This is a genomic window from Thalassotalea piscium, assembly GCF_030295935.1.
GTDB lineage: Bacteria > Pseudomonadota > Gammaproteobacteria > Enterobacterales > Alteromonadaceae > Thalassotalea_B > Thalassotalea_B piscium.
Genome location: NZ_AP027362.1, coordinates 461,372 through 576,714, shown reverse-complemented (window position 1 = coordinate 576,714; position 115,343 = coordinate 461,372). Strand labels below are relative to the sequence as shown.

Here is a 115,343-nt window from a genome sequence, read left to right as displayed (position 1 = left end):
ATCACTTTGATAATAAAACGTTGAAATCTAGTCAACTAAAGCGTTTTTTTAATGAAGGTCAAGAAAACGTTGGTATCATCTATCGAAATTTACAGCGTGCCGCAGAGTTAATTTCAAGCTTTAAAAAAGTCGCAGTAGACCAAAATAGCGAAGATATTCGACACTTCAATATGAATGAGCTGATCAATGAAGTACTGCATACTCTGGCACCACAAATCAAAAACACGCCGTATAATATTGAAATTAATTGCCCTGAAGAATTATTAATTTGGAATAAACCAGGGCCTATTAATCAAATCCTGATTAATTTAATTTTAAATTCAATACTTCATGCCTTTGACAATAAAGATACTGGTACCATATCAATTACTGTCACTTTTTTAGAAAATGATCTCAATATTTGTTTCAGTGATAACGGCTGTGGAATAGACGAAACAATTAAAAATAAAGTATTTGAGCCCTTTATAACAACTAAGCGTGGCGCAGGGGGTAGTGGCTTAGGCTTGCACTTAGTTTATAATTTAGTAACGCAAGCATTAGGTGGTAATATAATTATTGAGAGTGCTCAAGATGAAGGCACTACATTAAATATAACCTTCCCTCTAAATTTAAACAGTAATTATGCATAATCGAATAAAACAGTCGATAAAACAGTTAAATATAATGAAATATACTTAATTTCTTGATATAAACAATAAAACATATTTAAACTTTAATCATATTTTTTATAATGTAAATTATTATAAATGTACAATTTGGCAAAACTGGAAATAAAAACATGCACAAACCTCATATACTCATAGTAGAAGACGAAGATGTAACACGCTTTAATCTACGTAATTTATTTGAAGCAGAAGGCTATAATGTTTCAGAGGCAATTGATGGGGCTAGCATGGATCAACAGTTGCAAAGTAATGCGATAAATTTGGTTATAATGGATATAAATTTACCCGGAAAAAATGGGCTTTTACTTGCCAGAGAGCTAACAAAAAATAAAGATTTAGGGCTAATATTTCTAACCGGTCGCGACAGCGATATCGATAAAGTGCTCGGTTTAGAGATAGGTGCTGACGACTACCTAACTAAACCTTTTAACCCTAGAGAATTAACAATTCGCGCTAGAAACATTCTTAACAGAATCAATCAACCTGCCCAAGAGAATGATGATGCTGTTGTTCGATTTAATGACTGGGTTTTAGATGGTAACTCTCGTAAAATGACATCGCCTGAGGGCAAAGAAGTGTCTATCCCTCGCGGAGAATATCGTGCTTTAAGACTCTTAATTGCAAATACAGGGCAAATAGTGACTCGTCAGCAATTAATTAAAGAAATGACAGGAAGAGACTTACGCTCTAATGATAGAACTGTTGATGTAACAATACGCCGACTACGTAAGCATTTTGAATCTATTGAAGGTGCGCCAGAACTTATCAATACAATACATGGCGAAGGTTATCGTTTCGTTGGTAAAGTAGAATAGTAAACACAAAAGGTTAACCCCAAGGCAATACAAAATGGTTTAATGTGTATCAAGCCATTTCTGAAAAGCTTTTATCGCTTGTTCATTTAGCGTTATTAATTGAGCAATTAACCCGTTTTTTACCGACCACTGCTCTTCAGACTTTTCAAGTGTCACAAGTTGCTTGTGTACTAACAAAAAACCTATACTCGCTGATGCCCCTTTCATTTTATGACAGGAATTTTGCCAATCTGATTGTGATTGATTGGTAATCGAGCTAGCTATTTCTTCAAGGTATATAGAAGACTGCTGAATGTACATTTCTAACATTTTTTGTACAATATCAACAGTTAAGCTATCAAGGTAACTTTCTAATAAAGTTATATCTAAATGTTCGTTTGAGTCCAAGAAAAAGCCTTATTAACATATATGCTACTCTATGCAATATCGTTCTATATATCGCGAGTTAGCAAACGTTATCTAGTTAAGTGAGTATAATTATGCGTTTATTCTAGCAAACTGGCTCTCAATGTCATTAATCAATAAGACTTCATCGTTAGAATAAAAGTGAGAGCACTTCCAGATATTGATTTTCGGGTGCTTTTCATTCAAAATACACGCCCCTTAAAATAGACAATTGTAATTGAACGATTAAAGGTCATTTAACTTTAACATTCATATACTAATTAATTAATTATCAGTTAGATAGCATATATTATGATATTAGCCTTAAACATTAAGGTCAATATTCACTTATCTAACTTGCGGAGTAATAATGTCAACAACAATGCCAGATATAGCCAATCATACTACAGCACAAACTGAGGGTACTTTAGATTGGGTAGGCATGAGCAACATAGAAATGCCGATTATGCTTGCTTCTAAAGATGAATCAGAGCGTATGGTTTCGGCACATGTTGATGCATTTGTTAATTTGAAAGATCCTCAAGCGAAAGGCATTCATATGTCACGCCTCTATTTGTTAATCGATGAGCTATCAAATAACGGTGTATTAAATTATCAAACCTTAGTAACCTTGCTTGATGGCTTTATCAGCTCACATCATGACTTAAGCGATAATGCAAAGGTACAATTTAAGTTTGATTATCACCTACGTAGAAAGTCATTAATTAGTGGTAAACAAGGCTGGAAAGCTTACCCTGTTACCCTTACTGGCAGACTAAATAAGGGTGAACTAACAATTGAGCTCTCGGTTGACGTGCGTTACTCTTCGACGTGTCCCTGCTCAGCAGCACTTGCCCGTCAATTAATTCAACGGGCATTTAAAGACACATTCCTTAATGAACAATCAGTTGATCTTAATGATGTCCATGAATGGCTAGGAACAACTGATGGTATTATAGCAACACCACATAGCCAACGTTCAGTTGCTGAAGTTAAAGTTAAGCTTGGTGCGAACATAAAAGACCTGCCAATTACTGATATTGTTAACGCAATTGAAGATGCTTTACAAACGCCAGTTCAAGCGGCAGTAAAAAGAGAAGATGAACAAGAATTTGCTCGTTTAAATGGGCAAAACCTAATGTTCTGTGAAGATGCAGCACGGCGATTACAACATATTATGCTAGCTAATAGCGATTATGATGACTTTTGGCTCAAAATTAATCACCTTGAATCTCTACATGCCCATGATGCCGTAAGTATTACTACAAAAGGTGTTGTCGGTGGTTATCAGCCATAACCATTAACCCTATTAAGCCAGTGTGTGAAACACTGGCTTTTTTTTACTACCTTTAGTTAGACCCCTTTCCTACATCACCTCAATTTGTAATATATCAACCTAAATAAAGCAAACGCAAAACGAATAATTATACACCCATCATATAAGTTCAAAATGTAATTAAATTACATTAAAATTTTTTTTTGTCTATTTAATAGCTTTGTTAGAGCCCAAATTTGTATAAAAAACCATTTAAAAACATACAAATATAAAATACCTCATATAAATCATACTAATACATCAATGTAGCTTCCTTACGAGTAAATGCTCTATTTTAATTGACGGTAGTTAGTTTAGTGTTTAGAGTAAAGACCCTCTTGGAATTAATCGGATTATTTATGCACTTATAGCATGATTTTATTCTTTCCACCTCTATTACCAAGTAGGCATTTTCATTTAGGAGAACAACAATGCAGCTTTATGATCATAACTATCAAAAAGACAACTGTGGCTTTGGCTTAATTGCTCATCAACACGGTGAAAGAAGTCATAAGCTGGTAAAAACTGCTATTTTAGCCCTCGACCGTATGCAACATCGAGGTGGTATAGCCGCTGATGGTAAAACAGGTGATGGCTGTGGGTTGTTAATGCAAAAGCCGGATACTTTTTTTCGAGCTGTCGCCGAAGAAAACAACTGGCAGCTTGGCAAAAAATATGCCGTTGGTATGATTTTTCTTAACCCAGACAGCGAGATAGCAGCGAACTCAAAAAGAATTTTAGAAGAGGAATTATGCCGAGAAACACTTACATTAGTAGGTTGGCGCGAAGTTCCCACCGACAAATCAATACTAGGTGAAATTGCAGCTGGCAATCTACCCAAAATAGAACAAGTGTTTGTTGATGCGCCTCCAGGTTGGCGTAACAGAGAACTAGAACGTCGTTTATATATGGCTCGTCGTCGTGCTGAAAAGCGTATTAGCGACGATCGTTTCTATATCGCAAGTCTTTCGTGCTTAGTCACTATATATAAAGGCTTAGTTATGCCAATTGACTTACCCAATTTTTATTTAGACTTGGCAGATATTAGAATGCAAACCGCTATATGTGTTTTCCATCAGCGGTTTTCTACAAACACCTCACCGCAATGGCATTTAGCGCAACCTTTTCGCTACCTTGCTCATAACGGTGAAATAAATACAATCAAAGGTAATCGCCAATGGAGTAGAGCACGCACCCATCGCTTTCAAACACCATTATTACCCGATCTGCAGGATGCAGCACCTTTTGTCAACGAAACAGGTTCAGACTCGTCATCTCTGGATAATATGCTTGAGCTATTTTTAGCTGGTGGCATGGATCTCTATCGAGCAATGCGCTTGCTTATGCCGCCTGCATGGGAAAACAGCCCATTAATGGATGACGATTTAAAAGCATTCTATGAATTTAACTCTATGCACATGGAGCCTTGGGATGGACCAGCAGGCGTGGTAATGACCAACGGACGTCATGTTGCTTGTAATCTTGACCGAAACGGCCTTCGTCCTGCTCGGTATGTCATAACGCGTGATGGCTTTATTACTTTAGCCTCAGAAGTAGGCATTTGGGACTATGGTGAAGATGAAGTAGTAGAGAAAGGCCGAGTAGGTCCCGGTGAGATGCTAGCCATTGACACTTATACAGGTAAAGTCTTTAACTCTAACGATATAGATAACGATCTAAAAACTCGCCACCCTTATCGCCAATGGTTAAATAGTAATATTCGTCGTTTAGTGCCTTTTGAGCAGCTTGATGCAAAACTTATTGGTCAGCGGGTATTTGATGATCGAAATATTGCCCAATACCATAAAATGTTTAATTACAGTTATGAAGAAATTCAGCAAGTCATTAAAACCCTCGCACAAAATGGTCTAGAAGCAACGGGTTCTATGGGCGACGACACCCCAATGGCGGTTTTATCGAGTCAGCCCCGCACATTGTACGATTATTTTCGTCAGCAATTCGCCCAAGTAACTAACCCGCCCATTGATCCCTTACGTGAGCGCTATGTCATGTCTTTGGGCACTTGTATCGGGCGTGAACATAATGTTTTTAATGAAACAACTGGTCATGCAAATCGAATTTTATTTGAAACGCCCATTCTTATGTATACCGGCTTAAAACAACTAAGAGATTTAGATCAAGCACATTACCGTAGTGAAACGCTCGCTCTTAATTATAACCAAGAAGAAGGACTAGAGAGTGCTCTAAAGCAACTTTGCAATGAAGCCGAAAGCCTTGTTCGTGATAAAAGTACTGTTATATTAATTTTATCTGACCGCAATATAGAAAAGGGATTACTACCAATTCCAGCAGCTATGGCTGTTGGCGCAGTACAAAATCACCTAGTTAACAACCAATTACGATGTGACTCTAATATTATTGTAGAAACAGCATCGGTACGTGACTCACATCAATTTGCAGTACTTTTAGGATTAGGCGCTACAGCTATTTATCCTTATCTTGCATACGAAACAGTAGAGCAACTAGTAGAACAAGGTCAAATTGAATTGCCAGTGCGTGAAGCCGTTCTAAACTACCGTAACGGTATTAACAAAGGCTTACTAAAAATATTGTCTAAAATGGGAATAGCCACTATTGCAAGTTACCGCTGCGCAGGTTTATTTGAAGTTATCGGTTTAAATCAAAATATTATGACGCTGTGTTTTCCTGACTTACCAAGTCGTATTCAAGGCGCAGACTTTGAAGACATTGAACAAGACAATATTAACTTAGCACGCAAAGCATTTTTACCACACCAACAAATGAGCCATGGTGGCCTATTAAAGTATGTTCATGGTGGCGAATATCACTCATATAATCCTAATGTGGTTACCTATTTACAAGAAGCGGTCCGCTCTGGCGATTACGTCAAATACAGAAAATTTGCAGATGAAGTCAATAATCGCCCGGTAGCGACACTACGCGATTTACTAACACTTAAAGAAGATACTACGCAGATTTCAATAAGTCAGGTAGAACCTGATACTGAGCTGTTTAAGCGGTTTGATAGTGCCGCCATGTCAATTGGGGCATTAAGCCCTGAAGCCCATGAAGCCCTTGCCATAGCGATGAATCGTTTAGGTGGCTTTTCTAATTCAGGTGAAGGCGGAGAAGATGAACGCCGTTTTGGTACAGTAAAAAACTCACGTATTAAGCAAATTGCATCAGGAAGGTTTGGGGTAACACCACACTACTTAGTTAATGCAGATGTACTTCAAATTAAAGTAGCACAAGGCGCCAAGCCCGGTGAAGGTGGGCAATTACCAGGCGATAAAGTTACCCCTTTAATTGCCAAATTACGTTTTTCAGTGCCCGGTGTGACCTTAATTTCACCACCGCCACATCATGATATTTATTCGATTGAAGATTTAGCACAGCTAATTTTCGACTTAAAACAAGTTAACCCCAAAGCAATAATCTCAGTAAAATTAGTATCAGGCCCAGGTGTTGGCACAATAGCCTCTGGTGTAGCAAAAGCTTACGCAGATTTTATTACTATTTCAGGTTACGACGGTGGCACAGGTGCAAGCCCACTTACCTCGGTAAAATATGCAGGTTGTCCGTGGGAACTAGGTTTAGCTGAAGCGCATCAGTCGCTAGTTACTAATGGCTTGCGTCATAAAGTACGCTTACAGGTTGATGGTGGATTAAAAACAGGCTTAGATATTGTTAAGGCGGCAATATTAGGTGCTGAAAGTTTCGGTTTTGGTACAGCACCAATGATCACGCTTGGTTGTAAGTTTTTACGAATTTGCCACTTAAATAATTGTGCTACAGGGGTAGCAACACAAGATGAAGTGTTACGTGAACAGTTCTTTAAAGGTTTACCTGAGCAAGTAATGAATTATTTTAAATTTATCGCTCATGATGTTCGAGAAATATTAGCTAAACTTGGTGTTGAAAGCTTAACCGCAATAATAGGACGAACAGATTTATTAGTGCCGCTAGCTGGTATCAGCGCTAAACAACAAAAACTTGATTTATCGCCAATTATTGCCCCTGTTGTCGCAAGTGAAAATACAGCGTTATATCAACAGGAGGAAAATATTCCTTTTGATAAAGGCCAGCTTAATCAAGATATGTTAACTGCCGCATCTGATGCCGTAGCACATAGCACTGGCGGCATTCATCGTTTCAATATTAGAAATACCGATCGTTCAATTGGCGCAACCCTATCAGGTGAAATTGCTCGCCATCATGGCGACCAAGGCATGGCGGCAAACCCAATTAAGTTTGAATTTACAGGTACCGCAGGCCAAAGCTTTGGTGTGTGGAATGTCGGCGGCTTGGAGTTAACGCTAACCGGTGATGCTAATGATTACGTTGGTAAAGGTATGACAGGTGGTAAGTTAACCATTAAGCCACCAAAAGGTGTTGCTTATGTTAGTCACAAAACCATGATCATGGGTAACACCTGCTTGTATGGCTCAACTGGCGGCATTTTATATGGCTGTGGTCGTGCTGGTGAAAGATTTGCTGTTCGTAATTCTGGTTGTCATGCGGTTATTGAAGGTACCGGAGATCATGCGTGTGAATATATGACTGGCGGTATTGTTACTATTTTAGGACAAACAGGCGTTAATTTTGGTGCAGGTATGACCGGCGGTTTTGCTTATGTGCTTGATGAACTAGGAGATCTCGATATTCGTTTAAATAAAGAATCTATTGAGAGCCTAGATATTGCTGATTTAGCCATTCACCAAGAGCATTTACGCGGCATTATCAACCAGCATTTCGAAGAAACTGGTAGCTTACGCGCGCAAGAGATCTTAGCTAACTTTGAAGGTTTTGCCGCTAAATTTAAATTGATTAAACCAACAGCAACCGATGTAAAAACCTTATTGGGTCATCGTATCCGTTCATCTGCAGAACTTCGCGTTCAAGCACAGTAACCCCTATGAATGCGAATTGAGGAAGAAACAGTATGAGTAAAAATATATATCAATTTATCGATGTGCAACGAATCGATCCGCCTAAGAAAGCGTTAGCATCGAGAAAAATTGACTTTGTTGAAATTTACCAACCAATGGGCGATGTACAAAGCGCAGGTCAAGCGGATCGATGTTTAGATTGTGGTAATCCCTATTGTGAGTGGAAGTGTCCCGTTCATAACTATATTCCACAATGGCTAGAATTAGTAACTGAAGGTAAAATAATTGAAGCAGCTGAGCTATGCCATGAAACTAATAGCTTACCAGAAATGTGTGGTCGTGTTTGCCCACAAGACAGACTATGTGAATCTGCCTGTACACTCAATGACGAGTTCGGTGCTGTTACTATCGGTAATATTGAAAAGTTCATTACCGATACGGCTTTTGAACAAGGCTGGACACCAGACTTATCCCAAGTAGTTAACACTGGGAAACGTGTAGCAATTGTAGGAGCTGGTCCTGCAGGTTTAGCTTGTGCAGACGTATTAACGCGCAACGGCATTGACAGTGTTGTTTTTGATCGTCATGCAGAAATTGGCGGCTTACTTACTTTTGGTATTCCATCGTTTAAGCTAGAAAAAGAAGTTATTGTTCGCCGCCGCAAGATTTTCGAAGGCATGGGGATTGAATTTCGTTTAAATACCAATGTTGGCGTTGATATAACACTTGATGAATTAAGCAATGAATACGACGCCGTATTTCTTGGCTTAGGCACCTATACTGATATGACCGGCGGATTTGAAAACGAATCTGCGCCCGGTGTATATAGTGCATTAGATTTTTTAATTGGTAATACACAAAAGTTAATGGGCATTAGTGAGAACGCTAAGCCTTATGTTAATTTTGAAGGCAAAAAAGTTATTGTGTTAGGCGGTGGTGATACCGCGATGGATTGTGTACGTACGTCAATTCGACAAGGTGCCAGCGAAGTCGCTTGTGCCTATCGTCGTGACCAAGAAAACATGCCTGGCTCACCACGAGAAGTGCAAAATGCCAAAGAAGAAGGCGTTAACTTTGAATTTAATATCCAACCGTTAGATATTTCAATTAATGATAAAGGCCAAGCAGTTGGTGTTAAATTTGTAAAAACGCAATTAGGCGCTCCTGATAATAATGGCCGACGCAACCCAGAGGCAATTAAAGGCTCTGAGTTTGTAATGGCAGCCGATGCAGTAGTTATCGCTTTTGGTTTTTTACCTAGTCCGCCACAATGGCTGAAAGATGCTGGCGTAGAACTTGACTCACGTGGTCGCGTAATTGCGGTTGAAAATAGTGAATTTGCTCTGCAAACCACTACCAAAAACATCTTTGCCGGTGGCGATATGGTGTTAGGTTCAGATTTGGTTGTCACTGCGGTTGACCAAGGCCGTAAAGCTGCCTTAGGTATTCTTGATTATGTAATACCAGTTTCATTAATTAAGTGATCTATTTTATACGCAGTGAAAACAGTCAAATACAAGGCATTTATTTTAATAACTAGTTGTTCTAATAATAAAATAAATAACGCAGTAGTTGATTATTTTAACCAGTAGAAATGTTCACCTAGTTAGTGAGATTGGTATAACAGCATAATAATTTACAAAAGGCTCTAGCACATTCTAGAGCCTTTTTCTTATCGGCTAAAAAATCATCCAAAGATTTATACACTATGAGCTAATCAAAATTACTCATACCGTAATGCATCAATCGGATCTAAATTAGCAGCTTTTGCCGCTGGTATTATGCCAAAAATAACACCAACACCCGCACTAAAGCCTAGTGACAAGGCAATTGCCCAACCAGGAACAGTAGCTGCAGGAAGTTCAATTAAACTACTCACCAAGGCCCCTGCGCCGTAACCTAACGCTAAACCGATAACTCCCCCAAGCAAACAAAGAAAAATGGCTTCAATAAGAAACTGCATTAAAATATCAAAACGGGTCGCGCCCAACGCTTTTTGAATGCCTATTTCACGAGTGCGTTCAGTCACTGACACCAGCATAATATTCATAATACCTATGCCGCCAACAAGTAAAGAAATACCAACAACACCACTCAACACCATAGTAGTTGTAGAGGTTAAGTTATTAACAGTTTCTAGCATTTGCTCTGCTGTACTTATTTTAAAGTCGTTATTCTGCCCTTCTGCTAAGTTATGATTACGTCGTAAAATATTGGTAATAACCTGTTTTACCCCATCGATTTGATTGGCATCGTCAACCTGCATAGAAATCATAATATCAGGCTCTTCAGCACCACCAAGTAATGCTTGTGTTGTTGAGTAAGGTAATAAAATATAATTATCTTGGTCAAAGCCAAATATTTTGCCGCGCTTTTCTAAAACGCCAATCACTTTAAACCATTCGCCACCAATCATTAGGTATTGTCCTAATGGGTCACCTTTTATTTCTAGTTTGTCGAGAATAGAAGGGCCTAGCACAGCAACTCGTCGGCGACTTTTATCATCACTTACATTAAAAAAGCGCCCTTGTTCTGGATAAACACCATACAACATTTGATAGGAAGAGCCTGTACCGGTGACCTGAGTTGTTGTCGATTCACCTTTGTACTGAACAACAGAGTTTTGTCCCATTGCCATTACTGTTGGAGTGATATTACTGATCCCAGAAACCTTGTACTTTATCTCTAAGAAATCGTTATAGTTTAACTTAGCATTTTTCCCTTGTAGACGTTCTTTTTTCGGCGTAAATGAATTGACATTTAAGACATTAGTGCCCATGCCATCAAACTGTTTAGTAATGCTACCACTTAAACCTTGCATAACTGATACCACTGCTATAACAGAGGTAACACCAATAATTATGCCTAAGGTAGTTAGAAAGCTTCGAAAACCGTGCGCCTTAACTGACAGCGCTGCAGCTCGTGTGCTTTCATATACTTTAAAGAAAAAACTAGACATAAACAGCCTCTCTTGTACCATCTGCCGACGTTGTATTTAACGTATCTGAAACAAGCTCACCATCTCGTAGTCGAATAACTCGATGACACCGATCGGCTATTTCTTGTTCATGAGTGACCACAATAAGCGTTTGACCGTCTTGGTGAAGCTTGTCAAATAACGCCATTATCTCCGTTGTTGTCGACGAGTCTAAGTTACCAGTTGGTTCATCTGCCAATAAAATTGCAGGGTTGGTAACTAAAGCACGCGCAATAGCAACACGTTGGCGTTGTCCACCTGATAACTGATTAGGTACATGATGCATACGATCTTTTAAGCCGACCCGAGTTAATGCTTCGCCGGCTTGTATTTTTCGCTCTTTTAATGCAATCCCTCGATAAATAAGCGGCTGCATTACATTTTGTAATGCCGTTGCTCTTGGCAATAAATTAAAGCTTTGAAAGATAAAACCTATTTCTAAATTACGTATACCTGCCAGTTCAGATTCATTCATTTGAGCAACATCTTTATCTTTTAGTAAGTACTCTCCTGATGTTGGGTAATCTAAACAACCTAACAAGTTCATTAAGGTTGACTTACCTGAGCCAGAAGGCCCAATAATCGCTAGATAATCATTTTGAAATATATCCAAGTCGAGGTTATTTAACGCGTAAAACTCCTCTCCTCCCATTTCATATCGCTTGGCTATCTTTTTTAACGCAATAATCACATTTTTATCAGCCGATGTTACCTTAGTGTCGGTATTGTTACTTGCATTAGTCGCACTTTGAGCCTCGTCCATTATTAAGCCTCTTTCTTAGCAATTTTAATTAAGCTTGAATCTTTTAGTTTACTTAACGCTCTTGCAGGACCTGTAATCACTTTATCGCCCGTTTTAATACCCGAAAGTACTTCTTGATATCGATCATTTGAAATACCAAGCTTAACTTCTACTTTTTTAGCTTTATCGTCGTTAACTATATACACATAGCTTTTTTCGTCGAAGTCTTTACTCTCGCTATCATTGTCACCTTTGTTCTTTTCAGGCTTTAAAAAAACAATCGATTCACTTGGGACAGCTAAGGTTTTATCTTTAGTTTGGGTAAATATTTCAGCGCGGCAACTCATCCCCGGACGCACAGCTACTGCACCAGAGTCGTCCAAAAGAATTTTAACCGTGAAACTTAACCCTTGTCGACCAGCGGCCCTTTTAGCTGAGGTTGCTATGTTTTGTACCTTACCTTTAAGCGCTTCATCGGGAAATGCAACTGCAAAAATATCAGCCTCTTGGCCCACTTCAATGTTAGCAATATCGGCTTCATCAACTTGTACTTCAATAAGTATTGATGAGGGGTCGGCTAAAGTGATTAAATTTGATCCTGAAATATTAGTAGTACCACTAATGGCAGTTTCACCTTTTTTTATGTCAACAGACGTTGCAATACCGTCAATAGGCGATTTAAAAACAGTTTTATCTAATCTTTCTTGTGCTTTATCTAAGGTGGCTTGTGCTTGCAATAACGACTCTTGACGCGAGCGTAAATCAATTTTTGCAAGTGCATATTGGTTATCTATAAGTTCATAAGCATCTTGCCCTATAATTTCAAGCTTATATAAATCGTGTTTTCTTTGCCATTGCGCAGCTAGGTTTTCAAGATGTTTTTGCTGACGTTCAATTGCAATAGTTTGTAGCCGAACATAGGCTTCTTGCTGCTCAACATCTGCCATAAATGTACGAGGTTCAAGGCGCATTAGTACCTGCCCTTTGCTCACCTCGTCACCCTCTTCAATTAGCATTTCTTTTACTTGGCCGATAACTTCTGAACGAAGTTGTACCTGCTCTTTATATACTAAGGTGCCTGAAGCTAAAATTGAACGCTTAATATTTTCAACTTGAACTTCTTCTACTTTTACTTCAATTGCCTGTTCTTGTCCTGACTTTTTAAAGTATGCCAAGGCAACTAAAGTTGCGATTGCCGCAGTAACAATTAGTGCTTTTTTCATGCTAAAACCTAATGTAGTGTGTTAAACCAAGCGAGCAACTTTACCCACTTGGTATTCATTGGTGATTGGAACAGAGAACGAAATTAAGCAACAAACAGAATGTATATTGCCCATAAGCCATAAATAGCGATCGATGGAATGGCAGCTATAATACTCGCCTTTTTAATATCAATATTTAGCCATGTTTTTAATCCAACACTGGCAATGGCAATCATCCAAAGACTAAATAAATTAATTGCCTCAAGAAAGTTATACCAAGCATGAGACTGATCAAGTGAGAAAATTAAACTATTTAAACTGGTCGGTTGGAGATCATTCATCGAAATATTACTATCAACTGCGAATAATAAAACTAATATCGATGCCAAGCTACTTACAACTAAAGGCAAGCTTGCCCACCAGCTGAAAGCGAACCAGTTTTTAAAGCCGTAATCATTTTTTGCCATAATTTTTGTTGCAAGTAGATAGTATATGGCTACCAACAAATTAACGGCAATTAAGCTAATAACAACCGATATAGTTGTTTGAAGCATTGCACTTGTCGCGTCAGCCTCAGATGATGCCGCTTTTAGTTCATCGTAAGTCATTCCGGTCATTGCTGCCGCTTGCTCTAAAGATTGCTCTTGAAACCAGTTAATATCAACCACACTAAAATAATGAACAAATACGGCTGAAGTAGACGCTATAACAAGAAAAAATGGTAACCATGCCCAACCTTTTTTATCTTTAACACTAGAAAAAGCTTTAGCAGGTGAAAGTAGCACGTCGAAACACGCTTGTAGTGGATTTGCAGACATTGTAAACCTCTTTATTATTAGTTAATTTCCATATAAAGCAGTAGCGTTTTTATAACGACTACTACCAATTAATTAGTGAAACTTTTTTCGTGCAGCTGATCTATTTGCATATCGCTCTGCCGTACTTAAAAAAGTATGGTAATTATTAAATGCTGCAATTAATTTAAATCACCGCTATTTAACAATAAACAACCTACAGCAGAAACTAGAAAGAACGCCAACTCCCCGAGTTAAAATACAAATTAATCGCTATGACATATTATGTCAAGCGGCATTTACATATTATTAACGCTATTTTAATTCAGGTAGTCTTCAAAGATAAGAATTTATTACATTTATTTTTACGTTAGACCCTAAGGACTCGGGTCTAACGTATAATGGTTAGCGCCTAAACCATATCGTCAAATGGATTAGTACTTGGTAAGTCAATAGCTTGTGCAAATGTTGGTAGTGTAATTTTAGTATCACTAATTTCGATTTTTTCATCATCTACTAAGCCATCGCCAAAGCGATAGATTAACTCAAAATTACCTAAATCAGCTTGCTCTTGGTAAGCTTGCTGCGCAATTTTTACTTTTTCATTTTTGTCTAAATACGCATTCATTGCTGCTTTACCATAGCGCTTTTCAATCATTTTAAGGGTAACTTTAGCTGAAAAGACAGTAGCAGTAGCATTGTTGCCACCAAAACCTTTAGAATTAATAAAAGCAACATCCATATTTTGGCAATGCCAATGATCGGTGGCAATATTTAAACGCTCAGCGTAAACGTCTTCTGCGACCTTATCTATGGTAGTTATTCCCGGCATAATATTATGTGCAAAAACACCTAATGCCCACGCTACCTGGTCTCCGCTTGCAGGTCCAATAGTATGTCCAACGTATGCTTTAGGTGCAGCAACTGGCCAATTATTAATGTTAAAACTGCGCGCTATTCGGTCATATATTAACGACTCTGTTACTCGGTTTTGTGGTGTACTTGAACCATGAGCTAAAATAAAACTACGTTGTTGAACTGCCTCTTCACCCAGTACACTTTTAGCTAAAGCAACTGACTTAGCCATAGTAATATAATTACCTGGGCCTGGAGCTGTAATTGATTTTTTGATACCGTCGGCATTAGTGAAAACATCAGCAACTGAACCAAGCACATCAGCGCCAAGCTCTAACGCTAAACTATCGTCCATAATCACTAAAAACTGTGCAGCCTCACCAATAGTAAAGCCACAGTTTTGGCCAAACGGACGACTAGTACGTCGATGGTCAACATTGTCAGTGTTATCTAATTTTTTAAGCCCTTCTTCATTAGCTAACGCGCTCATATTACCAAAACCTTCAACAACTTCTGGTGTTATCGCGCAGTCATTACTGCCAACAATAGCTAATCTAATTCGACCTGATTGTATATCATTAACAGCGGCTTTTAAATTATATAAGAAAGTTGCACAAGCGCCGGTAGAAGTAAAGGTAGTACCAACACTGCCAGTAACATAAGCATTGATAAAGTCAGTTGACATGGTGTTTAAACCTAATGCCAAGTTTTTCGTTGATACGCGCTCACCTTTTTGGCGGTTTTGCATCATACCACCCAAACCTTCAGCTTGTGTTTGACCAAAAACAGATGCCGAATAGGTACCAATTTGATCTGGTGTCACTTTATCTGCAATATCAGCCCAACTAAAACCAGTTGAATATATTGCATCTGCAGCACCAAAAATTGTCGCTTGTAACCCTCGTGGTTGATAACGTGAATTGTAAAGTTTTGCTGGCTCAAAGCCTGTAGGAAATTGTCCAGCTGCCTTAATTGGGTTGTCACGAACTGAATCTTGTTTCAGTGACAGTTCACCTTGAATTTCAACACGCACTCTTTTCTCACCAATATCTGTTACTTTCCACGCTCTTGGTAATGGCTTAGGCAAGTCTTTCAATGCTGTCTCAAAACAAATTGCTTGTTCGGTTGATTGCATAGTTAATTTTTGCTGCCAAGGCGTTGCGTCTGGATCAAAATGGTTTTTTTCAATTTTACGAATTAATGTGCCCGCTAAAATTTGTTTACCAAACTTAGCTTCAACATCGCTACGCGCATAAACATTATCTTGCTGATCGAGTAACTGGCCATTTTCACAGCGCAATATATTCATTAACGTTGCAAGACCAACAAAGGTTTCTTCTCTCGCTTCAGCATTTAGTTTTTCTATTACAATACGGCGGAAGCCTTGATGAAATGATGTACGACCAGCAGCATTAATGCCGCCCATGCCAACAATAACAGGTAAAGCAGTCATTATTTTTATATCTCTTATACACTTAGTTTAATAACCGTTAGTTTAAGGCTAAAAAGATCAAAAAAACCGTTAATTAAAGCCAATAAATATGCCATTATGGCCAAATAAGTTAAATTAAATTAAGAATAGTTATTTATGAGTTTGAAACGACAACAAATTACTATCTCACTAATACTATATGATCACATGCTCGCCACTAGCGTAAGCTTGCCCGTAGAAATGTTAAGAGCAGGAGAAGCTTTGGCCTATCAAGAAAACAAATCGGCAGCAAAACTCAATATTCAAATGGTCGCTGAAAGTAATAAGCCAGTGTCAACACGTTCACTCATTAAGCTAATGCCAGATACTGATGTCGATAATGCTTTATTACCTGATTACGCTTTTATTCCTAGCCTATGGCGTAACCCAAGACCAGCCTTATTAAAAAACCCTAAACTGGTGAGCTGGCTAAATACTATTTGGCATAAAGGCACTACATTAATTGGCGGCGGAACAGGCGTGTGTTTTATGGCCGAATCAGGCGTACTAGATTACCATTCTGCAACAACGCACTGGCATTATGTTGACCAATTTCGTCGTAACTACCCTAAAGTAGAGTTAAAACCAGACTTTTTTATTACTCAATCTGATCGTATTTATTGCGCGGCAAGTTTAAATGCACTGGCCGATATTGTTGTTCATATTATATTTGAAATTTATGGTAGAAACGCAGCACAACACGTTGAGCGTAACTTTTCACACGAAATAAGAAAGCCCTACGAGCAGCAGCGCTATTTAGAAGGTGCCGTTGACCGTCACCCTGATGAGCTGATCAGCCAAATTCAGTTTTGGATGCGCACTAATTTAAATGCAAACCTTTCAATGGCTGAATTAGCCAAACAATTTGGCATAAGCCAACGCACTTTAACGCGCAGATTTAAAGCCGCTAACGGCATTAATGCGATAAAATTTTGGCAACGCCAGAAAGTAGAAATGGCGAAGGAATTACTCGCTTCAAGTAATTTATCTATACAAGAAATATCTTACCAAGTCGGTTATCAAGACCCAGGACAACTTACTCGGCTATTTAAACAAGAGTTAGATATAACCCCAAGAGAATATCGAGCAACAGTAAGAAAAAAACTATTTTCGTCACATTAGAGCATATTGATTTTTGCGCCAATGAATAGAGGTAGTGGCACTAGTCCCGTCTTAGGAAAATAATTGAGATCTTGTATTCGATGCTAATGGAGGGTGCAATTTAGCAAGCGCCAAAATCTGTAATTAACTATTGGCGCTATAGTCTTTTGTTAGCAGTATATTACTCAGATTTTGAGAATTTAGCATATTCTGTTGTGATTTTAGTCCCACTCTCAGTTGTTGTGATTGAAGCTTGATCAATGGAAATGACAGAGTGCTCAAAATAAATTTTAATACCACCAATAGAAGAGGATGATGAGTTAGCTTCCCAATTAGAATCAATTAACACTTTATGCGGCATACCTTTAGGTAAAAAGATCACAACATTATCAGTATATATACTGTAACCTTCATTGGTATTGGTTTTTATACTCCCCGCATTAATTGTTATATTGGATGCCATACTTGTTGGCACGATAAATATAACACTGCTAAGCAATACTAAAGTAAACGAAAAGAGAGCGAGAAGTTTAGGCTTTACTCTAGCCTTTAATTTCTGATTTTTATTAATAGCTTCAATTTTAGGCTCGAATAACATATCTACATCGAGCTCAAAACAAGATGCTAATGCTTTAATTGTTTCTAAGGAGCCAGAACTATTATTCTCTACCCTTTGAATAGTTCTTAAACTCACAGCGCTAGCATCAGCTAAGTGTTGCTGACTCCAAGCTCTTATTTTACGTTCTGCTATAACTTTTTCAGCGTTTATTATCATTTCCATTTGTATTTCTCACATAGATAAATCGAAACTGTATCCTGTAAAAAAAATCCTTATTTGTATACGACATGTTTACGTCAATTTAACGACAGGCGCCTAAAATAGGCCTTACTAAGCATCAAAATATAAATTGGTTAAACCGTTTAAAGAAGTAAAAACAGTCACATTAATGTGTAGCTATCTGTTGTAGATAATTTTTTGTTCTGTGCTTTACACTCATCAAGGTAATATTGCCAATCTTCAGACTTATGAATTAATGACAATTTAGCAGTAATTTTGCCATTTGTCGTTTCAAATCCATAAAGGTGTAAATCCATTTTAGTACCGATATTATCCGTAACAGTCCACTCAACAATTTCAGTGATTTCCCCACCATATTTTTTAGTCGTAACACCTGTAGCATAGATTTCATAGCCGTATTCATCACAGTGTTTAAGTAACTCATCTAATTTTAGACTTTGCTTTACATAAGATGTAGCCTCAAGACTAATTGGTTGATGCTTAAATTTTGCCGCAACACCTGAGGTACTTATGGCTAATAGTCCTAAAAAAATATATACATTCTTCATTTAATACTCCTTTATATAATGTAGGCATAATGTCGACTTGCCGCTTAAGCGGAAAAAACATTGGCTAAAATTAGCGAAGGCGCTAACATCAAGCGACACTTAACCTTTACTAGCTTTATCTACTCACAAACTTATAGTTTTGTCGGCTGAGTTGATGACTTAAATCTAACATAATCTTCGCTTGTGGCACTGTCATGGCACTCCGCCCTGATGGTGATTTCATCTTCTGCATTTAACCTATCTAAGACAAAGTAACTTTTACGACAAAAAAGCGCGATAATGGGTAATTTTTTTAGCTGATTGTCGAAATACTGCGTTAACGCTTCACTACTGCCTTTTTCGCCTCTTTTAGAACTTCGTACTGATTGCTGTGCTCTGCCACCATCGCCCTTACTCTTTGAGCTGTTATTCGTAATTGTTTTATACACCGAAAACTGAAAAACCTTCGAACCGTTTGCGGTTATTTCAGTGGTAAGTGACTCACGTAAATTAAGCGGTTTATTTGAAACACAAGCACTAGTTACAACAAGTAAAATTAAGATTAAATAAATTTTCATAAATTAAGCTGCTATTTAATAATAAATTTAGCTTACCTGATCTTACGAAAATATGTGCAAATAACAGCGCTTTTATTTTATTACTTTAGTTCGTGCTGATCTTTGGAAGAATTAATTTAAAAGCAAATAGATAATTTGCTTGTAAGCACCTTTAGGCAAAGGCAAACTATAGTCAGAAATAATCACATAATACTGATTTAGGGATCACATGAGTCAATTATCAACAGCAACTAGCCAAATACAACAAATGTTAAGCCTACAAGACGCTATGAATTCACGTGTAAGTGAAACATGGCGCGACAATAATTATGAATGGTATAGAGCCATTTGGGTAGAATGTGCAGAAATGCTTGACCATCACGGTTGGAAATGGTGGAAACACCAAGAAATTGACGTACCGCAAGTACAGCTAGAGCTTGTTGATATTTTTCATTTTGGGCTAAGTTTACGCTTAATGACTGGCGCATCTGTTAATGACATTTCAGCAGATTTAGCGCAAGAATTAACCCATCAAGGTAATGAAAGTGATTTTAAATTAGCATTAGAAGTGCTTGCAGGCTCTGCGGTATCTAGTAAAGTTTTTAACGCCGCCGCATTTGCTGATTGTATGCGTTTAATCAACATGGATTTAAATGAGCTATTTCGTCAATATGTTGGCAAAAACACGCTAAACTTCTTCCGTCAAGATCATGGCTATAAAGATGGCAGTTATATTAAAGTCTGGCACGGTAAAGAAGATAATGAAGTGCTTGCAGAGCTTGTACATCAGCTAGACCCAACCGCAGATGATTTTCAGCAACAACTTTATCAAGCTTTATCAGCTAAATACCCAAGTTAATAGGCTATTTTCAAGTAAATTAATATTAGTTCACATAGTTATCGCGCTCTGGCATAAATAGTGCTTATTCAAAGATAATCATTAATATTGTCAATAATTTGAATTACCGGAGTTGACTATGGAACTAATCTTATTTGCTATGATCAGCCTTATAGTGGTTGTTGCATTGCTAGCAAGTCGTTTAAATGACAATAGCTTCCCTTTTCCTTTTGATCGTAAAAGTGCCATTTTTACCCCCGCAGAAAAGAATTTTCAAAACTTGGTGGAACAGGCACTAGGACCAAAATATCGTATTTTAAACCGCGTTAGGCTTTCTGATATCGTTACCATTCGTAATGGTGTTTCAAGCAAGGCTGGACAAAGCGCCAAAGCAAATGCCGATAATAAATATTTAGATTTTGTTATTTGTGATCGCGAAACCATGAAGCTCCTAGGAACGTTAGACCTAGTCGACACTCAAGGTAAAGGCTATAAAATGAAAAAGGACTGGTTTGTTAGCGGTGCACTAGAGGCGGCAAGCATTCCTCACATCCGCATTAAAATTAAACCAAACTATAGTGTTGATGAAATCAAAAGTTGTATACATAACCGTTTATTTGGTCAAGCCCCTGCGCCAACGCCAAAAATTAAAGGTCGAGTTATTCCTGCAACTATGATGAAGCCCCGTACACCCAAAGTAACAAATGGTGAAGTGGGCGTATTAACTTCTGTTGCCGCTAAAAGTGAGCATTCTTCAAACAACATAACTGCCAAGATACCAGCACCTCGCGTGGCTGCACTCCCTCACTAAACCTATAACTGCGCAAATATAGAGTATCTTTAAGCTAGCTATACCCAAACCACCTCAAAATGTGAATTCTGTATCTTGAGGTGGCTTGGGTATATAATGTTGCAATCAAAGACTTAAGAGATAAATAAATGAAAGCAGGTATTATTGGCGCAATGGAACCAGAAGTTGCCATTTTAAAAGACAAACTAACTAATGCTACTATTGAACAACATGCAGGTTTTACCTTTTATCAAGGCCAGTTAGATGGTGTTGAAGTTGTTATTGTTCAGTCAGGCATAGGAAAAGTTGCAGCTGCGCTTGCTACTGCTATTTTATTAGATCGTTACACCCCAGATTACATTGTAAATACTGGATCAGCCGGTGGTTTCGAGCAATCTTTAAAAGTGGGGGATATTGTAATTAGCACTGAAGTTCGTTACCACGACGTAGACGTAACAGCCTTTGGTTATGAAATAGGTCAATTACCTGGAAATCCTCCTGCTTATATTCCTCATCAAACCTTGGTAGATGCAGCAGTTGCAAACGCAAAGACGTTAAATAACATTCAAACGTTAACCGGTTTAATCACAACAGGTGACACCTTTATGACCAAAGATGACGATATTGCCAAAGCCCGTGAAAACTTTCCAGCCATGGCTGCTGTAGAAATGGAAGGTGCAGCTATCGCTCATACTTGTCATCAATTTGGCGTCCCTTTTGTTGTTATTCGTTCTATGTCTGATATTGCAGGCAAAGAATCTCCTGTATCATTTGAAGCATACCTTGAAACAGCATCAGTTAATTCATCAGCGCTTGTTTGTAAGATGGTGAACACACTTAAAGGAAAGCACTTAAGTTAGCTTATTGCGCTTAAGCGATGACAATGTATAGCTTTGAAGCACTACCCAACCTTGTCCAACATACGGCGATTTTAGCTATTGTGATAATTGTTAAGCTAATTATTGCTAAATTTAGCGGTAATCTTAGTGCAACTCACGGTATGCAGTACTTTCAGTTTTATTGTCAGCGCTTATCAGACAAAGTCAACAAAAGCACCAACAGTGATCACCAACAAAAAATAGCAGGGCTAATTGCCCTGCTGATTACTCTTGCACCATTAATTGTTATTTTATGGCTCTTTGAAGAATTTGTTGCAATTGAACAGTTATGGCAGGTACTACTACTGTATATGGCTTTAGGTCACTTCAATTTATCTTCACTCAGCAACAAAATTAGCCGTGCATTAACCAACAACGATAAACAAACGGCTAAGTCATTACTTCAAGAAAATTGTCTGCGAGATACTCGTCAACTTTCAGCTATGGGATTAAGCAAAGCCACTATTGAAATGCAGTTAATCAAGCACATACAACTGCATATTGTTGTTAGCTTTTGTTATTTATTAATTGGTCCAATAGCGGCTTTGGCGTACCGCTTAGTACTTGAAATGCATTACAGTTGGAATACCAAAGTCGCTAAGTTCTTCTATTTTGGTCAAGCAAGTAACTTTCTGATGCAACTGATAACTTGGCTGCCAACTCGGGTATATTACACCACCTACTTACTAACAACTATTGGACATAATTTTTTCCATTTTTGGCGGGTGACTCGCCAGTCTTTTTTTCAGTTAACCCCTAACCTGCTAGTTGAATTACATGCACTAAATTTAAATATTCAACTGGGAGGTGTGGCTATGTATAACCAACAAAAGTTAAGAAGGTTAGGTTTTAATACAAGCGGCAATCAACCGTTAGTAACCGATATCAACAACAGTAGTAAACAACTGTTAATAGTTGATATTGCTTTAGTCATCTTGCTTATTATCTTTACCTATATATCGGTATTATTTACTCGCTAATTTGGAGTATACCCAAGCCACCTCAAGGTGCAGGGTTCAGCGTATCACAGGCACTTAATATCAAGGCGTTAGTTTGCAAGAATGAAGCCCCTTCTAAGAAGTAACAACGATGAGAGTATGTGCCTGTAACACGCCCTAGCAATAGCACCACTATTACTTGTAATCAATGCCATGCCATCCCCCTTTTAATTCTAACTGAAACTCGCATCTTGAGGTGGTTTGGGTATACAATTAGAAGCTAATACCTAAGTAACCTGAATTCGGAATAAGCTAAGTACACCAAAGCTACTATTTTTGCGCAAATTCATTATCCCGAGCTCAGGTTAGGTATTACTTAAAACTACTTACTATCGGAGTACTACAATGAAAGGTTTATTTTTACTTGTCTTAATTACTTTTGTTTTTATTAGCGCTTCTGTTATTGCAGCCGATGTGCCTGAAGTTACCCAGCAACAAGTACTCAGTCTTAAGGCCGCTGAAAAAGCACCAAAATTTATAATTTTAGATGTTCGCACCCCACAAGAATATGCTGAACAACATATTGATGGTGCTATTAATGTTAGCCATACCGACATTGAAAATAACCTTTCAATGCTTAGTCAGTATAAAGATACTATGGTCATTGTTCATTGTCGTTCGGGGAAACGAGCTGATATTGCTGAGAATATTTTATTAAAAAATGGCTTTAATCAAATAAAGCACTTGGCTGGAGATATGAACGGTTGGGTTGCCGCAGGCTTACCAACAATTAAGCAATAATTTAATTTTACACAAATGACTGAACTACTCTATTGGTTAGATATCTTTGGTGTAATTGTTTTTGCATTTTCGGGTGCATTAATGGCCGGTAGATACCAATTAGATCCCTTTGGAGTAGTTGTTTTATCTGCCGTTACCGCTATTGGCGGTGGTACTATACGTGATGTGATATTAGGCACAAAAGTATTTTGGGTTAAAGACCCTCTCTACCTTTATGTTATTTTAGCAACTGCTGCGCTCACTATTCTTTTAGTTCGCTGTCCTAAACGCATTCCAAAACGTTTTTTATTAATTGCCGATGCCTTTGGTTTAGCCTTATTTGCTGTACTTGGTACTCAAAAAGCTATGTATCTTGGTGCCCCAATACCTGTTGCTATTGTTATGGGAATGATAACGGGCGTAGCTGGCGGCATGATACGCGATGTTCTATGTAATGTAATTCCGATGATATTACAACAAGAAATCTATGCGACAGCAGCAATTTTAGGTGGCAGTATGTACGTATTGTTTAATTACTTAGGCTGGTCAGAAAATGTGGCAACAGTTTGTGCAATTTTAGGCGCATTGAAGCTTCGATTAGCTGCAATATACTGGCAAGTATCGTTACCCGCATTTGAGATAGTTGATAAAGACGGGAAGTAGAATTTATACTTCTACGCCCCAGCCGTCATTATAACCTTTAAATTTTGCCGCAAGTTGTTCAAACTCAGCTTCTTGAGCAATTATCGCATCGTAATCTAATAACATAGTAACTGTACAATCAACATCCCAAACATTAGGGCTTTGATCAGGTTGTATCGTTACCGCCATATCAGGCGTTTTTTCAGCTAAGTGTGCAACCATTGCTTGAGCATCTTCTTTACGCTCAAAAAGCTGAAAAAAAACGACCTTATGCACAATAGTAAAATCAATGCCTTCGGCCTGCATTTCAGCCAATACTTGGCCAGTTTCATCATTTGGAAAGTTCATTACTGTATAGTATCTAGTAAATAAAAATTAATTATACTGAGCTAATACGCAAACACCTAGCATTAAACTACTTAACCTCAACTCGGGGTAATAAATAGCTCTCTAGCATCTATTTTTCCTGACTTCTGTGTTAAATTCATACACAATAGAATAATTCTTAATGAATTTGCCTTGAATTAAGAAAAACTATCAAGCTAGTGAGTGGCTACAACCACAAGTCTAGCAATTTCAGGGCATTAACTTATCTTTTAACCCCAGCTAAGGTTACTTAATTTCACACAAATTATTGATGCATACCGCTTCAATCACATTATTTGAGTCGCTACAATTTGCACTGCTAAAAGATTCATTTACCCTATTATACTTTTTAATTAGCTGCGCACCTATTAAATTTATTGCAATAGGACAAGGGTTTAATGATAAGCGGATTAACTGACACTGTTTATTATCTACACAAGTTAAATTTTTACTAATTATCTCTTGTTGTCTTTGGGCAGTTCCATTAATTTGTGGCGGTGTGTCTGCTGGCAATGTCACAGAAGATTGTTCTTGAGGCAATACAAGCTGCTGTGCATTATCTATTGCTAGCTGCTCAATTAACGCTCGAGTATCTTGCTCATTTTTAGTCAGTAAAAGCCCTAACGCTAACAATATTAATAAAAAAACGCCTAGCACCAATAATGTGATCATTAGCCATCTTAGCATATCGTTATCCTTATTTTTCTGCTCGCACATAAATAAAAAAGCCAATAATTGGTATTATTGGCTTAATTTCCGCGTGAGATAATGCGATATTTATTTTACGGTAACACGTGCAAATTTTCGCTTTCCTACCTGAAAAATAGCAGTTGTACCCGCAGAAATTTTTAATTTGTTATCTGCAATTTTTTCACCATCTATTTTTGCTGCACCTTGTTTGATCATACGCATAGCTTCAGAGGTACTGCTTGCTAAACCTGCATCTTTTAGTAGGTTAGCGATGGCTAACTCTCCTTCTTCGGTTTGAAGCTCAACTTCTGGGATATCTTCTGGCATAGCGCCTTTTTGAAAACGATTGATAAATTCTTGATGGGCAGCCTCCGCCGAATCTTTATCATGAAAACGTTCAATCAACTCTTTTGCCAATGCAATTTTGATATCTCTGGGGTTAGCGCCATTTTCGACGTCTTGCTTATAACCTTCAATAACCTCAAGCGTTTTGAAACTCAGTAATTGATAATAACGCCACATTAAATCGTCTGAAATAGACATTATTTTACCAAACATTTCTGAAGGTGCATCGGTAATGCCAATATAGTTACCTAAAGACTTTGACATTTTTTGTACGCCATCTAAACCTTCAAGTAAAGGGGTCATTAATACAGTTTGAGGTCGTTGCCCTTCACTTTTCTGTAATTCTCGCCCCATTAATAAGTTAAACTTTTGATCCGTACCACCTAGTTCCACATCAGACTCTAACGCAACAGAGTCCCAGCCTTGTACTAATGGATACATAAATTCGTGAATAGCAATTGATTGCCCCGCTGCATAGCGCTTTTTAAAATCGTCACGCTCCATCATTCTGGCAACTGTTTGGCGAGAAGCAAGTTTAAGCATTCCTGCTGCACCTAAGTTATTCATCCAGGTAGAGTTAAATTCAACGCGTGTTTTAGCAGGATCTAATATTTTAAACACTTGCTCTTTATACGTTTCAGCATTAGCTAAAACATCTTCTTTTGACAATGGCTTGCGCGTAACATTCTTACCTGAAGGATCACCTATCATGCCGGTAAAGTCACCAATTAGAAAAATAACCTCATGCCCTAATTGTTGAAACTGTCTTAATTTATTAATCAAGACCGTATGACCTAAGTGTAAATCGGGAGCGGTAGGATCAAAACCAGCTTTAATTTTAAGTGGTTTGCCTTGCTTCAGCTTTTCTAACAATTCATCTTCTAGCAAGATTTCTTCTGCACCGCGCTTTAATTCAGCAAGCGCTTGGCTGACATCGGTCATTAAATTGACTCCGGTAATAGGATTTATAGAAATTAACATGAATTCTACTGTAAAATTGCGTGAGGTTAAAACCCTAACGTTGTTTGTTTGTGTAATAATTTGTTATAGTAAACGATAGACGTCGTAGTAAACCCTGTATAAAAGGTAGTAACTTTTTGAAAAACATAAAAAACTTATACATACAACTACCAAAAAAGCATCAATTGGTGATCAGCATTATTAGCATAATGCTGCTTTTACTGATTTTATTGCCTTCAGAAAAAGCAACGGCTAGCCGCCAAACTGCAGATAATTCATTAAAAGTAGGGCAACGCTACCAACTAGCGTTACCTGAAGACTCAGAAATATCTACTCATCAAGCCGACAATAACCAAGACAATTCAGGTCAAGATGATAACTTTTTAGATATTAGTGAACAATTTAACTGGCAAAGCGCTAAAGTGCGTAATGGCGACTCTTTAGCTAAAATATTTAAACGTTTAGGCTTTAATGCACAAACCACTTATAAAGTAAGTACTGTAGAAGGTGAAGCTAGCAACCAATTAAAAAGGTTACAGGTTGGTGATGTATTGCGTATTGGTACTAATGACAAAAAAGAACTTGCTGCTCTTGAATACCCCATTTCCCAAACAAAAACACTATTTGTTAATTTAATTGATGGAAAATACCAAGCACACTTTGAAGAAAAAACTGTTGAAATTCAAGAAAGTATTGCCCATGGCATTATTAAAAGTAGCTTTTGGAATGCAGGCATTGAATCAGGCTTAAATGATGCTCAAATTATTAACCTCGCTAATATCTTTGGTTGGGATATTGATTTTGGTATTGATATTCGCCAAGGCGACACCTTTCACGTGGTCTATGAAAATAAATATATCGACGGAGAGTTTATTGGTACAGGCAAAATATTAGCAGCAGAGTTTGTTAATCAAGATGACCCTTTCCAAGCTATTCGCTTTACAGATGGTGAGTATTACACCCCTGACGGCAAAAGTATGCGCAAGGCTTTTTTAAGAGCACCTGTTAGCTTTAAATACATTAGCTCTAACTTCAAACCTAAACGTTTTCATCCTGTACAAAAACGCTGGAAGGCACACAGAGGAACTGACTACGCCGCTAAAACTGGCACTCCGGTTCTTGCCGCTGGTAACGGCAAGGTAGTAAGAGCTTCTTATGATAAATACAATGGTCACCATGTATTTATCCAGCATGGTAATGGGATAGAAACTAAATATATCCACTTTTCAAAGCGTGCTGTAAAAAAAGGCCAACGTGTTAAACAAGGCCAAGTAATTGGTTACGTTGGTTCAACTGGGTTAGCATCTGGACCACACCTACATTATGAATTTTTGTTAAATGGCGTGCATCGTAATCCAAGAACAGTCAAGTTACCTGATGCACAGCCAATTGATAACAAATATAAAGCAGATTTCACCCTTGTGGCAGAGCAACGTTTAAAAGAGCTTTCTGGTTCTAGACAAGCACTTCTTGCCGCTAATGGTATTTTACCTGTTGAAGGTAAAAACCGCCTACAAGCCCCATAAACACTTATTTATAGCCAACATACTACGTAAATAAGACGTAAAACACGAATTTATTAGTGTCGATATAATTTGTTATATCGACACTAATCAATGACTTAAAAAAATCCTTTCCATTAAAAACTTACTTATAGCGATAAAAATCACTATCTAGCTTTTCCCTTATATAAAAAGGTTCTAACTAGCTAGATTAGAGTAATAAAGGGCTTAGTTTGTTTTACTTAATTCATACATGATTTTCTCCCTTTTCTTTCTGGCTATCCTACAATTTCTCCCTATAATAGTTTCACTGCTGTTGAAAATATAAGCATAATTTCTTATGTCAATCAGTATAAGAAAGTGACCGCTTAATTAGAATATAAAGTATTAGAGGTGGTATTGATTACAGTTAGTTATTTTCAATACAACAACATTAAAACTTTTTGAATGAACTAATCTAAAAATAATAACTCTAAACTAATTAAGCTAGAGGTATTCGTAATTTTATGAGGGGGTACTATGGAGTTTAACGATATACACATTGGTATGAAGTGTGGAAGTAAAAAAGGTAGTGGTACAGTGACGTGGATTGACGGATCAACTCGCACCATTTATATGGCTAACACCGACGATAACAATAGTTTTGAAGTACCTTACGACGAAATTATTTATGATCCCCAAGCCCATAACCGGGAAGATACCTACTACTAAAAAGTGAATTTTAAAAAAGCTTCGTCAGAAGCTTTTTTAATTACTGACACTTACCCGCCATTTAAAATAATAAAACCAAGTAAAAGCATAGAGAATTTACTTGGTTAATATTGATAAAGCTCACCTCAATCGCTATTAGCGATAAAACAGATAAACTTCACTAGGCTAAAGACTATTATACCAATCTCACTAATTATGTGATCATTTCTACTGGTTAAAACAGTCAACTACTGCGTTATTTATTTTATAATTAGAACAACTAGTTATGAAAATAAATGCCTTGTATTTGACTGTTTTCATTGCGTATAAAATAGCACACTTAATTAATGAAACTGGTATTACTTTGTAACTGCTTCTTTTACTGTCGTTTCAATTTTAGCAACTACTCTGCGGTTCATGCGATGATCTGCACTAGTGTTACCTTCAGCAACTAATTGAGTTTCACCAAAGCCTTTCGTCGTTAAACGATCAGCATCAATATTAAAAGTACTCATTAGTACTGCTTTAACAGCATCTGCACGCTTTTGAGAAAGCGTTAAGTTGTATGCTGCATCACCAACTGCTGAACTGTGACCTTCGATTAGTACATTAGTATTAGTGTACTCTTTCATAAAGTCAGCTAAACGTTGAATATCGTTAACAACACTTGAGTTGATTTCTGCGCTGTTATTTGCAAAAGTCACATTTAAGTTTACTTCAACAGTTTTTTCAGAATATAGCGTACAGCCAGTTGAATCTACTTTAACGTTTGCAGGCGTATTTTCGCAGCGATCTTCTGAGTTGATTACACCATCATTATCACTATCTAATGGATCTGGCTTTGAAACTGGCGCAACAGGTTGTGGTTGAGGCTTAGCCGAAACTGGCGCTTTTCTTTCTTCACCAAATGCATACTTAACACCTAACTTAAAGCCTTGATCAGTAAAACCGTAATCTATATCACGATATGCAACTGCTTCCCCATATAAAGAAAAGCGATCTGATACTTGGTGAGAGTAGCCAGCACCAACATCTACAGCTGTATAGTTTCTAATATTATTAAAGCGTTTTACACCTGAGAAAAGATAAAAATCTGACTCTTCAATTTTATAAATTGCATCTACACCAAAGCGCGTACCGTAATCTCTATCGGCACCGTTGTTAACTTCATAACGCGACTTAGCTAACTCAAAGCGAACGTTCCATGAATCGTTGATAATTTTTTGTAGATCAAGACCAATACTCTTTCCTGCTTCAATTTCCTGCCAGTAGGTATCCATTTCTTTATTAGTGCTAGATTTAATATAATCACCAAATACGCCTAATTCCCATGTTTTATCAATATTTTCTGCTGCTAATGGAGAGCTGATCAATGCCGCTAACAGAGTCATTTTAAAAATTTTCATAATAAATCCTTATTAAGTTACATCTTATTTATAGCGTTAGAGTCAATGATAAAATCAATGGTCACACTACATGTTAATTAAAAATAAATGTACTAATTTGCCGATAATTGTTTTTTAACAATAAAGCAATCAATACACCAGTTAAACGTTTAGCCTGTAATTGAAACCTTTGTTTTACAGGCTTTTACTAATGCCTACGTATATTTTGCTGCGTTATACAGCAACTTTTACTAAGTAGCAATCAAATAGTTAATCCGGTTAATAATTTATTTTTGTGGATAAAAATGATTAAATTTTCATTCACAAAAACACGCCTGAAATAACCGTAGAGTATTTAGAGTTAAAACTTTATTTTTGCGTTAACACTACTCTATATGCTGCTATATTTTAGTATTGCAAGGTGTAGACCAATAAACATTAAACTTTAAATATCAACAAGTTAAAATCAAAAAAGTTTTTATATACATTTATTTTATTGCTTGTTTAAGCAATATATTCATTCGCTTTTGTAAAGCTTACAAAATAACTGTAAAAGTAAGTAATATACCTTTACAGTTTTTGGTGACTATTTTGATCATATATACAAATGGGCTTGCAAAACTCTCTGTCGCTAAGGCTATAATGACCTTAGCAGGCGGCATGATGACACTTTATTTAACTTGAACTTCGCCATAAGCGCTGTTTTAATAATTTTTGATTAACTCTCAAAAGTAAAATACTAGGGTCTGTTGATCTTTCAGTTTATAGCTCTGTTGCATTTGAAAAAGATGACAGTCGAGGCACTTAATGTAATGTTTGGTTGTTCCAAATGCACATTAAGTACAACTGCCGCGTCCTGCTCTCGTTAAGTACCTAAATCCTGTAGGCAACAAAGAGTGACGCTTTTTCAAGGCAACCCAAAGGGCTATGACTATTTTTCAACCTAACATCGTTAAAAATGGTTAAAGTACGACTGCACGGATGCAGAAGGTAGAGCGACGCAGGATGCCAAAGCCGAGAATGCTACATTGCACCATTTTCGCCTTGTTTTCTTAAAAAATAGTCTATAGCAGAGGCTAAAATGAAAGATCAACAGACCCTAATAATGCCATTTAAATAAGAGTGATACACTGCGTTCGTCAACGCCTGAAATACCATATTTATTGTTCCAAAATGCATACTCAACGCCAAGATAAACCGGTGATTTACTTCCGAGAGCTCCACCTACATTGTACTTAAGTTGTGTAGTAAAATTCATTTCAGAGGCTTGGGTATCAGAGCTTGTGCTCCAATCTAAAAAGCCATCATAAAGAAAATCAGCATTTCCCAATTTAAACGGATAAGCAAAAGTCATAGTTAACATTTGATCGTTATCTGACGCACTATTATTAGCTTGGTAAATGTTTGCCTTTAAGTAATTAAAACCCGGTATATTCAAGCTAACTCCAAGCCCTAACAGATAATTATCAAAGAAAGCACCTTGCTCCCAGGTACTTGCAATGAAAACATCGTTAATAATGCCTGTTGATAAATCACTTCCCGTAAAGTAGCTAAGGCTTAATCTAGGTGAAAACTCAGCGTAACTTTCCAACGTACCATTTTTAGATTTTGAACGATCATAAAAATAAAACGTGTCACCCCAGTTATGTCCACTTGCGTGCTCTACCGTGAGAAATTGGCGACTATCATCTCCAACCTCATATTGGCTACCAGACAAATAACTTAAGCTAAAGTCACTCCATTGCATTTCGGCTGATGCATTACCACTGATAGTCGCTGCACCTAAAAATAACATGCTAAGCGGTAATACTGTGGCGTTAATTCTGTTAATTAATTTCATACTTCACCCTTAATTTTTTTCAATGTTTTATAGTCATTTTATTGTAATAATAAACAACCTGAATTCGGAATAAGCAAAATTACTCAGTAAGCTATTTTTGTGTCTGTCTATGTTGAATCTGTTGTCAGCTATGGATTAATACCAATCTCACTAATTATGTGATCATTTCTACTGGTTAAAACAATCAACTACTGCGTTATTTATTTTATAATTAGAACAACTAGTTATGAAAATAAATGTCTTGTATTTGACTATTTTCACTGCGTATAAAATAGATCACTTATTTAATGAAACTGGTATAACAAATCAAAATCAGCCTTGATATCCAAAAAACTATCAATACTGAGAAATAAAAAATGAGCTATTTAAAATGCAACCAAAAATGAACAGATGTATGGGCTCCCACAGCCCTCGGAAGTAATGTAATAAGGGGCTAAATTTTTACCAAGGAGCCTATACATATTTAATTGTAATATGATCTCGATTGATTTAGTAAAATCAAATCGCTAAATTCTCCTTTTAACTTTCCGCCAATAAAAATATACTGTGCTTTAAAGGCAGCTCTTTTTATACGTACTGCCAATTCAATTGATTAATTAAATATAAAGTGAAGCATATGTTTGAGCAGCCACAAGAAGATAGGCCAACAGAAAAACCTCGTCGTAGATCAAATACCCGAGATGCACTTATCAACAAAATTCTTGAAGCCGCAGAAAATATTTTTGCCTTAAAAGGTTATAGTGGAGCAACAATTGAGGCAATTGCTGAACAGTCCGATTTGTCTAAGCAAAATATGCTCTATTACTTTTCTTCTAAAGAAGTACTTTATCAAGCTGTTTTAAGAAAAATTTTACACCTGTGGATGGAAAGCCTTAATTTACTTGACCAACAAGGGGAAAACCCTGCCACTATGCTATCAAACTATATTCGAGGGAAGTTAGAAATTTCACGTACCATGCCAAATGGTTCGAAGGTGTTTGCAAACGAAATTATTAATGGCGCTCCACATATAAAGGAGTACCTAAAAGATAATTTAATTCCGGTATTGGAAGAAGACGTAAAGCTTGTAAGGAATTGGATAGCACAAGGGAAAATGGATGATGTTGATCCCTATCATCTCTTTTTTGTGATTTGGGCCTCAACACAAACCTATGCAGATTTTTCTGCACAAATTCAATTAGCACTTGATAAGCCGAGCTTAGACAGCGGAGACTTTAAAGCAGCTGGTGACTTTTTAACTCACACTTTACTAAAAGGTGTAGGTCTAACGCTTGATAACGAGCATAATTAAACTCAGCCCGGGTTAATTAAGCTAATACCAATTGCAGATAAACTTGTACTCTCTATATAGCAGAAGAACTTAAAGCAGCTTTATTAATTAGATGATCAGTTTTATGCGCAGCAAAGTTGATTTTTACCACTTTCTTTAGCTTTATAGAGATGTATATCCGCCTGGTTAATAAAGTCATCAACCGACATTGTTGAAGAAAAATTAAATGTACTTATACCTGCACTTATCGTGATCACACCAAATGCACTCGCTAAGTGTTCAATGTTAGCCTGTTCAACTTTTTCTATAATTCGTTTAGATGCATTCATTGCAATTTCAGCATTACAGTTTGAAAAAATAATAGCAAACTCTTCCCCACCATAGCGATATACCTCATCTTGATCTCTAATGTTATTCTTTAAAATTTCGGCAACTTTACTAAGTGCTTTATCGCCAGCGATATGACCATAGGTGTCGTTATATTCTTTAAATGAGTCAATATCTGCGACTAAAATGTGAAACTTTTTACTTTCTTTTTTATGCCATAGTTTACTGATATCTTCATCAAAACATCGTCGATTTTTCAGACTCGTTAATCCATCAACATAAGAAAAATTTAATAGTTTTTTATTAGCTGCTTCAAGCTCTAATGTACTTTTCTTCACTTGTTCTTTTAAATATTCTTTAGTTTGCCTATCAATTACTTTCCTATAGAGTAAGAAAATAATCGCACCAACAAATGCAGTAATAATAAAAAATAAACCTAGAAATCGTCTTTCACTTTCTCTCTTTATTAAAGTCAGCTCATTTTCATGCTTCATACTAGCTAACTGTTGCTTTAATTGACTTGCTTCATACTTAGCCAATTGATTATTAAAAACATCACTTTGATTTTTCCTGATTCTCATAATATATTTTTGGTACATGTTGATGGCTTCTTCTGGCTGGTTTTTGGCCATTAATAATAATGAGTGAATACCATCATTTTCCGTTTTAAGTTTCGTATTATTAAGCGATTGAATAAACTTATTACTTTTTGTCACTGTCGCAATAGCATCATCTATTTTACCTAGCGCAGTTTGTGCCCTAGCTAACGCATGATAAAAGCTCACTTTTGCTTTATTGTGTTGAGACTTTGCAGCAAACTTAATTCCCGTTATTGCATATTCTTGTGCTTTTAGAGGTTGTCCTAAATTCATGTATAAATCAGCCAAGTTACTCTGCACTGTGCTTAGATTATAATAGTCATTTTGCTCTTGGTAATAAGTGACTACTTTATGTGTAAGCGCTAACGATTTATCAAGTTGTTCATTTAACATATAGGCAACAGCAAGATCTGCATACGCTAAATAAAGTCCGCTAATATCGTTAATATCTTTGCGCTCTTCAATAACTTCATTTAATGCATTAATTGCGTTAGCGGCGTGATTTAATCGAACATATAAAACAGCAATATTATATTTAATATCAATTTTATCCATGCGTGAACCATATTCTTGATAAAGCGGTTTAGCCTCTTTAAAATAGTCTAACGCATCAAATATTTCGCTACTTTTTATATAAGCAAGGGCAATATTATTAAGCACATTAGCTCTTAATATGGGGTGTGTTTTACCATCGTAATATAACAATGACTGTTTGTAGTAATCTATTGCCAAATCTATATCTGCCTTAAAGTAATGCATAATACCCATGAATTTTAAGGCTTGCCCGGTTTCAAGCGACAATTGAGACGCTTGGGCAATTGCTAAGGATTTTTCAGCAAATGAAAGTGCGCTTGTAAAGTCGCTTTCCCCATAATAAAAAAGGGTTAATTCATTTAGCACTAAATACTTTTCACGAGGCGATAACGTTTGAACATCAAGTAGGGTTAATAACTGAATTTCTTTTTCGGTGCCGGTAAATTGTTGAATCGCTTCAATCTGATTTTCAATTGTATTTGAGTGAGAATTAAGACTACAAAAAAGAGTAATAACAACAAGAAGTCTTAACATTAATTGTACCTTTGTACCTAAAGTTAGTTTTTGCTAAAACGAATAATATGATTGAAAACATCAGGTCTGTCCAGTTTTATTAGCCAAAATTGAATAACAATCTAACTTTTAAATTACCTCATTAAGGTAATTTAAAAATTAAAACTAAAAAAGCCGCTTATTAGCGGCTTTCTAGAGAATTTTTCAACATTCTTATGTTTGTCTTTGGTTAGAACGGTATATCGTCATCAAAATCGATTGTTGGTTCTTGTGGGTTTACTTTTGGTGCAGCAGGTTGTTGATTAAAACCACCTTGCTGTTGCCCTTGATTGGTATATCCACCTTGCTGTTGCTGCGCGGGTTGATGCCCTTGGTTAGCATATCCGCCTTGTTGAGCTGGCGCTTTCGCAGGTTGCTGGTTAAAACCACCGGTTTGTGGTGTTGCTGATTGTGGCTGATAAGCTGCTTGCTGCTGTGGCTGGCTATAACCACCTTGCGCAGGTTGGCTAGTTTGATTCTGGTTTTGTGGTGCAAAATTACTAGATTGAGCGCCTTGGCCACGTGAATCTAACATTTGTAAATCATTAACAATAATCTCTGTGGTATATTGGTCGCTACCTTGCTGATTCTGCCATTTACGCGTTTGCAAACGACCTTCTAAATATACTTTTGAACCTTTTTTCAAATACTCGCCCGCAATTTCAGCTAAACGCTGATACATTACTATGCGGTGCCATTCTGTTTTTTCTTTTTGCTCACCCGTTTGCTTGTCTTTCCAGCTTTCAGATGTTGCCACTGTAAAGTTTGCAACAGCACCACCGTTTGGCATAAAACGTACCTCGGGATCTTGCCCTAAGTTTCCTACAATGATGACTTTATTTATACCACGACTGGCCATGTATTACTCTCACTAAAGATTTGCAGTAACAATAAATCACTGACTTGTAAGCATTATATTTCGCTACAATCGCATTAACGCTTATTAATTTAACAATTAAGAACAACATTCTACCACTGTCATTATTGTTGTGACAGCGTTAGCTACAAATAATTTAAATTTAAAAAACTTAAAAAAAATACGCTTATTTATTATTCAGCCCTCAGTCAGATTTCAAGTTATGTAAATACTGATTCATTTGAATTAATACTTCTTCAGGTATTTTTACTGACTTTTGTTGTTGGTAATTATAGTGAACCATTACCGCAGTACCTGAGGCGCAACATTTATTATTTTGCCAAAGCTCCTGATAAACATCGAAAGATGAGCCACCAATTCTGCCTATATAAGTACGAACTTCCATCGGTTTGCCATAATACATTTGGTCGATAAAGCTCACATCAATTTTTGCAAGGATCAAGCGCCAGTCTGTAGTATCTAATTCTGGACTAAACCAACGAAATACAGGGTCTCTTGCACCTTCAAACCAAACCGGCACCATAGTATTGTTGATATGCCCTAATGCATCGGTATCATTAAATCTTGGATTAAACTGCTCACTAAAGTATTTTGCTGACATTATTACCTTCTATTTTATTATCTTATTCACCGCAATTATTTAGCGGATACTTCTATATAAATACTACCATTAAAGTTAGCAAGAAAGGGAGTACGAATACGAGCAAATAACTTATTCATTCTCTATTGTTAATACCCATGCTAATCTTATTGATTAACAATTCGCGTTTCAACTTTTTCGCTCCGTCAACACCAAGCAATAAAGAGATTAACATGATGCATATTTTAGTATTAATTCTGTCACTATCCCTTCTATCTTTTCACGTAGTTGCTGATGAAAAAGCACCTGATAGGCAACAAGGAGAGGGGCCATTTAAACGCTTAATTTTACGCGGTGGAATAATAGTTAATGGTGAAGGAGCCCCAGCTCGCGGTCCTATGGACATTGTTATTGAAAATGACCGTATCGTCGCAATAAAAAATGTAGGTAACCCAGGTATGCCTATCAACCCCGACTACCGACCAAAAGCAAACAAAGGTGATAAAGAAATAGATATTTCAGGGCAGTATGTACTGCCTGGATTTATTGATATGCATGGTCATATTGGTGGTAGCGCCAAAAACATTCCTGCTGAATATGTTTTCAAACTATGGCTGGCACATGGCATAACAACTGTACGTGAGCCTGGCAGTTTCAATGGAGTAGACTGGGTAGTAGAGCATGTAAAACGCAGTGAAAGTAATAGTATAGCCGCACCAAGAATAGTGCCTTATGTGGGTTTTGGCATGGGACAAAAAGATCCAATTACCACTCCTGAACAAGCAAAAAAATGGGTTAAAAATATTGCTAAAAAAGGGGCTAAAGGAATAAAATTTTTTGGTGCCACACCTGACATTATGAAAGCGGCTTTAGACGAAGCTAAAAAACAGGGATTACGCAGTATGATGCATCATGCTCAGCTTGATGTTGTTAACATGAACGTAATCGACTCAGCACGCTTAGGACTTACCTCAATGGAGCATTGGTATGGATTACCTGAAGCCTTGTTTGAACAACAAACCATACAAAATTATTCGCCCAATTATAATTATAATAATGAACAAGATCGTTTTGGCGAGGCTGGCCGCTTATGGCAACAAGCAGCAAAACCTCACAGTAAAAAATGGAATAGCGTTCGTGATGAATTAATTTCATTAGACTTTACTCTAAACCCCACCATGACTATTTATGAAGCTAGCCGAGATTTAATGCGTGATATGAATGCAGATTGGCACAATGAATATACCTTACCTACCTTATGGGACTTTTTTCAACCAAATAAAAATGCGCACGGTTCATATTGGTTCGATTGGACTACTGATGACGAAATTGCTTGGAAGAAAAATTACCAGCAATGGATGGCCTTTATAAATGACTATAAAAATAATGGTGGTCGTGTAACAACGGGATCAGACTCAGGTTATATCTTCAAAATTTATGGTTTTAGCCTCATAAGAGAATTCGAGTTACTACGTGAAGCTGGTTTTAATGCATTAGAAGTATTGCAATCTGCTACTATCAATGGCGCTGAAGCACTTGGCATGGCTGAAGATATTGGTTCTATTCGAGTAGGTAAAAAAGCTGATTTAGTCATTATTGGTGAGAATCCACTTAGAAATTTTAAGGTACTGTACGGTACTGGTCATTTCCGTTTAGATGAAAAAAACACTCCTGCCCGTGTTGGCGGAGTTAATCTTACGGTTAAAGATGGCATTGTCTATGATGCAAAATCATTATTGAAAGACGTTCGTGAGATTGTTAAAAAAGCGAAAAGTGACAAAGCAATAAATGAAAAATAGCAGCTTCCATTTATACCAGTTTCATTGATTAACCGAGTTCAGGTTAGTAAACAAAACGCACAAGTAAATACTTGTGCGTTTTAAATTAGAACCAGTATATTATACCAATCTCACTGACTATGTGATCATTTCTACTGGCTAAAACAATCAACTACTGCGTTATTTATTTTATAAATATCGCTACAAGGATGTAGCTTATGTGGGCAATGTAGGAGCATAATTGCCCTGAACAACTAGTTATGAAAATAAACGCCTTGTATTTGGCTGTTTTCACTACATATAAAACAAATCACTTAATTAATAAAACTGGTATTAGCTTTGCTGAATGAGTAAATTTATCCATAAAACTAACACACAGATAAAGCCAGCCCAAAAAGATAACATTCTATGAATAACATAATTGTAACTTAAGTGAATGTAAGCATGAATATAACGAGAAACAACAAAGGCCCACGCAAAGGCAACACCAATGTCACTATTAATACCTAAGCTGATATAAAGCGTGCATACCACGTAAAACAATACAGGCAGTTCGAACTGATTATTAAAGCTGCGGGTAGATTTAGTAATAACATCTGGCACACTTTTTCCTTCCATTAACCGGAAGTACTTTGCACTAACCTCACCTCTCTTTACACTACCAAAACGTGCTTTCACCGCAACTAAACCAACAAGTACAAGCAGCAGCACCATAGCTGCCATTGGATATAACATAAATAAACCTTAGTAATTAACAATGAGCGAAGACTAACATAAACAGTTTCTAGGGCCTAGCGCATAATACCTGTTACATTAATTAAGTGATCTACTTTATACGCAAGCAAAGCAGTCAAATACAAGACATTTATTTTCATGTCAGGACAATTATTAAATAAATAACGCTGTAGTTGATTGTTTTAGCCAGTAGAAATGGTCACATAGTTGGTAATATCTATATTATCATTGCTAACTCAGCAGCTTCTCTAATAGCACGTTTAGCATCAAGCTCAGCAGCAATATTAGCACCACCAATTAAATGTACTGCTTTACCTGCATCAATCAAGGCTTGTTGAAGCTGGCGATTGGGCTCTTGCCCTGCACATACTATTATATTGTCAACAGCTAGCACTTCAGATTTACCATCAACTTCTATATGTAAACCTTGATCATCTATTGATTTGTATGTGACCCCAGGCACCATTTTTACGTTATGCTTTTGCAATGTTGCCCGATGGATCCAACCCGTAGTCTTGCCTAAACCGCCGCCTACTTTTGACGTTTTACGTTGTAATAAGTAAATTTCTTTTCGAGACGGTACATGAACTGGCGTTGTTAATGCGCCTTTGTGCTGATAACTTTTATCAACCCCCCAACTCGCTAGCCATTCATCTGGCTTATTTGCCTGTGACTCTTCCACCAAATAGCAGCCAACGTCAAAACCAATACCGCCAGCACCTATTATCGCCACTTTGTCGCCTACGGGCTCTTTATCACGTAATACCTGTAAATAGCTTTTAACTTTAGGGTGATCAGATCCAGGAATAGTTAATTTACGTGGAATAATACCTGTAGCTAAAACCACTTCGTCAAAGCCCATTTCTACTAATTTATCGGCATCTACTTCCGTATTTAGCTCAATAGTTACATGATGTTTTTTCAATTGCACAGCAAAATAACGTAATGTTTCGTAAAACTCCTCTTTACCTGGTACTTGCTTAGCAATATTGAATTGCCCACCAATTTCATGGCTACGATCAAAAACTGTTACTTTATGGCCTTTTTGTGCAGCATATAAGCTAAATGCTAACCCCGCTGGTCCAGCACCAATAACCGCCAAGTTCTTAACTTTATCAGCACTACCAATAACTAATTCTGTTTCATAGCAAGCTTGTGGATTTACCAAGCATGAGGCGCGTTTTTGTTTAAACACATGGTCTAAACAAGCTTGGTTACAAGCTATACAAGTATTGATTTCATTGCTCTTATCATCTGCAGCTTTATTCACAAAATCGGCATCCGCTAAAAACGGACGCGCCATAGACACCATATCGGCATGCCCATTCGCTAATACTTCTTCAGCAACTTCGGGGGTGTTAATTCGGTTAGTGGTCACAAGTGGAATAGAAACTTCTTGTTTCATTTTTTCAGTGATCCAAGTAAATGCTGCTCTTGGCACAGCTGTAGAGATAGTGGGTACTCTTGCTTCGTGCCATCCGATCCCGGTATTAATTATGGTAGCACCCGCTGCTTCTATGGCTTTTGCCATGGTCACCACATCTTCCCAACTATTTCCGCCTTCAACCAAATCTAACATTGATAAGCGGAAGATAATAATAAACTTATCGCCTACTTTTTGACGAACAGCCTTAACAATTTCAGTACCTAGACGCATTCTATTTTCAATGCTTCCACCCCATTCGTCGTCTCTATTATTAACGCGAACACAGCTAAATTGATTAATTAAGTACCCTTCAGAACCCATAATTTCAACCCCATCATAGCCTGCTTTAGCCGCTAAATGAGAAGAATAGGCAAAGTCTTTAATCGTCGATTTTATTTGACGAACCGACATAGCTTTAGGTGTAAACGGATTTATCGGTGACTTTTTCTTACTAGAAGAAACACTAAATGGGTGATAAGAATAACGGCCTGCATGCAAAAGCTGTAAACATATTTTAGTAGGATACTTGTGGACAGCCTCGGTCACTTGCTTATGTTTATTAACTTGCCAGAAATGGCTTAATTCACTACCCAAAGGAGCAAGCCTTCCGCGCATATTCGGGCTAATACCACCGGTAACTATTAAACCAACCCCACCCTTTGCTCTTGCTTCATAAAAAGCAGCAAGTTTAGCAAAGCCGTTTTTCTCTTCTTCAAGCCCAGTATGCATTGAGCCCATTAAGGTACGGTTTTGTAATGTAGTAAAACCTAAATCAAGTGGTGCTAATAAATGCGGAAATGGTGTTGTCATAATTGTGTCTTATTATTTAAAAGGTCTAACCAGATAACTATAAAATAGTAGTTCATTGAGCATTTGACAAGCTTTAATTTAGACACCTGTCAGATAGGGTGAGAAATTAATTTTATTTATTACAGTAACGCTATGATAAAATTTAAAAATTAATGACATTACTGAAACTTAAAGATTTTGAATAAGAAACTTTTGCTAGAAGACCTAATCACCTATTTAAAAAATGAGCTTTCAGCATTAGTAAACGCCGCTAATAGCGCCAGAGCAGCATCAATTGACGAGCAGTCAGTTGCAGAAACGCAATATGATACGCTAGCAATAGAAGCAGGGTATTTAGCTGAAGGCCAAGCCAAGCGTGCTCAACTTATAGCACTAGAGATAAGGCAGTTATACCAGTTTCATTAAGTAAGTGATCTATTTTATACGCAGTGAAAACAGTCAAATACAAGGCATTTATTTTCATAACTAGTTGTTCTAATTATAAAATAAATAACGCAGTAGTTGATTGTTTTAACCAGTAGAAATGATCACATAATTAGTGAGATTGGTATTAACAGAGCTGACATTGCCACCTTGCACTTACGATCCCCCTATTAGTCTTGGCGCATTGGTCCAACTTGATCATGAGGTTAATAAATGGTTCTTCATTACCCCTGTAGGTGCGGGATTTCGTAAGACAATTAAGCAGGAAACAATTACTTTTATAACGCCTCAATCACCTTTAGGTAAATCATTAATTAACAAACAAGTAGGCGATGAAGTTCACCTACTTATCGCAAAAGATCAGCTCATTAAAGAAATAACCGCGATTCAATAACCAAGGCCAAAGGGTTGATAAATCAATAGCTCAACTAACAATATCAATTAAACAAGTGATAAACGATCAAGTATCCCCATTAACTTTTCACTGTCATGCTCCATTTTTTCTAAATGGTGAATGGCCTGCTCAGTTTCACCTGACAAATAAAGGGCCAAAGCTTCAACACCATTGCGATGTACTGAGGCATGAGGTTCATCTATTTGTTTAAATGCACTATTGTTACCATAAAGTTCGGCACCGGTCGTTTGATACCATTGCCCTAACCTACATGAACGATGATCAGCAAAGTCTTCAACTTCTTTGTTGGAATCACCCAGTATCACTGAGTAAATATCACCTTTCCATACCACATGATCTAACTTTACTGTTTGAATAAAGGTTTGTTTAGCCGCATCAGAAATAGTGTTTTTCATTGAATTACAACACACTACAATTGACTGGTAATCGCCTTGAAGATTATCAACCCCACCTGAAAGCTCATCATTGGTTTGTTGAATATGAGTAACAGAGTCAACCGTATGACCAGTGGTGTTAATTATCTCTTTCACTAGATCAGAGACTTCGTTAGCTGAGTCGTTGGTATTATTGGCTAATGAACGAACCTCATCAGCAACCACACTAAAACCTCGTCCAGCTTCACCAGCCCTTGCAGCTTCAATAGCAGCATTCAATGCGAGTAAGTTAGTTTGATTTGAAATACTAGAAATAGTTGCTACGAAGGTATTGATGCTATCAGCCATTTTTGACAAGCCTGATATATTTTCAGTCATACCGCCCATATTTTTTGAAAGCACTTGCATACCTTCAACAATAGCGGTTAGCGAAGCTGAAGAATGATCAAATAGTTCATTGATATTATCAATAGACTGACTTTCTTCTTCTATTTTATTAAATGAATGATAAACGGTTTCACGTATACCATTTATTTGAGATAAGCCAAGAACCGCACATTTTAATAACTTTTGTTGATGATCATCAACGTTAGTTAGCGCTATATTTTCAAGCTCAAGTGATAATGTTTGATTATTTTGCTCGAGCGCAGCGTTAATTTCTTCCTGGTTAGTCAATCGCTGTTCTAAATCGGTAATTTTATTTTCAAGATTTTTAATGGTAGAAAATGGATACATTAAACACTACTAATAAATTGAGCCATAAGTTTAGTTTAGGCATAAAAAATATTAAGTAAACTACTTTTATTGATGTATCTGCTTTTTCATTAAAAAGTTATACTAACTTGAACTTTTATGGTCTGAGTAGATTTTTAACTTTAATTAAATCTACTAATGTGTCATCTACCTTTAAATAAGCAACTGATTCATTATGAACTAAAATAGCCTCTATAACGCCCGGCATATTAATCAATTGTTCAGCAACCTGTTCTGCTTGTTCTTCGCTACGAATTGAAGTAGTGAAGCTATAATTTTTCGATTTTTTTAGCGGCTTTAAACCAAAGGCAATAAAAAACCACACTAAACAAATAGCCGACATCACTAAGAAAATAGCTTGTTCGTTAAAAGCACTTGCAATTACACCACCAAAAAGTCCACCGCAAAAAGCTCCAAAAAATTGGCTGCTTGAATAAATCCCCATCACACTACCTTTAACGCCAGCAGGCGCTAACCGTGAAAGTATCGAAGGCATAGTGGCTTCTAAATAATTAAATGCAGTAAAAAACATGACAACCACCACCACTAAATTAATAATAGTAGAAGGAAGATACCACATTAATGCTAACGAAAAGGCTAATAATAAAATTGATGCCGAAAACATTTGTATTTCTTTTTGCTTTTTAATGGCCATTATCATAAATGGCACCATAAGAAAAAAAGAACCTAACAATGTAGGCAGGTAAAGTTGCCAATGTTGATCTAACGCTAAGCCTGCATTTACAAATTGCTTAGGTAGGGTAACGAAACACGCCGTTAACGCCATATGTAAAGTAAATACGCCAATGTTCAAACGAAGCAGTTGTGGGTCTTTTGCTAATGAAGTAATTTGTTTAGGCAAAGCAACACTATCACCACGTGGCGCTTTATTAACCGAATAAGGCACCATGTATTGGATCATAAACATCGCACCAAGGGTAAGTGCTGCGGTAAACCAAAATAAGCCACTTAAACCAAAAGATTCAGCAACAATCGGACCAAGCACCATAGCAAAAGTAAACGACAACCCAATGAACATACCAATGGTAGCCATAACTTTTGGTCGTTGCTCTTCCCTACTTAGATCTGCCGCCAGTGCTAATACCGCACTTGCTATTGCTCCCATGCCTTGTAAAGCTCGGCCAAACACAACACCATAAATAGTGTCAGACAACGCAGCAACAACACTACCTAATAAAAATACAAGAAGCCCAATTAAAATAATGGGCTTACGACCAAATTTGTCTGACAAAATCCCCATTGGTATTTGGAGTAATGCTTGGGTTAAACCATAAGCACCTATTGCTAAGCCAATCCAAATTGGGCTGTAACCAATTAACTCTTGTCCGTAAATAGCAAATACAGGCAAAATCATAAAAAGCCCTAGCATACGCAGACCAAAGACTGCTGCTAGAGAGAAAGCCGCTTTTTTTTCAATACTATTTAAACCAGATGCGCTCATGCTACTTACTTTCAAATTTAACAAGGGAAATTTTCGCGTAAGTTTACCACGGCAATTCAATGAACAAAATCATATATTCGAAGAACAGTTTTTATGCGATAATATGCGGCTGCAATTTACTGTGGATAAAATATGAGAAAGATAGAAGTTAGAGGCGCACGCACACATAACCTAAAAAATATCAATTTAGATATTCCTCGCGACAAATTAATTGTGATCACAGGCCTTTCCGGTTCAGGTAAATCTTCGCTTGCCTTTGATACACTATATGCTGAAGGTCAGCGTCGCTACGTAGAGTCACTCTCTGCCTATGCCCGTCAATTTTTATCCTTAATGGAAAAACCTGATGTTGATCATATAGAAGGATTATCGCCAGCGATTTCAATTGAGCAAAAGTCAACTTCTCATAACCCAAGATCTACCGTTGGCACTATTACCGAAATATACGACTACCTTCGCTTGCTGTATGCGCGTGTTGGTGAGCCTCGCTGCCCAACGCATCAATCTCCACTAGCAGCACAAACTATATCGCAAATGGTTGATAAAGTATTAGCGCTCGAAGAAGGCACTAAAGTGATGGTGTTAGCGCCGGTATTACAAAATCGTAAAGGGGAGCATGTCAAGTTACTCGACAATTTAGCCGCTCAAGGTTATATCAGAGCACGTATTGACGGTGAAGTTTGCGACTTGTCTGATCCACCAACTTTAGAGCTTCAGAAAAAACACACCATTGAAGTGGTCGTTGATCGCCTAAAAGTACGTGATGACATACAACTTCGCTTATCTGAGTCTTTTGAAACAGCATTAGGACTAACTGCCGGCACTGCTAAAGTTGCTTTTATGGACGATCCCAAGCGCGAAGAGCTTTTATTCTCTGCTAATTTTGCATGTCCACAATGTGGCTATAGCATGCAAGAATTAGAGCCTCGATTATTTTCATTTAACAACCCTGCGGGTGCATGCCAAACCTGTGACGGTTTGGGCATTCAGCAGTTTTTTGATCCTAATCGTGTAATCGCTAATCCTGAATTAAGTTTATCTGGTGGCGCTATTCGTGGCTGGGATAAACGCAACTTTTATTATTTTCAAATGCTGCAAGCATTAGCCGAGCATTATAAATTCGCGCTTGATAAACCATTTAACAAACTTGATGAAAAATACCAAACGCTTATTTTACGCGGAAGCGGCACTGAAGAAATTGAATTTAAATACATGAATGATCGCGGTGACATTGTTATTCGCAAACACCCATTTGAAGGTATTTTAAATAATATGGATCGCCGTTATCGCGAAACAGAGTCAAATGCCGTACGTGATGAATTATCTAAATACCTTAATAGCCAGCATTGTCCCGCATGCGATGGTTCTCGATTACGTGTTGAAGCTCGAAATGTATTTATTGCTGAAACACCGTTGCATAAAATTGCAGAGCTTGCCATAGCAGACGCGCTATCCTTTTTTCAAGGGTTAGACCTTAAAGGACAAAAAGGTCAAATTGCCGAAAAAATATTAAAAGAAATTAACGACCGTTTAGGTTTTTTAGTTAATGTAGGATTAAATTATTTAAACCTATCTCGAGGTGCGGACACATTATCAGGCGGTGAAGCGCAACGCATTCGTTTAGCTAGTCAAATAGGCGCAGGTTTGGTAGGTGTTATGTACGTACTTGATGAACCTTCAATTGGTCTTCATCAGCGCGACAATGAGCGTTTACTTAAAACACTTATACATTTAAGGGATTTAGGCAATACAGTTATTGTGGTTGAACATGACGAAGATGCTATTCGCGCCGCTGACTACGTTATTGATATTGGCCCTGGCGCAGGAGTTCACGGCGGTGAAATTATCGCACAAGGAAATGTCGACGACATTTTAACATGTGAACACTCACTTACTGGAAAATACCTTTCAGGTAGAGAGCGTATTGAAATACCAGCTACCCGTACCCCTTATGACAAAAAGAATGTTGTTAAATTATTTGGCGCAACGGGCAATAACTTAAAGAATGTAGATCTTACTATTCCAAATGGCTTAATGACCTGTGTAACCGGTGTTTCAGGCTCGGGTAAGTCAACTTTAATTAATGACACATTATATAAACTAGCTCATATTCAATTAAATGGTGCAACCACGCAAGAACCAGCGCCTCACAAGTCTATTGAAGGTTTAGAGTTACTAGATAAAGTCATCGATATTGATCAAAGCCCTATCGGTCGTACGCCTCGATCTAACCCTGCCACTTATACTGGTATATTTACCAATATACGTGATATTTTTGCTGGCACTCAAGAAGCTCGCTCTCGAGGATATAAACCGGGTCGCTTTAGTTTTAATGTGAAAGGCGGTCGTTGTGAAGCTTGCCAAGGTGATGGGCTAATAAAAGTAGAAATGCACTTTTTACCCGACGTTTATGTACCTTGTGATGTCTGTCATAGCAAACGTTATAACCGAGAAACACTCGAAGTACGCTACAAAGGTAAAAATATTCACGAAGTGTTGGATATGACAATTGAAGATGCTTTAACGTTTTTTAGTGCTATTCCCGCAGTTAAACGCAAACTGCAAACCTTAATGGATGTTGGCTTAAGCTATATTAAACTTGGCCAATCTGCCACTACACTTTCAGGTGGTGAAGCACAGCGCGTTAAACTTTCAAAAGAATTGTCGAAACGTGATACGGGTAAAACCTTATATATTCTTGATGAACCAACCACAGGTCTACACTTTCATGATATTAAGCAATTACTTAACGTAATTCATCGTTTGCGCGACCATGGCAATACCATTGTCGTTATTGAGCACAATCTTGATGTGATAAAAACGGCTGACTGGATAATAGATTTAGGCCCAGAAGGTGGCTCAGGTGGTGGTGAAATACTTGCTGAGGGTACTCCAGAACAAGTAGCTGAGCATAAAGCTTCCCATACCGCGAGGTTTTTAAAGCCACTACTCAATCCATAAGCTTAAAACAGCGATCGTTTATTTGCCTAAACGATCGCTATACGCACTTACAGACTAATACCATTAATGCAAATAAGAAAATCCCCTTCTTTATCTACAGTAGCATAACTACCATTTCATCTTTCCCTAGCAAAATGACAAAACATAAGGTTAATATATGGCTCTGAGTTTTTAACTAATGAGTAATAATATTGCAACACGCTAATACATCATTTAATTGGCATAACCTTTTCATTTATCTGCTCGCTTTCTGTAGTGGCTTTTGTATCATGGGTATAGAGCTTTTAGGGGGTAGAATATTAGCGCCATTTTTTGGCAGCAGCGTTCATATTTGGGGCAGTATTATTACCGTATTTATGCTCAGTTTATCGCTAGGCTACCTAATTGGCGGAAAGCTCTCAACTAAAGCAGCATCGCTATCTCGTTACGGGTTAATCTTTTTAATTGCTGGTATTGCAGTGTTGCCAATTGCCTTATGGTCTACACCGATAATGGAGGCTATATTCATACAGGTAGAAGACAGCCGCTATGGCTCGTTTGCTGCTTCAATGGCACTCTTTTTTATACCAACAATAATTTTAGGGATGATCTCCCCTTATTCCGTTAGATTATTAGTTACAGACAAAGAAAAAAGTGGTCAAGTTGCTGGGGTACTTTATTTTGTCTCAACGCTCGGTAGTGCTATTGGCACAATTATTACGTCGTTTTACTTTGTTTTATTATTTGAAGTGAATAATATTATTTATACATTCAGCACCATTCTAATGTTACTAGGCATAGCTGCTGTTATTTATCATCGTTTGTTTATTATACCTAGCCACACATTACCGGAAGCACTCCATGAATAAGTTCGCTGTTTTAATATTTGCGTTAATCTACCCATTATCATTGTTGTCCGCTGCAGAAGTTATTCATCAAGAACGATCTATGTATCGTAATATTTTAGTAGAAGACTCAGACAATGTGCGTTGCCTTAAGTTTAATGAGCAAACAAATGAAACACACCAGAGTTGTTTATACAAAAACGATCCGCAACGCCTAGTATTTAACTACACTAAGCTGTTATTTTCTGGGCTACTTGTACTCGACAAAGCGCCAGAGCGCGTCTTAATTATAGGTTTAGGTGGTGGCACTATGTCAAACAGCATTCACCAACTTTATCCAAACGCCATTATAGAAAATATTGAAATTGACCCTGCGGTGCTAAAAGTTGCTCGTCAGTATTTTGGATTTATTGAAAATGAACGTATCAGTAGCAAGGTAGCTGACGGGCGAATATATATAAAGCGCGCTGCAATAAAAAACCAACAATATGACTGGATTATTCTTGATGCCTTTAACGGCGACTATATTCCAGAGCACTTATTATCCCAAGAGTTTCTAAAGGAATGTAAGGACTTGCTTACTAGCGGAGGTATTTTAACATCAAATACTTTTTCCGTAAGCAAGCTATATGATCATGAGTCGGCAACGTATAAATCAGTATTTGGCGACTTCTTTAATGTAAGAAATGGTAAAAATAGCAATCGCGTTATTTTAACTTCAAATCAACCCTTGCCTAATGGCAAAGTAATCGCTAACAGAGCCAAAGCGTTAGCAAGCCGACTTGAACCTTTTGGTGTTGACCTTATTAAGATGACCTCTGCCATTACCTCAACAAAAGATGAGCAAGACTGGCCTGAAAGCACCAAGGTATTAACAGATCAGTTTTCACCTGCTAACCTACTTAACCAATAGCGATAATTACTTACCTTTATTTCTCAATGATAACGTAGCTGGGGATGCTTTTTTATTAATTATCCTCTTTAAAGCTGGCTTCTTAACCTGCTCTTGAGGTTGAGGGTTTGCATTCTCAGGTGTTTGGCTAGAAACTCCCACTGCAGCATTAATTTCTGCCATTTCAGCCTCACTAAGATTACGCCACTGACCTATTTTTAAATTAGTAAGTTCAACATTCATAATACGCGTGCGTTTTAACTTAGTTACCTCATAACCTAAATATTCACACATTCTGCGAATTTGACGATTCAGCCCTTGAGTAAGAATAATACGGAATACAAACTTACTCTGAAATTTAGTTACACAAGGCTTAGTGATCGTTCCTAGAATAGGTACACCTCTCGACATTCTCTCTAAAAACCGCTCACTAATAGGTTTATCAACGGTAACAACATATTCTTTATCGTGAGCGTTTTCTGCGCGGAGTATTTTATTAACGATATCACCATCGCTAGTAAGAAATATCAACCCTTCTGAAGGCTTATCTAAGCGGCCGATAGGAAAGATTCGCTCTTTGTGTTTAATTGCATCAATAATATTACCTTTTACATGACGTTCTGTAGTACAAGTAATACCAATTGGTTTGTTATAGGCTATATAAACGCGATCTGATTTATTACTTGGCATTGCACCTATAATGTTACCATCAACACGTACAACATCACCTGCTTGCACCTTTGTGCCTAACTCTGGCGTTTTGCCATTAATAGTTACACGATTATCCTCAATTAATTTATCAGCTGCTCGACGAGAACAAAACCCAGATTCACTAATATATTTATTTAATCGCTTTTCAGTTTGACTCACAGCACATTTCCACGAATGTTAATTTAATCATCTAAGGTTATTGTAACCGAGAAATAGTGAGATAAACAAAAAATGAAAGTAATTTTACAAATACCAATATTATTTAACACGTACTATAGAAGATCAGTAAAAAAATAAAAAAACCAGCTATTTAATAAATTAAATAACTGGCTTAAACATTGTTAAATATAACTAAAAGTTAGCTCAAGTATGTAAAGTTATTTATTTTTCAAAATAAAACTTATCACGCTTATTGTTATAGTTACCTGTTTCATTCATGGTTTCTGCATCATAGAGTCGGCCATTTATCATGGTATAAATCACTTTATCACTCACTCGAATGTCTTCGGTAATATCACCATCAACAACAACTAAATCAGCTAATTTACCCACTTCTATAGAGCCAATATTATCATCAAGCCCTAGCGATTGAGCAGGGTTTATCGTTGCCGTAGCCAAAGCTTCTAAAGGCGACATACCGCCTTGGGCCATCATCCAAATCTCCCAATGCATAGCTAAACCTTCACGTTGTCCATGTCCGCCTGCATTCACCTTAACGCCTACATCACTTAATGCTTTAGCGGTAGTTGCTACATTAACATGATTATAATGATGCTCTGGAGCTGTTGTTCTTCGCATAGAGCGTGGGTCTAAGATCTCACTTGGTACGTATTGACTCAAGCGCGGGTGACGCCAAACTTCAGTTTTATCATACCAGTAATTTTCTCCCCAAATACCACCATAAGCTACAACTAATGTCGGCGTGTAAGCCATAGTCGACTGTGACCACAACTGCTTAATGTCATCATACACTTTCACACTTGGTATTGAATGCTCTAACGTTGTATGACCGTCAACTATCATTGATAAGTTATGCTGTAGTAATGAGCCCCCTTCTGGAACCACCATCATTTTAGCTTCACGCGCTGCTTGAACAAATTGCTGACGCTGATTTCTGCGTGGTTGGTTATAGCTTTTCACACTAAAAGCACCGGCTTTTTGTAAGCGCTCAATATGAAATTTAGCATCGTCAAGTTTGTCTACGTGCGAAGTTAAGCCTGCCGCAGTTGCACCGTATAAAATAGCACCTGTTGAAAATAAGCGTGGTGCCACAATTTTACCAGCCTTTTGCATTTCACTCGCGGCAAAAAATTCTGTGGTGTCGTTTGATGGGTCATGAACTGTGGTTACACCAAAGGTCAACCCTGCATAGTTTTTCCAATTTTGTTGTGGAATTATCTCATTACTACCTTGCGAGCCATGGGCATGCGCATCAACTAAGCCAGGTATTATACTTTTACCTGAAATATCTATCACTTTCGCCGCTTTTGGTAATTGAATGTCATCACGTGCTCCAACACTGACAATTTTATTGTTTTCAACAATAACAACACCATTATCAAAAACACTTTCCCCATTCATAGTAACAACTTTACCACCAACAAAAGCAACAGTACCTGACGGAATATCTGCTTTTTGAGTAAAACCTAATTGAGTCGTCTTCACAGATGTTGCTTCTTCAGTAGTGTCAGCTTTATCGTTTAAGCTAAACAATTGATCGATTTTAGCTTGATACAACTCATTGCCTAAACTCCAATAAATTTCATTGGAAGCTCCATTCCAATTGATACTTTCACCCGCCCTAACTGATAATTTTTCAACCGGAAGGTTTTTAGCACTAGGACCAATATCGATAACTTCGCCTCTTTCAACTAGAGGTGTAACAAAAACATTAAAACGTTCAGCAAAAGCTAGAAACTTACCATCTGGTGATACTTTATATTCAGTAGCAAACTTTCCTTGATAGAGCTTTTTCTCATGCTGTCCGTCAAGGTCAACTCGCATGAAATGAGGTATTGCACCATTGCGTGTAAAGTAGATACGATCTGAACGATTACCAAAATGAGGCTGCAAACCGTAGTCTGTTACTAAGTTAGCTTTACCGCCTTTACTATCAACTACGTAAACACCGCTATTTAGTCCCCATTCTGGGTTTAAAATTGAACCTCCACGTACTTTTCGATAAACAACTTGCTTACCATCAGGTGAAAAGCTTGGCTCAATATACTTTCCTTTTTCATCGGTAATGGTTCTACTTTTACCGCCTCGTGCCGAAATTACTCGCACTGTACCTAAGGCTTTATCGTTCCAGCTTACATAAACGATTTTTTTACCGTCACGAGAAAAGCTAGGATTAAACTCAAAATGATCACTTTGCTTAGTTAAACGTTTAGGTTTACTGCTCTTCAGATCTTGAATATAGATATGTCCTAACGCTTCAAAAATCACTTGCTTACCATTTGGTGATACTTCGATATCACGCAACATTTTCAAGTCAAAGCTTGTTTGATCTAAGTTTTGCTTAAAGCGTAAAGCTTGTTGAATTTTCTTTTCAGTTTTAACGTGAAATGGGATCACACTCGCCTTTTTAGACTTAATATCTAAACGGTGAATTTTTCCGCCAGCCCAGAATACCAGTGCTTTGTTATCAGGTGTCCAGGCAATAGTTGGATAAACGCCATGAATTGCCCAAGTTTCTTGCATGTCTCGCTCTAAACCCTGATGTACTAAGGTCTGTTTACCACTTTCTAAATCATATAAATATAAGTTTGATTCAAAGTCATCGCGGCTAATAAATGCCAATGTCTTACCATCTGGTGACGGTGTAGGGCGAATGGCACCACCTTTGCCAGAAATAATAGTGTTTATTTCACCTGTCTCTAACTCCATGCGCTTAATTTTATAAATGCCTTGCACCGAATCTTTACTGTAATGAAATGTTTTACCTGGCGTTGCATCTTGGGAGAAATAAACATATTTGCCATCAGCTGAAAAGGCCGGTTCGCCTAAGTCTTTTTGATCGTTTGGACGTTTAGTTAATTTTACCCCAGAACCACCAGTTTTATGGTACATCCATACTTCGCCAGCCCCTAAAGATCGGCTACTTGAAAAATGTTTGCGTCCTACCAAGTAATTGCCATCAGGTGACCACGCTGGGCTATTAAGTAAGCGGAAGCTTTCATTAGTTACCGCCCTACCTTCACTGCCATCAGCCTTCATTATCCATAAATTATCGCCTCCATCTTCATCAGAAGTAAATGCAATATGCTTTCCATCAGGACTAAAACGAGGCTGCATTTGCCATGCAATATCTGTCATTAACGGTGTAGCTTCACCACCAGAAATAGGTAATGTATATATGTCGCCTAATAAGTCAAAAACTAATGTTTTACCATCTGGGCTTACATCAATATTCATCCAAGTACCTTGGGTTACATCTATGCTTGCTTTGGTAAATACCCCTTGAGGATCATTAACAGACCATTCTGTTGCTTTTTCTTTGTCTGGCTTTGAATTATCAGATCGAGCTAATGCTGAGCTAGAGCAGGCTAATGTCAGCACTAAAGAAAGTGCAATACTTGCTTTAGTGCGGGTAGTAGAAAACATAATTTATCCTTATGATTTGAATTATATGACTTTTCCAGAGTTATAAAATAGATGTAATACCAATCCACATAAGAAAGTGATATTACCAGCTCTTATCAAAGCATAGATAGGAATGTATTGAAATATGAATGCGACAAACTACCGTTAAAGTACTTTAAACAGCAGATTTAAGCTAAGTAAGTTGGCAGTGTTAAATTACGAATGATAGCCCCAACGTGGCATTATCGTTTGATCAATATCAAGATGGTCTAAAATACGGCCAACCATAAAGTCAATCAAATCATCTATCGACCTTGGGTTATGATAAAAGCCAGGCGCTGCGGGCATAATGGTTACGCCTGTTTGCGAAAGTGTTAGCATATTTTGTAAATGAATAGTTGAAAAAGGTGTTTCCCTAGGGACGACAATTAATTGTCCACGCTCTTTAATTACAACATCTGCTGCCCGTTCAATAAGGTTATCACTCATTCCCTGGCTAACAGCAGCTAAAGTACCTGTAGAGCACGGGCAAATTACCATTGTTTTAGGCGCTGCTGAACCAGAAGCAACAGGCGAAAACCATTGTTCTTTACCAAATACAGTAAGTTGCCCTACCTTTGCATTAAATTTTTCAGTTAAAAAGGCTGTTGCCGCATCGGGCGATGCGGGTAGTTTAACACCTAATTCGGTATCTAAAACGATACGTGCTGCCGAAGAGCACAGCACATATACTTGGCAATTTGCTGCTAATAAACATTCCAGTAATCGCATCGCATAAGCAGAACCAGAGGCGCCTGTAAGCGCTAGTGTTATTTTCCGATCAAATGTCATGTTCATTAGCCATCTTGCCTTTCTTATATTAGAGCTATTAGTTGTTGGTATGGGTTAAAAGTTCGACTTTACGAAAAAGCATCATTTTGTGTAGGTTGGGCTTTAGCCCATCAGTTACTCCCACTGTCTAAGGGTAGCCATTTGACGGCATAAATGCCGACCTACAATTAAAAAAGATGACAGCAATCAGGCATAACGCACTGACAATTTCTTAATGTCTCGCTTATCATTTTTGTAGGTTGGGCTTTAGCCCATCAGTTACTCTCACTGTCTAAAGGTAGCCATTTGACGGCATAAATGCCGACCTACAGTTAAAAAAGATGACAGTAATCAGGCATAACGCACTGATAATTTCTTAATGTCTCGCTTATCATATTTGTAGGCTGGGCTTTAGCCCATCAGTTACACTCACTGTCTAAAGGTAGCCATTTGACGGCATAAATGCCGACCTACAATTAAAAAAGATGACAGTAATCAGGCATAACGCACTAACAATTTCTTAATGTCTCGCTTATCATATTTGTAGGTTGGGCTTTAGCCCATCAGTTACTCCCACTGTCTAAGGGTAGCCATTTGACGGCATAAATGCCGACCTACAATTAAAAAAGATGACAGCAATCAGGCATAACGCACTGACAATTTCTTAATGTCTCGCTTATCATTTTTGTAGGTTGGGCTTTAGCCCATCAGTTACTCTCACTGTCTAAAGGTAGCCATTTGACGGCATAAATGCCGACCTACAGTTAAAAAAGATGACAGCAATCAGGCATAACGCACTGATAATTTCTTAATGTCTCGCTTATCATTATATGTTAATTAGCCTCTGACAACGACGTTAACAATTTTTGATGAATACCGCCAAAACTACCATTACTCATAATCACAATGGTATCGCCCTCTTGTGCTTGCTCACTTATTTGGCTAATAAATTCTGATAAGTCACTATTAACAACACAAGGTTGCTTGCAGTCTGCAATGAGCTGTTTTACCGACCATTTTACCTGTTCACCTTGATAAACAAAAACACGATCTGCATGCACCAAAGATTTAGCTAAACTATCTTTGTGAACACCAGATTTCATCGTATTAGAGCGCGGCTCAAGCACGGCAATAATTCGGCCTGAGCCCACATGTTCTCTTACACCAGATAATGTACGGTTAATAGCGGTTGGATGATGAGCAAAATCATCATACACTTTGATACCGTTGACTTCACCTTTCAACTCTAAGCGGCGTTTAGTATTAATAAACTCAGCTAATGCTTCAATCGCGACTTTCGTTGGTACCCCTGCATGTCTTGCTGCGGCAATCGCCATCAAACCATTATCAATATTAAAATCACCAATTAATTGCCATTTAACTGTGCCTTGCAGTGCATTTTTAAAATAAACGTTAAATTGGCTACCATCGGCAACTAGTTTTTGTGCATACCAACCTTGAGATTTATTTTGCTCTGTTACACTCACCTCGGTAGGAGTCCAACACCCCATTGCAAGGGTGTCGTTAATAGCAAGATCGTTTTGAGGAAAAAGCACTAAGCCATTACTAGGTACCATGCGAAGTAAATGATGAAACTGGCGCTGTATATCAGATAGATTGCTAAATATATCCGCATGATCAAACTCTAAATTATTGATCACGAGTGTGTTTGGTCGATAATGAACAAACTTAGAGCGCTTATCAAAGAAAGCAGTATCGTATTCATCAGCTTCAATAACAAAAAATGGTGCATTGCCAAGTCGCGCTGACGAATCAAAATTTTGTGGAGCACCACCAATTAAATAGCCAGGTGTTAGCCTTGCGTATTCCAAAATCCATGTCAGCATTGAACTCGTTGTAGTTTTACCATGAGTACCTGAAACAGCGAGTACCCAACGATCTTTTAATACGTTATCTAATAGCCACTGAGGGCCTGAGGTATAGGCTAGTTTCCGCTCTAAAACATACTCTACAAGTGGATTACCGCGAGACATAGCATTACCCACTATGATCAAGTCCGGCTCATCGTCCAAATGTTCCACCAAATAACCCTGTTTCAGCTCTATCCCTAATGAGGTAAGTTGAGTACTCATCGGCGGATAAACATTAGCATCACAACCAGAAACTCTATGTCCTAACTCTTTTGCGATGGCGGCAATACCGCCCATAAAAGTACCACAGATACCAAGAATATGAATATGCATATTACACCTAATACTACTCACGCCACTAGACGCAATTACTAAAAAATGAACGCCAATATAACCGAATTAGTGCCTAAGTTGACAGTAAAACATATAAAAAATACGACTTTTAATAGGGCCTGTTAAGATTGAACAAAATTCAAGCTCGAAAGATCAACAAACCCTAAGTTCAGCACACTGATTGAACATCCCTTGAAGTATTTTGTTAAAGGTATAGCGCGTACGATGAATAATTATTTTAATTAGCAGCCATAATTTTTAACTTAGATAAGTGATTAAACTGACCTAAAGACGTATGATGTGCATAAATAAGAGGAAGATAACCACGCTTTCTTAACACTATAAACTCATCATCAGTTAAGTTTTCTAATTTTTTAGGATCGACAACATACATCCCATATAAAGATAATGTCTTGCCCGACACCTCGACATCAAGCGATCGTTGCACAAGCAGTTCTGTATCAACTAAATATTCTAAAAATTTTTCGGTAACTCGCTGAAAGTGAATATATTCATGCATTCTCTTTCTTAAATCAGAAGTATAAGTACTTTCACTACCATCATCCAAATAAAGCGCTTCACCTTCATTGGCATTTACCGCTTCTGACTCTTCATCTATGCACAACTCAAGAGAGACAGCGTTATCACTACTTTCAAAACGTTGCAAACTGAACGGATTAAAAGCGACGGCTCCAGGAATAAAGTGTGCTTGCCAGAAATTATCTTTAAAAAATACGTTTTCATTTAACTCAAGACCAGTAACGGCCACACTGCGAAAGCGACCAGTATCTTCATCTTTAATAAAGATAATTGGCATTTCACAAGCGGCGGTTGAAAACTCATGGACAATAATATTAACGTTATTAGCAGCTTTTATTGTTTGTAAGTGAGGACCAGGTTTAATTTTTATTTCTTTATGATCGTTGAAATTTAGTTTTTTTATTTTAGTTGTCATAATAATTCTTAATAAATTGTGATTACTGAAGTAACAGTCGCTCTCTATCATTAATTTAATCAAAGGAAAAATCAAGAAAACCATCAATAATACTCACATGGTATGTTTTACATGCTAAATCAGCGTAGTCTTGAAAAAATATCAAATGATCTGCTGCAAAATACGCAGCAAAGAACAACACGTCCTATAGATAAATATAATAATCAAGAATAAACTGATAAGCTTTACAAAACCGATATACAGAGCGCCATGATGAACAATACCGCTACACCGGCCATCACCTATCAAATTAATGACCAGATCAAGTGTAAGGCTATGATTGTCGGACAAGAAAAAAACATTGTACTGGTAATAGATGACTTTAGCCAAAATCCTAGTGAGTTAGTCAATGCATTCATTAACAGAAATACTCATATAAAGGTAGAAGGTGATAAAAACCATTACCCCGGCATTCACGCTGAGGTTAATACCCTATATACTCAACAGCTCTATCTAGCACTAAAACCACTCATTAAAGAGTATTATAAACTCCCTGTCGCATATTTAGAGCATATTCGCTCTGACTTTAGTATCGTTCTGACGAGGCCTGAAGAATTAAATCAAGAGCAATGTATTCCTCATTATGACTCGTTAGGAAAAGGCCATATCGCAGTGCTTCATTACTTATGTCATCCCCCTTACCTTGGCACAGGCTTTTATCGTCATAAAGCAACGGGCTATGAGTCAATTAACAGAACAAGGTTAGCGCAGTACTCACAAATTATTGAAAAAAACATCGAAAATAAAATATTTAAAAATGATTATATTAATCGCGGGAATGAACATTATGAGTTGATTGACAACGTTGAGTTGAAGTTTAACCGATTAGTTGTTTACCCTAGCCAAATGTTACATTCAAGTCTTATTGACAGTAAGTTAATTACAGATGATTTTGACAAAGGCCGATTAACGCTAAGAACTTTTCTGCACTTTTAGCGCCTTCCGCATTATTGACAATAAGTTAGAGAATTTAATGAGCTTAATAACATTATCCGCTATCAATATTTACCCAATAAAGTCCACCGCAGGCATTTCCCTGTCAAACACCTGGATTGATGATTATGGTTTAAGCTTCGATCGTCGCTTTGTAATTACCGACCCTCAAGGCCAATTTATTAGTGCACGCACTGAACCTAGTTTATGTTTAATACAAGCAAGTATTACTCAACAAGGCCTAGTAATTACAGCACCAAACATGCCAATGCTTGAAGTTAATTACACTGATTTTTCTAGCGATTACCAGTCGATTACGGTTTGGAATGACACGATTAGCTCACCACAGGCAACACAAGCCATAGATCACTGGTTTAGTGTATATTTAGCACGCCCTTGTAAATTACATTACTTTGGAGAGCACTCAACTCGCCATGTTAAAGACAGCAAAAAGCAAGTCAGCTTTGCTGATGGTTACCCATTATTATTAATTTCTCAAGCATCACTACACTACCTAAATCAACGTTTAATTAGCCAAGATGAACAGAGTGTTTCTATGACTCATTTTCGACCTAATTTAGTGGTAGATAACACCGAGGCGTTTGCAGAAGATACTTGGCAGCGAATTCGTATTGGTGAAGTAGAGTTTGAGCTAGTAAAACCATGTTCTCGTTGCATTATGACAACAGTAAATCCGACTACAGGAGAGAAAAGTAACCGCCAGCAACCACTAAAAACGCTAAAAGAATTTCGCCAAGCGGATAACGGTGATGTTATGTTCGGACAAAACTTAATAGCATTAAGCAACGGGCAACTTTGCTTAGGCGATGAAGTGACCATTATAAAGCAGCAGTCACCACTTGTTTTTGCCAGTAAAAATAATAACTCATCAAATACAGCTGATGTCGACACTCCCCCTTCAGCTAATAGCAATATACCAACGTCACCATCGCTAATAACTAAGGTTCAAAGAAAAAAACGTTCGGTAAATATTCTATTTGATTCTTGGAATAAAGAAATTAAAGCTAACACCAAAGCCACTATCTTAGAGCAAGGCGAAAACGCGGGGCTAATTCTGCCATATTCATGCCGAGGCGGAATGTGTGGTCGGTGTAAAATTAAAGTAAAAAGTGGTCAAGTAAAACAACTAGCCGATGATGGGTTAACTAATGATGAGAAAAATGAAGGTTATGTGCTTGCATGTAGCTCTATTCCTCAATCAGACCTGGTGCTAAGTAAACCGTCGTCAACCAAACAAAATTAAAATAATGAGTGAATTGTATTAGTACACAATTTAGAATAGCGACGTTTATGCTAATTAGGTTTTTTTTGTGCTGTTAATGATCGACAACTATGACTCTTTCACCTTTAACCTTGTTCATTACTTTACGGAGCTTGGTCAAGAAGTAAAAGTGTTCCGCAACGATGAAGTGACCATTGAAGAAATAAAGACAATGCCTGTTGAGTATATTGTCATATCACCTGGCCCCTGTGATCCTGACAGTGCCGGTATATCTCTCGATGTAATTAAGCACTTTGCAGGTAAAATCCCTCTTTTGGGCGTTTGCTTAGGTCATCAATGTATAGCACAACACTTTGGTGCTAAGGTGATTAAAGCAAATAAAGTAATGCATGGCAAAACCAGCAAAATTCTACACAATAAAAGCAGCATTTTTACCTCTTTAAATATGCCACTTAATGTTACCCGGTATCACTCGCTAATAGTAGATAAAAACACTTTACCAGATTGCTTATCAATAACAGCCTGGACTGCTACACTTAATGGCGAACAAGATGAAATAATGGCACTGCAACATAACACCCTTGCCATTTCGAGCGTTCAATTTCATCCAGAGTCCGTTTTAACTGAGCAAGGGTTAACTTTATTACAAAACTTTATTACTCTATATGCAAAAGATAATACAAAAGATAAAATAGAATATTATTAAAATAATTAATCAACACATTCAAGTTGCCGATAACACAGATAACGATACGGCTTTTACACTACCTAACTCACAAGTTGCCAATGCTAATATTTGAAAATAACAAACTCGTTTTTCCTTTATACCAACGAGCACTCAGTTTAATGATCAGTAAAGACTTTGCTGACCAAAAAGGTGGCAAAATTTCTTTGGTACAAAAGCAGCATAGCGAGCAGGAAAATAGCCGTAGAGAATTATTAGCCGTTGAACAAGAAGCCAAAAAAGATAAAATAATAGAACAATATGGCAAAGCTCATTTTAAAACACAAATGATGAGCAAGTTTTTTTCACAACTTTTAGCAAAGGTTAATAACGAATTTGACGATAAAGACAGCCTTTATGTTAATGAACTACGCATTGATAACACTGCCTCTACTATTTTAGAAGTTCTTGCTGTTAAATCAGCCTCAATTAATAAAATTACACCACTCATTCAATCGTTACCTTGGTTATCTAATGAACTCATCAACTTAGTTAACAAACCTCAATATCGTAAGCGCTCTGACATACAGGTAACTGAAAGCCATTTAGCACTAAGTTATATTGGGCTCAATAACTTAAAGTTAGTCATGCCTACTTTTATGCTTAAGCACTGGTTACCCATTAATAGCGCTCCGTACCCATTACTTAAGCGTAAGTTATGGAACTATGCACTTTCTGTTGGTTTAAGCGCACAACTACTTGCTAATAAATATGAACTAGATGAATTCAGTGCATTCACGGCGGGGTTATTTGCAAATATTGGACTAATTATCGTCGCACGACGTGTATTAGAAAATTACAATGAAATGCATAAAGACGAAGTAAGAGAAGCATACGACAATAGAGATAAGCGTTTACACGACATCTTAGCCGAGTTTGAAATGTCACCCGAGTTACTTCTTGAGCAATTAATTGAACGAAACACACAAATGTCTGCCGATATAGTCGAGTTAATGCGATTTGACCGGTTGGCAGTAACAGAGCCTTTATTTGATCTTGCCATTATAGATGATATTGAGAAAATGCACCCTATTGCTCAAATGGTCGCTAAAGCAAAAGCCTATGTTATGTTTCGTTCACTAGCTAAAGAAGAACTTATTTCGAGTGACGAAGCCAAAGCTATTTTAAGCGCGGTTAAGCTTAGTCCCGACGATATTACACTGCTTAAAAGTAGTGATATTGATCACATAAAACTGAACTTTGAATAGAGCTAACTGATCTGAGCTCAACCTTTTCCAGCTGAGCATTTAATAGTGATACAAGGCTAAGCTGATGTTACCCCCGATAAACATGCGACAACTTATTAAAAATCAATCGGACACAGACCATTAAATACGTTTAATTTGTATCTCAAAAATCAAAAGAACCAACTTTTTTTTGATTAATTATGAGCTAATATTAATCGAACAACAAATTACCAATACAAAGGAAACAGGGCTAACCGTCCATAATTGCTCCTTTTTCACCCAAAATATAGTTATGCACTATTACTGAATAAAACCCGCAAACCCTTGTTATAAAAGGGCTGTACGACTTATTAATAGAGACAACTCATTTATAATCTGCCATAATGCCCAACTAAATTTCAGCTCTATTGAGTTCTTTCATTTACATTATGTTAGTGATTAGTGCTGAATTTACTAAACACAGAGGGTTACTTAATCCGCTGTCACTAAATCTATAAGATCTCATAGTAGAGGAGTTAACAATGACCAATCATTTTCCTGTTAATCGTGCATTATTCGATGAAGTAATGGTACCTAACTATTCACCATCAACGGTTATTCCTGTTCGCGGTCAAGGGTCAAGAGTATGGGATCAACAAGATCGTGAATTTATTGATTTTGCTGGTGGTATTGCCGTTAACTGTTTGGGTCATTGTCACCCAGCATTAGTTGGTGCACTGAAAGATCAAGCTGATAAAATTTGGCATTTATCTAATGTAATGACCAATGAACCGGCTTTACGCTTAGCCAAAAAAATAGTAGATAACACCTTTGCTGATAAAGTATATTTTGCTAACTCTGGCGCTGAATCAAACGAAGCAGCACTTAAATTAGCACGCCGCTGGGCCCTTGAAGAGCATGGCGCAGATAAAACACAAATCATTGCATTTAAACAAGGTTTTCATGGCCGTACGTTCTTCACTGTAACTGTTGGTGGCCAACCAGCATATTCTGACGGTTTTGGTCCTAAACCAGCCGATATTGTGCATGCTGAATATAACAATTTAGACAGCGTTAAAGCACTTATATCAGATAAAACTTGTGCCATAGTAATGGAACCATTACAAGGTGAAGGTGGTATTGTTTCACCAACTGATGAGTTTGTTAAAGGTGTTCGCGAACTATGTGACCAGCACAATGCATTACTAGTATTCGATGAAGTTCAAACAGGTGTTGGCCGTACGGGTGACTTATATGCATACATGGGCTTAGGTGTTACACCAGATATATTAACAACAGCTAAAGCATTAGGTGGTGGTTTCCCAATAGGGGCAATGATCACAACAACAGCTATCGCTAAACATCTTAAAATAGGCACTCATGGTAGTACTTATGGTGGTAACCCACTGGCTTGTGCAGTAAGTGAAGCAGCTTTTGACACAGTTAACACGCCAGAAGTTTTGAAAGGGGTTAGCGATAAAGCCCAACTTTATGTTGCCGGCTTAAATGCGATTAATAAAAAGTACAATGTTTTTACTGAAATTAGAGGTAAAGGCTTATTAATAGGGGCGGTACTAACCGATGCATATCAAGGCCGTGCCAAAGACTTTTTAAATGCAGCAATGGACGAAGGCGTAATGACCTTAGTTGCTGGTGCTAACATTATTCGCTTTGCTCCTTCTCTAGTGATTCCTAATGAAGACATTGCTGAAGGCTTAGCGCGCTTTGAAAAAGCAGTAGCAAAAATTGTTAATGCTTAAGTAAACCTATTGGATATTAACTTTGGTTAATATCCAACCCTTTCCATCATTGAGAACTTTATATGATTATAATACGCCCTATTCAGCATAGCGATTACGATGCTTTACATCGAATTGCAATAGAATCAGGACACGGTTTTACATCACTTCCAGTCAATGAAGAGTTGTTAAAAAAACGTATTAACCATGCTCAAGTCTCCTTCCAGAAGGCTGTTACCCATCCTGGCGATGAAGGCTACCTGTTTGTTATGGAAGACACCACTACAGGCCAGGTTGTTGGTACTAGTGGTATAGAAGCCGCCGTTGGTTTAGATGATGCTTTTTATCACTACCATTTAGGGAAAGTTGTACATAACTCGCGCGAGCTTAACATTTATAACACTGTTGAAACGCTTTCTTTATGTAACGACTACACTGGTGCTAGCGAAATTTGCACTTTATTTTTAAGTGAATCTCACCGTAAAAATAATAATGGCCGTTTATTATCGCGTATGCGTTTTTTGTTTATTGCGGAGCATAGAGAACGTTTTGCAAAAACCGTTATTGCTGAAATGCGAGGTGTTTCAGACGATGAAGGTCGCTCACCATTTTGGAGTTGGCTTGAGGAGCATTTCTTCTCTATGGACTTTCCTACGGTTGATTACCTATCAGGCATTGGCAAAAAAGGCTTTATTGCCGAATTAATGCCAAAATACCCAATTTATGTAAACTTATTGAGTAAAGAAGCACAACAAGCAATTAATAAAGTACACCCTAAAACTGTACCTGCTTTAAGGCTTTTAGAGGCAGAAGGCTTTTCTCGTAGAGGATATATTGATATTTTTGATGCAGGTCCAACGGTAGAAGCAGAAACACATACAATAAAAACACTGCGTGAAAGCAAGAAATGCCAAGTAATTATTGGTGAAGTCTCAACAAATGAAAAATACATTGTTTGTAATACAAACGTTGCCAATTTTAGAGCTATCCAAACACAATTGCAGCTGCGTGAAACAGCTAAGCAAGCTGTTATCACTAAGCAAGCAGCAGAAGCATTACAAGTAAGTGATGGCGACTGGATCCGTTTAATTCGTAATTAACGGCTAATTTATTTGTTCCAATATAAACATATTGAGGAAAAACTATGACGCACCCTATTCAACTAATTAACGGTACATGGCAAGTAGGTTTAGGCCATGATGTTAGTTCGCTCAACCCTGCAAAAAACGAAATTATTTGGCAAGGTAAAAGCGCCTCTGCAGAGCAAGTTAATCAAGCAATATTAAGTGCGAGAAAGGCATTTATTACTTGGTCTACAACCTCATTAGATGATCGAATTGCTTTAGCCACAAAGTTTGCAAAAGTATTAGAAGAAAACAAAGAGTTACTCGCTACAACTATCGCGTTAGAAACTGGAAAACCGCTTTGGGAAACTCGTACCGAAGTGGGTGCTATGATGGGCAAAATAGCAATATCAGTGAAAGCTTATAACGAGCGTACTGGTACAGTTGAAAACCCTATGCCTGGCGCTAAAGCATTTATTCGCCACAAGCCACATGGTGTTGTTGCTGTATTTGGCCCTTATAACTTCCCAGGTCACTTACCTAATGGTCATATCGTTCCAGCATTAATCGCCGGCAATACTATTGTATTTAAACCAAGCGAATTAACACCAATGGTTGCTGAGTTAACGTTAAAACTATGGCAACAAGCAGGTTTACCTGAGGGTGTTATTAACTTAGTACAAGGTGAAATTGAAACAGGTAAAGCGTTAGCAAGTCATCCACAGATTGATGGTTTGTTCTTTACCGGTAGCTCTAATACCGGAAAGCTATTACACCAACAATTTAGTGGTCAGCCTGGCAAGATTTTGGCATTAGAAATGGGTGGTAACAACCCATTAATCATTAAAGATGTTAGTGATATTGACGCCGTAGTTCACGACATTATTCAATCAGCTTTTATTACCACTGGCCAACGTTGTACATGCGCACGCCGCTTGTTTATAGAGTCTGGTGAAAAGGGTGATGCAATTATTGCCAAATTAGTGGCCTCTACTGCGGCTCTTAAAATTGGTTACTTTGACGATGAAGACCAACCATTCATTGGCTCAATGATTTCTGAAAAAGCAGCCTTAGGTTTAGTAGCAGCACAAGAACAACTTATTGCGCTGGGCGGTAAAACACTACTTGCACTTACGCATAAAGAAGTAAACACAGGCTTTGTTACACCCGGTATTATTGATGTTACCAATATTGCAGAGATGCCAGATGAGGAGCACTTTGGACCTTTATTAAAAGTTTATCGATACACTGACTTTGACGCGGCAATTGCAGAAGCAAATAACACTGCTTTCGGCCTTTCTGCCGGTTTGTTATGTGATAACGAAACTGATTATCAACACTTTTTCACTCATATTCGAGCAGGTATTGTTAACTGGAATAAACCGATAACAGGTGCAAGCAGCGCAGCACCTTTTGGCGGTATTGGTGAAAGCGGTAACCACAGAGCAAGCGCATACTACGCTGCCGACTACTGTGCTTACCCTGTAGCATCAGTTGAAGCAGAGAAAATTTCAATGCCTGCAACATTAAGCCCTGGCTTAACTATTAAGTAAGTCTTTAATCATCAAAAAATGCTCACCGAATATAAGGTGAGCATTTTTTTGCAATTTAATTTGAGTAAATACTTTAAAGTGGTTAAAATGCCATCCATGACGATAAGCTATCAAATTCAAATTGCAGGCTTTAGACCTGCATTTTTTAAGAGTATCAATCAAATATAAACTAATCACCTACTGGTTAGTGATCTCGCACACCTATTTTTTTGTTCGTCGCAAATCTACTTCCCAGTTATGCCAAAAATTTAACTTAAGCAAAATATATTTATCACGTTGCCCTCATTAGGAGTATTACAATGACTGCACAAGTAACAGAACTATTTAACAACATCTGGAATAATTACCTAGAAGTTACCCCTTCAGCTAAAGAAATTCATCAATTGCTCGGCTCCGGTAACGACGTGATTAATGATCACGTTGCCTATAGAACGTTTAATATTGAAAAGGTTGGCCTTGAGAAGCTCGCACAGCATTTATTAGCATTAGGTTATAGTGAGTGTGGAGAATATCATTTTGAAGCTAAAAAACTCTATGCGAAGCATTACGAACATACCGATAGCACTATGCCAAAAGTATTTATTAGTGAATTATTAGTAGAAAAGTTTTCGCCTGCAATACAAGCGATTATTCATAAGGTAGTAGACAGCATAGACGAGTCTATCATTGCACAGCAAAGTTTTCTCTACTCTGGTAAGACTTGGGACATTAGCTACAGTGATTACCAAGCGTTGTTAGTTGAGAGCGAGTATGCTGCGTGGCTTAGTGCATGGGGTTACCGCGCAAACCACTTTACGGTAAGCATTAATCACTTAGCGCAATATCAAACGATTGACGCAGTAAATAGTAAAGTAAAAGCTGGCGGTTTTACACTTAATGCCACAGGTGGTGAAGTAAAAGGTGGTGAAGATGTGAAATTAGAACAGTCATCAACACTTGCAGATAAAGCATTAGTGCAGTTTTCAGATAAAGCGGTTGAAATACCCTCTTGTTTCTATGAATTTGCTAAACGTTATCCATTAGAAAATGGCGAACTGTATACAGGTTTTGTTGCCGCCTCTGCCGATAAAATATTTGAAAGTACAAACGCTGCTTAAATAAAGCAATAAAAGTAAAATAGATAACTCAAAAGCGTCCTTGTAAACACATTTAAGCACGGTAAACGTTATAAAAAAAGCACTTAACGCGAGTTAAGTGCTTTTTACATTAGATGACATTATATTTTTAATTAAAAAGTATAATGTGCAATTAACTGAACATAACGCGGTGGCTGATAACCTGTAGCGTTGCCGTAGTTAGGGTTAATTACAGGGCTATTAACCGCATAATCTTTTTGCTGATTATAAGAGTCTGGACGTTGTGTATTAAATACATTACGCACTGTCGCTTTTAACGTTAAGCCATCAGACCATTCTGGTGAATAAATAAGACCTAAATCAGTATTAAATAACCAGTTAGAACGCCCTTGGTCACCACGCTGAGTTAACTCTTTAACTGCATTATCATCACCATCAAGCTGGCCGTTGGCACAGTAGAAACTTGATGCGCCATAACGCTTAAAGTTACCATAATCATAAGAAGTAGAGCCATCACCTACTAACATGCCATCGGTACTTACATAACCTTGACAGCTAAGCGGTATACCTGAAACAGCGCTAAAGTTAACTGAAACAGTAAACTCGTCGTTAATTTCATATAAGCCGTATGCTTTAAATTGATGCGTGCGATCGGTTGGTAAGTCGCCGTAAGCACCATCCATAAAGTTAGCATGGTCAAAATCTTGCGTTGCGCCTGCGTCTTCTTGCGCTAATGACGAGTTAACATAACCTTCAACATTACCAAACGTTCTTGAAAGTACATATGAGAATGACCCTTTCCAGTTATCAGATAATGCTTTTTCAGCTTTTAACTCTAAACCTAAATAATGACGTTTGTACTCTGGTAGGCCGTGGTACGAAGCTGGGGTTGTAGTTTTAACTAAGTTACCATCATTTTCTAAGTCCATGCTAAGTGTAATGTCGCTACCTGGATTAACAATGACACAACCAGCAAGTGAATGCGGGTCAAAGTTGTCATAACCGTTATCAGCGGCCCAGTTAACAAAACCATCATTAGCACAGAAATCATCCATACCGTTACCAACTGTACGCCCCATAAACTTACCTGTCATGGTCCAATCGTCGCTAACTTGTTCTTGATAGCTAATAATAAACTCGTCTTGATACATTGGCTCTAGGTTATGATCCGCGATAACTTCTGGGTTTGGTGTTTGTACGTCAACAACCCCTGAGCCAAACTTCTCGCCTAAGCCACCAATAGGGCTGCCATCAGCATTCCAACCACCTGAAACGTAATGATAGTCTTCGTAGAAAGCTTCTTCACGAGTTGCACGTATATTTGTGTTAGACGCTACTGGGATATAGTAACGACCTAAAGTAGCAGAAAGTTTACGGCTAGAGTCACCATCAATATCCCATGCAAAACCAATGCGTGGAGCAATTAAGTTATCTGACTCTAAGAAAGTATCACCATTTCCGTCGTTGTTTTTAAAGGTTTCGCCACGAACACCGCCATAAACTAAAAAGTCGTCAGTTAACTGCCATGTATCTTCAACATACCAAGCAGTATTTTCTACGGTGAATGTTGCAGTTTTAATGTTGTTTTTACGCACACGTACCACTTCAGTGCCACAAGGTAAAGTAACGCCATTCATACGACAGCCGTTATTTACATGGGCTGTTTGGTAGCGATAATAGATATCACCTGAGTACTTAGTACCTGGAGCTGTTGAATCATAGGTTTCAGAGTTATAGCCAAAACGAACGGTATGATCACCTAGCACCCAATCAACATCTATTTTATAACTAGTACGCACATCAGTATCATCAATTTGATCGGTTACACTAGTCTGTACAGGTGCATTCCAACAACCGATAGCGGTTCTACCACCCCAACCAACACCATTAGTTGTATCCCATGCATAAGCACAGTCGTCACCTGGTAAATTAGGTACTTTTAAGTATTTATGCTCTAACTCACCGTACATCATGTTTAAAGTTAAATCATCTGTAATATATCCGGTATAAGTTAATACATTAATGTCGCCACCTTCGCCATAGGTGTATTCAGAACCAACTTCGCCATGTTTGCCTACCCATTCATCACCAGCGGCATTATTATAGTTGGTACGGTCATATTCTGTTTCATTATTAATATGAGTAAAGCGTAAAAGGTGATCTTCATTAATATACCAATCTAATTTGGCAAGGTAGTTTGGCGTATCAACTTTGCTGCGATTACTATTGTTTCTTGAATAGTTATTTCTTTCATACTGCTGACCTTCAACATTTACGAAGAAAAATAACTTATCTTCAATAATTGGGCCACTAGCGTACATATTAAATTCAAGATTATCTGTTTCATCTTCGCTGTTATAAGCAGATATTTCAGATGTGCCATCAATTTTGTTACTTATGGTATTTTTTGCACTGGCTCTAAATGAGTCTGGTGTATAGTAAGCTGAACCACCAAATTCCCAGTCATTTGAACCTGAGCGAGTAACTATATTAACAATACCACCTAATGCACGGCCATATTCTACTCCATAACCACCTGATTTAACCTGTGTTTGCGCTATAGCATCTTGTGGTAAGTTAGCAAATTGCAATAATGAACGTAAGTTAGTTACATCCATACCATCGATGTAATAGCCATTTTCGCCGATTGAAGCACCACCAAAAGAGGGTAAGTTACGACCAAAGTTTGCACCACCTTGAATTGCGCCTGGTGTTAATAACGCAACCGCAACTGAGTTACGTGGTAATGGTAATTTTGCCACTTCGTCCATAGAGAATACGGTTGAAGATTCAACAGAAGAAGTATCAATATTGTTAATTCGTGAGCCACTAACTTCAATTACTTCTGTATTATCACCAAAGTTAACCACACTACCTGTACCAAGCAGTACTCTAACTTCACGAGTTTCACCTGCAGCATTCGTCACTAAGTATGTACCTGCAGGTACACTACCAACTTTAAAGCGACCGTCAGAACTTACCTGTATGGTACGTGTACTACCAGTGTTTACATTTTTATAAGTAATTTCACTGTTAGCGGTTGCCTTACCATAAATAGAGCCTGCAGTGTTACTGGCAGCCATGGCAGGCATTGCCGCAGTTAGCGTCATTGCAACTGCGGCGGCAGTCAGTGAACGCTTAAACGTTTTTGAATAAATATTTCGCATTGTTTTTTCTCTTTGTGTTTTGTTTATTGTTTTATTTATTTAAATTGACTGATTGTACAAAATCTAAGTACTATTAAGCGTTAACATGGACACAAATTTTTACAATCGCCTAACATATTGACGGATATAACGAAAATATCAATAGCAGAAAGCATATTTTATCCAAAAAATGTATACAAAATAATATTAAAACGGTTAAAACACTGTAAATTAACATTTAATTTACATAATAAAATCATAGAACTTTTTGCTATAGTGATCTTAATCTTTAATAAGTATTGATCTATGGGCAACTGCTAAGTGCAGAACGTATCGTCCGATACTTGTGTTCATTAATAACATAGTGACTTACTATGTTTTTATTACTCGCCTTGATTATGCTTATTGAAATAGAGTAAAGTTGATACAATTTTTTACAGTAAAAGCTAGTTATGGTTACAGATACTGAAGGTTACATCCATATTGTTGAATACTTAACTGAACATTTAAGTCTATTTGAAAACTCACCTAGCGATCACCATTCTAGTGATACCGTTATGGCGGTGATTGAACAAGAGCTAAGTGAGCAGATAATGATCGTTTGTAATCAAAATGAAGAGTTATCTTTTAATCAACGTAATATTATCATTAGAGAAATTGACGCTATAGTTTATGATCTTCAAGAGATCCTCTCTGGTGTTGTAAATAATAAAGTATCTCCAAGTCAAAAAGAATTTATTAAAGAGTTTTCGCTCTTAATAAAAAACTTATTTGATATTGAGGTTCATGCCCAGTTCCTCTCATAAGTTTTTATAACAGAAACTCTTTTTTAAGGGTTAATCCCAAATATCAATAATCAACTATATATTAGGTAATAAAATGCAAGCACAGGTTAAGTGGATCGCAGATGAAAAGTTTATTGGCACATCAGAAAGTGGTCATAGCGTTATTTTCGACGCTAACGGAGGACAACACGCACCAAGCCCTTTAGAAAATATTCTTTTATCACTTGGATGTTGTTCATCTGTTGATGTCGTAAGTATTCTAAAGAAGTCGAGACAAAAAGTAATTGATTGTGTTGTTGAAATAAATGCAAATCGAGTAGATACCGTTCCACGGTTATTTTCAGATATACATTTACATTTTGTTATTTCAGGATATGACGTTAGCGATAAGCAAGTGGCAAGAGCCGTAGAGCTTTCAGCTGACAAGTATTGCTCAGTGGCATTAATGCTTAATAAAGCAGTTAAAATAACACATGACTATGAAGTTATTGCTGCTGAATAATCTCTAACTTTCTACCGAATATTTATCTTAGAACAGTGACTTATACTAATTGCACAGTTGTATTAACCACTTAAATAGCTGGTATATAAAACTAGTGGTTAATTGGTTAATTGGTTAATTGGTTAATTGGTTAATTACAATATCAATCCAAATTATAAGTCACTCATCCAGTCTATTTGTTTATTCGCTTCATTTTTCTTAGCCAGAAGCTCTTTAATCATCGGCGTTAGTATAAGCTCCATCGCCAAGCCCATTTTACCTCCGGGTACCACAAGCGTGTTCACACGTGACATAAAAGCGCCCTGAATCATATTAAGATAATAAGGAAAGTCAACTTGTATGGCATCTCGACAACGTATCACTACAAAGCTTTCATCTAATGTTGGGATGGCTTTAGCACTAAAAGGATTAGACGTATCTACAGTGGGCACACGCTGAAAATTTATGTGTGTGCGCGAGAACTGTGGAGTAATAAACGAAATATAATCTTCCATACTTCTAACAATACTTGCTGTTACGGCTTCTCTGCTATGCCCTCTATGACTGGTATCTCGTATAATTTTTTGAATCCATTCTAAGTTTACAATGGGCACCATTCCAATAAGAAGATCTACGTGGCTTGCAACATCGTTTTTTTCAGTTACTACTCCACCATGTAACCCTTCATAGAACAGCAGGTCTGTTCCATCACCAATCTCTTCCCATGGTGTAAATGTGCCAGGCATTTGGTTGTAAGGCACAGCTTCATCAAAGGTATGTAAATACCGCCTCATTTTGCCACGGCCAGTTTCAGAATAGTCTTGAAATAGTTTCTCTAAGGCATCAAAATCGTTAGCTTCACTACCGAAATAGCTTATCCGCTTACCACCTTCTTTCGCTTTGCGTTTCTCTAGGTCCATTTCTGGTCTTGAATAACGATGAAAGCTATCACCCTCAACTTTCGCTGAAGTAATACCTAATGAACGAAATATATGCTCAAATGACTCTGTTGTTGTAGAGGTGCCGGCTCCTGATGAACCCGTAACGGCAATAATTGGATTTCTTGATGACATTGAGTTCGCCTAAATTGATAAGGACTAATGTTATACGAATTAACAAGGCGAAGGTCAAGTTTCTTGCTTTTATTCAATTACAAAAACACATAAAAAAACGGAGCAACTTGCTCCGTTTTTAGTGTGTTGTAAAACTTAATTATTAATTAAGCTTCTGCACTTGTTTCTTCAACCACTTCAGCTGTTTCTTCAACTGCTGGGCGGTCGACAAGTTCAACATAAGCCATAGGTGCTTTATCACCAGTACGGTAGCCACACTTTAAAATACGTGTATAACCGCCTGGACGTTCTTGGTAACGTTCACCAAGTTCGTTAAATAAAATACCAACTACTTCTTGATCACGTGTGCGAGCAAATGCTAAACGACGATTTGCAACGCTGTCGGTTTTGGCCAAAGTGATTAGTGGCTCAACAACGCGACGTAGTTCTTTAGCTTTAGCAACAGTAGTTTTAATAACACCGTGCTTTACTAAAGAGCTTGCCATATTGCGGAACATCGCCTGGCGATGACTGCTATTACGGTTTAACTGGCGACCGCTTTTACGATGACGCATAAGTTAATCCTTCTCTCAACTATTAAAAAATGATGACCGACTTAGTCGTTATCAGCAATGCTTTCAGGTGGCCAATTTTCTAGGCGCATACCTAGAGATAAGCCACGAGACGCTAAAACGTCTTTGATTTCCGTTAAAGACTTCTTACCTAAATTAGGCGTTTTAAGAAGCTCAACTTCTGCACGCTGTACTAAATCACCAATATATTGAATTGCTTCTGCTTTTAAACAGTTAGCTGAACGAACAGTTAGTTCTAAATCATCAACAGGACGAAGTAGAATTGGATCAAATAGAGGTTTTTCCTCTTTCTGTTCTACTTCAGTCACATCGCGTAATTCAACAAATGCATCTAGCTGTTCAGCTAAAATGGTTGAAGCACGACGAATTGCCTCTTCTGGATCCAATGTGCCATTGGTTTCCATATCAAGAACTAATTTATCCAAATCTGTGCGTTGTTCAACACGCGCAGAATCAACATCATAAGCAATTCTAACAACTGGACTGAATGAAGCGTCAACTAACAAACGTCCAATTGCACGATCTTCTTCCTCGGCTTCGCGACGAGTTGAAGCAGGAACGTAACCACGGCCCATTTCAACTTTAATACGCATACTGATAGAGCCATCACCAGTTAGGTGACAGATAACATGGCTAGGATTTGCGATAGTCACATCTCCATCATGCTGTATATCAGCTGCCGTTACAGGGCCTTCACCTGACTTAGTTAAGGTAAGAACTGCTTCATTTTTGCCTTCTAAACCAATAGCAAGTCCTTTAAGGTTCAATAGTATTTCTATGATGTCTTCTTGCACACCTTCTTTACTACTGTACTCATGTAATACGCCATCAATTTCAACTTCAGTTACCGCACAACCTGGCATTGAAGATAGTAAAATACGGCGTAAGGCATTACCTAAAGTGTGACCAAAACCACGTTCCAATGGTTCTAAAGTAACTTTAGAACGTGTTGGGCTGACAGTTTCAATGTCAACCAATCGTGGTCTTAGGAATTCGGTTACGGAACCCTGCATTATGTCCTCTCTTTAAAAATGCACTTTACTTAGAGTAAAGCTCAACAATCAACTGCTCATTAATTTCAGCAGACAAGTCAGAACGATCAGGAATACGCTTAAACACGCCTTCCATTTTCTTATTATCGACTTCAACCCAAACTGGCTTCTCACGTTGTTCAGCTAACTCTAAAGCAGCGGTAATACGCGCTTGAGTCTTAGACTTTTCACGTATAGAAACAACATCTTCGGCTTTAACAGTGAAAGATGGAATATTAACAACTTGACCATTAACTACAATGGCTTTGTGACTTACTAACTGACGAGCTTCTGCACGTGTGCTAGCAAATCCCATGCGATAAACAACATTATCTAAGCGCTTTTCAAGAAGCAACAACAAGTTTTCACCTGTGTTACCTTTAATGCGCGCAGCTTGCTTATAGTAGTTACGGAACTGCTTTTCTAATACGCCGTAAATACGACGAACTTTTTGTTTTTCACGAAGTTGAATACCATAATCTGACAAACGACCGCGACGTGCGCCGTGTTGACCTGGTATCATTTCGATTTTACATTTAGTGTCTATTGCTCTAACACCACTTTTAAGGAACAAGTCTGTTCCTTCGCGGCGGCTAAGCTTTAACTTAGGACCTAAATATCTAGCCATTATCTTTCTCCAACTATCCTAAAAGTGCCAATTACACGCGACGCTTTTTCGGCGGACGACAACCATTATGAGGAATAGGTGTAACGTCAGTGATGTTGGTAATTTTAAAACCAGCAGCATTTAGAGCACGGATAGCAGATTCACGACCTGGACCCGGACCTTTAACGAACACTTCAATATTCTTCAAACCAAACTCTTGCGCTGCTTTACCAGCACGATCAGCAGCTACCTGCGCAGCAAACGGAGTAGATTTACGTGAACCACGGAAACCTGAACCACCTGCAGTTGCCCAAGATAAAGCATTACCTTGACGATCTGTAAGAGTCACGATTGTGTTGTTGAAAGAAGCATGGATATGAGCCATGCCATCAGCAACTTGTTTTTTTACGCGTTTACGCGTACGGACTGGTGTTTTTGCCATTGTCTAATCCCTCGTTACTTTTTAATTGGCTTACGAGGACCTTTACGGGTACGCGCATTAGTTTTAGTGCGTTGACCACGTAGAGGTAGACTGCGACGATGGCGTATGCCACGAAAACAGCCAAGGTCCATCAGACGCTTGATGTTCATTGATACTTCACGGCGTAAATCACCTTCTACGGTGTATTTATCCACTTCAGCACGAAGCAAATCGATTTGAGCTTCGTCCAATTCACTGATCTTAGTAGTTTCTGCGATACCAGAAGCTGCACAAATTGCTTTCGCACGTGTTGCTCCAATACCGAAGATCGCAGTAATGGCGATTACTGCATGCTTACGATCAGGGATGTTAATGCCAGCGATACGGGCCACTAACACATCTCCTATTCTAGATTAAAATTACATCAGGTTGAAAAGCCCGTTAGGATACTCAACCCGTCTTCTTTTTGCAATCGAAGCGGCATTATACAGAAAATTCTACATAATGCCACTGCTAAAGATTTAGCCTTGACGTTGCTTGTGTTTTGGTTCGCTACAAATAACACGAACAACACCAGCACGCTTTACCACTTTACAGTTACGGCAAATCTTTTTTACGGATGCACGAACTTTCATTTTATACTCCGTTAAACCTAGCGGCCATAGCCTTTCAGGTTTGCTTTTTTAAGCACATTATCATATTGATGTGACATCAAATGCGTTTGTACTTGAGCCATAAAATCCATAATAACTACTACAATGATCAATAATGATGTTCCACCGAAGTAGAACTGAACATCCCAGGCAATCATCATGAACTCTGGTACCAAACAGACAAAGGTAATATACAAGGCGCCCGCAAGGGTTAACCGAGTCATCACTTTATCTATATACTTAGACGTTTGCTCTCCAGGACGGATCCCAGGAATAAACGCACCAGATTTCTTTAGGTTATCTGCTGTTTCACGCGGATTGAAAACCAATGCCGTATAAAAGAAGCAGAAAAATATTATCGCCGCAGCAAGTAACATAACGTATAACGGCTGACCAGGAGATATCGCAATAGACAATTCCTGTAACACATCAGCAATCATGCCGTCACCTTGTCCGAACCAACTCGCAATTGAGCCAGGGAACAAAAGTATACTTGAAGCAAATATAGGAGGTATTACACCCGCCATATTAACTTTTAAAGGTAAGTGTGTGCTTTGCGCTGCAAAAACTTTACGTCCCTGCTGACGCTTAGCGTAGTTTACAACTATGCGTCGTTGACCACGTTCTACAAATACCACAAAGAAAGTTACTGCAAATACAATCACTGCAATTAACAATAATACTAGAAGGTGTATTTCCCCTTGACGCGCCATTTCTGCGGTTTGACCCACAGCTGATGGCATACCTGCAACAATCCCGGCAAAAATAATGATTGAAATACCATTACCAATACCGCGTTCAGTAATTTGCTCACCTAACCACATTAAAAACATGGTGCCGGTAACTAAACTGACTACTGCCGCAAAATAGAAGCCGAAACCGGCATCCATAACCAAACCAGGCATCATACCCGGCAAGCTTTTCGCGATAGCAATCGACTGTACGGTTGCAAGTACTAAAGTACCATAGCGGGTGTACTGACTAATCTTACGTCGTCCAGCTTCACCTTCTTTCTTAAGCTCTGCCATAGCAGGATGAACCACCGTGAGCAATTGCATAATAATAGAAGCTGAAATGTACGGCATAATACCTAATGCCAATACAGAGGCTCGCTCAAGCGCACCACCAGAGAACATGTTAAACATCTCTACGATAGTGCCCTTTTGTTGATCAAACAACTGAGCTAATACAGCGGCGTCAATACCAGGGATTGGCACAAATGAACCTAAACGAAGCACGATTAATGCGCCGAATACGAACCACAATCTTTGTTTTAGCTCAGACAATCCGCCTGCGCCTTTGTTATCCATTCCTGGTGTAGCCATAATCTGTATTATTCCTCGATTTTGCCACCGGCAGCTTCAATAGCCGCACGAGCACCTTTAGTTACACCTAAACCACGAACAGTGATTGGACGAGTAATCTCGCCAGACAACATAATTTTTGCTGTCACAATGTTACGTGTAATTAAGTTAGCGTCTTTAAGCGCATGAATATCAACAACATCACCAGTGATGCTATTTAGTTCATGTAAGCGTACTTCAGCGTTAACTAAAGATTTACGCGACGTAAAACCAAATTTAGGTAAACGTTGTTTCAATGGCATTTGACCGCCTTCAAAACCAGGACGAACACTACCGCCAGAACGTGACTTCTGACCTTTGTGACCACGACCACCAGTTTTGCCTAAGCCTGAACCAATACCACGACCACAGCGTTTCTTGGCTTTCTTAGCGCCTGGTGCAGGAGATAAAGTATTTAAATGCATTATTAATCCTCCACCTTAATCATATAAGATACTCGGTTAATCATACCACGTACAGATGGAGTGTCTTCTAACTCTACTGTATGGTTGATACGACGTAAACCAAGACCCTTCAATGTAGCTCTATGTTTCGGTAAACGACCAATAGAACTTTTTACTTGAGTTACTTTTACTGTTTTAGCCATGCTCAATTACCCCAAGATATCTGCAACGCTTTTTCCACGCTTAGCAGCAACTGCTTCTGGCGACTTCATATTCGCTAGAGCAGATACCGTAGCGCGAACTACGTTGATTGGGTTAGTAGAACCGTATGCTTTTGACAATACGTTCTGTACGCCTGCAACTTCAAGTACTGCACGCATTGCGCCACCGGCAATGATACCTGTACCTTCAGAAGCTGGTTGCATGTAAACTTTAGAACCTGAATGACGTCCTTTAATAGGATGCTGAAGAGTAGTACCCTTCAAATCAATAGTTACTAAGTTACGACGAGCCTTTTCCATTGCTTTTTGGATTGCAGCAGGTACTTCACGTGCCTTACCATAACCAAAACCAACGCGGCCGTTACCATCACCAACTACAGTTAGTGCGGTGAAACTGAATATACGACCACCTTTAACCACTTTTGAAACGCGGTTAACAGCGATTAGCTTTTCAGCCATATCAGTTTGTTGTTGTGTGTTTTCTACATTAGCCATCATCAACTCCTAGAACTGCAGACCAGCTTCGCGAGCTGCTTCTGCCAACGCTTTTACGCGTCCATGGTAACGGAAACCCGAGCGATCAAATGCTACAGACTCTATGCCTTTTGCTTTTGCGCGTTCAGCGATAGCTTTGCCAACTGCAGTTGCAGCAGCAATGTTACCTGTTTTTTCAACCTGAGCACTAACTTCTTTGTCTAAAGTAGACGCAGATGCGATTACTTCAGAACCCGTTGGTGCGATCAATTGCGCGTAAATATGACGAGGAGTACGGAATACAACTAAACGATTCGCACCCAACTCGCTGATTTTAGCACGTGCACGCTTTGCACGGCGTAAACGAGATGTTTTCTTATCCATCGTATTACCCTACTTCTTCTTAGCTTCTTTACGACGTACATTCTCATCGCTATAACGAATACCTTTACCTTTATAAGGCTCTGGCTTACGGTAAGCGCGAATGTTCGCTGCGACTTGACCAACTAAATGTTTATCAGCACCTTTCAGTACCACTTCAGTTTGGGTCGGAGTTTCAACAGTAATTCCTTCAGGAATTGTGTAGTTAACTGGATGTGAAAAACCTAGAGATAAGTTTAAATTTTTACCTTCAGCTTTCGCACGGTAACCAACACCGTTTAAAACCAATCTTTTTTCAAAGCCAGTATTTACACCAATAACCATATTATTGATTAGTGAGCGTGTAGTACCTGCTTGAGCCCAAGCTTCTTTACTTTCAGAAACTACGCCAGTTGTTATAAGGTTATCTTCTTGAGATACACTTACTAAACTATGTAGAGTACGTGAAAGTTCACCAGCTGAACCTTTAACTTTAATGTCTTGACCTGATAACGTAACAGTTACGCCCGCAGGAACTTCGACAGGTGCTTTTGCAACACGAGACATAATTTGCTCCTTACGCTACGAAACCGATGATTTCGCCACCAAGACTCGCAGAGCGAGCGGCGCGATCCGTCATCATACCTTTAGAAGTAGAAACAATCGCAATACCCATGCCTGCTAATACTTTAGGAAGCTCATTGCTACCTTTGTATACGCGTAAACCTGGACGTGAAACACGTTTGATTGTTTCAATTACTTCTTTACCTTCAAAATACTTCAATTCTACAGTTAGTTCAGGTTTTAAATCACCTGATACTGAGAAATCTGAAATATAGCCTTCTTCTTTAAGCAAGTTAGCAATTGCAACTTTTACCTTAGAAGATGGCATTTTTACTGCAGTTTTTGCTGCAGATTGACCGTTGCGGATGCGTGTAAACATGTCCGCGATAGGATCAGTCATCATAACCATTTACTCCCGTGAATTACCAACTAGCTTTCTTAAGACCTGGAACTTCACCACGCATCATAGTCTCACGCAATTTAATACGGCTTAAACCGAATTTGCGTAAATAACCATGCGGACGACCCGTCACATTACAACGATTACGTTGACGTGAAGAACTCGAATCACGAGGTAAAGCTTGAAGTTTTAATACGGCATCCCAACGCTCTTCTTCAGAAGAATTAACGCTAGAGATGATTGCTTTTAATGCAGCACGCTTTTCAGCATATTGTGCTACTAATTTGGTTCGTTTTGCTTCACGAGCTTTCATTGACGATTTAGCCATAACTCTACACCTTATTTCTTAAACGGGAAGTTAAAGGCAGTCAGCAACGCATGACCTTCCTCATTAGATTTCGCAGTCGTTGTGATAGTAATATCCAAACCACGAATCTTATCGATTTTATCATAATCGATCTCTGGGAAAATAATTTGCTCACGTACACCCATGCTATAATTACCACGGCCATCGAACGATTTAGGGTTCAAGCCACGGAAATCACGAATACGAGGAACTGAAATAGAGATTAAACGCTCTAAAAATTCCCACATACGTTCGCCGCGTAGAGTTACTTTTGCGCCAATAGGATAACCTTCACGAATCTTAAAGCCCGCAACAGATTTGCGTGCTACAGTCGTAATAGGCTTTTGTCCTGAGATTGCAGTAAGATCATTCGTGGCATGCTCAAGCACTTTCTTGTCAGAAATGGCTTCGCCAACACCCATGTTAAGGGTGATCTTTTCAATCCGAGGGACTTGCATGACACTTTTGTATTCGAACTTCTTTTGAAGATCGGCTACAACGGTATCTTTGTAAAAATCATGCAGTTTCGCCATCGTTTACTCCAATAATTAAACTAGTTCGTTATTAGATTTGAAGAAGCGTACTTTTTTACCATCTTCAACTCTAAAACCTATACGATCAGCTTTACCCGTTTTAGGGTTAACGATCGCTACATTTGAAACATGTAGAGGTGCTTCTTTCTCAACAATCCCACCAGGCTGCTGTAACTGAGGTACAGGCTTAGTGTGTTTCTTGATTAGGTTTACGCCTTCTACAAATACTTTGCTGTCTTCAACAAGCACTTTAGTGACTTTACCAGTCTTGCCCTTGTCTTTTCCTGCTAGTACGATTACTTCATCATCACGACGAATTTTAGATGCCATTATCGTGACTCCTTATAGTACTTCTGGAGCAAGTGAAACGATTTTCATAAACTTCTCATTACGAAGTTCACGAGTCACAGGACCGAAAATACGAGTACCAATTGGCTGTAAGTTAGCATTCAACATTACTGCCGCGTTTCCGTCAAATCGAATGGCTGAGCCATCTGAACGACGTACGCCCTTTTTAGTGCGCACCACTACCGCTGTAAGGACATCACCTTTCTTAACTTTACCGCGAGGAATTGCTTCCTTCACTGCAACTTTGATGATATCACCTATGCGTGCATAGCGACGGTGCGAGCCACCAAGGACCTTAATACATTGCACGCGTCGAGCGCCACTGTTATCAGCAACGTCTAGCTGTGTTTGCATTTGGATCATTTATATGTGCTCCGCTCTATATCTAATAAAAGATTAAATTCAAGGCCAAAAATCCGACCCGTCACTGCCTTTCAAACCCGCTCAAAACAAGCGGGCGCGAGATTATAACACCACTAAAATAAAAGTGGTACTTTATTTAAACAATTTTTATTGGTCTAAATAAAAAAACGCATTTGAAATACAGTAATAAAAAAACGACTCCTAAGGAGTCGTTTTTATTAACTATTAAAACTTATTAACTAAGCTTTAGTGATAATGTCTACTAATGTCCAAGACTTGGTCTTAGAGATAGGTGCACATTCACGAATAGTTACAAAATCACCTTCATTACATTGGTTAGTTTCATCATGAGCTTTCAACTTAGTTGAACGCGTAATGAACTTACCGTAAATAGGGTGCTTAACACGTCGCTCAATCAGGACAGTGATAGACTTTTCCATTTTGTCACTGACAACACGACCTTGTACTGTACGAATTTTATCGCTCATTACTTACCAGCCTTTTCAGTTATGATAGTCTTAACACGTGCTATATTGCGACGTACCGTTCTTAGCAAATGAGTTTGTGCTAATTGGCCCGTGCTAGCTTGCATGCGATAGTTAAACTGTTCGCGCAACAAACTAAGCAATTCAGCGTTTAGCTCTTCAATGCTTTTTTCTTTAAGTTCGCTTGCTTTCATTACATCACCGTTCTAGTTACGAAGGTTGTTTTGAATGGCAATTTAGCAGCTGCTAATGCAAATGCTTCACGTGCCAATTCTTCAGATACACCTTCCATTTCATAAAGAACACGACCTGGTAGAATTTGACATACCCAATATTCTACAGAACCTTTACCTTTACCCATACGAACCTCAAGAGGTTTTTTGGTAATTGGCTTATCTGGGAATACTCGGATCCAAATTTTACCTTGACGCTTAACGTGACGAGTCATCGCACGACGAGCTGATTCAATTTGACGCGCAGTCATACGACCACGTTCAGTTGATTTTAACCCGTAAGTACCGAAGCTAACTGAACTACCTACTTGTGCAAGACCGCGGTTGCGCAATTTAAATTGCTTACGGAATTTAGTACGTTTTGGTTGTAACATTACTTATCCCCTACTTGCTCTTGCGGTTATTTCTTTTCTTAGGTTTAGCTGCTGGCTGCTCTGCCACTAATGGCATGTTACCAATTACTTCACCTTTGAAAATCCAAACTTTTACACCAATAGTACCATACGTTGTTTCACCACGCGCAATTGCGTAGTCGATATCAGCACGTAATGTATGTAAAGGCACACGACCTTCACGATACCATTCTGTACGAGCAATATCAGCGCCGCCTAAACGACCACTTACTTCAACTTTGATACCCTTAGCACCTAAACGCATTGCGTTTTGAACTGCGCGCTTCATCGCACGACGGAACATAACACGACGTTCTAATTGACTACCGATACTGTCAGCAACAAGCTGCGCATCCATTTCTGGCTTACGAACTTCAGCGATGTTGATTTGAGCAGGAACACCAGCAATTTTAGATACTTGTAAACGTAATTTTTCTACATCTTCGCCTTTCTTACCGATAACAACACCTGGACGAGCCGTGTGAATTGTTACGCGGATTGACTTAGCTGGACGTTCAATTACGATTTTTGATAATGATGCACGCTTAAGCTTTTCAGATAAATATGCACGAACCAAATGGTCACCGTGTAAGTTATCTGCAAAATCTTTATTACTTGCAAACCAAGTAGACGCGAAAGGTTTAGTGATACCTAAGCGAATACCATTTGGATGGACTTTTTGACCCATTCTAATATCTCCTAGCTATCAGCGACAATCACAGTAATGTGACTTGTACGCTTAAGGATACGATCCGCACGACCTTTCGCACGAGGTTTGATACGTTTCATTGTAGGACCATCGTCAACCATTATAGTTTTAACGAATAATTCATCAATGTCTGCACCTTCGTTGTGCTCTGCGTTTGCGATAGCTGAGTTTAAAACTTTTTTCACAAGATCAGCAGCTGATTTGTTGCTGAACTCAAGAACTTCTAAAGCTTTCTCAACGCTTAAGCCGCGGATTTGATCCACAACTAAACGTGCTTTCTGCGCAGAACCACGGGCAAATTTATGTTTAGCAATAGCTTCCATCTAACTTCCCCTTATCTTTTCGCTTTCTTATCAGCGACGTGGCCGCGATAAGTACGAGTTGGTGCAAATTCACCCAATTTGTGACCGATCATTTCTTCGGTTACAAATACAGGAACGTGTTGACGGCCATTATGGACAGCTATGGTCAATCCGATCATATTTGGTATGATCATTGAACGACGGGACCAAGTTTTAATTGGCTTTTTATTCCCGCTTTCCAGAGCTTTCTCTACCTTCGTCAACAAGTGCAGGTCGATAAATGGACCTTTCTTGAGAGAACGTGGCATGGTGATTCCTCTTAATTAATGAGTACTATTTTTTAGTACGATTACGCACGATAAATTTATCAGTACGCTTGTTGCTACGAGTCTTATAACCCTTAGTTGGTACACCCCAAGGAGATACCGGATGACGTCCGCCTGAAGATCTACCTTCACCACCACCGTGTGGATGGTCAACTGGGTTCATGGCAACACCACGAACAGTTGGGCGAACACCACGCCAACGAGATGCACCTGCTTTACCCAAAGAGCGTAGCATGTGTTCACCGTTACCGATTTCACCAAGAGTTGCACGACATTCTGCTTCTATCTTACGCGTTTCGCCTGAACGAAGACGTAAAGTGACATAAGCACCGTCTTTAGCAACTAACTGAGCATAAGCACCTGCCGCACGAGCGATTTGAGCACCTTTACCTGGTTTAAGTTCGATTGCATGCACAACACTACCTAATGGCGTGTTACGCAAAGTCATTGTATTACCTGCTTTAATTGGCGCATCAACACCAGACTGGATTACATCACCAGCTTTTAAGCCTTTAGGGGCTAAAATGTAGCGACGCTCACCGTCTGCATATAATACTAATGCAATATTAGCAGTACGGTTTGGATCATATTCCAAACGCTCTACTTTTGCAGGGATACCGTCTTTATTACGCTTAAAGTCAATCAAACGATAGTGTTGTTTATGACCACCACCAATATGACGAACGGTAATACGACCGTTGTTATTACGACCACCAGATTTAGATTTAGTATCTAACAATGGTGCGTAAGGCTTACCTTTGTGCAACTCAGGGGTAACCACTTTAACTAAGTGACGACGACCCGGAGAAGTTGGTTTACATTTTACTATAGCCATTTATCCCTCTCCTATGCTTCTGCGCCAACGAAGTCGATATCAGAACCTTCAGCAAGAGTAACGTACGCTTTTTTCCAGTCGCTTCTGCGACCAAAACGAGCACCTGTACGCTTTGTTTTACCCTTAACATTCAAGGTACGAACACCTTCAACTTTAACTTCGAAAAGTTTTTCAACAGCAGCTTTGATTTCAGCTTTTTTAGCATCAGTTGCTACTTTGAAAACAACTGTGTTGTTTGCTTCAGCAGCCATTGTGCTTTTCTCAGAAATGTTCGGTGCCAATAGCACTTTTAACAAACGTTCTTCGCTTATCATGCTAACATCTCCTCAATTTGCTTAACTGCAGAAGCAGTCATCAATACTTTTTCAAAACCTACTAAGCTAACTGGGTCAATACCCGCTACATCGCGAACATCAACTTTATAAAGGTTACGAGCAGATAAGAACAAGTTCTCATCAACTTCTGGAGTTACGATTAATACATCTTTTAACTCTAACCCTTTTAACTTAGCCACTAATTCTTTAGTTTTAGGCGTTTCAACTGCAAAATCATTTACCACTACTAAGCGTTCTTGACGAACTAACTCAGATAAAATGCTAGCTATAGCACCACGGTACATTTTACGGTTTACTTTTTGGCTGTGATCTTGAGGCTTAGCAGCGAATGTTACGCCACCAGATCTCCAAATTGGACCACGAGTTGTACCAGCACGCGCACGGCCAGTACCTTTTTGACGCCACGGTTTTGCACCACCGCCGCTTACTTCAGAACGAGTTTTCTGAGCACGCGTACCTTGACGAGCACCAGCTGCATATGCAACTACTACTTGGTGTACTAATGCTTCATTGAACTCACGTCCGAAAGTTGCTTCAGAAACTTCAAGAGCGCCTGACGCATCTTTTAATGCTAATTCCATCAAAATTCTCCTCAGACGTTAGGCTTTAACAGCTGGTTTAATGATTACGTTACCGTTGATTGCACCCGGAACCGCACCTTTGATAAGGAGCAAGTTACGTTCTGCGTCAACGCGAACCAATTCAAGGTTTTGTGTCGTTACACGAACAGCACCCATGTGACCAGACATTTTTTTGCCTTTAAATACGCGACCTGGTGTTTGACACTGACCGATCGAACCATTAGAACGATGCGATAGTGAGTTACCATGTGTCATATCTTGGGTACGGAAATTCCAACGTTTAATACCACCTTGGAAACCTTTACCTTTAGATGTGCCGGTTACGTCTACTAATTTTGTTTCGTTGAAAACTTCAACAGTAATTTCGCTACCTGTAGCTAATTCAGCACCTTCACCTTCCGTTAAACGGAATTCCCATAAACCGCGACCTGCTTCAACACCTGCTTTCGCAAAGTGGCCAGCTGCCGGCTTGTTTACTCGGTTTGCTTTTTTAGTACCAGTAGTTACTTGAATAGCTGAATAACCATCGTTGTCTACAGTTTTAACCTGAGCAACACGGTTGGCTTCAACTTCTAGGACTGTAACAGGAGTAGAAACACCATCTTCTGTGAAGATGCGAGTCATACCCACTTTACGTCCAACTAGACCTATAGTCATGTTAAAACTCCTATTAACCCAAGCTAATTTGAACGTCAACACCAGCTGCTAAGTCTAAGCGCATTAATGCGTCTACAGTCTTTTCAGTTGGTTCTACGATATCAATTAAACGCTTGTGAGTACGAATTTCGTACTGATCACGCGCATCTTTGTTAACGTGTGGTGAAGTCAAGATAGTGAAACGTTCTTTGCGAGTAGGAAGTGGAATTGGACCACGAACCTGAGCGCCTGTACGCTTAGCTGTATCTACGATTTCAGCTGTTGATTGATCAATCAAACGATGATCGAACGCTTTCAAACGAATGCGAATTCTTTGATTTGACATTAATCAAATCCCCATTTTATAAAGAACAACAAAATACAGCCCATCACCTTTTTATTGAAAAGGGGGGTGTATCGCTATAAACATTCAACCCCCAATCGGGGTTGCTGTATGACTAAATAAAGCAATGCATTATTTAGTATTTCCACAAGGCCTGAGCCAAACGTGGATGCGTATTATACATAACAGATAACAAATAACAAGCAATTAGATGGTAATTAATAGCAAGTTTGTCATAAGCTCTGCTATATATAGCAGAGCTATTTTCGTGTCGTTATTTACATAGTTACCCTCACAATGATTAGATCATGAAGTTTTTTACAACTCTAATAAAACCATAAACCATCACACATTAGTTACTTTAAAACAAACACTTAACGGAAAAATAACGTTCAGCAACCCCCTTTCACTCTGTACTTACCAACCGATAATTATTAATTTTAGGTGTAGGTTTAAAATAACTTCTGGTATACTCGCGCGCAAATTTTCAACAATTCATTTTTTAAAATAGAGTAACCTAATGGCAGATTTATCTAAATATAGAAACATTGGTATATTCGCTCACGTTGATGCTGGTAAGACAACGACAACTGAACGTATCCTAAAATTAACAGGCAAAATCCATAAAGCGGGCGAAACGCATGACGGTGAGTCAACAACTGACTTCATGGAGCAAGAAGCCGAGCGTGGTATTACTATCCAGTCTGCTGCTGTTACATGTGAATGGAAAGGACATCGTTTTAACGTAATTGACACTCCTGGCCACGTTGACTTCACTGTAGAAGTTTATCGTTCATTAAAAGTACTTGATGGTGGTATTGGTGTTTTCTGTGGTAGCGGTGGTGTTGAGCCTCAGTCAGAAACGAACTGGCGCTATGCAAACGATTCAAAAGTAGCGCGTTTAATTTTCGTTAACAAATTAGACCGTTTAGGCGCTAACTTTTACCGAGTTACTGATCAAGTTAAAAACGTATTAGGTGCTCATCCACTTATTATGACTTTACCTATTGGTGAAGAAGATGATTTCGTTGGTGTTGTCGACGTATTAACTCAAAAAGCTTATGTTTGGGACGATACTGGTATTCCTGAAAACTACGAAGTAACAGATATTCCAGCACATATGGTTGATGACGCTGCTTTATACCGTGAACAAATGATCGAAACAGCTTTAGAAGCTGACGAAGATTTATTAATGGAATATTTAGAAGGTGAACTTACACCGACTGAAGAGCAAATTAAAGCATGTATCCGTAAAGGTACCAACGAATTATTATTCTTTCCTACATACTGTGGTTCTGCATTTAAAAACAAAGGTATGCAGTTAGTACTTGATGCGGTTGTAGACTACTTACCATCACCGACAGAAGTTAAACCTCAACCATTAACTGATGAAGAAGGCGAGCCTACTGGTAAATTCGCTATTGTTGATGCAAAAGAAACCTTCAAAGCGTTGGCATTCAAGATTATGGATGACCGTTTTGGTGCATTAACTTTCGTACGTATCTACTCAGGTAAGTTGAAAAAAGGTGATACTATTCTGAACTCATTCACCGGTAAGACTGAACGTATTGGCCGTATGTGTGAAATGCAAGCGGAAGACCGTACTGAACTTACAGAAGCTCAAGCTGGTGATATTATTGCTATTGTTGGTATGAAAAACGTGCAAACAGGTCATACTTTATGTGATCCGAAAGACCCTTGTACATTAGAAGCAATGGTTTTCCCTGCACCAGTAATCTCAATTTCAGTAACACCTAAAGATAAAGGTGGCTCTGAGAAAATGGGTGTTGCAATTGGTAAAATGGTTGCAGAAGATCCAACTTTCCAAGTTGAGACTGATGAAGACTCAGGTGAAACTATCCTTAAAGGTATGGGTGAGCTTCACTTAGATATTAAAGTTGATATTCTTAAGCGTACTTACGGTGTTGACTTAATCGTTGGCAAGCCTCAAGTTGCTTATCGTGAAACTATTACTCAAGAAATTGAAGATTCTTACACGCATAAGAAACAATCTGGTGGTTCTGGTCAATTTGGTAAAATTGATTACCGTATCCGTCCAGGTGAGCCAAACTCAGGCTTTACATTTAAGTCAGTAGTTGTTGGTGGTAATGTTCCTAAAGAATTCTTCCCAGCTGTTGAGAAAGGTTTCAAGAGCATGATGGATACTGGTGTTTTAGCTGGCTTCCCTGTACTTGATGTTGAAGTTGAATTATTCGACGGTGGTTTCCACGCAGTTGACTCATCTGCTGTAGCATTCGAGATAGCTGCTAAAGGCGCTTTCCGTCAGTCAATTCCAAAAGCGGGCGCTCAGTTAATTGAACCAATCATGAAGGTTGATGTTTTCACACCTGAAGATCACGTTGGTGATGTAATTGGTGATTTAAACCGTCGTCGCGGCATGATCAAAGATCAAGAAGCGGGTACTACGGGTGTTCGAATTAAAGCAGACGTTCCTCTTTCAGAAATGTTTGGTTATATCGGATCATTACGTACGATGACATCAGGTCGTGGTCAGTTCTCTATGGAGTTCTCACACTACAACCCATGTCCGAACAACGTAGCTGAAGAAGTTATTGCAGAAGTAAAAGAGCGTAACGCTAAAAAATAAGCCTACCCTTTAATTACACTTATAAAGCCCTGCTATATATAGCAGGGCTTTTTTATTGGTACTTTTATTATCTATACAACTACTAACAAAATTGCTGTTCATCGCAATTAACATCCTGTTAGTCTCTTGCCATTTAACTTTACTCATAATAACAGTAGTATATAGCCAAATATTAAACTGAAGGTTGTGTAACTATGTTAAAACTAACTAAAACAGCATTAGCTATCGCTATGCTAGCATCAGCATCGGTTAGCTATGCTGAGAACTTTTCTTTTAAAACAAGTGTTGACGCAGAGTCAGATACTCTTGTCTTATTTCATGGTAAAGATGTAGCCAACGATACTTTTACTGCTTTCGATAAGAAAACAAATGGTCAATTAACCAAAGCCATGAAAGCAGGAGAATTTGAAGGTAAATATGCTCAATTTGTTACCGTTTTAGCACCGACTAACCTCGATTACCAACGCGTAGTAATAGTGGGTGTTGATGACAACGCACTAACAAAAGATAAAATCACAAAACTTGGTGGTAACCTATCAGCTCAATTAGAGCATGACAATGTTAATACAATTACTGTAGCAGCTGATGGTTTAGGCCAGAACAACGCACAAGCAACAGCACTGCTCGCTCATGGCATTAACCTGAGATCTTACCGTTTTGACAAATATCACAAAGAAAAACGCCAAACGAAAAGCTTTTTATTTGATGTTGATAATGGTCAACAGAGCCAAGAGGCATACACACCATTATCGCATATAGAAAGTGGGGTTTTTCTTGCTAGAGATCTAACGAGTGAAACGGCTACTGAATTGACACCAGTAGACTTTGCAAAAACAGCTAAAACACTAAAAAAACTTGGTGTAAAAATTAAAGTACTTTCACCTAAAGAACTTAAAAAGCTTGGCATGGGCGCACTTGAAGGTGTAGGACGAGGAAGTACCAGCGGATCTAGACTTGTTGTTGCACATTATGAAGGAAGTAAAGACGCACCAATTGCCATAGCTGGCAAAGGCATTACCTTCGATTCAGGTGGTTATAATATAAAAACTCATAGTTCTATTGCTCATATGAAGGTTGATATGGCAGGCGCAGCGGCTGCACTAGGTACCATTAAAGCACTTGCTTTAGGCAAAGCCAAAGTTAACGTTGTTGCCGTTATGGGTATGGCAGCAAATATGGTGTCAGAAAAGTCGGTAGCGCCTGGTGATGTACTTACAACAGCAGAAGGCCTTACTGTTGAAATAACTAACACTGATGCTGAAGGCCGCTTAGTACTTTCTGATGCTATGTGGTATGCAAGAACTAAATATAAGCCGCAAATATTAGTAGATGTAGCAACACTCACTGGCTCGAAAGTGCGTGCGGTTGGTAATGAATATGCCGCAATTTTTTCTGAAGATGATCAATTAGTTCAAGAGCTTACCTTTGCTGGCAAACAAGTGAATGAAAACCTGTGGCGCTTACCATTAGGCTATAAAGATAAACTTAAAAGCAACATAGCCGATCTAAGAAACACTGGCACAGGTGGTCCTGGTGCAACAACCGCAGCTAGCTTCTTACAGCACTTTGCTGGCGATGTACGTTGGGCGCACCTTGACATTGCAGGTAATGCTTTGGCTGACTCATCTAAAGGCGAAGTTCCTAAAGGTGGTACTGGTTACGGTGTTCGTTTATTAACGGAATGGATCCTCACCAACGCAAAATAAATATTAACGTATAATTAAATAAGCCGACTCGGTGTAAACTGAGTCGGTTTTTTATTTTTTAAGTTACCATTTAGCTAAGCAAACTATGAAGAACCAAATAATTCTTATAGGGGTTAGTATGAATGTTACTCCTATTATAATATTCTTGTGTTAGACTTGATAAAAACTTTTTTATGAAAACAATGACTAGCCAAGAACTTTTATCTAAAGCCCAAAAAGTATGTGCTAAACGCGGGGTGCGCTTTACCACAGCAAGAGAACAAGTATTTACCTTATTAGCTGAAAATGAGGGCGCTATCGGTGCATATGATTTACTAGATAAGCTAAAGTCTATCGATGCGGCTGCTAAGCCCGCCACTATTTATCGGGCCTTAGATTTTTTAAGTAAACAAGGTTTTGTTCATAAAATTGAATCAATTAATGCTTTTGTACTTTGCCATCATTTTAGTGATTGTAATCATCCTGTGCAGTTATTAATTTGTGATGCTTGTGGTCATGTAGAAGAAATTCAATCAAACCATTTAGACTTAGCTTTACGAACTATGGCGGATGCTAGTGGTTTTGCTATTACCCACCAGGTAGTAGAAGCGCATGGAAAATGTCAGAACTGCCAATAAAAGTGTACTGACTAACAAAATTACCGCTCAACATTTAATCTTGTTTTTTACTCTTTCTAGCGTAATTTTCTATAGTTTTTCATAACTTTTAGTTATTATTCGACATATAAACTGTGAGCCCGTAATTCCTTCAGCAATTAGGAACAATATGAAAATATCAATTCAAACCGCACTATTAGGCCTCTGTATATTTAGCATGGGTAATGTCGTTGCCAAAAGTAGTATCAGTGACGATAAGTTCCGCCAATTAGAAGAAGTACTTCCAACGCCTAATACATACCGTACCGCTTCGGGCGCACCAGGCCATCAATACTGGCAACAAGAAGTTAATTATAAAATTGATATTACTATTGATGATAAAACACAACGTTTAAGTGGCTCAGAAAACATCGAGTATATTAATAAGTCACCAGATACATTACGCTACTTATGGCTCCAACTCGACCAAAACCGCTTAAAAAATCAATCGTACACTAACCAAACAAAAACAGCACCAGGTAAAAAAATATCATTTAATGGTATGCGCGGTTTAGTAGAAGGCGACAAGTTTGACGGTGGATATAGCATAACTAAAGTTGTTGATAACAATAACAAGCCTATACCGTTCACTATCAACAACACAATGATGCGAATAGACCTACCTAAACCACTTCAATCTGGTGATAAAACAGTTTTCAATATTGAATGGAATTACCAGCTACACGAGCAAAAAGTACTCGGTGGTCGCTCAGGTTATGAATACTTTGAAGAAGACGATAACTACTTGTATGAAATAGCAAGCTGGTTTCCTCGCGCAGCCGCTTATTACGATGCAGTAGGTTGGCAAAACAAACAGTTTTTAGGTAACGGAGAGTTCGCTTTAGAGTTTGGTGACTATGAGGTAAACATTACTGTTCCCGCTGATCATATTGTCGCTTCAACAGGTGTACTACAAAACCCGAAAAAAGTATTAACTCATACGCAGAGAGAACGCTTAGCTAAAGCAAAAACGGCAAAAAAACCAGTGTTAATTGTAACGCCAGAAGAAGCATTAGCGAACGAAAAGTCTCGTTCAACCAAAACCAAAACATGGCAGTTTAGCGCTAAGAATGTACGCGACTTTGCCTTTGCTTCAAGTCGTAAGTTTATTTGGGACGCGCAAGGTTATAAAGAAGGCGGCACAGATACCATGGCAATGTCATTTTACCCTAATGAAGGTAATCCTTTATGGGAAAAATATTCTACTGAAGCCATTATTCATACCATGGAGCAATATAACAAGTATACATTTGCTTACCCATACCCGGTTTCTATTTCGGTAAATGGTCCGGTTGGTGGTATGGAATATCCAATGATCACTTTTAACGGTCCTCGGCCAACACTCGATAAAAAGACAGGAAAGAAAACCTACTCTCGTCGTACTAAATATGGCTTAGTTGGCGTTATTATTCACGAGGTAGGACATAACTACTTTCCCATGATAGTAAATTCAGATGAACGCCAATGGACTTGGATGGACGAAGGATTAAATACATTTTTACAATTTCTGGCAGAGCAAGCATGGGAAGAGAACTATCCTTCTCGACGTGGCCACGCTGCTAATATGACAACCTACATGAAAAGCAATAACCAAGTGCCAATTATGACTAACTCAGAGTCAATACTACAGTTTGGTAATAATGCTTATGGAAAACCAGCAACCGCATTGAATATATTGCGTGAAACAGTAATGGGCCGAGAATTATTTGACTTTGCTTTTAAAGAGTACGCTCAACGCTGGAAGTTTAAACGCCCTACACCTGCAGACTTCTTCCGCACAATGGAAGATGCTTCAGCAGTTGATCTTGATTGGTTCTGGCGCGGTTGGTTCTACACTACAGATCATGTGGATATTGAACTAGGGGATATACACCTATATCGTCCTAATAGTCAAAATCCTGATGTGGAAGAAGCTTGGGAACGTGCACTAGAAAATGAAAAACCCACATTTATTAGTGACTTACGTAATCAAGGTGCTTGGCTACGTACAACCGATAAACCAGAGTTATTAGATTTTTATAATGAACACGATCAATTTACCGCAACTAACGCTGATCGTAACTCTTACAATAGTAAGCACAAAAAACTTAAACAATGGGAAAAAGACCTATTGGTTGATGACCGAAATTTTTACATTATCGACTTCAATAATCTCGGTGGTCTAGTAATGCCAATTATTTTAGATATTACTTATGCTGACGGCGAAGTAGAGCATGTCCGTATTCCCGCAGAAATATGGCGTAAAAATACCAAATCGGTATCTAAGTTATTCATTCGCGATAAAGAGATTACCGCAATCGCTTTAGACCCTAACTGGGAAACAGCTGATGTTAATGTTAATAACAACTACTGGCCTGCTCGCCCAATCAAGTCTCGTTTTGAATTATATAAGCGTAAACAAGCAGATATGATGCGCGATTATAATGTTGAGCTTAAATCTACAGATGATTCTGATGAAGATAGCGCAAAGAAAAAGGAAAAAAGTAATTAGTGTTTACTAAATTTTTTAGCGGCATTTTGCTGCTACTCACATTGGCGAGCGGCTCTCAAGTCCTCGCCCACAAGTACTTCTTTGGATTAACTGAAATTTCAGTTAATCCTAGAACCAATACTCTCGAAGTGATTCATCAATTTACCGCTCATGATATAGAAAATACTATCGCAGAGTTATCGCAAGAGCACTTTTCGCCGGAGCATAAAAAGTATGAGAAATATATTCAATTATATTTCGAAAAACACTTCAAAATTATAGCCTCAGACAAAGTGCTTAAGCTAAACTGGGTTGGGATAGAAATTGTTAAAGGTAATATCTATGTTTATCAAGAAACACCTTTTAAAAACTTTTTATCTGGAATAGTGGTAAAAAATGAATTACTCGTCGATACTTATATCAAACAAGTAAATACTGTGAATTATCAAGATAATAAAATCAAAGGTAGTTTAACTTTTACCAATTCACATAAAATTGCTACTATTGATAACATTAATTAGTGGACAACGATTTACATTTACTAAATAAGTATGCAAAATCAGTTCACTAGTATTAACTTTAGGCTTTGGGAAACTTCATGAATGTAGAGTTTATTAACCCGTTTTTATCATCAATGCTCAATGTAATGTCGACCATGGCTCACATGGAACTTACACCAGAAAAACCTCGGTTAAAAAAGAATGAAGTTGCAGCAGGCGATGTATCGGGGCTGATTGGCATGGTAAGTGAGCAAACAAAAGGGTCACTCTCTATTACCTTTGATGGGCCTTTGGCGTTAGCAACAATGAAAGGCATGGTAGGTGAAGCCCCAGATGAGGTTAACGATGAAATAACCGATCTTGTTGGTGAAATTACTAACATGGTTACTGGTGGTGCTAAACGAATGCTAAGTGAGAAAGGGTTTGAGTTTGACATGGCAACCCCGATGGTAGTTTCAGGTAAGAATCATACAATTAAGCATAAAGCAGATGGGCCTATTGTTATCATTCCGTTAAGTTCTCCGCATGGCAAAGCTTATATAGAGTTTAGCTTCGATAAATAACCAGTAATTAATTCAATGCCAGGATCCTATTCTGGCTTTATTATTTAATACACCAGTATATTATGTGGTTTCAACGTGAGATAACACTTAAAGCACAAACGAGAGGCTTTCACCTTATCACAGATGAAGTCACTCACTGCCTACCCCAAATAAAAGCACTAGAATGTGGGCTTGTTCACTTATTTATTAAGCACTCTTCTGCATCGCTTACCATTAACGAAAATGCCGATCCTACCGTGCGTTCAGACCTAGAAGCTCACTTTAATCACTTTGTCCCCGAACGTGCACCTTATTATAAACACACTTATGAAGGTGATGACGATATGCCGGCCCATATTAAAGCAAGCACCATCGGGAGTAGCGTTACAATACCTATCACTAACGGCAAGCTTAACCTCGGCATTTGGCAAGGTATTTATTTAGGTGAGCACAGAGATAACGCTATTAGCAGAACTTTAGTAGCGACAATTCAAGGCTAATATTTATTACCCGTACTCATCAACCAGTGTCATTCATTTTTACAATAATATATTTCTCATTATTAATAACCAGAGTTCTGGATAAGCTAAGCACGTCAATGTCACGATTTTTGCGCGTATCTGCGTTAAATTTGCTACTAATAGCTCGCTATTAGGTACGCAAACTTGCCTTGATTCACTGAACACTTATAACATTGATATATAACTACATAAGCAATACGATTGTTCTATAATAAGCAATTGAAAAATATAACTTTATCTGTGTTGATCGTACATCCGTTATCCAGAACTCAGGTTAAATAAAATATTAACACATTGAAACATAGTAGTTTTTTATAGTAGGCACAGTTATTGCGTTTTTGTATATATGTATATAAAAGAGTGATCCGCTTCCTTAAATTTAAAAAGGAAAACTCATGACTATAACAGTATAAGGATTCAAAATAACAATGAAAACATTACTTAAATCAGCCCTTTTAATTGGCACAATGGTAGTTATACCTCAAGCAAGCGCTAGTTTGTTATATGATCAAAACGTTTCACCTGACGTTATTATGGGCTCTGGTGACCTGGTCAACTAAATTCAGTCACCTCAGTTAAGCAACCATTTCTAAGTCTTCTGTCGCCCGTTCAAAATCACTCGGACTTTGGTAACCCAGGTAAGAATGCAAACGACGACTGTTGTACCACATCGTTATGTAATTCAAGACATCTTGCTGTGCACCATAGCGTGTTTCATAGTTACGCCAATGAACTCGCTCTTGCTTCAAACTGCCAAAGAAGCTTTCAGCAACAGCATTATCCCAACAGCACCCCTTTTTGCTCATACTGCCAATAAAGCTATGGTCCTTTAATAACCGCCGATATTGGTGGCTTGCATATTGAACGCCTTGATCTGAATGCACGATTAACCCAGCCTTCGGCTGACGTTGCCAAATGGCCATGGTCAATGCATCACAAACCAGCTGAGCCTTCATTCTCGACCCCATACTCCAGCCCACGACTTTACGAGAGTATAAATCAATGACAACCGCTAAATATAACCAGCCTTCAGATGTCCAAATATAGCTGATGTCTTGCACCCAAACTTGGTTCGGTGCTGCTACGGTAAAATCTTGTTGAAGCTCATTGTCGTAAACGGGCTTATTATGATCACTATTCGTTGTTACTTTGTATTTCTTTTTATAGCGAACCCACACGCCCGCTTCTTTCATAAGCTTCGCTGTTTTTTGTCGACTTACAGGATAGCTAAGCGCATTAAGCACTTTTTGAATACGACGTTCGCCATAAGTATTATCGCTGAACTTTGCTATATCTTTGACCCAATCAAGCATTTCTTCATGCGTCGGATCTTCCTGTTTGTCGAGGTTACGTTTTTGATAACTATAATAATTATTGCTTTTAACACCCAGTACGTGGCACATGAGCACCACTGGCCAGATCTTCTTATGTAGGGCGATAAACGAATATTTTACTTCGTTTCTTTGGCAAAGAAGACCGTCGCTTTTTTTAACACTTCTCGCTCCATTTCGAGGCGTTTTACTTGTGCTTTTAACTGACGAATTTCTTCTTGCTCAGGTGTTAATTTACCGTTTCCTCTGAAAGCCTGACCATCATCATTTTCAGCTTCCTTGATCCACCGGCCAAGCATGTTGGGATTAATGCCCAAATTTCTCGAAGCTTCCGCCTGACTATAGTTTTGTTCAATAACTAATGCGATAGCATCGAGTTTAAATTCTTTAGAATACTTTTTACGTTTTGTCATGTTGATCTCCAGTTAAGTTTATTATCTCTTAACTGGGGTAGTCGAATCCATTAAACCACGTCATGGTGTTAGCAATGGCTCTTTCACCATAGATCAATACACCTTAACAGACGGGCAAGGTATCCTTGAAAATATTGAATTAGGACTACGTGCTAAGTTACGCCACGACCCTGCTAATGGTTTCGCACCTCAAAACACTTATAACAGTAATGGTGATGGTTCATATAGCTTCAATGCTGGTCAAACTGTCAATGCTAATACTGCAGAATGGAGCTTTGAATGGTCTATAAATACCGGTCCATTAATGCTAGCCGATTATACTTTTTTTCTTAACATGATCGGTCCAAACGGAACTTTCGGTTATGATCAAATAAACGTAAGTTGTGCTGATCATGCTTTAGGTAATAGTTCTACAGGTAATGGCGGCGGCACCGCAACCGACTGTAACCTTGCCAATGCTAATTCAACTTATACAAACGGTTTATTATCGAATTCAGTTGCTCAAAACTCATGGAAACCTCATTGGTTCTTACCCAACTTTGATCCAAATATGAACGGCACATACACTTTTGCGTTATCTGCATTTGGCTCTGGTGGACAAGAATTAGCTAAAACAGAGATAAATGTACTTGTAGGTAATACAACTCAAGTACCAGAACCTACAAGTCTGGTTCTTTTAGCTTTGGGCTTATTAGGTTTAAGGGCTAGAAAAGCATAGTAGTGCTGGGCATCGAAAGATGCCCTACTTTAACTTATTTAATTGTCATTTTTACGCGTCTAGAAATATTACATAACAATTCATAAGGAATAGTGGTTGCGCAACTAGCAACTTCTTCAACTGCAAGTCCCTCTCCCCACAACGTGGCAATATCACCGATCGTATCTGTAGAGTTAACCCCTAAATCAACGGTGATCATATCCATAGAAACACGGCCAATCAAAGGAACTCGCCGTCCATTAACTAACACAGGCGTCCCATTTTTAGCATGTCTTGGGTAGCCATCGCCATAACCAATGGCAATAATACCAATTTTAGTTTTACCTTTGCTTTTCCAAGCACCGCCATAACCCACTGTCTCACCTGCTGCAAGTGTTCTAATTGCAATTAAGCTTGATTGTAAAGTCATGACAGGCGTAATATTAATATTCGACAGTAGGTCATTTATCGGTGAAACACCATACAATAATAACCCAGGCCGAACCCATTGAAAGTGCGTTTTTGGCCAGTTACAAATAGCGGCCGAATTTGCCAAACTCAATTCGTTAGCTTTACCCGCTGTAATACTTTCAAATAAAGACAGTTGGCGATCTGTAGCAGAACTACTTTTATCATCAGCGCCGCCTAAATGGCTCATTAATATAATAGGTTGTTGTACATTACTACTTTGTGAAAGCTGCTGGTAATACCGGGGAAATTCTTGTTTATCTATGCCTAATCGATGCATGCCTGTATCAATTTTTAGCCATACTTTTAATGGCTGTATTAATGAGGCGTTACAAATTTCATTAAGTTGTTGTTCATTATGAACAATAGTTTGCAAGTTATTATCGGCTAATACCGCTAAGTCTTGAGCTTCAAAAAAGCCTTCCAATAATACAATAGGTTTTGTTATTCCACTTGCTCTTAGTGCTAATGCTTCATCAATGCGGGCTACACCAAAAGCATCTGTTATTTGCGACAAAGCTTCTGCAATAAGCGCTAGCCCATGTCCGTATGCATTAGCCTTTAAAACTGCCAATACTTTACTTTTTGGCGCAAGTAGTTTTATCGCTGTAAAGTTATCAACTAAGGCACTAAGGTTTATCGTTGCGGTTGCTGTTCTGATGGTCATTTAAATAATTAATCTTCATCTAGAACGTGCGATCCAGCATAATTATCAAAGCGAGAATATTGCCCTTGGAATGTCAGCGCAACTCGTCCTATAGGGCCATTACGTTGCTTACCAATAATAATTTCTGCCATCCCTTTGTATTCGGAGTCATCGTGGTAAACTTCGTCACGATAAATAAACATGATTAAATCTGCATCTTGCTCAATTGAACCAGACTCACGTAAGTCAGAGTTTATCGGCCGTTTGTCAGAGCGTTGCTCTAAGCCACGGTTAAGCTGAGATAATGCAACAACCGGAACTTCTAATTCTTTCGCTAAGGCTTTTAAAGATCGTGATATTTCAGCGATTTCCAGCGTACGATTATCTGAAAACTGTGGCGCTCGCATTAATTGCAAATAATCGATCATAATCAAGCTAATACCGCCATGATCACGAGCAATTCGTCGTGCTCTAGAGCGAACTTCCGTTGGTGTTAAACCAGCAGCATCATCTATGTACATTTTGCCTTTTTCTATTAATAACCCCATGGTTGATGACAACCTTGCCCAATCTTCATCACCTAATTGACCTGTTCTAATTTTTGTTTGGTCAATACGGCCAAGTGATGCCAACATCCTCATCATAATTTGCTCAGAAGGCATTTCTAAACTAAAAATTAAAGCAGGTTTATCTTCAGTCATCGCGGCATGTTCAGCCAAGTTCATTGCAAAGGTGGTTTTACCCATTGATGGACGCGCTGCAACAATAATCAGATCTGAAGGTTGCAAGCCAGCAGTCATTTTATCAAGATCTGTAAAACCAGTCGAAACACCGGTAACACCATCATGAGGCTGTTGATACAGTTTTTCTATCCGGTCTACGGTTTTTTCTAAGACCGAATGAATATTTTCAGGACCTTCAGATTTATTTGCTCTTTGCTCTGCAATTTGAAAAACCTTTGTTTCGGCAAAATCAAGTAAATCTGCACTTGTTCTCCCTTGGGTATCGTAACCGGCTTCAGCTATTTCATTTGCAACACTGATCATTTCACGGGTTACTGCACGCTCTCTTACAATTTCTGCATAAGCTGTAATATTTGCTGCACTTGGTGTGTTTTTCATCATCTCAGCGAGATAAACAAACCCGCCTGCATCATCAAGCTTTTGATCGTTATCCAACGCTTCAGAGAGCGTGATTAAGTCAACCGGACCACCTAGCTCAATTAACGCACCAATAGTTTCATAGACAATACGATGTGAGCGCGAGTAGAAGTCTTGCGCTACAACCTTTTCACTAACGCGATCCCATGTTTCATTATCTAATAATAGGCCACCAAGTACCGATTGCTCGGCCTCTAAAGAGTGAGGTGGAACTTTTAAGTCATCGAGTTGTTGATCACGTGAGAACTTTTTATTTTTTGAGAAATTCGCTGGCTTACGATCCGCCATTTATACACCTGCATAGCGTTAGAAATTGGGCTCAATTTACACCGAGTTTAAGGACGACTAATGTAGCAGAAATTTGCCTCAAGGAGAAAGAAATTACGTGATATTTACACAATTAACCAGCAACACACCTACCCATGGGTTGCTGGTGCAATTAAGCTAGTTTGCTAAAAGAATAATATCGCCACTCACAGTTGTAACTTTTACTGAGCCATTACCATCGCCAGTGGTAAAGCTCAATTTTTCATTAGGTCCAAACTTACTACGATGGGCCTTATCCTTAGTTATTTTATTTTTTATTGAGCCACCTGCATTCGTTTTTAAGGCAAAATTAGCTTGTGTGCGCTCAGCAAATTTAAGCGTAAACTCACCACTTACACTTGAAAGCTTAACGGTAGCTTGTGGATTAAGTAAAAGTGAAACATCACTGTCTCCACTTACACTACTAACAGATAGTTCATCAATAGAGGCTAAGTTTAGTTTAATATCCCCGCTAACGGTTTCAGCAGAAACTTCTTTTGCATTTGTTGTTGTTTTTATACTGCCGCTAACAGACTTTATTAACAAACGCCCCGAGGACTTTTCATCATCAAGGTCACCACTAACGGTTGACAACTGTACTTTGCCAGAGAGTAACTCGCTCTCAATATCTCCGCTGATCGTATTAATATCAATGTTTTTTTGTAAGTGTTTTGCTGAAACTTCACCACTAACCGTTTTAATGTCAACTCCTTGGATAAAATCAGATATTTCAATATCTGAAGAAACGCCATTAAACCCAACCCTTACCTGACGAGGAATCGTTATAGTTAAAATAGAGCCTCTCTTGTCATTATTGCCCCAATTCCGTTTACTATTAGGCATTTGTACCTTTATTGTAATTGTTGCTCCTGACTGCTCAAAAATAAATGCTTGTGCATCGTCATCAAGCTCACCCTCAACCGAAACAAAGTTATCGTTACTACCAATCACATTGACCTGCCCTCGCTGATTCTCAATAATTACTTTGCTAGCATCATTTAATGGCAGAGTTTCACTCACTTTTTCTCCTGCATATGCCATGCTAGACACTAAAACTACTGACAATAAAATTAATTGAATTAAACTACGCATAAATACCTCTGTTTATTATATGGTTTGCCATTGTGGACTATAAACTTGTTGCATTAACGCTAACTCTTGCCGATGCGTCCATTTTAACAAATTCAATAAATCATTATTGGTTGGATCTTGCTCCAGTGCTCTATTAATTGCGGCTCTAGCACTTGATAACTCATTAAATTGCTTCTGCATTGCTATAGGCAACACTTTATTTTGCGCTTGATCGTAACTAGTTAAAATTAACATTTTATTCTGCTCAAAGTTACTCTCCATTATAGAAGCCAAAGTGAGTGGGCTACTAATATGCTCTTTAGGCGGAGAAACAACACCCCAAGTGAGCAACACTACAACTAAAAACGACGCAGCCCAAGCCAAGGGGATTATCTTATGATTGGATGTGTTTAACGTTGCTTTTTGTTCATACCGAGTTATCGCTCTTTCCACTCCAGTCCACAAATCTCGTTGTGGCAATACTTCTAAAGGTAATTGTGCAACTTGTTGATCTAACGCTTGTTCAGAAATATTAACTTTGCTCATAACTCCACCCACTGTCTGAGTAAACTTCTTGCTCTATGATATTGAGACTTACTCGATCCTACGGCCATTCCCAACATACCTGCAATTTCTTCATGCCGATAACCTTCAATTGCAAACAATACAAATACAAGCCTTGCTCGCTCGGGTAAGCGCATTATTTTCTTGTCTAATTCAGGTAGCTCTGCCATTTCAACAGTCGTATCTTCAATACCTTTATCTTCGATACTAAACACTTTTTGTAGCCAGTTCTTTTGTTTTCGTAAGTGCCCTAATACAATATTGGTCGCAACACTGTGTAACCAGGTAGAGAACTTACTTTCGCCTTTAAAGAGATAAATTTTTTGCCAAAGCTGTACAAATATTTCTTGGCAAACATCTTCAGCACTGTCTTTATCTGCCAACATACGCCAGCAAAGCGCATACATACGCTTGTAATAGCGTAAATATAGTTGATGAAATGCTTGTTGGTCACCTTGTTGCACAGCAGAAATCAATTTATCTTCATCGTTTTGGCTAAATTGCGTTTCTGCATGTATTACTTTTTTGCTTTCCAAAAAGTAGCGCCTAAAAGTTAGTGAATATATGGTTAGATGTTGTATCGTGAAAAAGGGTTTAAATGGAAGGGAAATTAAATAATTAAACAGCAACAAAAAAGCGCCATAAAGGCGCTTTTTGTCTTGGCAAAGTAATACCTAATAAATTAGGCTTATTATTACTTCTTGCTAAGTGCACCAAAACGTTTGTTGAACTTATCAACACGACCACCAGTTTCAGCAGCTTTTTGCTTACCAGTGTAGAATGGGTGACATTCTGAACATACGTCTAAGTGAATATCTTTACCGCGAGTAGAACCTGTTGTAATAACATTTCCACAAGAACAAGTTGCCTTGAACTCTGCGTAGTTAGGATGAATACCGTCTTTCATGGGAAACCTCTGTATAGGCTGTATCGCCACTTGGTCTTGCCAAGCACCATACAAATTTAAATTAATGGGGGCGCATAATAAATCATCAATTTGCAGATCGCAAGCAACTATCTTCTATAATCATACTTTTTTCACCAATTAACGATTTATCAGCGCTAAACAAAAATAAATGTGATGATACCTTGGTTTTCTCGCCAGTTACCGTCAAAATAAACCAACATTAATAAACTATACGGAAAAGTCAGTGCAGGAACATTTTATTCAAGTGGCCATTCCTGTTCCAATGCGCCAGCTTTTTACCTACAAACTACCTAAAAACATAGCCTTAGCTGATATTAATATCGGACAACGAGTAATTGTGCCTTTTTCTCATAGAACCGTTGTTGCAATTGTTATTAGCACTAACCAGCAATTACCTGGCGAGATTAATGCTAATAAAATAAAACCTATTATCTCGGTTAATCATGATAAAACACAGCTACCAAGCTCATTATTATCCTTACTAAGCCTTTGTGCCAACTATTACCAACACCCTATTGGCGAAGTCGTGCAAAAAGCGCTACCTGCACTACTAAGAAAAATAGAGACACCAAACACATTACCTAATATGCAATGGCTAACCACTAACGATGCTAATGAAGATGAATTAGCTAAAATCGCCAAAAAAGCGCCCAAACAACATCAATTATATCAATTACTACTAAAACAAAGTGGTCTTTCATGGAGCGAACTTAGAACCCTAGGTTACAGTAAGGCGCAATTAACTGCTCTTGAACAAAAACACCTTATCAAGCAAGAAGAAGTAGTAAACCCTATTTATAATTGGCATGAAGGCTTAAACCAAGCAGACAAACTTTCATTATCAACAGAGCAAGCAATTATTGTTTCTGCCATTACTAACACTATGGACAGCTTTGCTTGTCATTTAATAGATGGAGTAACAGGCAGCGGCAAAACTGAAGTGTATTTACAGGCAATGGAGCACACTATTGCTAACAATCAACAGGTGTTAGTATTGGTGCCCGAAATAGGGTTAACGCCTCAAACGTTATCTCGGTTTGAATTGCGCTTTAATGTCCCTATTTTTCTTCATCATTCAGGGCTTAACGATACCGAACGATTGATTACATGGCAACAAGCTCATCAAGGCGGTGCCGCCATTGTCATTGGTACCCGCTCTGCAGTCTTCTCTCCATTACAACGACTTGGTCTAATAATAATTGATGAAGAGCATGACAGCTCTTTTAAACAACAAGACAGCTTTCGCTACCATGCAAGAGATATTGCTATTTTAAGAGCTCGCCAGCAAAACATTCCCATTGTATTAGGCACAGCAACCCCAAGCTTTGAAACGCTACACAATGCGTTAGAGAAAAAGTATCAACACCATAAATTAACTCAGCGCGCAGGCAATAGCATTAAATCGAAAATTCATTTAATTGATATTGCAAATCAACCATTAACATTTGGCTTAGCTAAGCCTGTTATTGAAAAAATAAATCAAACCTTATCTCGTAAAGAGCAAGTGCTAGTATTTCTAAATAGACGTGGATTTGCCCCTGCCATTAACTGCCAAGAATGCCACTGGCTAGCTCAATGTTTACGTTGCAATAAGCCGTATACGTTTCATAAAGGGCAAGGTCTATTAATTTGTCACCATTGTGCAGGGCAAAAACGTTTACCAGCCCAATGCCCAGACTGTGGCAGTGTAAGAGTTTCCCCTATAGGACAAGGCACTGAACAAATTGAACAACACTTACAACAAAAGTTTGAACAATACTCGGTAATAAGAATTGACAGAGACAGCACTCGCCGTAAAGGTGAATTAGCAAAGATCCTCAAGCAAGTGATGAATAAAGAACATCAAATTCTTGTTGGAACACAAATGCTCGCTAAAGGGCATCATTTTCCAGACGTTACTTTAGTTGTCATGCTTGATATTGACGGTGCGCTTTTCAGTTACGATTTTCGCGCAGCCGAACATATGGCACAGTTGCTCATACAAGTTGCTGGCAGAGCAGGACGAGCCAGCAAACCAGGAAAAGTATTAGTACAAACACAATACCCACAGCATCCATTGCTACAAGATTTAGTACATAATGGTTATCGTCATTTTGCGAAACAAGCAATGCTTGAGCGCCAATATGCTGGACTTCCTCCTTTTGGCTACCAAGCACTGATTCGAGCTGAAGCTAACTTTCCCTCGTACCCTGAAAAATTCCTTCGCTCAATTGCTTCGTTACACTTTGCACATTGCGAAGTCGCAGGCCCAATGCCTGCAGCTATGGAAAAACGCGCGGGAAAATATCGCTTTCATTTATTAATTCAAGCGAAAAAACGGTCATATTTACACAAGGCATTAACGCTTTTACTTGAGTGCGCAGATAATAATGAGTGGTCAAGCAAAGTAAGATGGTCAATGGACATCGATCCCTTAGAGTTAAGCTGGTAAAACTTTATCAACTAAAAGACATAGCATTTTTAACCTAACCCGTTACAATACTAGCAGCAATATTTTCTCCTTTTTATGTAGTGATTTATATTAATGGCACACCAAGATTACGTTTCTCGTAAAACAAATAAAAAAAATAACCCTTATAAAAGCAATAAGCAGGCGCCACAACAAAATGGATCGGCAAAACTTAAAGTAATTGCGGTTATTACAGTGTGTGCAATTATTGCATTTATCTATGGCTTATGGAAAATCGATAGCGCAACTGAAACAACACTGCCAGTAAAAGAAAAAGAAGTCCCCGTTATTACCCCTAAAACAACACTTCCTGCGCCACCCAAAGAAAAATGGGATTACCCCGAAAAATTAAAAACCAAAGAAGTAGAAGAGGGTCAATACGAAGTTGAAACTAAAGGCCCGTACAAGCTTCAATGTGGTTCATTTAGAACACAAAAACAGGCTGAAGTGCTAAAAGCGAATATCGCATTTGTTGGCTTAGAGTCATATATTAGACAAGCTAAAGGCTCAAACTCAACTTGGTATCAAGTATACCTTGGGCCATACCCAAGAAAGCGCGGTGCTGAAAAAGACAAACATAGATTACGCAGCAATAACATTAATTACTGCCAAGTATTGCTATGGAAATAACACAAACATAGCGATATATATCCATTTTGCGAAAACTCATACTTGAGAAAAGCAAGCCACAGGGATTTTTATGTACTAGCAATCAGAATAAACAAGTGACCACTTTTTTATTTGGGTTGTTATTACATGGGTATCGTCAATGTTATTTACTCTACCTCCCCTTGAAAAAACAATATCCCCCCTTATCTATTAACAATAGAGTTTCCTCGGCCTTAGGCCGATAATTAATAGAGGTTTATTGTGACTACGATAGTTTCCGTAAGACGTAATGGCAAAGTTGTCATAGGTGGCGATGGCCAAGTTTCACTTGGTAATACCGTAATGAAAGGTAATGCCCGTAAAGTTCGCCGTTTATATAATGATAAAGTACTTGCTGGCTTTGCCGGAGGAACGGCTGATGCCTTTACGTTATTTGAACGCTTTGAAAGTAAATTAGAAATGCATCAAGGTCATTTAACCAAAGCTGCTGTTGAATTAGCAAAAGATTGGCGCAGCGATCGTGCATTACGAAAGCTTGAAGCGTTACTAGCGGTAGCTGATGAAACTGCATCACTTATCATTACCGGTAACGGCGATGTGGTTCAACCTGAGCATGATCTTATCGCTATTGGCAGTGGCGGTAACTTCGCCCAATCAGCCGCATTAGCCCTGTTAGAAAATACCGAATTATCTGCAAAAGAAATTGTTGAAAAGTCATTAAAAATTGCTGGCGACATCTGTGTATTCACCAACCAACATCACACCATTGATGAGCTTTAGTCGCAACGCACCATAGTAAGGAAAATATAATGTCGAATATGACACCTCGTGAAATAGTTCATGAATTAGATAGCCACATTGTTGGACAAAGCGATGCTAAACGAGCGGTTGCTATTGCACTCAGAAATCGCTGGCGCCGAATGCAGTTAAATGAAGAGCTGCGCACTGAAGTTACACCTAAAAATATATTAATGATTGGCCCTACTGGTGTTGGTAAAACTGAAATTGCTCGCCGCTTAGCAAAGCTTGCCAATGCTCCCTTTATTAAAGTAGAAGCAACTAAGTTCACCGAAGTCGGTTATGTTGGTAAAGAAGTTGAAACTATTATTCGTGACTTAGCTGATATGGCAATAAAAATGACCAAAGAGCTAGAAATGACTCGGGTTAAGCACCTTGCAGAGGAAGCTGCAGAAGAACGTATATTAGATATTTTATTACCTCCTGCCCGCGATTCATTTGGTAATGATGAAAAGTCAGACAACAGCACTACACGTCAAGTATTTCGTAAGAAGTTACGAGAAGGACAGTTAGACGACAAAGAAATAGAGATCGACCTTGCTGCTCCACAAATGGGTGTTGAAATTATGGCTCCACCAGGCATGGAAGACATGACCTCGCAACTACAAAATATGTTTCAAAGCTTATCAAGTGAAAAAACAACTAAACGTAAATTAAAAATTAAAGATGCATTTAAAGCACTTCAAGAAGAAGAAGCATCTAAGATTGTTAACCCTGAAGAGATTAAAATTAAAGCACTTGAAGCGGTTGAACAAAATGGCATTGTTTTTATCGACGAAATTGACAAAATTTGTAAACGCGGTGATAGCTCTGGACCAGATGTGTCAAGAGAAGGTGTTCAGCGTGATTTACTCCCCTTAGTTGAAGGCTCAACTGTTAGCACTAAACATGGCATGGTAAAAACAGATCATATCTTGTTTATCGCTTCTGGCGCATTTCAAATGTCAAAACCATCTGACCTAATACCTGAGTTGCAAGGGCGTTTACCCATACGCGTTGAGTTAAAAGCATTAACGGCAGATGATTTTGTCCGCATTCTTACCGAGCCTAACGCTTCTCTTACTGAGCAATATATTGCGTTGCTAGCGACTGAAAACTTTCATATTAAATTCAGTGACGATGGCATAAAGGCAATTGCTAATGCCGCATGGCAAGTTAATGAAACTACTGAAAACATTGGTGCCAGACGTTTACATACTATGTTAGAAAAGCTTACGGAAGAAATTTCATTTACCGCTAACGATCGTGCTGGTGAAGAAATTATTATCGATCAAGCGTTTGTTAATAATATTCTCAGCGATGTAATACAAAATGAAGATTTAAGTCGCTTCATTCTATAAAGTTATTAGGGCGTGTTTATCTTTGCAGTACATTTTTGCAGCGATTTATTTGGTGTTTATACAAGGCTGAACTTATGTAATGGGGTTGTTCCCCATAAATAAGTAAAAACGCGGTAGATCTTTAGTACTGAGGTTAAGCTCACTTAATTGATAGTAGAAAAAGAAGCAAAAGGTGGTGTTATTATCAATAACACCACCTTTTTACATTATACTTTGAACTGATTAACTTCTTTATTTAGCACTTCTGCTTGTTGTGATAGCTCTTCACTCATATGAGAGTTCTGTTTAGCTGCACTGCCCGCCTCTTCCGCAACGTCACGTATCATAACGACATGTTGATTCACTTCAGACGCCACAATGCTTTGTTCTTGAATAGCCGCAGCAATTGTTGTATTCATGTCCATAATAGTTGAAACGTCTTGGGTAATTTCTTCAAGCATTGCGCCAGCAGTTGCAGCTTGGTCAGCGCTTTCTTGACCTTGAGTACGGCAGGTTGCCATGTGTGAAACAATTTCTTTTGTGCGTGCTTGTAATGAACCTATAATTGTTTCAATTTCTTTCGTAGAGTCTTGCGTTCGACTTGCTAATGTTCTTACTTCATCAGCCACTACAGCAAAACCACGTCCTTGCTCGCCCGCTCTTGCTGCCTCTATTGCTGCATTTAATGCTAATAGGTTTGTTTGCTCTGCAATACTACGAATAACATCTAATACCGAGCCTATAGTAACCGAATCTTTTTCCAATTCTTTTACCACATTTTCTGAATCTAATAGTTTCATCGATAGTTCATCAATTTTACTAATAGTTGAATCAACCCCGCCTTTTCCTTTCAGCGCATTTTGGTTGGTAAGATCAGCTTTGTCTGCGGCAGACTGTGTGTTTTGTGCAATTTCGTCAACGGTAGCGACCATTTCTGTCACCGCTGTTGCAACTAAGTCTGTTTGTTGAATTTGAGAATCAACACCTTCGTTAGCTTTATGAATATTTTCAGAAAGGTTTCGAGTCGCAACATTTACCGTTTCAACAGAATGATTTACCTCAATAATTAAATTTCTAAAGCTTGTGATCATTTTATTAAAAACATCAGCCATATTGCCTAATTCATCTTTCGATGACGTCTCTAGTACAATAGATAAATCTTTTGTTTCAGCAACTTCATTCATTTTATCTTGTAACTGTGTAATACCTGATAAAATATTACGGCTCATATAAACAGCGAAAGTTATCGCAATAACTAACACAACAGCAAACAATAAGTATGCCGCGGTATTAACTGAATTGACATGCGCTTCAACACGAGCTCTACTCGCCACTAAAACCTGTTCAAGTAACTGATCAACTTGATGAACAGTTGCGCGCATTTCTCCGCGTAAACCTTGGTCTGATGTAAAGCCCATAATACGTTGTGATTCAACCAACTTAGCAAATGTTTTATCGTAAGTACCAATATAATCAATAATTTGAGATCTGACTGAACTGTCTAACTCACTTGCTTTAATATCTGCAATTAATACTAAAGAGTCCCTTTGCCACTTCTGCCAATATTTATCATCAACGCGTAACAAGAAGTCCTTTTCACTGCGTCTAAGTTGTAACATACCACTGAGTAATTTGTCGTCTGATCCTTTCAGTATTTCTTCTACTGCATGTACTGCTCGTCTTAATTCACCGTAAACCCCATCATTATGGTCAAGCCCAATAACTTGCTGCTCCTCCACAATTTTATTAAATATATTACTGTATTCTTCAATCACCGTATTAAGAGATTTTATGTCATTTGCTTGGCTGGGTTGGTCGATGAACACCTGTTCTAATGCACTAATATCTTGCTTTAATTCACTGTGTTTTTTAACAAAGCTGTCTCGGTATTTAAGTAACTTACGCGCTAAGAAGTCTTTTTCATCTCGCCGTAATTGCAATACTTCCGTCTCTATATTTCCAATTAAACGCGCCGTAGCGATATCACTTTCTAATGAGTTAACCGAATAGGTAAGCAGTCCCAGCATAAAAATCAACGCTACAATTAATATCCCTGTATTGGCGGTAAGTTTGTGTTTTATTAACATCTATCATTATTACCTTTAGTTATTGTAATTTTTTTATCAAATTTCAGTATAGTCATAAATAAAAAGTTTTGTGCAAAGTATAACTCACTGATATATCGTTTTTTTGGTTGAAAAAATACGCACCTCTATAATCGAGCGGCGTTACAAGTTAAGCCTAAACCTCATCGTTAACCATAATAAATCGCCAACACTATTTTATTATGTAATATTTTTATTATTTATTTTCATATAGTTGGTCTTATTGGTTGTTTAATTCACTAAGTAGTCGCGCTATACTAAGCCAAAAGCGAATACCTAACCGTTATAGGAAACTCACATGGAATATAATACTTCTGAATTATGTAATATTTACGCTGATTTAATTGATGTGGTAGAGCCTATTTTTTGCAACTTTGGTGGCAGGAGTTCTTTTGGCGGCCAAGTGGTTACAATTAAATGCTTTGAAAGCAATGGATTAATAATACAACTTGCTGAAACTGATGGTACAGGCAAGGTTATGGTAATTGATGGCGGTGGTTCAACCCGCAGAGCATTAATTGATAGCGATATTGCACAAGCAGCAGCTAAAAACGGCTGGGAAGGTATTGTTTGTTATGGCAGTGTTCGCGATGTCGATATGTTAGAAGAAATAGAAATTGGTATTCAAGGGCTTGTATCAATACCTGTAGGTGCAACCGATGAAAACATAGGTGACAATGATTTAGCGGTTAACTTCGGTGGCGTTACTTTTCTCCCTGATGATCATATCTATGTAGATAATACCGGTATTATTTTGTCGCCAGAGCCTTTAGATATTGACTAAAAACGAGTATCAAAGAGCAGTTTTACTGCTCTTTTCTTTAAGGTACGTGATCTACCAGCCATTGTGCTGTCCATTTTTTTGCATCTTCCAACCTAATACCTTCGGTAATTAAATTTCCCTGCCCAATATCGCCTCCAATATCGAGATAGGTATTTTTTATTTCACTGTTATTAATACCAGAGCCGTACAATGGCACTTTCATTTTTCGAACCAAGTTAATTAATGCACTAATAATTATTTTTTCAGATTGTTCAGAGTCTTTTAAACCCACTAATTGGCTACAATTAACTTTTACCTGATCTATCGCTAATCGTCTTAAATAACGCAAAGCTTCATAGCTTCCTGAAAAGTTATTAATTAATACCTTAACACCAATAGATTTCAACTGATCGATAATAAGTTTAGCTTTGTCTGGCGCTTCAAAGAGTAAGGTTTCATCTAGCTCAATAACTAAATAGCGTAAAGAGGTATGGTATTGGCTCGAAACCTGCTCTATAAATTCAATTAAGTCATGCTCTAACACATCTTTACTAAACAAATTTACACTCACTTGAATATAAAAATGCTCTCGGTGCAATAAAGAAATAAGCTTACAAGCTTGCTCTATCATTTGCCGTGCTAGACGATAGGCTTCGCCACTATACTCAGCAACCTCTATAAATTCGTTAACATCTAGCATATTTCCATTGGTAGAACGCCAGTCAGACATTAGTTCAAAACCTATTAATTGGCTTTTATTTAACGCTATTTGCGGCTGTAGAACCCAAGAGATGTTGTTATCAATAATGTCTTGTTTAAGCTTTTCCATCATTAATAACTTTTGTTCAGTATACTTTTCAGCTTCCTGATTAAAGTAACGAATAAGCTGAAGGTTTTGCTCTCCATCCAATAGTGCGTCGCCAGCAAAGGCAATAGTTTGCTCAAGATCGTTTTGATGGTGATTAACAAAAGCAACGCCAAATCTCAAGTCAAAATTAAGTGAGAAGCTTTTAAAACTCATTGCGTTAGGTACTGCTGCTTTTAACTGCTGACACAATTGCTCTATTAATATTTTAACAGGGTGTTGACTAGCATTACTATCGAGTGCCATTACAAAGTCTAAGCCTTGTAAGCGAGCAATGCGAATTGGATGTGTTGCGTTGTTAAAGTTAACCAACAATGGATTATCTACTACTGCTTTTTGTAAAGTGTAGGCTAATTGAAGTAACAAAATGTCTGAGTTGTGGTGCCCTAATACCTTGTTCACTTGTGAGAAATTTATCGGTTTAAAGACTATTATTGCCAGCGCACTTGGGTCATGACCATTATAGTAACGCAAACAATGTAAGCTTTGGTGATAGTTCGGTAAATTGGTGACTGGATCAAAAACAGCAATACTTTCATTCGCTTGTTGTGGTATTTCTTGTGATAGTTCGAGTTCATTATTACCGTTAAATAAGCGATGTTTAACTACTGCTGAACAGTAATTTACCACAAACATTAAATATATCGCTATTGCACTAAAGACTATCCAGTTTTCTGAAATGCTAACCAATTCCCACAAATAGAGTGCAATACCATACAGAAGCACCAAGACTAAAGTAATAGTCTCTTTTAACAGGCCAATCTGTAACTTTTTGCTAAGAATAAGCAACCCAATAAAAGCAACAACTAGATTAAGCAGTATAAAGCCCAACCACAGTTGCTCAATGCTAATGACTTGTATGAACAGAACGCTTAGCAAAAACGCAATAAACAACCCGCTAAACAACAAGGTAAATAACGCCTTAAGTTTATTTTCCAGTTTTTCTCCGATAGTGCTGAACAGCATTGCACTAATAAAGGCGCTTGCACTGATAAATAAAAATGAAACGTACTCTTTTTCGATGAACTGCAACAGGTAAAGTTGGGCGATTAACGTAAGTGAAATAACAAAGGGGTAGCGCAGTCTAATATCTGCAACAGAATTAAGTAACACTAAAATTATCAACACAGGGATTACCATCCCTACAATAAAGGCGAGATTATATTGTGCAAACCCACCAACTGTAGCTGCATTGGCCGGCCATGATGAGCTTAGTATTAACAGCGTAAAAATCAGTTTTGGAGTAAAACGATATAAAAATGAGAATGTGCTAGTTTTTTTCATAAACTGCCTAAACGGCCCTGCTTTGATTATACCTCAGGTTAATCAAGTATAAGACTTTTGTACAGCAACAATTGTTTGCAACATTCTCAGTTAAATACAGTATGACTTTGGCTATATTACCTGCTCGCCCGCACAATAGAGTTGCGCTAATGGGTTTACACCGTATTGATAGCATAGCTCAGCTGGCTGGCTAATGTTCCATACGGCAATATCCGCATCAAAACCTACCGCAAGTTGTCCCTTTTGTTTAGCTAAACCAAGTGCTTTGGCGCCATTTCGAGTAACACCTGCTAATGCTTCTGCCGGTGTTAACCTAAATAATGTACAAGCCATATTTAGCATTAGTTGAATAGAGTGTATAGGTGATGTGCCTGGGTTAGCATCAGTAGCAACGGCCATAGCAACATTATGTTTACGTAGTAAGTCTATTGGCGGCAATTGTGTTTCACGTAAAAAGTAAAATGCGCCAGGTAAAAGTACAGCTGTCATTCCTGACTTAGCCATTGCGACCACACCCGCTTCATCTAAAAATTCGATATGATCAGATGATAATGCTTGATAACTAGCTGCCAGTTCAGTTCCACCTAAATTTGACAATTGTTCTGCATGCACTTTTATTGATAAATTATGTTGCTGTGCTGCTTTAAACACCTGCTCTGTTTCAACGATATTAAAGCCGATCCCCTCACAAAAAACATCTACCGCATCAGCAAGTTTTTCCGCTGTAATTTTTGGGATCATTTCATTGCAAACTACATCAATGTAACCACTACTATTTCCTTTGTACTCATTTGGTAAAGCATGAGCACCTAAAAATGTTCGCTTAATAGTCACAGGTAAACTAGTTGCTAGCTGACCTGCAACAGTTAACATTTTAATTTCATTTACAGTGTCTAAACCGTAACCCGACTTTATTTCGATTGTAGTAACGCCCTGTTGGTGCAAACTTCGTAAACGAGGTAATGCACTGTCGAATAACTCTTGCTCGCTAGCCGCTCTTGTTGCTGTTACCGTTGACACTATACCGCCACCAGCACTCGCAATTTCTTGATAACTTTTACCCTGTAGGCGCATTTCAAATTCGCTGGCACGGTTACCGCCATACACTAGGTGAGTATGACAGTCGATTAAGCCAGGTGTAAGCCACCTGCCTTGCCCATCAATTACGTTAACCGAGTTTTTATCATAGTCTGGCAACTGCTCCATTTTACCAAGCCAGGCAATTTTCCCGTTTGATATTGCTAGTGCTGCATGCGCTATTGCGCCATATTCATTCGAGCCTTCTGCCATTGAAGCTAAGTTAACGTTAATAAAAAGCGACTGCCATTGTTCTGAATTATTCATATTGTCTCCAGCTTTAGGCTGTATAATTAGCCATTAATAAAGAAACCATAACAAAAAGATCAATAGTTGTATATACAACTATTGATCTTTTAAAGCAATCATGAGATTGTATATACAACCTTTATATATTAGGTAGAAAAATGAGTTCAACTAAAGCAGTTAAGGCTAGCAAGTTTGCCATTATAAAACAGCATATTTGTGAAAAAATAGAATCGGGTGATTGGTCACAGCATAGCAAGGTACCGTCGGAAAACGAGTTGGCTGAGCTATTTTCAGTTAGCCGCATGACAGCCAGACGTGCTTTACAAGAGCTAACCGAACAAGGTTTGTTAGTACGTACTCAAGGCGCAGGCACTTTTGTAGCAACATTCAAATCTCAGTCTTCGCTTTTAGAGATTAGAAACATTGCCGACGAAATAGCAGACCGAGGCCACAAGCACCATGCTAATCAGTTGGTATTAAAAAGCGTTAACGTTTCAGATGAAATTGCCATTTTACTCAATATTAAACCTAACCAAGCTATCTTTTATTCCGAGATATTGCATTTTGAAAACAACGAAGCTATTCAGTTAGAGCAGCGTTACGTAAACAGTAAGTTAGTGCCTAATTACCTTATGCAGAACTTTACTGAAATTACGCCCCATGAGTATTTATCTCATGAAGCTCCTTTGACTGAAGCAACCCATGAAATTGAAGCCGTATTGGCAAATGAAAGTATCAGTAAATTGCTCGCTATCAACACGCAACAGCCTTGTTTACAAGTTAAACGCCGTACTTGGTCAAAGCAAGGAGTTGTTAGTGTTGCCATTTTAACATCACCAGGTAA

The 115,343-nt window shown here is 38.3% G+C and carries 112 protein-coding genes (2 of these 112 running past the window's edge); 46 read left to right on the top strand and 66 right to left on the bottom strand.

The window, feature by feature from the left end; all coding sequences use genetic code 11:
* Together QUD79_RS02450 and arcA are read left to right on the top strand one after the other, a co-directional pair.
* Window positions 1–629: the end of a sensor histidine kinase gene (locus QUD79_RS02450; protein WP_246454962.1), read on the top strand. The gene continues 997 nt to the left of window position 1, outside the view; the window shows 629 of its 1,626 coding nt (coding positions 998–1,626); its start codon lies beyond the left edge, outside the window; its stop codon occupies window positions 627–629.
* A gap of 149 nt (window positions 630–778) precedes the next feature.
* Window positions 779–1,480, top strand: a complete 702-nt coding sequence (arcA, locus tag QUD79_RS02445) for a two-component system response regulator ArcA (protein ID WP_184424484.1) — start codon at window positions 779–781, stop codon at window positions 1,478–1,480.
* 39 nt (window positions 1,481–1,519) lie between these two features.
* Here arcA and QUD79_RS02440 read toward each other — a convergent pair whose 3' ends face one another.
* On the bottom strand, window positions 1,520–1,867 hold the full coding sequence (locus tag QUD79_RS02440) for an Hpt domain-containing protein (RefSeq protein ID WP_184424483.1): 348 nt from the start codon (window positions 1,865–1,867) through the stop codon (window positions 1,520–1,522).
* A gap of 367 nt (window positions 1,868–2,234) precedes the next feature.
* On the opposite strand from QUD79_RS02440, the gene folE2 reads away from it, so the two are divergent.
* The 3 genes from folE2 to QUD79_RS02425 all read left to right on the top strand — a co-directional run bounded on the left by folE2 (window position 2,235) and on the right by QUD79_RS02425 (window position 9,534).
* Window positions 2,235–3,161 (top strand): GTP cyclohydrolase FolE2, encoded by a 927-nt coding sequence (folE2, locus tag QUD79_RS02435; protein ID WP_184424482.1) that lies wholly within the window; start codon window positions 2,235–2,237, stop codon window positions 3,159–3,161.
* A 449-nt stretch (window positions 3,162–3,610) separates the two neighbouring features.
* On the top strand, window positions 3,611–8,071 hold the full coding sequence (gene gltB / locus QUD79_RS02430; protein ID WP_184424481.1) for a glutamate synthase large subunit: 4,461 nt from the start codon (window positions 3,611–3,613) through the stop codon (window positions 8,069–8,071).
* 32 nt (window positions 8,072–8,103) lie between these two features.
* The gene (locus QUD79_RS02425; RefSeq protein ID WP_184424480.1) at window positions 8,104–9,534 is read left to right on the top strand and encodes an FAD-dependent oxidoreductase; all 1,431 of its coding nucleotides are present in this window, start codon (window positions 8,104–8,106) and stop codon (window positions 9,532–9,534) included.
* Between the two features lie 239 nt (window positions 9,535–9,773).
* Here the strand turns inward: QUD79_RS02425 and QUD79_RS02420 are convergent, their stop codons facing one another.
* The 5 genes from QUD79_RS02420 to QUD79_RS02400 form a co-directional block, all read right to left on the bottom strand.
* Window positions 9,774–11,009 carry an ABC transporter permease gene (locus QUD79_RS02420; protein ID WP_184424479.1) on the bottom strand — a complete coding sequence of 412 codons (1,236 nt, stop codon included), beginning with the start codon at window positions 11,007–11,009 and terminating at the stop codon, window positions 9,774–9,776.
* The gene (locus QUD79_RS02415; protein ID WP_246454965.1) at window positions 11,002–11,679 is read right to left on the bottom strand and encodes an ABC transporter ATP-binding protein; all 678 of its coding nucleotides are present in this window, start codon (window positions 11,677–11,679) and stop codon (window positions 11,002–11,004) included. The genes QUD79_RS02420 and QUD79_RS02415 overlap by 8 nt, the downstream gene beginning before the upstream one ends.
* Before the next feature lie 113 nt (window positions 11,680–11,792).
* Window positions 11,793–12,992, bottom strand: coding sequence for an efflux RND transporter periplasmic adaptor subunit (locus QUD79_RS02410; RefSeq protein ID WP_184424478.1), 1,200 nt, complete (start codon window positions 12,990–12,992; stop codon window positions 11,793–11,795).
* Window positions 12,993–13,075: 83 nt separating this feature from the next.
* A complete protein-coding gene (locus QUD79_RS02405; RefSeq protein ID WP_184424477.1) occupies window positions 13,076–13,789 on the bottom strand; it encodes a YIP1 family protein in 714 nt (237 codons plus the stop codon).
* A 388-nt stretch (window positions 13,790–14,177) separates the two neighbouring features.
* A complete protein-coding gene (locus tag QUD79_RS02400; protein ID WP_184424476.1) occupies window positions 14,178–16,073 on the bottom strand; it encodes a beta-ketoacyl synthase in 1,896 nt (631 codons plus the stop codon).
* Between the two features lie 135 nt (window positions 16,074–16,208).
* On the opposite strand from QUD79_RS02400, the gene QUD79_RS02395 reads away from it, so the two are divergent.
* Entirely contained in the window at window positions 16,209–17,213 is a 1,005-nt protein-coding gene (locus tag QUD79_RS02395; protein ID WP_184424475.1) for a GlxA family transcriptional regulator, read from the top strand.
* Between the two features lie 160 nt (window positions 17,214–17,373).
* Here QUD79_RS02395 and QUD79_RS02390 read toward each other — a convergent pair whose 3' ends face one another.
* The 3 genes from QUD79_RS02390 to QUD79_RS02380 all read right to left on the bottom strand — a co-directional run bounded on the left by QUD79_RS02390 (window position 17,374) and on the right by QUD79_RS02380 (window position 19,096).
* Entirely contained in the window at window positions 17,374–17,973 is a 600-nt protein-coding gene (locus QUD79_RS02390) for a helix-turn-helix transcriptional regulator (RefSeq protein WP_184424474.1), read from the bottom strand.
* Between the two features lie 158 nt (window positions 17,974–18,131).
* Window positions 18,132–18,539, bottom strand: a complete 408-nt coding sequence (locus QUD79_RS02385) for a hypothetical protein (RefSeq protein ID WP_184424473.1) — start codon at window positions 18,537–18,539, stop codon at window positions 18,132–18,134.
* Between the two features lie 131 nt (window positions 18,540–18,670).
* A complete protein-coding gene (locus tag QUD79_RS02380) occupies window positions 18,671–19,096 on the bottom strand; it encodes a hypothetical protein (protein WP_184424472.1) in 426 nt (141 codons plus the stop codon).
* 208 nt (window positions 19,097–19,304) lie between these two features.
* Here QUD79_RS02380 and QUD79_RS02375 point away from each other — a divergent pair, with 208 nt between their 5' ends.
* The 6 genes from QUD79_RS02375 (at window position 19,305) to QUD79_RS02350 (ending at window position 23,962) form a co-directional block, all read left to right on the top strand.
* Window positions 19,305–19,934, top strand: coding sequence for a dUTP diphosphatase (locus QUD79_RS02375; protein WP_184424471.1), 630 nt, complete (start codon window positions 19,305–19,307; stop codon window positions 19,932–19,934).
* Window positions 19,935–20,052: 118 nt separating this feature from the next.
* Entirely contained in the window at window positions 20,053–20,724 is a 672-nt protein-coding gene (locus tag QUD79_RS02370; RefSeq protein ID WP_184424470.1) for a DUF2726 domain-containing protein, read from the top strand.
* Window positions 20,725–20,852: 128 nt separating this feature from the next.
* Complete coding sequence (gene mtnN, locus QUD79_RS02365; RefSeq protein ID WP_184424469.1) at window positions 20,853–21,563, top strand: 5'-methylthioadenosine/S-adenosylhomocysteine nucleosidase; 711 nt, start codon at window positions 20,853–20,855, stop codon at window positions 21,561–21,563.
* A 23-nt stretch (window positions 21,564–21,586) separates the two neighbouring features.
* A complete protein-coding gene (locus QUD79_RS02360; protein ID WP_184424468.1) occupies window positions 21,587–22,561 on the top strand; it encodes a cobalamin biosynthesis protein CobD/CbiB in 975 nt (324 codons plus the stop codon).
* A gap of 363 nt (window positions 22,562–22,924) precedes the next feature.
* Window positions 22,925–23,320, top strand: coding sequence for a rhodanese-like domain-containing protein (locus QUD79_RS02355; RefSeq protein WP_184424467.1), 396 nt, complete (start codon window positions 22,925–22,927; stop codon window positions 23,318–23,320).
* A 15-nt stretch (window positions 23,321–23,335) separates the two neighbouring features.
* Complete coding sequence (locus tag QUD79_RS02350; protein ID WP_184424466.1) at window positions 23,336–23,962, top strand: trimeric intracellular cation channel family protein; 627 nt, start codon at window positions 23,336–23,338, stop codon at window positions 23,960–23,962.
* 3 nt (window positions 23,963–23,965) lie between these two features.
* Here the strand turns inward: QUD79_RS02350 and QUD79_RS02345 are convergent, their stop codons facing one another.
* From QUD79_RS02345 to tyrS, 3 genes are all read right to left on the bottom strand, one after another.
* The gene (locus QUD79_RS02345) at window positions 23,966–24,289 is read right to left on the bottom strand and encodes a ribonuclease E inhibitor RraB (protein ID WP_184424465.1); all 324 of its coding nucleotides are present in this window, start codon (window positions 24,287–24,289) and stop codon (window positions 23,966–23,968) included.
* A 264-nt stretch (window positions 24,290–24,553) separates the two neighbouring features.
* On the bottom strand, window positions 24,554–24,994 hold the full coding sequence (locus QUD79_RS02340) for a hypothetical protein (protein WP_184424464.1): 441 nt from the start codon (window positions 24,992–24,994) through the stop codon (window positions 24,554–24,556).
* A gap of 90 nt (window positions 24,995–25,084) precedes the next feature.
* On the bottom strand, window positions 25,085–26,284 hold the full coding sequence (tyrS, locus tag QUD79_RS02335; protein ID WP_184424530.1) for a tyrosine--tRNA ligase: 1,200 nt from the start codon (window positions 26,282–26,284) through the stop codon (window positions 25,085–25,087).
* A 155-nt stretch (window positions 26,285–26,439) separates the two neighbouring features.
* Here tyrS and QUD79_RS02330 point away from each other — a divergent pair, with 155 nt between their 5' ends.
* Both QUD79_RS02330 and QUD79_RS02325 read left to right on the top strand, forming a co-directional pair.
* Entirely contained in the window at window positions 26,440–27,828 is a 1,389-nt protein-coding gene (locus QUD79_RS02330) for a peptidoglycan DD-metalloendopeptidase family protein (RefSeq protein ID WP_246454961.1), read from the top strand.
* Between the two features lie 495 nt (window positions 27,829–28,323).
* Complete coding sequence (locus tag QUD79_RS02325; RefSeq protein WP_184424463.1) at window positions 28,324–28,515, top strand: hypothetical protein; 192 nt, start codon at window positions 28,324–28,326, stop codon at window positions 28,513–28,515.
* Window positions 28,516–28,853: 338 nt separating this feature from the next.
* Here QUD79_RS02325 and QUD79_RS02320 read toward each other — a convergent pair whose 3' ends face one another.
* Together QUD79_RS02320 and QUD79_RS02315 are read right to left on the bottom strand one after the other, a co-directional pair.
* Window positions 28,854–29,900: an OmpA family protein gene (locus tag QUD79_RS02320; protein ID WP_184424462.1), complete on the bottom strand. Its 1,047-nt coding sequence runs from the start codon at window positions 29,898–29,900 to the stop codon at window positions 28,854–28,856.
* 1,078 nt (window positions 29,901–30,978) lie between these two features.
* Complete coding sequence (locus tag QUD79_RS02315; protein ID WP_246455001.1) at window positions 30,979–31,719, bottom strand: outer membrane protein OmpK; 741 nt, start codon at window positions 31,717–31,719, stop codon at window positions 30,979–30,981.
* A 616-nt stretch (window positions 31,720–32,335) separates the two neighbouring features.
* Between QUD79_RS02315 and QUD79_RS02310 the strand changes: the two genes are divergently transcribed.
* A complete protein-coding gene (locus QUD79_RS02310; protein WP_184425355.1) occupies window positions 32,336–33,010 on the top strand; it encodes a TetR/AcrR family transcriptional regulator in 675 nt (224 codons plus the stop codon).
* 101 nt (window positions 33,011–33,111) lie between these two features.
* On the opposite strand, the gene QUD79_RS02305 is transcribed toward QUD79_RS02310, so the two are convergent.
* From QUD79_RS02305 to QUD79_RS02295, 3 genes are all read right to left on the bottom strand, one after another.
* On the bottom strand, window positions 33,112–34,983 hold the full coding sequence (locus QUD79_RS02305) for a tetratricopeptide repeat-containing diguanylate cyclase (protein ID WP_184425353.1): 1,872 nt from the start codon (window positions 34,981–34,983) through the stop codon (window positions 33,112–33,114).
* A 208-nt stretch (window positions 34,984–35,191) separates the two neighbouring features.
* A complete protein-coding gene (gene ssb, locus QUD79_RS02300) occupies window positions 35,192–35,860 on the bottom strand; it encodes a single-stranded DNA-binding protein (protein WP_184425351.1) in 669 nt (222 codons plus the stop codon).
* A gap of 202 nt (window positions 35,861–36,062) precedes the next feature.
* Entirely contained in the window at window positions 36,063–36,479 is a 417-nt protein-coding gene (locus QUD79_RS02295; protein ID WP_184425349.1) for an acyl-CoA thioesterase, read from the bottom strand.
* A 212-nt stretch (window positions 36,480–36,691) separates the two neighbouring features.
* Between QUD79_RS02295 and QUD79_RS02290 the strand changes: the two genes are divergently transcribed.
* The gene (locus tag QUD79_RS02290) at window positions 36,692–38,257 is read left to right on the top strand and encodes an amidohydrolase family protein (RefSeq protein WP_184425347.1); all 1,566 of its coding nucleotides are present in this window, start codon (window positions 36,692–36,694) and stop codon (window positions 38,255–38,257) included.
* A gap of 312 nt (window positions 38,258–38,569) precedes the next feature.
* On the opposite strand, the gene QUD79_RS02285 is transcribed toward QUD79_RS02290, so the two are convergent.
* Both QUD79_RS02285 and QUD79_RS02280 read right to left on the bottom strand, forming a co-directional pair.
* Window positions 38,570–38,971 (bottom strand): MAPEG family protein, encoded by a 402-nt coding sequence (locus QUD79_RS02285; RefSeq protein WP_184425344.1) that lies wholly within the window; start codon window positions 38,969–38,971, stop codon window positions 38,570–38,572.
* Window positions 38,972–39,188: 217 nt separating this feature from the next.
* Complete coding sequence (locus QUD79_RS02280) at window positions 39,189–41,207, bottom strand: oxidoreductase (RefSeq protein WP_184425342.1); 2,019 nt, start codon at window positions 41,205–41,207, stop codon at window positions 39,189–39,191.
* Window positions 41,208–41,384: 177 nt separating this feature from the next.
* Here QUD79_RS02280 and QUD79_RS02275 point away from each other — a divergent pair, with 177 nt between their 5' ends.
* Both QUD79_RS02275 and QUD79_RS02270 read left to right on the top strand, forming a co-directional pair.
* Entirely contained in the window at window positions 41,385–41,612 is a 228-nt protein-coding gene (locus tag QUD79_RS02275) for a hypothetical protein (RefSeq protein WP_184425340.1), read from the top strand.
* 133 nt (window positions 41,613–41,745) lie between these two features.
* On the top strand, window positions 41,746–42,024 hold the full coding sequence (locus QUD79_RS02270; RefSeq protein ID WP_184425338.1) for a GreA/GreB family elongation factor: 279 nt from the start codon (window positions 41,746–41,748) through the stop codon (window positions 42,022–42,024).
* 47 nt (window positions 42,025–42,071) lie between these two features.
* On the opposite strand, the gene QUD79_RS02265 is transcribed toward QUD79_RS02270, so the two are convergent.
* A complete protein-coding gene (locus QUD79_RS02265) occupies window positions 42,072–43,154 on the bottom strand; it encodes a methyl-accepting chemotaxis protein (protein ID WP_184425336.1) in 1,083 nt (360 codons plus the stop codon).
* Window positions 43,155–43,269: 115 nt separating this feature from the next.
* On the bottom strand, window positions 43,270–44,634 hold the full coding sequence (locus tag QUD79_RS02260; RefSeq protein WP_184425334.1) for an MFS transporter: 1,365 nt from the start codon (window positions 44,632–44,634) through the stop codon (window positions 43,270–43,272).
* 132 nt (window positions 44,635–44,766) lie between these two features.
* On the opposite strand from QUD79_RS02260, the gene uvrA reads away from it, so the two are divergent.
* The 3 genes from uvrA to QUD79_RS02245 all read left to right on the top strand — a co-directional run bounded on the left by uvrA (window position 44,767) and on the right by QUD79_RS02245 (window position 49,332).
* The gene (gene uvrA, locus QUD79_RS02255; protein ID WP_184425332.1) at window positions 44,767–47,595 is read left to right on the top strand and encodes an excinuclease ABC subunit UvrA; all 2,829 of its coding nucleotides are present in this window, start codon (window positions 44,767–44,769) and stop codon (window positions 47,593–47,595) included.
* Window positions 47,596–47,864: 269 nt separating this feature from the next.
* Complete coding sequence (locus QUD79_RS02250) at window positions 47,865–48,443, top strand: fused MFS/spermidine synthase (protein WP_184425330.1); 579 nt, start codon at window positions 47,865–47,867, stop codon at window positions 48,441–48,443.
* Window positions 48,436–49,332, top strand: coding sequence for a spermidine synthase (locus QUD79_RS02245; protein WP_184425328.1), 897 nt, complete (start codon window positions 48,436–48,438; stop codon window positions 49,330–49,332). The genes QUD79_RS02250 and QUD79_RS02245 overlap by 8 nt, the downstream gene beginning before the upstream one ends.
* Window positions 49,333–49,338: 6 nt before the next feature.
* On the opposite strand, the gene rluF is transcribed toward QUD79_RS02245, so the two are convergent.
* From rluF to QUD79_RS02220, 5 genes are all read right to left on the bottom strand, one after another.
* Window positions 49,339–50,181, bottom strand: a complete 843-nt coding sequence (gene rluF, locus QUD79_RS02240; protein WP_184425326.1) for a 23S rRNA pseudouridine(2604) synthase RluF — start codon at window positions 50,179–50,181, stop codon at window positions 49,339–49,341.
* Window positions 50,182–50,403: 222 nt separating this feature from the next.
* Window positions 50,404–53,628 carry an amidohydrolase family protein gene (locus QUD79_RS02235; RefSeq protein ID WP_184425324.1) on the bottom strand — a complete coding sequence of 1,075 codons (3,225 nt, stop codon included), beginning with the start codon at window positions 53,626–53,628 and terminating at the stop codon, window positions 50,404–50,406.
* Between the two features lie 195 nt (window positions 53,629–53,823).
* Window positions 53,824–54,438, bottom strand: a complete 615-nt coding sequence (locus QUD79_RS02230) for a flavin prenyltransferase UbiX (protein ID WP_221435233.1) — start codon at window positions 54,436–54,438, stop codon at window positions 53,824–53,826.
* 812 nt (window positions 54,439–55,250) lie between these two features.
* Window positions 55,251–56,621, bottom strand: a complete 1,371-nt coding sequence (mpl, locus tag QUD79_RS02225) for a UDP-N-acetylmuramate:L-alanyl-gamma-D-glutamyl-meso-diaminopimelate ligase (protein ID WP_184425320.1) — start codon at window positions 56,619–56,621, stop codon at window positions 55,251–55,253.
* A gap of 238 nt (window positions 56,622–56,859) precedes the next feature.
* Window positions 56,860–57,576 (bottom strand): SapC family protein, encoded by a 717-nt coding sequence (locus tag QUD79_RS02220; RefSeq protein ID WP_184425318.1) that lies wholly within the window; start codon window positions 57,574–57,576, stop codon window positions 56,860–56,862.
* A gap of 249 nt (window positions 57,577–57,825) precedes the next feature.
* Between QUD79_RS02220 and QUD79_RS02215 the strand changes: the two genes are divergently transcribed.
* The 8 genes from QUD79_RS02215 (at window position 57,826) to QUD79_RS02180 (ending at window position 67,134) form a co-directional block, all read left to right on the top strand.
* Window positions 57,826–58,551: a DUF6445 family protein gene (locus QUD79_RS02215; protein WP_184425316.1), complete on the top strand. Its 726-nt coding sequence runs from the start codon at window positions 57,826–57,828 to the stop codon at window positions 58,549–58,551.
* 37 nt (window positions 58,552–58,588) lie between these two features.
* Window positions 58,589–59,812, top strand: a complete 1,224-nt coding sequence (locus tag QUD79_RS02210) for a YcbX family protein (RefSeq protein ID WP_184425314.1) — start codon at window positions 58,589–58,591, stop codon at window positions 59,810–59,812.
* 67 nt (window positions 59,813–59,879) lie between these two features.
* Entirely contained in the window at window positions 59,880–60,497 is a 618-nt protein-coding gene (locus QUD79_RS02205; RefSeq protein ID WP_184425312.1) for an anthranilate synthase component II, read from the top strand.
* An 80-nt stretch (window positions 60,498–60,577) separates the two neighbouring features.
* Entirely contained in the window at window positions 60,578–61,723 is a 1,146-nt protein-coding gene (locus tag QUD79_RS02200; RefSeq protein ID WP_184425310.1) for an HDOD domain-containing protein, read from the top strand.
* A gap of 500 nt (window positions 61,724–62,223) precedes the next feature.
* Entirely contained in the window at window positions 62,224–63,441 is a 1,218-nt protein-coding gene (locus QUD79_RS02195) for an aspartate aminotransferase family protein (protein WP_184425308.1), read from the top strand.
* 62 nt (window positions 63,442–63,503) lie between these two features.
* Window positions 63,504–64,520 (top strand): arginine N-succinyltransferase, encoded by a 1,017-nt coding sequence (gene astA, locus QUD79_RS02190; protein WP_184425305.1) that lies wholly within the window; start codon window positions 63,504–63,506, stop codon window positions 64,518–64,520.
* Between the two features lie 44 nt (window positions 64,521–64,564).
* Window positions 64,565–66,037 carry a succinylglutamate-semialdehyde dehydrogenase gene (astD, locus tag QUD79_RS02185; protein ID WP_184425303.1) on the top strand — a complete coding sequence of 491 codons (1,473 nt, stop codon included), beginning with the start codon at window positions 64,565–64,567 and terminating at the stop codon, window positions 66,035–66,037.
* A 299-nt stretch (window positions 66,038–66,336) separates the two neighbouring features.
* The gene (locus tag QUD79_RS02180; protein WP_184425301.1) at window positions 66,337–67,134 is read left to right on the top strand and encodes a DUF1338 domain-containing protein; all 798 of its coding nucleotides are present in this window, start codon (window positions 66,337–66,339) and stop codon (window positions 67,132–67,134) included.
* Window positions 67,135–67,265: 131 nt separating this feature from the next.
* Here QUD79_RS02180 and QUD79_RS02175 read toward each other — a convergent pair whose 3' ends face one another.
* Window positions 67,266–70,280, bottom strand: a complete 3,015-nt coding sequence (locus QUD79_RS02175) for a TonB-dependent receptor (RefSeq protein WP_184425299.1) — start codon at window positions 70,278–70,280, stop codon at window positions 67,266–67,268.
* Between the two features lie 431 nt (window positions 70,281–70,711).
* Between QUD79_RS02175 and QUD79_RS02170 the strand changes: the two genes are divergently transcribed.
* Window positions 70,712–71,065 (top strand): DUF3802 family protein, encoded by a 354-nt coding sequence (locus QUD79_RS02170; protein WP_184425297.1) that lies wholly within the window; start codon window positions 70,712–70,714, stop codon window positions 71,063–71,065.
* 73 nt (window positions 71,066–71,138) lie between these two features.
* Entirely contained in the window at window positions 71,139–71,546 is a 408-nt protein-coding gene (locus QUD79_RS02165; protein ID WP_184425295.1) for an OsmC family protein, read from the top strand.
* 152 nt (window positions 71,547–71,698) lie between these two features.
* Here the strand turns inward: QUD79_RS02165 and QUD79_RS02160 are convergent, their stop codons facing one another.
* The 29 genes from QUD79_RS02160 to rpsJ form a co-directional block, all read right to left on the bottom strand.
* Window positions 71,699–72,598, bottom strand: a complete 900-nt coding sequence (locus QUD79_RS02160) for a phosphoribulokinase (protein ID WP_184425293.1) — start codon at window positions 72,596–72,598, stop codon at window positions 71,699–71,701.
* Window positions 72,599–72,744: 146 nt separating this feature from the next.
* Complete coding sequence (rplQ, locus tag QUD79_RS02155) at window positions 72,745–73,152, bottom strand: 50S ribosomal protein L17 (RefSeq protein ID WP_184425291.1); 408 nt, start codon at window positions 73,150–73,152, stop codon at window positions 72,745–72,747.
* A gap of 41 nt (window positions 73,153–73,193) precedes the next feature.
* Complete coding sequence (locus tag QUD79_RS02150) at window positions 73,194–74,183, bottom strand: DNA-directed RNA polymerase subunit alpha (protein ID WP_184425289.1); 990 nt, start codon at window positions 74,181–74,183, stop codon at window positions 73,194–73,196.
* 25 nt (window positions 74,184–74,208) lie between these two features.
* On the bottom strand, window positions 74,209–74,829 hold the full coding sequence (gene rpsD, locus QUD79_RS02145; RefSeq protein WP_184425287.1) for a 30S ribosomal protein S4: 621 nt from the start codon (window positions 74,827–74,829) through the stop codon (window positions 74,209–74,211).
* A gap of 31 nt (window positions 74,830–74,860) precedes the next feature.
* Window positions 74,861–75,250: a 30S ribosomal protein S11 gene (gene rpsK / locus QUD79_RS02140; protein ID WP_076420861.1), complete on the bottom strand. Its 390-nt coding sequence runs from the start codon at window positions 75,248–75,250 to the stop codon at window positions 74,861–74,863.
* Between the two features lie 14 nt (window positions 75,251–75,264).
* Window positions 75,265–75,621, bottom strand: coding sequence for a 30S ribosomal protein S13 (rpsM, locus tag QUD79_RS02135; RefSeq protein ID WP_184425285.1), 357 nt, complete (start codon window positions 75,619–75,621; stop codon window positions 75,265–75,267).
* Window positions 75,622–75,750: 129 nt separating this feature from the next.
* Complete coding sequence (gene rpmJ, locus QUD79_RS02130) at window positions 75,751–75,864, bottom strand: 50S ribosomal protein L36 (protein ID WP_009839384.1); 114 nt, start codon at window positions 75,862–75,864, stop codon at window positions 75,751–75,753.
* A 17-nt stretch (window positions 75,865–75,881) separates the two neighbouring features.
* Window positions 75,882–77,207, bottom strand: a complete 1,326-nt coding sequence (gene secY / locus QUD79_RS02125) for a preprotein translocase subunit SecY (RefSeq protein WP_184425283.1) — start codon at window positions 77,205–77,207, stop codon at window positions 75,882–75,884.
* Window positions 77,208–77,215: 8 nt separating this feature from the next.
* On the bottom strand, window positions 77,216–77,650 hold the full coding sequence (gene rplO, locus QUD79_RS02120) for a 50S ribosomal protein L15 (RefSeq protein WP_184425281.1): 435 nt from the start codon (window positions 77,648–77,650) through the stop codon (window positions 77,216–77,218).
* A 2-nt stretch (window positions 77,651–77,652) separates the two neighbouring features.
* Window positions 77,653–77,832 carry a 50S ribosomal protein L30 gene (gene rpmD / locus QUD79_RS02115; RefSeq protein WP_184425279.1) on the bottom strand — a complete coding sequence of 60 codons (180 nt, stop codon included), beginning with the start codon at window positions 77,830–77,832 and terminating at the stop codon, window positions 77,653–77,655.
* Window positions 77,833–77,838: 6 nt separating this feature from the next.
* Window positions 77,839–78,345, bottom strand: a complete 507-nt coding sequence (gene rpsE / locus QUD79_RS02110; RefSeq protein WP_184425359.1) for a 30S ribosomal protein S5 — start codon at window positions 78,343–78,345, stop codon at window positions 77,839–77,841.
* 9 nt (window positions 78,346–78,354) lie between these two features.
* On the bottom strand, window positions 78,355–78,708 hold the full coding sequence (gene rplR, locus QUD79_RS02105) for a 50S ribosomal protein L18 (protein ID WP_184425277.1): 354 nt from the start codon (window positions 78,706–78,708) through the stop codon (window positions 78,355–78,357).
* A gap of 9 nt (window positions 78,709–78,717) precedes the next feature.
* Window positions 78,718–79,251, bottom strand: a complete 534-nt coding sequence (gene rplF, locus QUD79_RS02100; RefSeq protein WP_184425275.1) for a 50S ribosomal protein L6 — start codon at window positions 79,249–79,251, stop codon at window positions 78,718–78,720.
* A 10-nt stretch (window positions 79,252–79,261) separates the two neighbouring features.
* Window positions 79,262–79,651, bottom strand: a complete 390-nt coding sequence (rpsH, locus tag QUD79_RS02095; RefSeq protein ID WP_221435232.1) for a 30S ribosomal protein S8 — start codon at window positions 79,649–79,651, stop codon at window positions 79,262–79,264.
* 19 nt (window positions 79,652–79,670) lie between these two features.
* On the bottom strand, window positions 79,671–79,976 hold the full coding sequence (rpsN, locus tag QUD79_RS02090) for a 30S ribosomal protein S14 (protein WP_184425271.1): 306 nt from the start codon (window positions 79,974–79,976) through the stop codon (window positions 79,671–79,673).
* An 11-nt stretch (window positions 79,977–79,987) separates the two neighbouring features.
* A complete protein-coding gene (rplE, locus tag QUD79_RS02085) occupies window positions 79,988–80,527 on the bottom strand; it encodes a 50S ribosomal protein L5 (protein WP_184425269.1) in 540 nt (179 codons plus the stop codon).
* Window positions 80,528–80,542: 15 nt separating this feature from the next.
* A complete protein-coding gene (gene rplX / locus QUD79_RS02080; protein WP_184425267.1) occupies window positions 80,543–80,857 on the bottom strand; it encodes a 50S ribosomal protein L24 in 315 nt (104 codons plus the stop codon).
* A gap of 12 nt (window positions 80,858–80,869) precedes the next feature.
* Window positions 80,870–81,238 carry a 50S ribosomal protein L14 gene (rplN, locus tag QUD79_RS02075; protein WP_184425265.1) on the bottom strand — a complete coding sequence of 123 codons (369 nt, stop codon included), beginning with the start codon at window positions 81,236–81,238 and terminating at the stop codon, window positions 80,870–80,872.
* A 239-nt stretch (window positions 81,239–81,477) separates the two neighbouring features.
* Window positions 81,478–81,726: a 30S ribosomal protein S17 gene (gene rpsQ / locus QUD79_RS02070; protein ID WP_184425263.1), complete on the bottom strand. Its 249-nt coding sequence runs from the start codon at window positions 81,724–81,726 to the stop codon at window positions 81,478–81,480.
* On the bottom strand, window positions 81,726–81,917 hold the full coding sequence (rpmC, locus tag QUD79_RS02065) for a 50S ribosomal protein L29 (RefSeq protein WP_085300454.1): 192 nt from the start codon (window positions 81,915–81,917) through the stop codon (window positions 81,726–81,728). The genes rpsQ and rpmC overlap by 1 nt, the downstream gene beginning before the upstream one ends.
* Window positions 81,917–82,330, bottom strand: coding sequence for a 50S ribosomal protein L16 (gene rplP, locus QUD79_RS02060; RefSeq protein ID WP_184425261.1), 414 nt, complete (start codon window positions 82,328–82,330; stop codon window positions 81,917–81,919). The genes rpmC and rplP overlap by 1 nt, the downstream gene beginning before the upstream one ends.
* A 10-nt stretch (window positions 82,331–82,340) precedes the next feature.
* Entirely contained in the window at window positions 82,341–83,036 is a 696-nt protein-coding gene (rpsC, locus tag QUD79_RS02055) for a 30S ribosomal protein S3 (RefSeq protein WP_184425259.1), read from the bottom strand.
* An 11-nt stretch (window positions 83,037–83,047) separates the two neighbouring features.
* Entirely contained in the window at window positions 83,048–83,380 is a 333-nt protein-coding gene (gene rplV, locus QUD79_RS02050) for a 50S ribosomal protein L22 (RefSeq protein ID WP_184425257.1), read from the bottom strand.
* Between the two features lie 11 nt (window positions 83,381–83,391).
* Entirely contained in the window at window positions 83,392–83,667 is a 276-nt protein-coding gene (gene rpsS / locus QUD79_RS02045; RefSeq protein ID WP_184425255.1) for a 30S ribosomal protein S19, read from the bottom strand.
* A gap of 25 nt (window positions 83,668–83,692) precedes the next feature.
* Complete coding sequence (gene rplB, locus QUD79_RS02040) at window positions 83,693–84,520, bottom strand: 50S ribosomal protein L2 (RefSeq protein ID WP_184425253.1); 828 nt, start codon at window positions 84,518–84,520, stop codon at window positions 83,693–83,695.
* 11 nt (window positions 84,521–84,531) lie between these two features.
* Window positions 84,532–84,834 carry a 50S ribosomal protein L23 gene (gene rplW / locus QUD79_RS02035; RefSeq protein WP_184425251.1) on the bottom strand — a complete coding sequence of 101 codons (303 nt, stop codon included), beginning with the start codon at window positions 84,832–84,834 and terminating at the stop codon, window positions 84,532–84,534.
* Entirely contained in the window at window positions 84,831–85,436 is a 606-nt protein-coding gene (rplD, locus tag QUD79_RS02030; RefSeq protein ID WP_184425249.1) for a 50S ribosomal protein L4, read from the bottom strand. The genes rplW and rplD overlap by 4 nt, the downstream gene beginning before the upstream one ends.
* Before the next feature lie 18 nt (window positions 85,437–85,454).
* Window positions 85,455–86,093, bottom strand: a complete 639-nt coding sequence (gene rplC, locus QUD79_RS02025) for a 50S ribosomal protein L3 (RefSeq protein ID WP_184425247.1) — start codon at window positions 86,091–86,093, stop codon at window positions 85,455–85,457.
* Between the two features lie 13 nt (window positions 86,094–86,106).
* Window positions 86,107–86,418 (bottom strand): 30S ribosomal protein S10, encoded by a 312-nt coding sequence (gene rpsJ, locus QUD79_RS02020; RefSeq protein ID WP_019026497.1) that lies wholly within the window; start codon window positions 86,416–86,418, stop codon window positions 86,107–86,109.
* Window positions 86,419–86,935: 517 nt separating this feature from the next.
* Here rpsJ and fusA point away from each other — a divergent pair.
* The 8 genes from fusA to QUD79_RS01980 all read left to right on the top strand — a co-directional run bounded on the left by fusA (window position 86,936) and on the right by QUD79_RS01980 (window position 95,957).
* Window positions 86,936–89,023 carry an elongation factor G gene (gene fusA / locus QUD79_RS02015; protein ID WP_184425245.1) on the top strand — a complete coding sequence of 696 codons (2,088 nt, stop codon included), beginning with the start codon at window positions 86,936–86,938 and terminating at the stop codon, window positions 89,021–89,023.
* A 194-nt stretch (window positions 89,024–89,217) separates the two neighbouring features.
* The gene (locus QUD79_RS02010; protein WP_184425243.1) at window positions 89,218–90,729 is read left to right on the top strand and encodes a leucyl aminopeptidase; all 1,512 of its coding nucleotides are present in this window, start codon (window positions 89,218–89,220) and stop codon (window positions 90,727–90,729) included.
* Between the two features lie 182 nt (window positions 90,730–90,911).
* Window positions 90,912–91,346 (top strand): zinc uptake transcriptional repressor Zur, encoded by a 435-nt coding sequence (gene zur / locus QUD79_RS02005; RefSeq protein WP_184425357.1) that lies wholly within the window; start codon window positions 90,912–90,914, stop codon window positions 91,344–91,346.
* 148 nt (window positions 91,347–91,494) lie between these two features.
* A complete protein-coding gene (locus QUD79_RS02000; protein ID WP_184425241.1) occupies window positions 91,495–93,855 on the top strand; it encodes a M1 family metallopeptidase in 2,361 nt (786 codons plus the stop codon).
* Window positions 93,855–94,355, top strand: a complete 501-nt coding sequence (locus QUD79_RS01995; RefSeq protein ID WP_184425239.1) for a DUF6702 family protein — start codon at window positions 93,855–93,857, stop codon at window positions 94,353–94,355. The genes QUD79_RS02000 and QUD79_RS01995 overlap by 1 nt, the downstream gene beginning before the upstream one ends.
* A 77-nt stretch (window positions 94,356–94,432) precedes the next feature.
* Window positions 94,433–94,897 carry a chemotaxis protein CheX gene (locus QUD79_RS01990; protein ID WP_184425237.1) on the top strand — a complete coding sequence of 155 codons (465 nt, stop codon included), beginning with the start codon at window positions 94,433–94,435 and terminating at the stop codon, window positions 94,895–94,897.
* A 59-nt stretch (window positions 94,898–94,956) separates the two neighbouring features.
* The gene (locus QUD79_RS01985) at window positions 94,957–95,376 is read left to right on the top strand and encodes a secondary thiamine-phosphate synthase enzyme YjbQ (RefSeq protein ID WP_385957481.1); all 420 of its coding nucleotides are present in this window, start codon (window positions 94,957–94,959) and stop codon (window positions 95,374–95,376) included.
* Between the two features lie 449 nt (window positions 95,377–95,825).
* The gene (locus tag QUD79_RS01980) at window positions 95,826–95,957 is read left to right on the top strand and encodes a hypothetical protein (RefSeq protein WP_281401852.1); all 132 of its coding nucleotides are present in this window, start codon (window positions 95,826–95,828) and stop codon (window positions 95,955–95,957) included.
* 15 nt (window positions 95,958–95,972) lie between these two features.
* On the opposite strand, the gene QUD79_RS01975 is transcribed toward QUD79_RS01980, so the two are convergent.
* A protein-coding gene (locus tag QUD79_RS01975) for an IS3 family transposase (protein ID WP_425506909.1) occupies window positions 95,973–97,141 on the bottom strand; the annotation gives its coding sequence in 2 pieces (ribosomal slippage) (window positions 95,973–96,892 and window positions 96,892–97,141; 1,170 coding nt in all).
* A 304-nt stretch (window positions 97,142–97,445) separates the two neighbouring features.
* Here QUD79_RS01975 and QUD79_RS01970 point away from each other — a divergent pair.
* Window positions 97,446–97,859, top strand: a complete 414-nt coding sequence (locus tag QUD79_RS01970) for a PEP-CTERM sorting domain-containing protein (protein ID WP_184425964.1) — start codon at window positions 97,446–97,448, stop codon at window positions 97,857–97,859.
* Between the two features lie 34 nt (window positions 97,860–97,893).
* On the opposite strand, the gene alr is transcribed toward QUD79_RS01970, so the two are convergent.
* The 6 genes from alr to rpmE all read right to left on the bottom strand — a co-directional run bounded on the left by alr (window position 97,894) and on the right by rpmE (window position 102,960).
* Complete coding sequence (gene alr / locus QUD79_RS01965; protein ID WP_286290740.1) at window positions 97,894–98,967, bottom strand: alanine racemase; 1,074 nt, start codon at window positions 98,965–98,967, stop codon at window positions 97,894–97,896.
* Between the two features lie 14 nt (window positions 98,968–98,981).
* Entirely contained in the window at window positions 98,982–100,400 is a 1,419-nt protein-coding gene (gene dnaB / locus QUD79_RS01960) for a replicative DNA helicase (RefSeq protein WP_184425968.1), read from the bottom strand.
* Between the two features lie 156 nt (window positions 100,401–100,556).
* On the bottom strand, window positions 100,557–101,510 hold the full coding sequence (locus tag QUD79_RS01955; protein ID WP_184425970.1) for a DUF4097 family beta strand repeat-containing protein: 954 nt from the start codon (window positions 101,508–101,510) through the stop codon (window positions 100,557–100,559).
* 15 nt (window positions 101,511–101,525) lie between these two features.
* On the bottom strand, window positions 101,526–102,035 hold the full coding sequence (locus tag QUD79_RS01950; RefSeq protein ID WP_184425972.1) for a hypothetical protein: 510 nt from the start codon (window positions 102,033–102,035) through the stop codon (window positions 101,526–101,528).
* Window positions 102,032–102,589 (bottom strand): RNA polymerase sigma factor, encoded by a 558-nt coding sequence (locus QUD79_RS01945; RefSeq protein ID WP_221435259.1) that lies wholly within the window; start codon window positions 102,587–102,589, stop codon window positions 102,032–102,034. The genes QUD79_RS01950 and QUD79_RS01945 overlap by 4 nt, the downstream gene beginning before the upstream one ends.
* Window positions 102,590–102,747: 158 nt before the next feature.
* A complete protein-coding gene (gene rpmE / locus QUD79_RS01940; RefSeq protein WP_184426061.1) occupies window positions 102,748–102,960 on the bottom strand; it encodes a 50S ribosomal protein L31 in 213 nt (70 codons plus the stop codon).
* A gap of 244 nt (window positions 102,961–103,204) precedes the next feature.
* Between rpmE and priA the strand changes: the two genes are divergently transcribed.
* The 4 genes from priA (at window position 103,205) to hslU (ending at window position 108,177) form a co-directional block, all read left to right on the top strand.
* Window positions 103,205–105,412 carry a primosomal protein N' gene (gene priA / locus QUD79_RS01935; RefSeq protein ID WP_184425974.1) on the top strand — a complete coding sequence of 736 codons (2,208 nt, stop codon included), beginning with the start codon at window positions 103,205–103,207 and terminating at the stop codon, window positions 105,410–105,412.
* 93 nt (window positions 105,413–105,505) lie between these two features.
* Complete coding sequence (locus QUD79_RS01930; protein ID WP_184425976.1) at window positions 105,506–106,060, top strand: SPOR domain-containing protein; 555 nt, start codon at window positions 105,506–105,508, stop codon at window positions 106,058–106,060.
* Window positions 106,061–106,300: 240 nt separating this feature from the next.
* Window positions 106,301–106,819 carry an ATP-dependent protease subunit HslV gene (hslV, locus tag QUD79_RS01925; protein ID WP_184425978.1) on the top strand — a complete coding sequence of 173 codons (519 nt, stop codon included), beginning with the start codon at window positions 106,301–106,303 and terminating at the stop codon, window positions 106,817–106,819.
* A 29-nt stretch (window positions 106,820–106,848) separates the two neighbouring features.
* Window positions 106,849–108,177, top strand: coding sequence for an ATP-dependent protease ATPase subunit HslU (gene hslU, locus QUD79_RS01920; protein WP_184425989.1), 1,329 nt, complete (start codon window positions 106,849–106,851; stop codon window positions 108,175–108,177).
* Window positions 108,178–108,383: 206 nt separating this feature from the next.
* On the opposite strand, the gene QUD79_RS01915 is transcribed toward hslU, so the two are convergent.
* Complete coding sequence (locus QUD79_RS01915; RefSeq protein ID WP_184425991.1) at window positions 108,384–110,243, bottom strand: methyl-accepting chemotaxis protein; 1,860 nt, start codon at window positions 110,241–110,243, stop codon at window positions 108,384–108,386.
* Window positions 110,244–110,559: 316 nt separating this feature from the next.
* Between QUD79_RS01915 and rraA the strand changes: the two genes are divergently transcribed.
* Window positions 110,560–111,045, top strand: coding sequence for a ribonuclease E activity regulator RraA (rraA, locus tag QUD79_RS01910; RefSeq protein WP_184425993.1), 486 nt, complete (start codon window positions 110,560–110,562; stop codon window positions 111,043–111,045).
* Window positions 111,046–111,082: 37 nt separating this feature from the next.
* On the opposite strand, the gene QUD79_RS01905 is transcribed toward rraA, so the two are convergent.
* Window positions 111,083–113,173 (bottom strand): EAL domain-containing protein, encoded by a 2,091-nt coding sequence (locus QUD79_RS01905; RefSeq protein WP_184425995.1) that lies wholly within the window; start codon window positions 113,171–113,173, stop codon window positions 111,083–111,085.
* 111 nt (window positions 113,174–113,284) lie between these two features.
* A complete protein-coding gene (hutI, locus tag QUD79_RS01900; protein WP_184425997.1) occupies window positions 113,285–114,517 on the bottom strand; it encodes an imidazolonepropionase in 1,233 nt (410 codons plus the stop codon).
* A 140-nt stretch (window positions 114,518–114,657) separates the two neighbouring features.
* Here hutI and hutC point away from each other — a divergent pair, with 140 nt between their 5' ends.
* Window positions 114,658–115,343, top strand: the 5' portion of a protein-coding gene (gene hutC / locus QUD79_RS01895) for a histidine utilization transcriptional repressor HutC (RefSeq protein WP_184425999.1). The gene runs 34 nt beyond the window's last position; 686 of the gene's 720 nt are visible here — the first part of the coding sequence; the start codon lies at window positions 114,658–114,660; its stop codon lies off the right edge, out of view.

Bases quoted from the DNA above. Each gene is read 5' to 3' on its own strand.
- QUD79_RS02285 (WP_184425344.1), bottom strand. From the start codon at position 38,971: ATGTTATATCCAATGGCAGCTATGGTGCTGCTGCTTGTACTTGTTGGT.
- QUD79_RS01990 (WP_184425237.1), top strand. From the start codon at position 94,433: ATGAATGTAGAGTTTATTAACCCGTTTTTATCATCAATGCTCAATGTA.
- QUD79_RS02250 (WP_184425330.1), top strand. From the start codon at position 47,865: ATGGGTATAGAGCTTTTAGGGGGTAGAATATTAGCGCCATTTTTTGGC.
- QUD79_RS02295 (WP_184425349.1), bottom strand. From the start codon at position 36,479: ATGTCAGCAAAATACTTTAGTGAGCAGTTTAATCCAAGATTTAATGAT.
- QUD79_RS02000 (WP_184425241.1), top strand. From the start codon at position 91,495: ATGAAAATATCAATTCAAACCGCACTATTAGGCCTCTGTATATTTAGC.
- rplR (WP_184425277.1), bottom strand. From the start codon at position 78,708: ATGGATAAGAAAACATCTCGTTTACGCCGTGCAAAGCGTGCACGTGCT.
- QUD79_RS02315 (WP_246455001.1), bottom strand. From the start codon at position 31,719: ATGAAATTAATTAACAGAATTAACGCCACAGTATTACCGCTTAGCATG.
- astD (WP_184425303.1), top strand. From the start codon at position 64,565: ATGACGCACCCTATTCAACTAATTAACGGTACATGGCAAGTAGGTTTA.
- QUD79_RS02420 (WP_184424479.1), bottom strand. From the start codon at position 11,009: ATGTCTAGTTTTTTCTTTAAAGTATATGAAAGCACACGAGCTGCAGCG.
- QUD79_RS01905 (WP_184425995.1), bottom strand. From the start codon at position 113,173: ATGAAAAAAACTAGCACATTCTCATTTTTATATCGTTTTACTCCAAAA.
- rpsN (WP_184425271.1), bottom strand. From the start codon at position 79,976: ATGGCTAAATCGTCAATGAAAGCTCGTGAAGCAAAACGAACCAAATTA.
- QUD79_RS02410 (WP_184424478.1), bottom strand. From the start codon at position 12,992: ATGAAAAAAGCACTAATTGTTACTGCGGCAATCGCAACTTTAGTTGCC.
- QUD79_RS01980 (WP_281401852.1), top strand. From the start codon at position 95,826: ATGAAAACATTACTTAAATCAGCCCTTTTAATTGGCACAATGGTAGTT.
- folE2 (WP_184424482.1), top strand. From the start codon at position 2,235: ATGTCAACAACAATGCCAGATATAGCCAATCATACTACAGCACAAACT.
- QUD79_RS01955 (WP_184425970.1), bottom strand. From the start codon at position 101,510: ATGCGTAGTTTAATTCAATTAATTTTATTGTCAGTAGTTTTAGTGTCT.
- QUD79_RS02215 (WP_184425316.1), top strand. From the start codon at position 57,826: ATGATGAACAATACCGCTACACCGGCCATCACCTATCAAATTAATGAC.
- QUD79_RS01950 (WP_184425972.1), bottom strand. From the start codon at position 102,035: ATGAGCAAAGTTAATATTTCTGAACAAGCGTTAGATCAACAAGTTGCA.
- rpsK (WP_076420861.1), bottom strand. From the start codon at position 75,250: ATGGCAAAAACACCAGTCCGTACGCGTAAACGCGTAAAAAAACAAGTT.
- fusA (WP_184425245.1), top strand. From the start codon at position 86,936: ATGGCAGATTTATCTAAATATAGAAACATTGGTATATTCGCTCACGTT.
- rpsD (WP_184425287.1), bottom strand. From the start codon at position 74,829: ATGGCTAGATATTTAGGTCCTAAGTTAAAGCTTAGCCGCCGCGAAGGA.
- QUD79_RS02325 (WP_184424463.1), top strand. From the start codon at position 28,324: ATGGAGTTTAACGATATACACATTGGTATGAAGTGTGGAAGTAAAAAA.
- QUD79_RS02230 (WP_221435233.1), bottom strand. From the start codon at position 54,438: ATGACATTTGATCGGAAAATAACACTAGCGCTTACAGGCGCCTCTGGT.
- rplQ (WP_184425291.1), bottom strand. From the start codon at position 73,152: ATGCGTCATCGTAAAAGCGGTCGCCAGTTAAACCGTAATAGCAGTCAT.
- rplP (WP_184425261.1), bottom strand. From the start codon at position 82,330: ATGTTACAACCAAAACGTACTAAATTCCGTAAGCAATTTAAATTGCGC.
- QUD79_RS02010 (WP_184425243.1), top strand. From the start codon at position 89,218: ATGTTAAAACTAACTAAAACAGCATTAGCTATCGCTATGCTAGCATCA.
- hutI (WP_184425997.1), bottom strand. From the start codon at position 114,517: ATGAATAATTCAGAACAATGGCAGTCGCTTTTTATTAACGTTAACTTA.
- rpsQ (WP_184425263.1), bottom strand. From the start codon at position 81,726: ATGAGCGATAAAATTCGTACAGTACAAGGTCGTGTTGTCAGTGACAAA.
- rplB (WP_184425253.1), bottom strand. From the start codon at position 84,520: ATGGCTATAGTAAAATGTAAACCAACTTCTCCGGGTCGTCGTCACTTA.
- rplD (WP_184425249.1), bottom strand. From the start codon at position 85,436: ATGGAATTAGCATTAAAAGATGCGTCAGGCGCTCTTGAAGTTTCTGAA.
- QUD79_RS02245 (WP_184425328.1), top strand. From the start codon at position 48,436: ATGAATAAGTTCGCTGTTTTAATATTTGCGTTAATCTACCCATTATCA.
- QUD79_RS02290 (WP_184425347.1), top strand. From the start codon at position 36,692: ATGATGCATATTTTAGTATTAATTCTGTCACTATCCCTTCTATCTTTT.
- QUD79_RS02180 (WP_184425301.1), top strand. From the start codon at position 66,337: ATGACTGCACAAGTAACAGAACTATTTAACAACATCTGGAATAATTAC.
- rpmD (WP_184425279.1), bottom strand. From the start codon at position 77,832: ATGGCTAAAACAGTAAAAGTAACTCAAGTAAAAAGTTCTATTGGTCGT.
- QUD79_RS02165 (WP_184425295.1), top strand. From the start codon at position 71,139: ATGCAAGCACAGGTTAAGTGGATCGCAGATGAAAAGTTTATTGGCACA.
- hslU (WP_184425989.1), top strand. From the start codon at position 106,849: ATGTCGAATATGACACCTCGTGAAATAGTTCATGAATTAGATAGCCAC.
- QUD79_RS02160 (WP_184425293.1), bottom strand. From the start codon at position 72,598: ATGTCATCAAGAAATCCAATTATTGCCGTTACGGGTTCATCAGGAGCC.
- QUD79_RS02395 (WP_184424475.1), top strand. From the start codon at position 16,209: ATGAGTTTGAAACGACAACAAATTACTATCTCACTAATACTATATGAT.
- QUD79_RS02340 (WP_184424464.1), bottom strand. From the start codon at position 24,994: ATGCTAAGATGGCTAATGATCACATTATTGGTGCTAGGCGTTTTTTTA.
- QUD79_RS02390 (WP_184424474.1), bottom strand. From the start codon at position 17,973: ATGGAAATGATAATAAACGCTGAAAAAGTTATAGCAGAACGTAAAATA.
- QUD79_RS02385 (WP_184424473.1), bottom strand. From the start codon at position 18,539: ATGAAGAATGTATATATTTTTTTAGGACTATTAGCCATAAGTACCTCA.
- ssb (WP_184425351.1), bottom strand. From the start codon at position 35,860: ATGGCCAGTCGTGGTATAAATAAAGTCATCATTGTAGGAAACTTAGGG.
- rraA (WP_184425993.1), top strand. From the start codon at position 110,560: ATGGAATATAATACTTCTGAATTATGTAATATTTACGCTGATTTAATT.
- QUD79_RS02265 (WP_184425336.1), bottom strand. From the start codon at position 43,154: ATGTATCCATTTTCTACCATTAAAAATCTTGAAAATAAAATTACCGAT.
- gltB (WP_184424481.1), top strand. From the start codon at position 3,611: ATGCAGCTTTATGATCATAACTATCAAAAAGACAACTGTGGCTTTGGC.
- QUD79_RS02425 (WP_184424480.1), top strand. From the start codon at position 8,104: ATGAGTAAAAATATATATCAATTTATCGATGTGCAACGAATCGATCCG.
- QUD79_RS02345 (WP_184424465.1), bottom strand. From the start codon at position 24,289: ATGAACTTTCCAAATGATGAAACTGGCCAAGTATTGGCTGAAATGCAG.
- QUD79_RS02405 (WP_184424477.1), bottom strand. From the start codon at position 13,789: ATGTCTGCAAATCCACTACAAGCGTGTTTCGACGTGCTACTTTCACCT.
- rpsE (WP_184425359.1), bottom strand. From the start codon at position 78,345: ATGGCTAATGTAGAAAACACACAACAACAAACTGATATGGCTGAAAAG.
- astA (WP_184425305.1), top strand. From the start codon at position 63,504: ATGATTATAATACGCCCTATTCAGCATAGCGATTACGATGCTTTACAT.
- secY (WP_184425283.1), bottom strand. From the start codon at position 77,207: ATGGCTACACCAGGAATGGATAACAAAGGCGCAGGCGGATTGTCTGAG.
- QUD79_RS02305 (WP_184425353.1), bottom strand. From the start codon at position 34,983: ATGTTAAGACTTCTTGTTGTTATTACTCTTTTTTGTAGTCTTAATTCT.
- rplN (WP_184425265.1), bottom strand. From the start codon at position 81,238: ATGATCCAAATGCAAACACAGCTAGACGTTGCTGATAACAGTGGCGCT.
- rpmJ (WP_009839384.1), bottom strand. From the start codon at position 75,864: ATGAAAGTTCGTGCATCCGTAAAAAAGATTTGCCGTAACTGTAAAGTG.
- QUD79_RS02415 (WP_246454965.1), bottom strand. From the start codon at position 11,679: ATGGGAGGAGAGGAGTTTTACGCGTTAAATAACCTCGACTTGGATATA.
- rpsJ (WP_019026497.1), bottom strand. From the start codon at position 86,418: ATGTCAAATCAAAGAATTCGCATTCGTTTGAAAGCGTTCGATCATCGT.
- QUD79_RS02355 (WP_184424467.1), top strand. From the start codon at position 22,925: ATGAAAGGTTTATTTTTACTTGTCTTAATTACTTTTGTTTTTATTAGC.
- rplX (WP_184425267.1), bottom strand. From the start codon at position 80,857: ATGGCATCTAAAATTCGTCGTGATGATGAAGTAATCGTACTAGCAGGA.
- rplV (WP_184425257.1), bottom strand. From the start codon at position 83,380: ATGGAAGCTATTGCTAAACATAAATTTGCCCGTGGTTCTGCGCAGAAA.
- QUD79_RS02210 (WP_184425314.1), top strand. From the start codon at position 58,589: ATGAGCTTAATAACATTATCCGCTATCAATATTTACCCAATAAAGTCC.
- QUD79_RS02380 (WP_184424472.1), bottom strand. From the start codon at position 19,096: ATGAAAATTTATTTAATCTTAATTTTACTTGTTGTAACTAGTGCTTGT.
- QUD79_RS02400 (WP_184424476.1), bottom strand. From the start codon at position 16,073: ATGACTGCTTTACCTGTTATTGTTGGCATGGGCGGCATTAATGCTGCT.
- QUD79_RS02375 (WP_184424471.1), top strand. From the start codon at position 19,305: ATGAGTCAATTATCAACAGCAACTAGCCAAATACAACAAATGTTAAGC.
- dnaB (WP_184425968.1), bottom strand. From the start codon at position 100,400: ATGGCGGATCGTAAGCCAGCGAATTTCTCAAAAAATAAAAAGTTCTCA.
- QUD79_RS02175 (WP_184425299.1), bottom strand. From the start codon at position 70,280: ATGCGAAATATTTATTCAAAAACGTTTAAGCGTTCACTGACTGCCGCC.
- QUD79_RS01915 (WP_184425991.1), bottom strand. From the start codon at position 110,243: ATGTTAATAAAACACAAACTTACCGCCAATACAGGGATATTAATTGTA.
- tyrS (WP_184424530.1), bottom strand. From the start codon at position 26,284: ATGACCGATGTCAGCCAAGCGCTTGCTGAATTAAAGCGCGGTGCAGAA.
- QUD79_RS02220 (WP_184425318.1), bottom strand. From the start codon at position 57,576: ATGACAACTAAAATAAAAAAACTAAATTTCAACGATCATAAAGAAATA.
- QUD79_RS02310 (WP_184425355.1), top strand. From the start codon at position 32,336: ATGTTTGAGCAGCCACAAGAAGATAGGCCAACAGAAAAACCTCGTCGT.
- rplO (WP_184425281.1), bottom strand. From the start codon at position 77,650: ATGCATTTAAATACTTTATCTCCTGCACCAGGCGCTAAGAAAGCCAAG.
- rplC (WP_184425247.1), bottom strand. From the start codon at position 86,093: ATGACTATAGGTCTAGTTGGACGTAAAGTGGGTATGACTCGCATCTTC.
- QUD79_RS02280 (WP_184425342.1), bottom strand. From the start codon at position 41,207: ATGACAACACCATTTCCGCATTTATTAGCACCACTTGATTTAGGTTTT.
- mpl (WP_184425320.1), bottom strand. From the start codon at position 56,621: ATGCATATTCATATTCTTGGTATCTGTGGTACTTTTATGGGCGGTATT.
- rplE (WP_184425269.1), bottom strand. From the start codon at position 80,527: ATGGCGAAACTGCATGATTTTTACAAAGATACCGTTGTAGCCGATCTT.
- rpsC (WP_184425259.1), bottom strand. From the start codon at position 83,036: ATGGGTCAAAAAGTCCATCCAAATGGTATTCGCTTAGGTATCACTAAA.
- QUD79_RS01970 (WP_184425964.1), top strand. From the start codon at position 97,446: ATGCTAGCCGATTATACTTTTTTTCTTAACATGATCGGTCCAAACGGA.
- zur (WP_184425357.1), top strand. From the start codon at position 90,912: ATGACTAGCCAAGAACTTTTATCTAAAGCCCAAAAAGTATGTGCTAAA.
- QUD79_RS02350 (WP_184424466.1), top strand. From the start codon at position 23,336: ATGACTGAACTACTCTATTGGTTAGATATCTTTGGTGTAATTGTTTTT.
- QUD79_RS02195 (WP_184425308.1), top strand. From the start codon at position 62,224: ATGACCAATCATTTTCCTGTTAATCGTGCATTATTCGATGAAGTAATG.
- QUD79_RS01930 (WP_184425976.1), top strand. From the start codon at position 105,506: ATGGCACACCAAGATTACGTTTCTCGTAAAACAAATAAAAAAAATAAC.
- mtnN (WP_184424469.1), top strand. From the start codon at position 20,853: ATGAAAGCAGGTATTATTGGCGCAATGGAACCAGAAGTTGCCATTTTA.
- arcA (WP_184424484.1), top strand. From the start codon at position 779: ATGCACAAACCTCATATACTCATAGTAGAAGACGAAGATGTAACACGC.
- QUD79_RS02170 (WP_184425297.1), top strand. From the start codon at position 70,712: ATGGTTACAGATACTGAAGGTTACATCCATATTGTTGAATACTTAACT.
- QUD79_RS02235 (WP_184425324.1), bottom strand. From the start codon at position 53,628: ATGTTTTCTACTACCCGCACTAAAGCAAGTATTGCACTTTCTTTAGTG.
- QUD79_RS02370 (WP_184424470.1), top strand. From the start codon at position 20,053: ATGGAACTAATCTTATTTGCTATGATCAGCCTTATAGTGGTTGTTGCA.
- QUD79_RS02200 (WP_184425310.1), top strand. From the start codon at position 60,578: ATGCTAATATTTGAAAATAACAAACTCGTTTTTCCTTTATACCAACGA.
- rpmE (WP_184426061.1), bottom strand. From the start codon at position 102,960: ATGAAAGACGGTATTCATCCTAACTACGCAGAGTTCAAGGCAACTTGT.
- rpmC (WP_085300454.1), bottom strand. From the start codon at position 81,917: ATGAAAGCAAGCGAACTTAAAGAAAAAAGCATTGAAGAGCTAAACGCT.
- QUD79_RS02260 (WP_184425334.1), bottom strand. From the start codon at position 44,634: ATGAGCGCATCTGGTTTAAATAGTATTGAAAAAAAAGCGGCTTTCTCT.
- QUD79_RS02150 (WP_184425289.1), bottom strand. From the start codon at position 74,183: ATGCAGGGTTCCGTAACCGAATTCCTAAGACCACGATTGGTTGACATT.
- uvrA (WP_184425332.1), top strand. From the start codon at position 44,767: ATGAGAAAGATAGAAGTTAGAGGCGCACGCACACATAACCTAAAAAAT.
- rplW (WP_184425251.1), bottom strand. From the start codon at position 84,834: ATGATAAGCGAAGAACGTTTGTTAAAAGTGCTATTGGCACCGAACATT.
- QUD79_RS02320 (WP_184424462.1), bottom strand. From the start codon at position 29,900: ATGAAAATTTTTAAAATGACTCTGTTAGCGGCATTGATCAGCTCTCCA.
- QUD79_RS02360 (WP_184424468.1), top strand. From the start codon at position 21,587: ATGTATAGCTTTGAAGCACTACCCAACCTTGTCCAACATACGGCGATT.
- rpsS (WP_184425255.1), bottom strand. From the start codon at position 83,667: ATGCCACGTTCTCTCAAGAAAGGTCCATTTATCGACCTGCACTTGTTG.
- rpsH (WP_221435232.1), bottom strand. From the start codon at position 79,651: ATGATGACTGATCCTATCGCGGACATGTTTACACGCATCCGCAACGGT.
- rplF (WP_184425275.1), bottom strand. From the start codon at position 79,251: ATGTCTCGTGTTGCAAAAGCACCTGTCGAAGTTCCTGCGGGCGTAACT.